This window comes from Streptomyces sp. NPDC031497, assembly GCF_055580905.1.
On record NZ_JBVIKO010000027.1, the window covers coordinates 1 to 115,343 of the forward strand.

Below are 115,343 nucleotides of genomic sequence, written 5' to 3' on the forward strand. Positions count from 1 at the left end.
ACGCCCGGTTACATTCCGAACCCGGAAGCTAAGCCTTACAGCGCCGATGGTACTGCAGGGGGGACCCTGTGGGAGAGTAGGACACCGCCGAACAATTATTCAAAGGGCTGGACCCGGAACTTCCGTTCCGGGTCCAGCCCTTTTTTGGTATGCGTAACGCAAAGTTCACGTTGCGCGCCGAGCATCCCAGCATGGGTACTGCTGCAATGCTCAGGGCCGCCGGCGTCGGAGTCGGTGACGAGGTCATCGTGCCGGCCTTCGGGAACGCGGAGGTCGCTGAGGCCGTGACACTCGCCGGTGCGCTTCCGGTGTTCGCCGACATAGATCCGGTCACCTACTGCCTCGACGTCTCGGCGGTGGAGGCGGCGGTAACTCCCCGGTCCTCGGCTGTGGTTGTCGTACACCGCTTCGGACGGTGGGCCGGCATCCGGGAGTTGCACGCGCTGGGGCAGCGGCACGGGCTGCTGGTCCTGGAACAGGGCGAGTCCGAGGTGCCGTACGCCGAGGTCGCTCAGCGGCGGCAGCGGGCCGCCTACCTCGATGCGAAGCTGCGCGGGGTGCGGACGCCGGACGGCGGCGACGGGCACACCTACCAGCAGTACGTCGTGCGGGTGCCGGGGAACGGCCGGCCCGACCGGGACGCCTTCGCGCGGGCCCTGCGGGGCAAGGGAGTCGACTGCCGGGTGCCGGTGAAGACGCCCGTGCACCGGCTGCCGGAATTCCGGCGCTGCGTGTCGCTGCCGGAAACCGAGCTGGCCGCCGACGTGACGCTGGCGCTGCCCGTCGACGCCTCGCTGACGAAGCGGGAGATGCAGCGGATCGTCTCCGCGTGCAACGCCCTCGGCGGACTGCTGCAGCCCGCCTTCTGAACGAGTTTGGGAACTCGGGTCCGTTCAGGGTATGATCTATTCCGTTGCCGCGGGGGAAACTCCGAAAAGGCAACTGGCCCCTATAGCTCAGTCGGCAGAGCGTCTCCATGGTAAGGAGAAGGTCAACGGTTCGATTCCGTTTGGGGGCTCCGGCAAGAAAAGTCCCGCCCGAATGGGCGGGACTTTTTTGCGTCCTCTTCCGTCCCCGCCCTCAGTCCTTCTGAAGGCCGGGGACCCGCATCGCCAGAATCGCCATGTCGTCCGACGGAGCGTCCGACGCGAAGCGCTCCACCGCGCGCATGATGCGTGCGGCGACCGCACCCGCCGTCAGACCCGTGCAGGTCGTGAGGACATCGGCGAGGCCGTCGTCGCCGAGCATGCGGGTGCCCTCCCGGCGTTCCGTCACGCCGTCGGTGACGCACAGGAGGACATCACCCGGGTCGAGGGTGATCGTCTGCTCGTAGAGTTCCAGGTCCTCGATGACGCCGAGGAGCGGCTGGGGGTCGGCGGCCGCCTCCACTGTGCCGTCCTGGCGCAGGCGCAACGGCAGCGGATGGCCGGCGCACACCACCTTCATCTCCGCGCTGCCGTCGTCCTGCGGGCGCATCTCGCCGTACAGCAGGGTCAGGAAGCGGCTGCGGGCGCCCTCGTCCAGGATGGCCGAGTTGAGGCGCTCCAGGACCGCCGGGCCACTGAGCCCCTCCCGGGCCAGCAGGCGCAGCGCGTGCCGCGCCAGGCCCGTCACCGCGGCCGCGTTGGGGCCCGTACCGCAGACGTCGCCGATGGCGAAGCCGTACGTGCCGTCGGAGATGGGGAAGACGTCGTAGAAGTCGCCGCCGACCTCGTTGCCCTCGCCGGCCGCGCGGTAGATGACCTCGACCTCGACGCCTTCGATGTGCGGGGTGCCCGGGGGCAGGAGGCTGCGCTGGAGGGCCTGGCTGATGGCCGTGCGCTCCGAGTACAGGCGGGCGTTGTCCAGGGCCAGGGCGGCCCGGCGGGACAGGTCCTCGGCCAGTTCCAGGATTTCCTGGCGGAAGTGTTCGTCGGTGGGCTTGCCCAGGGTGAGCATGCCGATGACGCGGTTGCGGGCGACCAGGGGGAGGACCACGGTCTCACCGCCCACGGCGGAGGCCGTGGCGAGCGTCGGGCCGATGGCGGAGGACACCTGACGGGCGGGGCCGCCGCCGGTCATGCCCAGGCTGCGCATGGAGCTGCGCAGGGCGGCCTGGTGGGCGTGTTCGCCGGGGGCCGTCCAGACGCGGGCGCCCGGGGTGGGAACCGGGTCCGGCGGGGGCACCTTGGAAAGCAACGACTTGATGCCGTCGATGAGTTCCTCGTCCTCGTGCAGGACGTACGACAGGTACGGCTCGGAGGCCTGGTCGGCGATCGTGTACACCGCGCACCAGGTGGCGAGCGTCGGGACCGTCATCTGCGCCATCAGGGCGAGGGTCTGGTCGCGGTCCAGGGTGCCGGCGAGCAGGTCCGAGGCCTCGACCAGGAAGCTGAGCGAGCCGCGGCGCAGCCGCTCCAACTCGCCCAGTCGGGCCGACTCGACGGCCAGGGCGATGCGGTCGGCGGCGAACTGGAGGCGCAGCGCCTCCTCGTTGGAGTATCTGCCCGGCGCCTCGGCGGCGACGCCCAGGGAGCCCGTCAGACGGCCCTCGACCTTCAGCGGGACCGTGACGACCGAGCGCATGCCCGTGCCGCCCAGGAGGGGCACCGCGCCCGGAACGGCCGTCAGATCCTCGTGTACGGCCGGCATACGGGCCGAGCCGTAGCGGCCGGGGCCGGCTTCGACGGGCACGCGCGCGAAGCGCTGACGGGCGGACGGCAGCCCCGTGGAGGCGCGGACCTCCAACTCGGTCTCGTCGTCGGTCGCCAGGAGCACGAACGCGGAGTCGGCGTCGAGCATGTCGCGGGCGCGCTCGACTGTGCGCTGGAGGAGGCCGTCGAGGTCGTCCGGGGCCGGCGAGCCGATGAACACCTCGAAGGGGTCGGTGCTCTGGCCGTCGGAGGTGCCGCCGCCGTCGGAGGCGGGGAGGCGCAGCGGGGTCTGGAGGACGGCGCGTTCGTGGTCGCGTACCAGGAGGCAGACGGTGGAGGGCTCGCCGCCGGTGTCGCGGACCCTCAGGTGCGAGGCGTAGACGGAGGTGACCCGGCCGTCGGCGCCGCGGATGCCGTAACTGCCCTCCCAGCGGGAGAGCTGGAGGGCCTCGGCGACGCCGGTGCCGGTGCCCGGGGTGTGCGGCCAGGCGGCGAGGTCGCTGAGCGGCTTGCCGGTGACGTCGGCGGCGGTGTGGCCGAAGAGTTCCTCGGCGTCCTCGTTCCAGGCGGTGACGGAGCCCTTGCGGTCGATCTGGACGACCGCGACCCGGACCCGGCCGTCGGCGAGGGGCAGCAGGTCGGCGGGGAGGGCCGGGCCGGCCGCGCGGGTGCCCACCGGGCGCTCGGGGAGATCGAGCTGGAACCAGACATTCTTGTACGTGGGCGTGTACTCGACACCCCAGCGGGAGGCGAGGGCCGCGCAGAGCTGGAGGCCGCGGCCGCCCTCGCGGTCGGGGCTGCCCATGTTGACGGCGGAGCCCTGGAGGGGGACCTCGCGTTCCGGGTAGCGGTCGGCGACCTCGATGCGCACCCCGTCGTCCGAGCGCAGGCACAGCACATCGGCGTGGGTACCGGCGTGCACGACCGCGTTGGTCACCAGTTCGCTGGTGAGGACCACGGCGTCGTCGACGACGTCCGCGAAGCCCCAGCCCTGGAGGGTGTCGCGGACGAAGGCCCTGGCGGTCGCGACCGATCGCCCGACGGGCTCGAAGCTGGCGGCCGCACGCGCGGTGATCACAGAACTCCTCGACCGGTTCTCGACATACGGGCTTCCCTGGCCGGCCGACTCGTGCCGCTGCTGCGGCATCCGCTCGCCCGTGGGCCGTGGCTCCGGGGTGTGTCCCCCGGGGATCACTCCGGTGGTCATGGTCTGCGGCCGCCCCTCCGAATGCCCGCTCGTTCTCGTGCCACCGCCCAGGCCGAACAAACCGGCGCGGCTGGACAGCCGCGTGCAAGGTTACTTACCTTCGCCGTCCGAGCGGATGCCGGTCGCCAGTGTTTACGTCCCCAGGGTGTGCGGACGATGTGCGAAGCTGCCGAACTGTTATGGCCTGGTTCGGCCAGGGTGAAACACTGGGCAAGCTTCTGATGAAGGTACGGGCAGGCTGAATGCGTTGTGTGTACGGCGGGCAGCAGCCCCTGGTGTGGCCGGATCCGATCTGGCAGAAAGACGCAGCAGTAACGGGTACGCCGAAGTAAGCGGTACGCCGACTACGGCGGTATCCGAGCACAGTGGTACGGGCACAGTGGTAACGGTCGACCCCTGCGGGAGGGACACAGTGGAGTCTGGCGCAGCGGCGCGGGGCACTAAGGCGCGCGCGAAAGGCGGACCGTCCCTGAGCAGGCAGCGGGGCGGTGACGGGACCACGGCGGTGGACACGGCTGCCCTGAACCGGCTGCTGGTGGCTCTCGAGGCGATGCGCGACGGGAACTTCCGCAAGCGGCTCACGGTGTCCGGGGACGGCGTGTTGTCGGAGATCGCGGCGGTCTTCAACGAGGTCGCCGACCGCAATCTCCACCTCACGGGTGAGCTGTCACGGGTACGGCGGGTGGTCGGACGTGAGGGAAAACTCACGGAGCGGCTGGAGACGGGTGCCTGTGAGGGCTCCTGGGCGACCGCCGTCGACAACTCCAACGCCCTCGTCGACGACCTCGTGAGGCCGGTCTCCGAGGTGGGCCGGGTCCTGACGGCGGTGGCCGAGGGCGATCTGTCGCCGCGGATGGATCTGCGGTCGCCGTCTCCCGACGGGGCCGGACATCCGCTGCGCGGTGAGTTCCTGAAGGTCGGCCGGACCGTCAACAACCTGGTGGACCAGTTGTCGACGTTCACCGACGAGGTCACGCGGGTGGCCAGCGAGGTGGGTACCGAGGGCAAGCTGGGCGGACAGGCCCGGGTGCGCGGTATGTCCGGTTCGTGGCGGGATCTCACGGACTCGGTCAACACGATGGCGTACCGGCTGACGGCCCAGGTGCGGGACATCGCGCTGGTGACGACCGCGGTCGCCAAGGGTGATCTGTCCCGGAAGGTCACGGTTCAGGTGGCCGGCGAGATGCTGGAGCTGAAGGAAACCGTCAACACGATGGTGGACCAGCTGTCGGCCTTCTCCTCCGAGGTGACCCGGGTCGCCCGTGAGGTGGGTACGGACGGCATCCTGGGCGGCCAGGCGCATGTGCCCGGGGTCGCCGGCACGTGGAAGGAACTCACCGACTCCGTCAACACCATGGCCGGCAATCTGACGGCCCAGGTGCGCGGGATCTCCGAGGTGACCACCGCGGTCGCCAGCGGTGACCTGTCGCGCAAGGTGACCGTCCCGGCCCGCGGTGAGGTCGCGCAGCTCGCCGAGACGATCAACCAGATGACCGAGACGCTGCGGATCTTCGCGGACGAGGTCACGCGCGTGGCCAACGAGGTCGGTGCCGAGGGGCAGCTCGGCGGGCAGGCGAACGTGCCGGGCGCGGCGGGTACCTGGAAGGACCTGACGGACTCCGTCAACACGGTCTTCCGGAACCTGACCACCCAGGTGCGGGACATCGCCGCGGTGACGACGGCGGTGGCCAACGGTGACCTCTCGCAGAAGGTCACCGTGGATGTGGCCGGCGAGATGCTGGAGCTCAAGAACACCGTCAACGGCATGGTCGACCAGCTGTCGTCGTTCGGTGCCGAGGTCACCCGCGTGGCCCGGGAGATCGGTGTCGAGGGTGAGCTGGGCGGCCAGGCGCAGGTGGCCGGGGCCGCCGGCACCTGGAAGGACCTGACCGACTCCGTCAACACCGCGTTCCGCAACCTCACCGGCCAGGTGCGCAACATCGCCCAGGTGACGACCGCGGTGGCCAACGGCGACCTCTCGCAGAAGGTCACGGTCGACGTCTCCGGCGAGATGCTCCAGCTGAAGAACACCGTGAACACGATGGTGGACCAGCTCTCCAGCTTCGCCGACCAGGTGACGCGGATGGCCAGGGACGTGGGCACGGAGGGCCGGCTCGGCGGTCAGGCCCGCGTGGACGGCGTCTCGGGCACCTGGAAGGAGCTCACGGATTCCGTCAACTTCATGGCCGGCAACCTCACCTCGCAGGTGCGGCAGATCGCCCAGGTGACGACGGCGGTGGCGCGGGGCGACCTGTCCCAGAAGATCGACGTCGACGCGCGCGGCGAGATCCTTGAGCTCAAGAACACCATCAACACGATGGTCGACCAGCTCTCCGCCTTCGCCGACCAGGTCACCAAGGTGGCCCGCGAGGTGGGTACCGAGGGCCGGCTCGGCGGTCAGGCGCAGGTGCCCGGTGTGGCCGGTGTGTGGCGGGACCTGACGGACTCGGTGAACGGCATGGCCGGCAACCTCACCGCCCAGGTGCGCAACATCGCCCAGGTGGCGACCGCGGTGGCCCGGGGTGACCTGTCGCAGAAGATCACCGTGGACGCGCGCGGTGAGATCCAGGAGCTGAAGAACACCCTGAACACGATGGTCGACCAGCTGTCGTCGTTCGCCCAGGAGGTCACGCGCGTGGCGCGCGAGGTGGGCACCGAGGGCATCCTGGGCGGCCAGGCCGAGGTGCAGGGGGTCGCGGGCACCTGGAAGGACCTCACGCAGTCCGTGAACTTCATGGCGAACAACCTGACCATCCAGGTCCGCAACATCGCCGAGGTCACGACCGCGGTCGCCAAGGGCGACCTGTCGAAGAAGATCACCGTTGACGCGAAGGGCGAGATCCTCGAACTCGTCACGACGGTCAACACGATGGTCGACCAGCTGTCCAGCTTCGCCGAGCAGGTGACCCGGGTGGCCCGCGAGGTGGGCACCGAGGGCATCCTGGGCGGCCAGGCGCACGTTCCGGGTATCACGGGTATCTGGAAGGACCTCAGCAACAACGTGAACCTGATGGCCAACAACCTGACCACGCAGGTGCGGAACATCTCCCAGGTCGCGGCGGCGGTCGCCAACGGCGACCTGACCCGGCAGGTCACCATCGAGGCGAGCGGTGAGGTGGCCCAGCTCGCCGACACCATCAACACGATGGTCAAGACGCTGAGTTCGTTCGCCGACCAGGTCACCAAGGTGGCCCGTGAGGTGGGTACGGACGGCATCCTCGGAGGCCAGGCGCACGTACCGGGTGTGGCGGGTACGTGGAAGGACCTCACCGAGTCGGTGAACGGCATGGCGTCCAACCTGACCGGCCAGGTGCGCAACATCGCGATGGTCACCACGGCCATCGCCAAGGGCGACCTGACCAAGAAGATCGACATCGACGCCCGCGGCGAGATCCTCGAACTCAAGACGACGATCAACACGATGGTCGACCAGCTGTCCAGCTTCGCCGAGGAGGTCACCCGGGTGGCCCGCGAGGTGGGCACCGAGGGGCAGCTGGGCGGTCAGGCACGCGTGCGTGACGTCGACGGCACCTGGCGGGACCTCACCGAGTCCGTGAACGAGATGGCCGGGAACCTGACCCGGCAGGTGCGTGCCATCGCGCGCGTGGCGACCGCGGTGACCCGCGGCGACCTGAACCTGAAGATCGACGTGGACGCCTCCGGCGAGATCCAGGAACTCCAGGACTACATCAACAAGATGATCGCCAACCTGCGCGACACCACGGTCGCCAACCAGGAGCAGGACTGGCTCAAGGGCAACCTGGCGCGTATCTCGGCGCTGATGCAGGGCCGCCGCGACCTGGCGGACGTGGCCTCGCTGATCATGAGCGAGCTGACGCCGGTGGTCACCGCGCAGCACGGCGCGTTCTTCCTGGCGATGCCCCTGGTCGACGGCAAGGACCTGAGCGCGGAGACCGAGGAGGCCTACGAGCTGCGCATGCAGGGGTCGTACGGCTACTCGATGGGCTCCATGCCGACGTCGTTCCGGCCCGGTGAGGCGCTGATCGGCACGGCCGCCCAGGAGAAGCGCACGATCCTGGTGGAGAAGGCGCCCACCGGCTACCTGAAGATCTCCTCCGGGCTTGGGGAGGCCCCGCCGGCGCAGGTGATCGTGCTTCCGGTGCTGTTCGAGGGCAATGTCCTCGGGGTGATCGAGCTGGCTTCCTTCACGCCGTTCACCCAGATCCAGAAGGACTTCCTCAACCAGATCGCCGAGATGATCGCGACCAGCGTCAACACCATCTCCGTCAACACCAAGACCGAGGTACTGCTGAAGCAGTCGCAGGAGCTGACCGAGCAGCTGCGGGAGCGGTCGGCGGAGCTGGAGAACCGGCAGAAGGCCCTTCAGGCGTCCAACGCCGAACTGGAGGAGAAGGCCGAGCTGCTGGCCCAGCAGAACCGCGACATCGAGGTGAAGAACACCGAGATCGAGGAGGCCAGGCAGGTCCTGGAGGAGCGTGCCGAGCAACTCGCGGTCTCCATGCGCTACAAGAGCGAGTTCCTCGCCAACATGTCGCACGAACTGCGCACCCCGCTCAACTCGCTGCTGATCCTGGCCAAGCTGCTCGCCGACAACGCTGAGGGCAACCTCTCCCCGAAGCAGGTGGAGTTCGCCGAGACCATCCACGGCGCCGGCTCGGACCTGCTCCAGCTGATCAACGACATCCTCGACCTGTCGAAGGTCGAGGCGGGCAAGATGGACGTCTCCCCGACGCGTATCGCGCTGGTCCAGCTCGTGGACTACGTGGAGGCCACCTTCCGGCCGCTGACCGCGGAGAAGGGCCTGGACCTGTCGGTACGGGTCTCCCCGGAGCTGCCCGCGACCCTGCACACCGACGAACAGCGGCTGCTGCAGGTGCTGCGCAACCTGCTGTCCAACGCGGTGAAGTTCACCGACTCCGGCTCGGTGGAGCTGGTGATCCGTCCGGCGAGCGGCGACGTGCCGGTGGGGATCAGGGAGCAGCTGCTCGAGGCCGGTTCGCTCAGCGATCCGGACGCGCCGCTGATCGCCTTCTCGGTGACCGACACCGGCATCGGTATCGCGGCCAGCAAGATGCGGGTCATCTTCGAGGCGTTCAAGCAGGCCGACGGCACGACCAGCCGCAAGTACGGCGGTACGGGCCTCGGTCTGTCGATCTCGCGGGAGATCGCGCAGCTGCTCGGCGGTGAGATCTACGCACAGAGCGAGCCGGGCCGCGGTTCGACGTTCACGCTGTATCTGCCGCTGCACCCCAGCGAACTGCCGCCGCAGGGCTACCAGCAGTCCGTGCCCGCGCTGGAGGCCGGGGACCTGGTCGCCTCGCAGAACCACGGCTCCGAGCTGACCGGCGTGGAGATCGAGACGCCGGCCGAGGTGAAGTCGTACCAGGAGACCCAGAACGGTGCCGCGGCGCTCTTCCGGCGCCGCCGCCGGGCCATCCCGCAGATCGCCGAGTCGTGGCCGGTGCTGGCCGAGCAGGAGGCGACGACCCCGGCGCCGCGCCGGGGCGTACGGTTCGGCGGGGAGAAGGTGCTGATCGTCGACGACGACATCCGCAACGTCTTCGCGCTCACCAGCGTCCTGGAGCAGCACGGTCTGTCGGTGCTGTACGCGGAGAACGGCCGTGAGGGCATCGAGGTCCTGGAGCAGCACGACGACGTCGCGGTCGTCCTGATGGACATCATGATGCCTGAGATGGACGGTTATGCGACGACCACGGCGATCCGTCGGATGCCGCAGTTCGCCGGGTTGCCGATCATCGCGCTGACCGCCAAGGCGATGAAGGGCGACCGGGAGAAGGCGATCGAGTCCGGCGCCTCCGACTACGTCACCAAGCCGGTCGACCCCGATCACCTGCTGGCGGTGATGGCGAAGTGGATGCGCGAGGAGTGACCGGAGCGGACGGATGTGATGTGAACGTTTCGGGAACCTTCCGTGTGTACGAGGAGTTGCTGACTCAGGGTTGCGGAACCCGTGTAGAAGTACGGGATTGGGGGAACCTTCTGGTCCCCGGCTGCGTTTCTGCTACGTGCACAGTGACATCGCGGTGACAGGGTGTGGCGACAGGCGGGGTGCGGCTACCATGACCGGCACAAGGACGGGCGGCGAAAGGGAGTCGTCCCCTGGGGCGGCGCCCGGTGCACATCCGGGGCGAGGAGGGCGGGCCATGGTGCAGAAGGCCAAGATCCTCCTGGTCGATGACCGGCCGGAGAATCTGCTGGCGCTGGAGGCCATCCTCTCTGCGCTCGATCAGACACTGGTGCGGGCATCGTCCGGGGAGGAAGCGCTCAAGGCACTGCTCACGGACGACTTCGCGGTCATTCTGCTGGACGTCCAGATGCCGGGCATGGACGGTTTCGAGACCGCGGCACACATCAAGCGGCGGGAGCGGACCCGGGACATCCCGATCATCTTCCTCACCGCCATCAACCACGGCCCGCACCACACGTTCCGGGGCTACGCGGCGGGCGCGGTGGACTACATCTCCAAGCCCTTCGACCCGTGGGTGCTGCGCGCCAAGGTCTCGGTCTTCGTCGAGCTGTACATGAAGAACTGCCAGCTGCGTGAGCAGGCGGCGCTGCTTCGGCTCCAGTTGGAGGGCGGCGGCAAGGGCGCGGTCGCCGGCAAGGAGTCCGCGGGGCTGCTCGCCGAGCTGTCGGCGCGGCTCGCGGCCGTCGAGGAGCAGGCCGAAGCGCTGTCCAAGCAGCTGGACGACGAGTCCGCGGACGCGGCGGCGGTGGCCACGGCGGCCCATCTGGAGCGCAAACTCACCGGCCTGCGCCGGGCGCTGGACGCCTTGGAACCGGGCACCGCCGGCGGCGCTCCACCGCTTCCCTCGCAGAACTGACCACGACGGCGGTCACAGTTGCCGATGAGCGCGCGTCAGTTCCGCGCCCCGGCAAGGGCGACACGAACGGGTGAAGCAGTGGGCACACGTGTCCCTTGTCGCATCCCCCGGTAACCTCACACCCATGGCCTCACGTCCCTCGGCAGCCAAGAAGCAGCCCCCGAAGAAGGCCGCTCCCTCGAAGGCGCCGGCGAAAAAGGCCGCCGCGAAGAAAGCCCCGGCCAGGAAGGCGCCAGCCAAGAGGGCCGCGGCGAAGAAGTCCGCGCCGGCGCCCAGGCCGGCGCCCAGCCCGACCGGGGGCGTCTACCGCCTGGTGCGCGCCCTCTGGCTCGGCCTCGCGCACGCCGTCGGCGCCGTCTTCCGCGGCATAGGACAGGGAGCCAAGAACCTGGACCCGGCCCACCGCAAGGACGGCATCGCGCTGCTCCTGCTCGGTATCGCCCTGATCGTCGCCGCCGGCACCTGGGCCGACCTGCGCGGCCCGGTCGGCGACCTGGTGGAGATCCTGGTCACCGGCGCCTTCGGCCGCCTCGACCTGCTCGTGCCGATACTGCTCGCGATGATCGCCCTGCGGTTCATGCGCCACCCCGAGCAGCCGGAGGCCAACGGCCGGATCGTGATCGGCCTGTCCGCGCTCGTCATCGGCGTGCTCGGCCAGGTCCACATCGCCTGCGGGTCGCCCGCCCGCAGCGACGGCATGCAGGGGATAAGGGACGCCGGCGGCCTCATCGGCTGGGCGGCGGCGACCCCGCTGACGTACACCATGACCGAGGTCCTCGCCGTACCGCTGCTGGCGCTGCTCACGGTCTTCGGGCTGCTCGTGGTCACCGCGACCCCGGTGAACGCGATCCCGCAGCGGCTGCGCGCGCTCGGCATCCGCCTCGGGCTGCTGCACGACCCCCAACCCGACGAGTACGGCGAGTACGGCGAGCACACCGACGACGAGCGCTACGACGAGCAGTGGCGCCAGGCGCTGCCCGCACGCTCCCGCAGGCGCTCCGGCGCACCCCAGGACTTCGACCCGGACGTCGCCGAGCAGGAGGCCCTCGCCAAGCGCCGGGGCCGCCCGCGGCGCTCCGCCGTGCCGCAGCCCGAGATGGGCCGTCAGATGGACGCCGTGGACGTCGCCGCGGCCGCCGCTGCCGCCCTCGACGGCGCGGTCATGCACGGCATGCCGCCCTCGCCGCTGGTCGCCGACCTCACCCAGGGCGTCAGCGTCGGCGACCGCGAGGACACCACGCCCACGCCCGTGCCGGCCCCCAGCCCCAGCCCCAGTCCGGTCCCGGCCGCGCGGCCCAAGCAGGAGCAGCTCAACGTCGGACCGGTCGTCGCCGACCTGACCAAGCCGGCCCCCGAAGCGCCCCGCGACCTGCCCCCGCGCGCTGAGCAGCTCCAGCTCTCCGGCGACATCACCTACTCGCTGCCCTCCCTGGACCTGCTCACCCGGGGCGGCCCGGGCAAGTCGCGCAGCGAGGCCAACGACAAGGTCGTGGCCTCGCTCTCCAACGTCTTCTCCGAGTTCAAGGTCGACGCGCGCGTCACCGGCTTCACCCGCGGTCCGACGGTCACCCGCTACGAGGTCGAGCTCGGCCCCGCCGTGAAGGTCGAGCGGATCACCGCCCTCACCAAGAACATCGCGTACGCCGTCGCCAGCCCGGACGTGCGGATCATCAGCCCGATCCCCGGGAAGTCCGCGGTCGGCATCGAGATCCCCAACACCGACCGGGAGATGGTCAACCTCGGTGACGTGCTGCGGCTCGCCGAGTCCGCCGAGGACGACGATCCGATGCTGGTCGCCTTCGGCAAGGACGTCGAGGGCGGCTACGTCATGCACTCGCTGGCCAAGATGCCGCACATCCTTGTCGCGGGTGCCACCGGCTCCGGCAAGTCGTCCTGCATCAACTGCCTGATCACCTCGGTCATGATGCGGGCGACCCCGGAGGACGTCCGGATGGTCCTGGTCGACCCCAAGCGGGTCGAGCTGACCGCCTACGAGGGCATCCCGCACCTGATCACGCCGATCATCACCAACCCGAAGCGGGCCGCCGAGGCGCTGCAGTGGGTGGTACGCGAGATGGACCTGCGCTACGACGACCTGGCGGCGTTCGGGTACCGGCACATCGACGACTTCAACCAGGCCATCCGCGACGGCAAACTGAAGACGCCGGAGGGCAGCGAGCGGGAGCTCAAGACCTATCCGTACCTCCTGGTGATCGTCGACGAGCTCGCCGACCTGATGATGGTCGCGCCCCGGGACGTCGAGGACTCGATCGTGCGCATCACGCAGCTCGCGCGGGCGGCCGGCATCCACCTGGTGCTCGCCACCCAGCGCCCGTCGGTCGACGTGGTCACCGGCCTCATCAAGGCGAACGTGCCCTCGCGGCTCGCCTTCGCGACCTCCTCGCTCGCCGACAGCCGCGTCATCCTCGACCAGCCCGGCGCCGAGAAACTCATCGGCAAGGGTGACGGGCTCTTCCTGCCGATGGGGGCGAACAAGCCGACCCGTATGCAGGGCGCGTTCGTCACCGAGGAAGAGGTCGCGGTGATCGTCCAGCACTGCAAGGACCAGATGGCGCCGGTCTTCCGGGACGACGTCACCGTGGGCTCCAAGCAGAAGAAGGAGATCGACGAGGACATCGGCGACGACCTCGACCTGCTGTGCCAGGCGGCCGAACTGGTCGTTTCCACGCAGTTCGGCTCCACCTCCATGCTCCAGCGCAAGCTGCGCGTGGGCTTCGCCAAGGCGGGCCGGCTCATGGATCTCATGGAGTCACGCGGGGTGGTCGGGCCGAGCGAGGGGTCCAAGGCGCGCGACGTTCTGGTGAAACCCGATGAGCTGGACGGAGTGCTTGCTGTGATCCGTGGGGAGTCTGAGGGGTAGGTCTGTCTCAGGGCGACGGGCGCCTGTGGACCGGGTGGAGGCGGTCGTGATCCACCCGTTAGGGATCGTCGGGCAACCGTTTCCCTTTGACGTACGTCAAGTTGAGCGAGAGGAAAGGTGGGTACCCCACCCTGGGGCGCACGCCTGACCCGTCATCGGGATGCCCGGCCATACCGATGGCGTACAAAGTCCCACCGCCCGGTTGCCCCACCCTTTCGTACCCCCCATAGACTGAACTTCCAGCACAGGTGGCTACACGCTCGAAAGGCGCCCCCGTGTCCATCGGCAGCAACTCCCCTGAAGACGAGCGTCCGTTCCCAGACGTGTCCGAGGAAAACCGCCCCTCCGTAGGCCGAGCCCTCAAGCAGGCCCGCATCGCCGCCGGGCTGACCGTCGACGAGATCAGCGGGAGCACCCGGGTCCGCATCGCCATCGTGCATGCCATCGAGGCCGACGACTTCGCCCCCTGTGGCGGCGACGTCTACGCCCGCGGGCACATCAGGACCCTGGCCAAGGCCGTCGGCCTCGACCCCGAGCCGCTGCTGGCGCAGTTCGCGGCCGAGCACGGTGGTGGGCGGCCCGCGCCGACGCCCGCCGCGCCCCTGTTCGAGGCGGAACGTATCCGCCCCGAGCGCCGAGGACCCAACTGGACGGCGGCCATGGTCGCCGCCATCGTCGTGGTGATCGGTTTCGTCGGCTTCACCGCCTTCAAGGGCGGCGACGGCGACGACGCCAAGCAGTCGGTCGCCGGCGGAGCCGCCCCGACGACCAGCAAGCCGGCCTCGCCGACCCCCAAGGAAAGCAAGCCCGACAAGACCCCCGAGCCCTCCGACAGCGCGATCGCCGCCGCGCCCCAGGACAAGGTCACCGTCCAGGTCAGCGCGGTGAACGGACGCAGCTGGATCTCGGCCAAGGACCACAACGGCCGGATGCTGTTCGACGGGCTGCTGAAGAAGGGCGACTCCAAGACCTTCCAGGACAGCTCCAAGATCAACCTGATCCTCGGTGACGCCGGAGCCATCCAGCTCTTCGTCAACGGCAAGAAGATCGAGGACCAGTTCCGGCCCGGGGCCGTGGAGCGTCTCACGTACACCAAGGGCGACCCGGAAGTCGGATAAACGTTCGGAACGAACACGTACCCAAGGGGTTGGCCATGATCGGCCAGCCCCTTCGACGTGGGCTGTCGGTGAGACGAAGTAGTCTTGAGCCCATGCCTGAACGCCGTACCGTCGCACTAGTCACTCTCGGCTGCGCCCGTAACGAGGTGGACTCGGAGGAGCTCGCAGGCCGTTTGGAGGCGGACGGCTGGCAGCTCGTCGAGGACGCCCAGGACGCGGATGTCGCCGTGGTCAACACCTGTGGATTCGTCGAGGCCGCCAAGAAGGACTCCGTCGACGCCCTCCTCGAGGCCAACGATCTCAAGGGTCACGGCAGAACCCAGGCCGTCGTGGCGGTGGGCTGCATGGCCGAGCGGTACGGCAAGGAACTCGCCCAGGCGCTGCCCGAGGCCGACGGCGTCCTCGGCTTCGACGACTACGCCGACATCTCCGACCGGCTCCAGACCATCCTCAACGGCGGCATCCACGCCTCGCACACCCCGCGCGACCGGCGCAAGCTGCTGCCCATCAGCCCGGCCGAGCGGCAGGACTCGGCCGCGTCGGTGGCACTGCCCGGGCACGGCCCGTCCGACCTCCCGGAAGGCCTGGCGCCCGCCTCCGGCCCCCGCGCGCCCCTGCGCCGCCGGCTGGACGGCGCCCCGGTCGCCTCGGTCAAGCTCGCGTCCGGCTGCGACCGGCGCTGCTCCTTCTGCGCCATCCCCTCCTTCCGCGGCTCCTTCATCTCACGCCGCCCCAGCGACGTGCTGAACGAGACCCGCTGGCTGGCCGAACAGGGCGTGAAGGAGATCATGCTGGTCTCCGAGAACAACACCTCCTACGGCAAGGACCTGGGCGACATCCGCCTCCTGGAGTCGCTGCTGCCGGAGCTGGCCGAGGTCGACGGCATCGAGCGGGTGCGCGTCAGCTACCTCCAGCCGGCCGAGATGCGCCCCGGCCTGATCGACGTCCTGACCTCCACACCGAACGTCGTCCCGTACTTCGACCTGTCCTTCCAGCACTCCGCCCCGGGCGTCCTGCGGGCCATGCGCCGCTTCGGCGACACCGACCGCTTCCTGGAACTGCTCGACACCATCCGGACCAAGGCACCGCAGGCCGGCGTCCGCTCCAACTTCATCGTCGGCTTCCCCGGGGAGTCCGAGTCCGACCTGGCCGAGCTGGAGCGCTTCCTGAACGGCGCGCGGCTCGACGCGATCGGCGTCTTCGGGTACTCCGACGAGGAGGGCACCGAGGCGGCGACGTACGAGAACAAGCTCGACGAGGACGTCGTCGCCGAGCGTCTGGCCCGGGTCTCCCGGCTCGCCGAGGAACTCGTCTCGCAGCGGGCCGAGGAGCGCGTCGGCGAGGCCGTGCACGTCCTCGTGGAGTCGGTGGACGAGGAGGACGGCGTCTACGGCCGGGCGGCCCACCAGGCGCCGGAGACGGACGGGCAGGTGCTGCTCACGAGCGGTGAAGGGCTGCGCGTCGGCCGTATCGTCGAGGCGAAGGTGGTCGGTACGGAGGGCGTCGACCTGGTGGCCGAGCCGCTCCAGGGCGGGCCCGAGTGGAGTGAGGAGGCCGGCAGATGACCGGAGTCCCGGCGTCCGCCGCGGGCGGCTCCTCCGGCGCACAGGGCGCCGTCCCGGGCTCCGCCACCACCTCCGGCGCCGCTCCGGATCTCTCCGGTCCGCAGAACACCGGTCCGCAGAACACCGGTACGGAGGACTCCGGTGCCGGGAACGTCGGTGGCGGAAGTGCTGGTGCCGGGAACGTCGGCGGCGAGAGCGCTGGTGTCGGGAACGTCGGTGCCGAGAGTGCCGGTGCCGGGAGTGCTGGGGCCGGGAACGCCGGCGTCGGGGGCATCGGGGCCGCGGGTTCCGGTTCCGGTGACGGGGAGAGGAACGCGCGCGGTGGGAGGAAGATCGCCGCTGCCGCCGTCAACCAGGCCAGCCTGTGGAACGTCGCCAATCTGCTGACCATGCTCCGACTGGTCCTGGTCCCCGGCTTCGTCGCCCTGATGCTGGCCGGCGGCGGATACGACCCGGCCTGGCGCTCGCTCGCCTGGGCCGCCTTCGCCATCGCCATGATCACCGACCTCTTCGACGGGCATCTGGCGCGCACCTACAACCTGGTCACCGACTTCGGGAAGATCGCCGACCCCATCGCCGACAAGGCGATCATGGGGGCGGCGCTGATCTGTCTCTCCTCGCTCGGCGATCTGCCCTGGTGGGTGACGGTCGTGATCCTCGGCCGGGAACTCGGGATCACCCTGCTGCGTTTCCTGGTCATCCGCTACGGCGTGATCCCGGCCAGCCGCGGCGGCAAGCTCAAGACCCTCACCCAGGGCGTGGCCGTGGGGATGTACGTACTGGCACTGACGGGGTGGCTGGCGACCCTGAGGTTCTGGGTGATGGCCGCGGCCGTCGTGCTGACGGTCGTGACGGGTCTCGACTATGTGAGACAGGCCATTGTGCTGCGGCGGCAGGGAATCGCCGAGCGCGCAGCGGCGTTGGAGGAGACGGAAGCGTGAATTCCACGGCCGCCGAACTGGTGCGACTACTGACGGTGAGGGGTCAGACCCTGGCTGTCGCCGAGTCGCTGACCGGCGGCCTGGTGGCGGCGGAGATCACAGCGGTCCCCGGGGCGTCCAAGGCGTTCCGGGGTTCGGTCACCGCCTACGCCACCCAGCTCAAGCAGGACGTGCTGGGTGTCGACGCCACCCTGCTGGCCCAGCGCGGCGCGGTGGATCCGCAGGTCGCGGCTCAGATGGCGGCCGGAGTACGGAAGGCGCTGGGCGCCGACTGGGGCCTCGCGACCACCGGAGTCGCCGGCCCCGAGCCCCAGGACGGCCGCCCGGTCGGCACGGTCTTCGTGGCCGTCGACGGCCCTTCCGGCGCCGGTTCCGGTTCTGCCGCTGGCGGAAAAGTGGAGGCCCTGCGGTTGAACGGCGACCGTGCGGAAATTCGTAGAGAGAGTGTACGGAGCGTACTCGCACTGCTTCTGAGGGAGCTTGCGAGCGAACAGACCGGGAATGAGCGGACACAGGATACGGAACAGAACGGGGGGTTTTGATGTTTGCAGCCCTGAGTGAACACGACATCGCTCCCCGCACGGCCGCGGCGCAAGGCGGTACGGTGGGGCGTGAAGGATGCGGCTACGCGGTCCGAGGAGGGAGCCACCGATGATTCTGCTCCGTCGCCTGCTGGGTGACGTGCTGCGTCGGCAGCGCCAGCGCCAGGGCCGTACTCTGCGCGAAGTCTCCTCGTCCGCCCGAGTCTCACTCGGCTATCTCTCCGAGGTGGAGCGGGGGCAGAAGGAGGCTTCCTCTGAGCTGCTCTCCGCCATCTGCGACGCGCTGGACGTACGGATGTCCGAGCTCATGCGAGAAGTGAGCGACGAACTCGCCCTCGCCGAGCTGGCTCAGTCCGCTCAGGCCACCGAGTCCGTGCCCACGTCGGTTCGCCCGATGCTGGGAAGCGTCTCGGTGACCGGTGTGCCACCGGAACGGGTGACCATCAAGGCGCCCGCCGAGGCAGTGGACGTGGTCGCCGCGTGACGCCTGTGCGGGCGTAGCCCGACGCGGCGCCGACCCGGCGTCGAAGAAGTGTGCGAGGCCCCGGCCGGGGCTTCTCCAGGCAGACCTGGGGAGGCGCGGCCGGGGCCTTCGCATACCTGCCGGCGGTGTGCGTCCATTTGCCGGTGTCCGGTGGTGCGGTCATGGTGGAGGGACCGACAGGGGGCGAAACGACCGGAGAGACGCATGTACGTCGTGAAGAGCCCGCTGTCCGACGCGGACCTGAAGACCGTGGCCGAGGCACTCCAGGGTGCCCTCGTCGACCTCGTGGACCTGGCACTCATCGCCAAGCAGATCCACTGGAACGTGGTCGGCCCCCGCTTCCGGACCGTCCACCTCCAGCTCGACGAGGTCGTCGGCACGGCCCGGACGCACTCCGACACGGTCGCCGAGCGGGCCTCGGCGTTGGGCGTCTCACCGGACGGACGCGCGGCCACGGTGGCCGCCGACAGCGGCATCGCCACCGCCCCCGGGGGCTGGGTCAAGGACTCGGACGCGGTGGGTGCCCTGGTGGACGCGCTGGGCGCGGTGATCACCCGGATGCGGGGGCGGGTCAGGGCCACCGCGGAGCCGGATCCGGTTTCCCAGGACATCTTCATCGGGATCACGGCGGATCTGGAGAAACATCACTGGATGTTCCAGGCGGAGAACGCGTAGCCGTGGCCGACGCCGGCCGACGGCCGTTGCATCGGTGAGCCCTCGGTGCGCCTCCCCGGTGGACCGGGCGGCGTTCTAGCGTCCGGCTGGAGGTGGCGGCCATGGTGGGACGGATAGCGCGCTGGGGAGTTGCCCTGGGATTCGCGGCGGTGTGGTGGTGGGCGGTGCTGCGGATCACCTTCGCCGACGGTGCCGGGGCCCTGGAGGGGGCCGTGGTCGCCGGAGGATGGGGACTGAGCCTGCTGCCCGTGCACTGCGTGCCGCGGACCCGCGCGGCGGGGGCCATGGGCCCAGGGCGGTGGCGGGCCGCCTGGCGGACACCGGGCGCTACCAGGGCATCGCGACCCCTCCGTTCGGGCGCAGGATCTGGCCCGTCGTGAACGAGGAGGCGTCGGACGCCAGATACAGCACGGCGTGTGCGACGTCCGCCGCCTCGCCGACCCGGCCCAGCGGCGACATCCGGGCCATCCACGCCTCCGTCTGCCGCTGCTCCTCGCCGTCGTCGCGCTCGGTCATGGGGGTGCGGGTCCAGCCCGGGGCGACCGCGTTGACGCGGATGCCGTGCCGGCCGACCTCGTTGGCGAGCGTCTTGGTCAGCTGGACCACGGCGGCCTTGGCCGCGCCGTAGCAGAGCAGGCCGGGGCCGCCGGTGTCGATCGCACCGGAGGCCATGGTGATGATGCTGCCCCCGTTCCGCCGGTCGAGCATCAGGCGTGCCGCCTCCTGGCAGGAGTGCAGGACGCCTTTGAAGTTGACGTCCAGCACCCGGTCGAGGTCCTCGTCGCGGGTCTCCAGCACCGGGCTGCGGTGCATGATCCCGGCGATCGCCGCCATGACGTCCAGCCGCTCGCAGGACCGGACGGCCTGCTCGAGCTGCGCCCGGTCGGTGACATCGACGGTGTGGGTGTGGGCGGTGCCGCCGGCGTCCTTGATCAGGGTGGCCGTCTCGTGCAGGCCTTCCGCGCTCCTGTCGGCACAGTGCACGGTCGCGCCCGCCTCGGCGAGCAGCACGGCGGAGGCCCGGCCGATACCGCCGGCGGCCCCCGTGACGAATGCGGTGCGTCCGGTGAGGTCGTACGCCTTGAGGGACATGAGGGGACGGTACGAGCGTTTCTGACGGGGCGTCAATTGGTCGGGCGGGGGCGGCTTCTCGGGGCGTGTCGAGAGCTGGGGGCGGGGCCGGTCTGGCAGGCGGGGCACCAGTAGGTGGGACGCTCACGGGAGCCGTCGCCCTGGTCGGCCACCCGGATCGGGGTGTGGCAGCGCAGACAGGGGCGGGGCGCGCGGCCGTAGACGAACAGGTCCTGGTCGCGCAGGCCCGTGGTCCGGCGGACCGGGCGGTCGCGGTTGGCCTCCAGGAGGCGCTTGGCGAGATCGGGGAGTTTCGCGGCACGGTCGGCGGGGAGCGCGCCGACCGGGAGCCAGGGAGTCGCGCCGATGAGGAAGCAGAGCTCGCTCTTGTAGATGTTGCCGATGCCGGCGAGGTTGCGCTGGTCGAGCAGGGCCTCGCCGAGCTGGCGGGCCGGGTCGGCGAGCAGGTTGGCGAGGGCGCGCTCGGGGTTCCAGTCGGGGCCCAGCAGGTCGGGGCCGAGGTGGCCCACGGCGCGTTCCTCCTCGCCGGTGCGGAGGAACTCCAGGACCTGGAGACGGTAGCCGACGGCCGTGCGGTCGGCGGCACCGAGAACGGCCCTGATCTGGTGGGCGGGGCCGCCCTTCCAGCGTTCGCCGCTCCCGTAGACCTTCCACGCGCCCTCCATCCGCAGATGCGTGTGCAGGGTCAGGCCGCCCTCGAAGCGGGTGAGCAGGTGCTTGCCGCGCGGAGCGGTGCCGAGGACGGTACGGCCGGTGAGGTCGACGGTGGCGTACTTGGGCACCCGGAAGTCGCTGCGGGTCAGCACCTTGCCCGCGAGCGCCTCGTGCAGGCGCCGTGCGGCCTGCCAGACCGTGTCACCTTCGGGCATGGGTCAAGGGTGACACGGGGGCGTGGAGCGCGCGGTGGGGGCACGGGCGCGGGTGGCGGTGGCGCGTGCGGCGCACGGGGGGTGCGGTGTTCATGTCCTGGCGGATCACGCCCGCAGGCGCAGACCGCGCGGGGTCGCGATGAAGCCCGCTGCTTCCAGCAGGGTGCCCAGGGGCGAGGTCAGGGCCGTGGCGCCGTTGACGCGCTCCACCGTCACCGTGCCGAGAGTGCCGGCGCGGGCGGCGGCCGCGAGGGCCTCGGCTGCCGTCCGCAGGCGGGGGTCGTCGCCGGCGTCCGTGTCCGGGGCGGACGGCCAGGCCAGCAGGGTCTTGCCGCCGCGCTCCATGTAGAGGGTCAGCTCGCCGTCCACCAGGACGACCAGCGAGCCCGCCTTGCGGCCCGGCTTGTGCCCGGCACCGGTCGGCGGCTCGGGCCAGGAGAGGGCCGCGCCATAGGCGTTGGCGGGGTCGGCGGCGGCGAGGACCACGGCTCTGGGGTCGGGGGCGGCGGGGGTGCGGGTGTGGTGGTTGCCGTAGGTGTAGGGGTTCGCGGGACTGCCGCCTCGGGGGCCGCCGTAGCCGGGGGCGGCGAAGGGGTCGGTCGCGGCGACGTCCTTGGGGGAGACGTAGTCGCCGGGGGCGGTGGGGGGTTCGGGGGGCCAGGTGAAGTCGCCGTCCAGAGCGGGGAAGTCGGCCTCGTCGATGGGGCCGAGGGGGATCTCGGTCCCGAAGGCGGCGGAGGTCACTGGGCCGCCGTTTCCGAAGGCCGCGGGAGCCGTTGGGCCGCCGTTTGTGAAGGCGGTGCCCGGCAGTGCCTCGCCGCGGTCGCGGGCGTTGGACACGGCGCGCAGCCGGTCGACCGCGCCGTCCATCGCGAACTGGGCCGCGCCGAGCCCCTCGACGACGTAACCCCGGCGGGCCTGCCCGCTCTCCTCGAACGCCGACAGGATGCGGTACACCGCCGAGAAGCCGCCCTCGACGCCCTCCGCCGCGACCGCTCCCCGGGTGACCACGCCGTGCCGGTCGAGCAGGGTGCGGGCCAGGGCGTGGGCGCGCACGGTGGTGTCCGGCTCGCGCTGCGGGAGCAAGGACCAGCGGCCGGCGACGGTCGGCGGGCCGGTACGGGAGGCGGTGCGGGCGGCGGCCGTCAGGGAGCCGTAGCGGCCGCGCGGGACGGTGCGCTTGGCGCGGTGGGCGGTGGCACCCGCGGTACGGCCCGAGCCCAGCAGGGCGCGCATCGGGGCCAGCGTGTCGTTGGTGAGCCGGCCGGACCAGGCCAGGTCCCAGACGGCGTCGGCCAGTTGGGGGTCGGTGGCGTCCGGGTGGGTGGTGGCGCGGACCTGGTCGGCGATCTGGCGGAAGAACAGGCCGTAGCCACCGGAGAGGGTGTCCAGGACGGACTGATGAAGGGCCGTCAGCTCCAGGGGGTGCGGCGGAGGCAGGAGCAGCGGGGCCGCGTCCGCCAGATACAGCGAGACCCAGCCGTCCTTGCCCGGCAGGGCGCCCGCGCCGGCCCACACGATCTCTCCGGCGGCGGTGAGTTCGTCGAGCATCGAGGGCGTGTAGCCGGCCACCCGGGACGGCAGGACCAGTTTCTCCAGGGCCGACGCCGGCACCGACGCGCCCTGCACCTGCTCGACGGCGCGCACCAGTCCGTCGACGCCGCGCAGCCCGTGCCCCTTGCCGATGTGCTGCCACTGGGGCAGGAACTGGGCGAGCGCGGCCGGTGCCACCGGCTCCAGCTCGTGCCGGAGCGCGGCCAGCGAGCGGCGGCGCAGTCTGCGCAGCACGGCCGCGTCGCACCACTCCTGGCCGATGCCCGCCGGATGGAACTCGCCCTGCACCACCCGGCCGCCCGCGGCGAGCCGCTGCAACGCGCCGTCCGTGACCGCGGCTCCGAGCCCGAACCGGGCCGCCGCCGTGGCCGACGTGAACGGGCCGTGGGTGCGCGCGTACCGGGCGAGGAGGTCGCCGAGCGGGTCCTTCACCGGCTCGGTGAACGCCTCGGGGACACCGACCGGCAGGGCCGTGCCGAGCGCGTCGCGCAGCCGGCCCGCGTCCTCGATCGCCGCCCAGTGGCCGGCGCCGGCGATCCGGACCCTGATCGCCCGGCGGGCACCGGCCAGCTCCTCGGCCCACCGCGGCTCGGCGCCCCGCTCGGCCAACTCGGCGTCCGTGAGCGGCCCGAGCAACCGCAGCACGTCGGCGACGCCTTCCGGGTCCTTGATCCGGCGGTCCTCGGTGAGCCACTGGAGTTCACGCTCCAGCTCGGTCAGCACATCCGCGTCGAGCAGTTCGCGCAGCTCCGCCTGGCCCAGCAGCTCGGCCAGCAGCCGGGAGTCCAGGGAGAGCGCGGCCGCGCGGCGCTCGGCGAGCGGGGAGTCGCCCTCGTACAGGAACTGGGCGACGTAGCCGAACAGGAGGGACCGGGCGAAGGGGGACGGTTCCGGGGTGGTGACCTCGACCAGGCGGACCTTCCGGGACTCCAGGTCACCCATCAGCTCGACCAGGCCCGGCACGTCGAAGACGTCCTGGAGGCACTCGCGGACCGCCTCCAGGACGATCGGGAAGGACCCGAACTCGCTCGCCACCTGGAGCAGTTGGGCGGCACGCTGACGCTGCTGCCACAGCGGGGTGCGCTTGCCGGGGCTGCGGCGGGGCAGCAGCAGCGCACGGGCCGCGCATTCGCGGAACCGGGCGGCGAACAGGGCCGAGCCGCCGACCTGGTCGGTGACGATCTGGTCGACCTCGCCCTTGTCGAAGGCGACGTCCGCCGCGCCGACGGGCGCCTGCTCGGCGTCGTATTCGGTGCCCGCCTTCGTAGGGGCCTGGTCGAGCAGGTCCAGGCCCATCAGGTCGGCGTCCGGCAGCCGCAGCACGATGCCGTCGTCGGCGTGCATGACCTGGGCGTCCATGCCGTACCGCTCGGACAGCCGGGCGCCGAGCGCCAGCGCCCACGGAGCGTGGACCTGCGCGCCGAACGGGGAGTGGACGACGACCCGCCAGTCGCCCAGTTCGTCGCGGAAGCGCTCCACGACGATCGTCCGGTCGTCGGGGACATGGCCGCAGGCCTCGCGCTGTTCGTCGAGGTACGACAGCACGTTGTCCGCCGCCCAGGCGTCCAGGCCCGCCGCGAGCAGGCGCAGCCGGGCGTCGTCCTTGGCGAGCGAGCCGACCTCGCGCAGGAACGCGCCCACCGCGCGGCCCAGTTCGAGCGGGCGGCCCAACTGGTCGCCCTTCCAGAAGGGCAGGCGGCCCGGCACCCCGGGGGCGGGGGAGACCAGGACGCGATCGCGCGTGATGTCCTCGATGCGCCAGGAGCTGGTGCCCAGGGTGAAGACATCGCCCACCCGGGACTCGTACACCATCTCCTCGTCCAGCTCGCCGACCCGGCCGCCGCCCTTCTTGGGGTCGGCGCCGGCGAGGAAGACACCGAACAGGCCGCGGTCGGGGATCGTGCCGCCGGAGGTGACGGCGAGCCGCTGGGCGCCCGGGCGCCCGGTGACCGTGCCCGTGACCCGGTCCCAGACCACGCGCGGGCGCAGCTCGGCGAAGGCGTCGGACGGATAGCGGCCCGCGAGCATGTCGAGGACCGCGGTGAACGCCGACTCCGGGAGCGAGGCGAAGGGAGCCGCGCGGCGGACCATGGCCAGCAGGTCGTCGAACTGCCAGGTGTCCAGCGAGGTCATCGCGACCAGCTGCTGTGCCAGCACGTCGAGGGGGTTGGCCGGGACCCGCAGGGACTCGATGGAGCCGGTGCGCATCCGCTCCGTGACCACGGCCGCCTGCACCAGGTCGCCCCGGTACTTGGGGAAGACCACGCCGGTGGAGATCGCACCGACCTGGTGTCCCGCGCGGCCGACGCGCTGGAGGCCGGAGGCCACCGAGGGCGGGGACTCGACCTGGACGACCAGGTCCACCGCGCCCATGTCGATGCCCAGTTCCAGGCTGGAGGTGGCCACCACGGCGGGCAGCCGGCCGGCCTTCAGGTCCTCCTCGACCAGGGCCCGCTGCTCCTTGGAGACCGAGCCGTGGTGCGCGCGGGCGATGACCGGCGGGGCGCCCTGGGCCGCGCCCGAGCCGCCCATCAGCTCGGCGGGGGAGTGGTGCTCGTCCAGCGGCTCGCCGGTCACGCGCTCGTACGCGATCTCGTTGAGCCGGTTGCACAGCCGCTCCGCCAGCCGGCGTGAGTTGGCGAAGACGATCGTCGAGCGGTGGGCCTGGACGAGGTCGGCGATCCGCTCCTCCACATGCGGCCAGATCGACGGCCGGTCCCCGCCCTCCTTGGCGTCGGTGGCCGGAGAGCCGCCCAGCTCGCCCATGTCCTCCACGGGTACGACGACGGAGAGGTCGAACTCCTTGCCGGACTCGGGCTGGACGATCTCCACCTTGCGGCGCGGCGAGAGGTAGCGGGCCACCTCGTCGACCGGGCGGACGGTCGCCGACAGGCCGATGCGGCGGGCCGGCTTCGGCAGCAGCTCGTCCAGCCGCTCCAGGGAGAGCGCGAGATGCGCGCCGCGCTTGGTGCCGGCGACCGCGTGCACCTCGTCCAGGATCACCGTCTCGATGCCGGTCAGCGCGTCGCGTGTGGCCGACGTCAGCATCAGGAACAGGGACTCCGGGGTGGTGATCAGGATGTCCGGCGGGCGGGTGGACAGGGCGCGGCGCTCGGCGGGCGGAGTGTCGCCGGAGCGGATGCCGACCCTGACCTCCGGCTCGGGCAGACCGAGGCGCACGGACTCCTGGCGGATGCCGGTCAGCGGACTGCGCAGGTTCCGCTCGACGTCGACCGCGAGGGCCTTGAGCGGAGACACGTACAGCACCCGGCAGCGCTTCCTCGGGTCGGCCGGGGGCGGGGCCGAGGCCAGCTGGTCCAGGGCCGCGAGGAACGCGGCCAGCGTCTTGCCGGAGCCGGTCGGGGCGACCACCAGCACGTCCGAGCCCGCCCCGATGGCCTGCCACGCGCCCGCCTGGGCCGCGGTGGGCGCGGAAAACGCCCCCGTGAACCAGCCGCGGGTCGCGGGGGAGAAGCCGTCGAGGGCTCGGTGCGCGGATTTCGCCATGCGTCCATCCTGCACCCGGCCACTGACAACCGGGCCTGACCTGTGGAGATGCGGGAGGTAGGGGTGGGGGAGAGGACGTGGGGAAGGCCGGACCGGGGTGGCTGCCGAGAGGCCGGGCGGGGGCCGTGACCGAGGAGCGCCGGGACGGGGGTGGCCGCGCCGGCGGCCGGGCGGGAAGCGGGGGCCGAGGCGCGAGGTGAGGGCGGTCGGGTGGGGTGGGGCCGGGCGGTCGACAATGGGCGTATGACGGGATCGGACGAGCGGGCGCGGCACTGGCGGTACGAGGCGCTGCCCGATGTCGATCTGTTGCGCGCCCGGTATGTCCGGAAGACGTTTGTCCGGCACACCCACGAGCACTTCGTGATCGCCGGGATCGTGGACGGGGTCGAGGTCTTCCGGCACCGGGGGTCCGACGTGACCGTCGGCGCCGGGGCGCTCGCGCTCGTCAATCCCGACACCGCGCACACCGGCCGGGCCGCGGTCCCCGAGGGCTGGCGGTACGGGGCGGTCTACCCGTCCCCGGAACTGGTGGCGGCGATCGCCGCGGAGACGACCGCGATCCGGGGCACCCCCGGCTTCGTCAGCCCGATGCTCGACGATCCGTACTGCGTCGCCCTGGTGCACCGGGTGCTGCGCGCCGCCGACGAGGGCAACGCGCTCGCCGCCGACACCCTGCTGCGGGTGGTGGTGACCCGGCTGCTGCGGTCGAACGGCGGCCCGCTGCCGCAGCGGCAGGTCCGCACCGCCGGCGCGCGGCTCGCCGCACGCGCGCGTGCCGTGCTGGAGGAGCGGATGGCCGAGCCGCCGACGCTGGAACGGCTCGCCACCGACCTCGGCACCAGTCCCTTCGCGCTGCTGCGGGCGTTCCGTGACGCCTACGGCATGCCCCCGCACACCTGGCTGACCGACGCCCGGGTGCGCCGCGCCCGGCTGCTGCTGGACGCGGGCACGGCACCCGCCGAGGCGGCCGTCGTCGTCGGCTTCACCGACCAGCCGCACCTCAACCGGCACTTCGCCCGGATCGTCGGCGTCCCGCCGGGCGCCTACCAGCGCGAGCGCGGTCCCGGTGCGCGTCCGGGCGGGCGCAGGAACGTACAAGGCGGCCGCAAGAACGTACAAGACGGCCGGGACGGCGGTACGTAGCGTCCTGGGCGTGGCACAGCAGACAGCACTCGCAGACATACGCGGCGAAGGCGAGCCGAAACCGGACTCCGCCGTCGTCCGGGACGCCCTCGGGGTCGGCGTCGCCGTGGGACTCTCCGGGTTCGCCTTCGGGGTGACCTCGGCCGGCAGCGGGCTCGGCCTGCTCCAGACCTGCGTACTCAGCCTCCTGGTGTTCACCGGCGCCTCCCAGTTCGCCCTGGTCGGGGCACTCGCGGCGGGCGGCAACCCGCTCACCGCGGCGGCCGGCGCCTTCTTCCTGGGCGTACGCAACGCGTTCTACGGGCTGCGTCTGTCGCAGCTGCTGGCCCTCCCGCGCGCGCTACGGCCGCTGGCCGCCCAGTGGGTGATCGACGAGACCACGGCGGTGACGCTCGCCCAGCCGACGCGGCGCGCCGCGCGGATCGGCTTCACCGTCACCGGACTCAGCCTGTACGTGCTGTGGAACCTCACCACCCTGTTCGGCGCGCTCGGCGCCAAGGCCGTCGGCGACACCGGCGCCTGGGGCCTGGACGCGGCCGGACCCGCCGTCTTCCTGGCACTGCTCGCCCCCATGCTGAAGACCACGACCGACCGCGCGGTCGCCGCGCTCGCGGTACTGCTGGGGCTCGGCCTGCTGCCCGTGCTGCCCGCCGGGGTGCCGGTCCTGGTGGCCGCGCTGGCGGCACCGGCCGCCCTGTACGTCTCCGGCCGCCGGTCCGGCCGTACCCGCGACGACACTTCCGAGGAGACCCGTTGAACACCTGGATCGCGATCGCCGCGACCGTCCTCGGCTGCTACGCCGTCAAGCTCGCCGGGCTGCTGGTGCCCGCGGGCGTCCTGGAGCGGCCGCTGGTGCGGCGGCTGGCCGCCCTGCTGCCGGTGGCCCTGCTCGCCGCCCTCACCGCCCAGCAGACGTTCGCCGACGGACACACGCTCGTGCTGGACGCCCGGGCCGCGGGGCTCGGGGCGGCCGCCCTGGCGCTGGTGCTGCGCGCGCCCTTCCTGGTCGTCGTCGCCGCGGCCGTGCTGGTGACGGCGGGGGTACGGGCCGTCGCGGGCTGAGCGGGGGCTGCGGCGGCCGAGAGATGGGTCACCCCGCGAAGTGGCCGTACGCCTTGAGGGTGCGCAGCGCCTCGATCGTCACCATCGGGCGGGCCTCCAGGGCGGTGGTCGGCGCCCACTGGAGCCAGCCGATCGGCCAGCCGCCGTCCTCCTGCTGCTCGGCGGCGAGGTGGTCCAGCGAGCGGGCCATCTCCTCGTCGGTGAACCACGCGCGCGCGAGCGAGTGCGGGGCCTTCGCGAAGTCGTGCGGGAAGTGGTGCTCGCCGGGGGCGTAGCCGGGCGCCACCGGGTACGCGTCCAGCTGCTCCGGGTCCAGCGCGGCCAGCCGGTGCTCGCGCACCAGGCGGCCCAGCCGGTCGGCGGCCGCCTCCGCCCGGGCGCGGTCGGGTACCGCGTCCAGGAACGCGACGGCGGCCTCGACCTCGTAGGGATGCGTCTTCTCCAGCGACTCCACGGCCTCCCAGCAGAAGTCGGTGGCCCGGAACAGCCAGGCGTGCCACACCTCGTTGCGGTGCAGCAGCCCCACCACAGGGCCGGTGGCGAGCAGCTCGCTGGGCGGGTCGTCGGTGATCGGGATGAACGGGGCGGCCGGATAGCCGCGCTGGCTCGGGTGGATCGCCGGCAGCGCCCCGTCCGCGGTGGAGACGGACGTCAGATAGCGGCACACCCGCTCCACCCGCTGCCCGCCGCAGCGCCCGACGGCGTCCAGGACGGACAGCGCGTGCCCGGTGTGCAGCGGCTGGCTCACCGGACCGCGCAGATCGGGCTCCAGCGCATGGCCGTACCCGCCGTCCTCGTTGCGGTAGGCGTCCAGCGCCGTCTCCACCGGATCGGGGCTGCCGTTCAGGAAGTGGTACGCGAAGAGTCGCTGCTCCAGCACGCGCGCGGTGAGCCACATGAACTGTTCGGCGCGGAAGAGCGGGGAGTGCGCCGGGGGCGTAGGGGGGAGTGGGGAAGCTCCGGTTTCGGCCATGCGTCAGACCGTAGGACGGAAAGCGGTCTCGGTAGGCGGTCCCGGGCAGGGCCCACTCTCAGGGGCGGGATACTGGTGTCATGCGGTTGACGGTCTTCTGGCAGCGGATGGCGGAACATTTCGGTTCCGGGTACGCCGACACCTTCGCGCGCGATCATGTGATGACGGAGCTCGGCGGACTCACGGTGCACGAGGCGCTGGCAACCGGCTGGGAGGCCAAGGAAGTGTGGCGTGTGGTCTGCACGGTCATGAACGTTCCAGGAGAGAAGCGCTGAGCGTGCACAAAGATCGGATACGGGCCACGCGTTGTCAGTGGCGTCGGCGAGACTTGCACCGTGGCACCCACTGACGACGACGGGCGGACCGCCCAGGACGCATACCCGGTCGACACGACGCCGCCCGCCGGACCCCCGGCGCCCGGCGCCGCGGCACCGGGCGCCCGCATGCCGCGCTGGCTGCCGCGCGCCATGGTGCTGGCGCTCGCCCTCATCGCCGCCTTCCAGCTGGGCAGCTGGGCCTTCCACCAGCTCACCGGCCTGCTGATCAACATCCTCATCGCGTTCTTCCTGGCGCTCGCCATCGAGCCCGCGGTGAGCTGGATGGCCTCGCGCGGAATGCGCCGGGGGGCCGCGACCTTCCTGGTCTTCCTCGGCCTGGCCATCGCCACCGCGGGATTCGTCACACTGCTCGGCTCGATGCTGGCCGGCCAGATCATCAAGATCGTCGAGGACTTCCCGGACTACCTGGACTCGGTCATCAACTGGGTCAACCACACCTTCCACACCGACGTGAAGCGGGTCGACGTCCAGGAGGGCCTGCTGCACTCCGACTGGCTGCGCAAGTACGCGCAGAACAGCGCGGCCGGCGTGCTCGACGTCTCCGGGCAGGTGCTCGGCGGCCTCTTCCAGCTGCTGACGATCACGCTGTTCGCCTTCTACTTCGCCGCCGACGGTCCCCGGCTGCGGCGCACCCTGTGCTCCGTCCTGCCGCCCGCCCGCCAGGCCGAGGTGCTGCGCGCCTGGGAGATCGCCGTGGACAAGACCGGCGGCTATCTGTACTCGCGCGGTGTGATGGCGCTGATCTCCGGCATCGCCCACTACATCCTGCTGGAGGCCCTGGGCGTGCCGTACGCGCCCGTGCTCGGTGTCTGGGTGGGTCTGGTCTCGCAGTTCATCCCCACCATCGGCACCTACCTCGCGGGCGCGCTGCCGATGCTGATCGCGTTCACCGTCAACCCCCTGTACGCGGTGTGGGTGCTGGTGTTCGTCGTGATCTACCAGCAGTTCGAGAACTACATGCTCCAGCCCAAGCTGACCTCCAAGTCCGTCGACATCCACCCGGCGGTCGCCTTCGGCTCGGTCATCGCGGGCACCGCGCTCCTCGGTGCCGTCGGCGCCCTGATCGCGATCCCCGCGGTCGCCACGCTCCAGGCGTTCCTGAGCGCCTACGTGAAGCGGTACGACGTCACGGACGACCCCCGGGTCAACGGGCGCCCCCGACGCGGCACGGGCGGCCCCGGGCTGCTCACGCGCGCGTGGCGGACGATATGGCAGCGGCCGGCCGAGGACTCACGGGAGAGCTCGGCCTGACGGCCACCGCGATCAGTAGGTGAGTACCGCCCACACCCCGGCGGCGGCCACGGCGGCCGCGTAGCAGCCCACCGCCGTGGCCACGACCCGCCACCTGGCCTGTTCGCTCCAGGCGGTGCGGGACAGCAGCCACGCCAGCGCGGGCAGGACCAGCACCGCGTGCAGGCTCACCCCGTGCAGCGGCTTGAGCGGGGCCGTCGAGTCGTACGCCGCCTGCTGGTGCCCGGTCCGGACGAGCACCACCCCGCGCGCGATCATCGCGGCTCCCGAGGCCAGCGCCACGAGCAGGACCGCGAACCCGGAGCGCACCGCGAGCGCCATTCCCACGGGACCGGCCGGCCGCCGCCGGAACGACACCACGGCGAAGACGGTGAGCAGCACCACCAGGACCCCGCCGCCCACCGCGAGCATCATCGACACCGCCGTGTCGAACGGCGTCTCCATGTCGAGGTGCGAGGGCACCCGGCGCCACGCCTGCAGGGTGATCCCGCCGACCTCCACCACACAGTCGGCGGCGAACACGACGAGCAGCACGGTTCGCAGCCGCTCCCCGATCCTCAGATACGAGGTGACCCACGTGACCGCGATCAGCGTCAGCCCGAAGGAGAGCCCGAACGTGACCGGCTTGCGCCAGGAGACCGGGCCGTACCAGGGGCCGCCGTCCACCGCGAACACCACCAGGTGCACCAGGCCGGAGAGGACGAGGAGGGCCCCGGTCGCATGGCAGAGACGCTCGGCGGGACGGGCCCCGCGCAGGGTGCTCGCCGGTGGATTCCGGCGCGGACTTTCCAGGGAGGCGGCAGTCTCCGCGGAGGACGGACTTTCCAGGGGGGAGGGCATGCGCCCACCCTTGCGGGGGCCGTCCGCGCGGTCGTCGTCCGGCCGAAGACACCCGCCGTACGCCGTGGGGAGTAGGCGTGCGGACGGTCAGGAGACCGTGGCGGCCGGCGGGGTCCACCGCCGGGTGCGGGGCACCGTGCCCGGGACGCCGTAGTCCTTCCTGAGGTGTTCGGGGATGGCGTAGTGCATGACGCGGCCACGGGTGAGGGAGGACAGCTCGAAGACGGCGGTGAGGTGGCCGAGACGGTCCAGTGCCCACGCGCCCAGCGGGGAGCGGTCCTCGATGGTCTCCAGGACGCCGAGGAGGTGCGGTACGGCCTTGACGACGGTGTCCCACGGGGTGCGCGGCACCTCCAGCCAGTCCGCGCAGGTGTCGCCGACGAGGTGGCGGACGAGGGCCGAGACGATCGGGTCGAAGAAGGTGCCGGGGACGACCTCCTCGTAGAGATCGATGAGCTGCCGGGTCAGGTGCGTGCCCTCCTCGGAAGGACCCATGGACCGGATCATGTACTGGTCGAGGAAGTGGCGGGCCTCGTCGAGGGTCTTGGGAACGGCCTCCTGGTCGACGCCGAGCATGGCGCCGACCACCCGCCACGCGTAGTAGTACGCCTCCGCGCCCTCCGTGGACAGATGGATGCCCAGCCGGTGCAGGCTGTCGAGGACCAGCAGCGAGAAGAACATCTGCCCGGCGATCATGTCCTCCTGGCAGATCGGCGTCCCCAGCGCCTCGGCGTCCCAGCGGTTCTCGCGCTTGAGGTGGTGCCGGATGGAGGCGTGCAGCAGACGCACCTTCTGTGCGGCGGGGACGAAGCGGCCGCCGGCCTCGAAGGCGTCGGGCCGCATCAGATAGACGGTGAACTGGCCGGTCTCCGCCATGCGCTTGGAGGGGTAGCTGAGCCCGTGCGTGGCCGACAGCAGCTTCGCCATGCGCGGGACGACGTAACAGGCGGGCATGGAGGCGAAGGAGAGCGCGGTCGCGATGTGCACGTTGTTGTCGATGAAGAACAGCCGGGCCTTCTCCATCTCGCCCCAGTCCACCCACGCCGGCGGGACCCGGGTGGCCTCCAGATACTCCCGCGCGACATCGGGCAGCCCGTCCGGCAGGGGAGCGCCCGCGGTGGAGACATAGCGCATCAGGGTGTTGAGCGTGCCCACCTCCCCGCGTTCGAAGAGTGCGGCGACCGTGGCGTCGGCGAGTTCGTCACCGGCGTGCCGGAGGGCGTCCGACGATGCCTCGGTGTGGGTCACGGCAGGGCTCCTTGTCTTCGCGGGTCTCTCGCGGGTCTTTCGTGAGTCTCTTCGCGGGGGTCGTCCGTGCCACCGGGTGGGTGTCAGGACAGGCGGACCGCCGCCGAGTGCGCCAGCGCGGTCAGGGCGCCGGCGGCGGGGGCCGGCACGTCCAGTGCGTGGAGGGCGTCGAGCGCTTCCGTGACCCGCGCACCGATCATGCGCTCGATCCGGTCGGGCGCCCCGAGCCGGCACATCACCTCGCGGACCGCGTCCAGGCCCTCCGCACCCAGATCGCGTCTGCCGAGCAACGCGCCGAGCCGCTCCCGGTCCTCGTCACGGGCGAGCCGCCAGGTCTCCGCGAGCAGCGCGGTGGGCCGGTGGCCACGCACGTCGTCGGTGTTGGCCTTGCCGGTGTGCTCCGGCTCCCCGAACAGGCCGAGCAGGTCGTCGCGCAGCTGGAACGCCTCGCCCAGCGGCAGCCCGTACGCGGAGTAGCCTTCCCGCAGCCCCTCGCCCGCCCCGGCCAGGGCGCCGCCGATCAGCAGCGGCTGCTCGACGGTGTACTTGGCGGTCTTGTAGCGGATCACCTTCAGCGAGGCCGTGGTGTCCGGGCCGGTCCCGGTGCGCAGGATCTCCAGGCACTCGCCCGCGATCAGCTCCCGGGCCAGCAGCGACCACAGGGGCCGGGCCCGGGCGAGATAGGCGGCGGGCAGACCGCAGGTCGCGAACAGCTGCCCGGCCAGCGACATCAGCAGATCGCCCACGAGCATCGCCAGCGACCGCGCGGTGCCGTCGGCACAGGGATGAGCCGGTACGGCGGTACGCAGGGCGATGTGTGCCGTGGGGCGCCCGTGCCGCAGCGGGCTGTCGTCGATGAGGTCGTCGTGCACGACGGCGGCGGCGTGCACCAGTTCCATGGAGGCCGCCGCCCGCACCAGCGCGTCGCTGTCCGGCTGCCCCACCGCACGCCAGCCCCAGTAGCAGAACGCAGCCCGCAGCCGTTTGCCGTCCGCGACCGCCGCCTCCAGTTGTTCGGCCACCGGGCCCAGGAGCGGATCGACCGCCGCGAACAGGTCGGCCTCCTGGGCGACGAACCGGCGCACTACCTGGTCGACGCGGATCTTGAAGCCGGCCGGGTCCCATCGGTCAGTCATCGGCGGCGGTCCGCCGGGCGAGGGCGTGCCGGGCGAGGATCTCCAGATGGGCCGGCGGGACGGACGCGTACCGGTCCACAACCAGGCGTCCGCGCGCGGTGAGGTCGTGCTCGGCCTCCGCCGCAAGCGCTCCGGCGTCCGAGCGGCGCAGCAGCCCCCGGACCGTACCGACGGCGGTGCCCAGGGTGCTCACCGCCAGATCGGCCAACCCCGCCGCCAGCAGCACGGCCTGCTCGTCCAGGCCGCGTCGTCCCGTCTCACGTGTCATGCGTTCTCCCACCCACGGCACACAGGGGCGCCGCCTGCCGGCCGCCTCTTCGAGCATCGCGGCACGAGGGACGCGGGCATGCGGAAACTCACGATCGGGTGAACGCCCCGACGGGTGGTGCGGATCGCCGTGGCGTGGTTCCGCTTCCGGCGGCCGCCCCCGGCGCACCGCGCGTTCCCGCCCGCGCGCCGCGTACGCCCGATTTCCGGCCGCCGCCCGTCCCCGCCACGCGCGCCCCCTACCCGCGTCCCGCGCGCCCCGTCCCTTTCCGCGCACCGCTCGGAGTCCGTGGGTGAGCGGTGGGTGAGCACCCTGCGGGGAAGTACAGGAGTACCGCGTGGTGCGCTTGACACCAAAATCGAACATCCATTCTTATGGAGGCTCCGGCGGGGTTCCCGACGGGGACTCCAGTGGCAGTTCGACATGGTTTCGGCGGAGAAGTCCCCGAGTTATCCACAGGCCGGGCCGGCGTCGGGGCGCATTGTCAGTGGCAGGCGTTAGCGTCTTTGACGTGAAGCGATCGACTCAAGCAAACCGGGTGGAACCCATGGCAGGTACCGACCGCGAGAAGGCTCTCGAAGCCGCTCTCGCACAGATTGAACGGCAGTTCGGCAAGGGCGCGGTCATGCGCATGGGTGACCGGACGAAGGAGCCAATCGAGGTCATCTCGACCGGATCGACCGCGCTCGACGTCGCCCTGGGCGTCGGTGGCCTGCCGCGCGGCCGGGTCGTGGAGATCTACGGACCGGAGTCCTCCGGTAAGACGACCCTGACCCTGCACGCCGTGGCCAACGCGCAGAAGGCGGGCGGTCAGGTCGCGTTCGTGGACGCGGAGCACGCCCTCGACCCCGAGTACGCGCAGAAGCTCGGCGTCGACATCGACAACCTGATCCTCTCCCAGCCCGACAACGGCGAGCAGGCCCTGGAGATCGTGGACATGCTGGTCCGCTCCGGCGCCCTCGACCTCATCGTCATCGACTCCGTCGCCGCGCTCGTCCCGCGCGCGGAGATCGAGGGCGAGATGGGCGACAGCCACGTCGGTCTCCAGGCCCGCCTGATGAGCCAGGCGCTGCGGAAGATCACCAGTGCGCTCAACCAGTCCAAGACCACCGCGATCTTCATCAACCAGCTCCGCGAGAAGATCGGCGTGATGTTCGGCTCCCCGGAGACCACGACCGGTGGCCGCGCGCTGAAGTTCTATGCCTCGGTGCGACTCGACATCCGCCGCATCGAGACCCTCAAGGACGGCACGGACGCGGTCGGCAACCGCACCCGCGTCAAGGTCGTCAAGAACAAGGTGGCCCCGCCCTTCAAGCAGGCCGAGTTCGACATCCTCTACGGCCACGGCATCAGCCGCGAGGGCGGCCTGATCGACATGGGCGTGGAGAACGGCTTCGTCCGCAAGGCCGGTGCCTGGTACACGTACGAGGGCGACCAGCTCGGCCAGGGCAAGGAGAACGCGCGCAACTTCCTCAAGGACAACCCCGACCTGGCCGACGAGATCGAGAAGAAGATCAAGGAGAAGCTGGGCGTCGGTGTCCGCCCGGAGGCTCCCGCCGCCGAGCCGGGCGCGGACGCGGCGGTCGTCACCGCGGCCACGGACGACCCGGCGAAGACGGTGCCCGCCCCGGCCGCCGCCAAGGCCACCAAGCCCAAGGCCGCCACCGCCAAGAGCTGACACCGTGACACGACGAACCGACTGGGCCGACTACGAGTACATGTCCCCCGGTGCCCCACGGGGGAGGGGCACCGGGGACGGTACCGGGCCCTACGGCACGGGCGGCGACAGGTACGGGGGCGACGGCGAGGGACACCCGGTGGCACGCCGGCACCGGGACGGGGGTGCGACACGGGGGAGCGATGGCTCATACGGGCGTGACGGCTCGTACGAGGACGACGGCCCGCCCGACTCGTACAGCGCGTACGAGGACGGCACGCACGACGGCCCGGCCGGGCCCCGCGGACACGGATCACCCGGCCGTGGCTCGCGGCGGCCCGGGACGCGCCGTCGGCGTGGCTCCGGGGAGCCGTCAGGTGAGGACGGGGGTTCCTCCTCCTTGTCGAGGGCCGAGCAGGGGGAGCCTCCGGCGGACCCGGCTGAGCGGGCGCGGGCGATCTGTCTGCGCCTGCTCACCGGGACCCCGCGCACCCGGAAACAGCTCGCGGACGCCCTGCGCAAGCGGGAGATCCCGGACGACGTCGCCGAGGAGGTGCTGTCGCGGTTCGAGGAGGTCGGGCTGATCAACGACAGCGCGTTCGCGGACGCGTGGGTGGAGTCCCGGCACCACGGCCGGGGGCTGGCCCGGCGCGCGCTCGTCCAGGAACTGCGGACCAAGGGCGTCGACTCGGCGCTCATCGACGAGGCCGTCGCCCAGCTCGACTCCGAGCAGGAGGAGGAGACGGCTCGCGAACTCGTCGCCCGCAAGCTCCGCTCCACCCGGGGCCTCGACCGGGACAAGCGCATCCGCCGCCTCGCCGGCATGCTCGCCCGCAAGGGATACCCCGAGGGCATGGCCCTCAGGGTCGTCCGGCGAGCCCTGGAGAAGGAGGGCGAGGACACGGATTTCCTCGAGGGCGGGGACTTCTGACGGAGGGGCAGGTCTGACGGGCCCTAGAGGTCGGTGCCGTTGTCAGGGCTGACCGGCAGTCCCGCTGCTTTCCAGGCCTGGAAGCCGCCGACCAGGTCTGTCGCGCGGTGCAGGCCCAGCTGGTGCAGGGAGGCGGCGGCCAGACTGGAGGCGTAGCCCTCGTTGCAGATCACGACTATCCGGAGGTCGTGGCCGGTGGCCTCGGGGGTCTTGTGGCTGCCCTGGGGGTCGAGGCGCCACTCCAGCTCGTTGCGCTCTATGACGAGGGCACCCGGGATCACCCCGTCCCGCTCGCGCAGCGCCGCGTACCGGATGTCGACCAGCAGGGCGTCTCCGGTCCGCGCCGCCTCGTACGCCTCGTGCGCCGCCACGCGCCGGTAGCCGGTCCGTACCCGCTCCAGCAACTCGTCGATGCCCACGGAAGGGTGTCCGGAGCCGCTCACTGCCAGTCCTCCGGGCGCTCGACCTGCTCCAGGCGCAGCACCGGTCCGCTGCGGCTGTAGCGGCGGATCCGCGGCAGCGGCGGGTAGTAGGCGTGGACGGAGACCGCATGGTGCTCGGTGGACTCGTTGAGCACCTCGTGGACGTGGTCGCGGCCGAAGGAGCGGCCCTTTCCGGCGGGCAGCCGACGCTCGCGGTCGATGTCCTCGGAGAGCTCCAGGGTCTTCCAGCCGTCGGTGGGCAGCCGGGTGGCGAGCGAGTACTCCTTCAGTTCACCGGTGGCGGTGAGGAAGGCGCCGACCGACTCGGCGTGGTCGTGCCAGCCGGTGCCGGAGCCGGGCGGCCAGCCGATCAGCCAGGCCTCGCTGCCGCCGGGACCGTCGAGCCGTACCCAGGTGCGGCCCTCGGGGTCGAGCGGGAGCGAGGAGATCAGCTCGGTGTCGGCGGCCGTACGCCGGACGAAGTCGAGGAGGTCCGCCTGGGTGGGCGCGGCGCCGGGCGCGGAGGCGGACGGAGAAACGGGGGAGGACGGAGTGGAGAGAGAAGCAGACACGTGCACCGTTCCTGATGAAGATTCGCCGAAGGGGGCGCAGACGGCGCCCCGGGAGAAGGAGGAGAAGAAGCGAATTCAGCAGGACGGAAGACACACGCAGCCTGCGTAGCGGACCAGGTCGACATGGACCTTCCGCCACAGGCGCACAGTGGTGTCGTTCACGTTGCGGAGTACACCACGCCGGTGCGGGCGGGTCAACTCACCGTCAGCATGTGGACCGCGCGATCACCGTGCGCCGGAACCGGCCTGTGCCTGCGCCTCCGCTTCCGTCTTCTCGGGGTCCTTGCCGCCCAGTGTCGCCTCGGCGGCCGCGTACAGATCGGCCGGGCGGACCCCGTTGAGGGCGGTGACCAGATGGCCGTCGGGGCGCACGAGCAGCACGGAGTGCGCCGGTGCGCCCGGGTAGGCCTCGGCGACCAGCAGCTCGGCGGGGTGCGGCAGCGCGGTCACGGCCGCGGCGAGCCGGGGCATGATCCCGGCGGAGACCCAGTGCTTGCGGTCCCACACGCCCGTACCGGGCGCGATGAGGACGACGAGCAGCGCACCGCGGCCGAGCCGTGAGCGCAGCTGCACGAAGGTGCCGTCCTCCGCGGTGACCCGGACGTCGGTGACGGGCGCCCCCAACGGGGTGTCGACCGGGATCTCGTGCTCCAGGTGCCGGGGCGCGAGCGGCGACTCGGCGTACGCCCCCGGCGCACCGAGCGGGCCGTGCCCCAGGTGACCGTCGGTGAGGAGCGTGTCGTGCCCCCGGGCCGTGCCGGGCACGATCCCGCGCAGCCCGCCACCGCCGCGCAGCACCGGCAGCACCTGGTCGGCGGCGCGCAGCCGGGCGGCGACCGCCGCCCGCCGCTCGGTCTGGTAGCTGTCGAGCAGCGCCTCGTGCGGGCCGTGGTGCCAGGCCGGGGCCAGCTTCCAGGCGAGGTTGTCCACGTCCCGCAGGCCCTCTTCCAGCCCGTGCGTGCCGAACGCGCCGAGGAGATGCGCCGCGTCCCCGGCGACGAACACCCGGCCCGCCCGCCACCGGCGCGCGAGCCGGTGGTGGACGGTGTGCACTCCGGTGTCGAGCAGGTCGTACGGCGGTGTGGTGCCGTCGGTCCAGCCCGCGAGGGTCTCACGGATCCGGTTCACCAGGAGCTCGGGGGTGACCAGGTCCTTGCCGGGCGGCAGCAGCCAGTCCAGGCGCCAGGCGCCGTCCGGGAGGGGGCGGGCGGTCACCTCCCCGGCCGAGGGCCCGGACATCCGCCACGGCGGGTTCCGATGGAGCAACGCCTGACCGGGCCACGGAAGTTCCGTGCGCAGCGCGGCGACCGCGTGCCGCTCCACCGCCGTACGGCCCGGGAAGCGGATGTCCAGGAGCTTGCGCACGGTCGAGCGGGGGCCGTCGCAGCCCACCAGATAACTGCCGCGCCACCAGGTGCCCTTGGGACCACGGGTGTGCGCGGTGACGCCGGAGCGTTCCTGCTCCACGGTGTCCAGCCGGCTGTCCGTGGCGACCCTGACCAGCGGCTGGTCGGTGATCGCGGCGCGCAGCGCGTTGGTGAGCGTGTGCTGGGCGATGTGCAGCGGGGACGGTTCGCCGGCCTCGTCGAAGACGACCTCGCGCATCACCTGCCTGCGGCGCATCGAGCGCCAGCCGGTCCAGCGGGTGCCCAGCTCGTCCAGCGGGGTGCCGGACAGCCGTGTCAGCAGGGCGGCGGTGTCCTCGCGCAGCACCACCGTGCGCGCCGGGCGCGGCTCGTCCTTGCCCGGGCCCTCGTCCAGGACGACGGACGGCACCTCCTGACGCGCCAGCGCCAGGGCGAGCGTGAGCCCGACGGGCCCCGCTCCGACGATGATCACCGGGTCCACGGCGCGGCGCCCCCTGCCCGTACGCAAGTCCCGACGGACACGGATGAACAGGTTGGTGGAGCAGGGTGCACGATCACAGAACGTATGCAACAGACTGGGCGCCACCCGGTCAAGCGGCGCACCCGGGGACACGTCAGCATGGCGGGCGCGCGGAGCCCGTCAGGCCGTTGCCACGCGGCGGAGGCGACGACCGTGTGGCTGCCGCCTCCGTACCCGGTGCGCGGGTTGACTCCCGGTCAGACGGAGGCTCCTGAGCCGTGGGTACCGGTGATGGAGCCGCCGAGTTCGTCGCCGCGGCCCCGAGTCGGCCCGGGCCCTGTCGGAGAGCGGTGGCAGGGACCGGCGAGGGGAGGCCGGCCAGGGGCACGGCACCCCACTGCGCCTGTTGCCGACCGACGGTCACCGCGGCGGATACGTCCACGACACTTGTCGGCGCCGCCCGCGCATGCCTGATTCCCTTTTCCAGCTCCTATGACGCATGACCCACGCCGGCAAAGCCCACTTCCCGAAAGCACCCCTAAAGGGGGCCGACGAGTAGAACGTGGTCCGTGTGTCCGGGTCTGTGCGGGACGGCGCGGCTGCTGCCCTGCGCATGTCGGGCAACAGCCGCGCCGCAATTCATGACGAGTGAGGAGCTCGCCGTGGCATCTTTTCTACGGGTGCGGAATCAGCACTTGTAGATGCCGACGAAGAAGCCCGACAGCCCCTGCTGGAACTTGATGCTGTCCTTCTTTCCGGCGGGTATCGAGAAGCAGTCCTCCGTGATGGAGCCGTTGTGGTCCTCGATGTGGGCGGCGGCGCGCACCGTGTAGTTGCAGTGGTTGTTGTAGTAGACGGTGGTGGTGACGCTTCCGGGGTGGTAGGAGAAGTTCACTCTCTGCGAGTTGTTGTCGCATCCCCACGAGTTCTTCGCCGCCGGGCCGTCGAACGCCTGAGCGCTCCCACTGAAGACGGGAACCGAAAGGGCGACAGCCAGGGCAACCATGCCGGCCCTGGAGAATACATTCTTCATGTTTCTTCCATTCCTATGGGGGGGTACATGTGGAATGTTTTCATTGGTGGCATGGTGCGGCAATGATCTTGAGCTAGATTTGAGCTTGTTGATCTTGGTGGAATTTAAAATTCCACTTAGGGGTGCTTTTGGTGAGCCGGATTTTGGGGGTGAGAATCGACGAAAGGCAGTGGCGCGCACGCCACTGCCTTTCGTCCAAGGTCACCTCACGTGGGTCCGCGTCAGATGCCGCCGCCGCCCGCGCCGGTGCCGAAACTGCCGCCGACCTCGGCCGCGTTCAGCTCGTCGACCTTCTCGACGCCGAGCACCGCGCCCGTACTGCGCTTGCTGCGCCGCAGTCTGCGCTCCAGCCAGCTCGCGAAGCTGGTCAGGATGAAGTTCAGCACGATGAACATGGCCGCGACCACGATGAAACTCGGGATGACGTTGGCGTAGTTGGCCGCGAGCGTGCCGCGCGAGTTGAGCAGCTCGGTGAAGCCGATCATCACGCCGCCGAGCGCGGTGTCCTTCACGATGACCACCAGCTGGCTGACGATCGCCGGAAGCATCGCCGTGACCGCCTGCGGGAGCAGGATGCTGCTCATCGTCTGCCCCTTGCGCAGACCGACGGCGTACGCGGCCTCCGTCTGTCCCTTGGGCAGCGAGAGGATGCCGGCCCGGACGACCTCGGCGAGCACGGCCGCGTTGTAGAGCACCAGGCCGGTGACGACCGCGTAGAGGGGGCGGTCCTCACTGGTGACGTCCGTGGAGCGGGCGTAGAACTCGTTGGCGAACAGCATCAGGAGCAGGACCGGGATGGCCCGGAAGAACTCCACCACCGTGCCGGCCACGCCCCGCACCCACCGGTGGTCGGACAGCCTCGCTATGCCGAAGGCCGCGCCCAGGGGAAGGGCGATCACCATGGCGAGCGAGGCGGCCTTCAGGGTGTTGGCGAGGCCGGGGAGCAGGTATGTCGTCCAGGCCTCGGACTCGATGAACGGCTTCCAGAGAGCGGAGGTGAGCTGGTCCTTCTCGTCCATCTTCTGCCATGCCCACCACAGGAGCAGGGCGAACAGGACGGCGAAGACCACCGTGAGGAGGACGTTGCGCCGCTTGGCGCGGGGGCCGGGAGTGTCGTAGAGGACCGAGCTCATCGCTTCACCGCCAGTCGCTTGCCCAGCCAGCCCAGCAAGAGGCCGGTCGGCAGGGTCAGTACCACGAACCCGAACGCGAAGACCGCGCCGATGAGCAGCGTCTGCGCCTCGTTCTCGATCATCGTCTTCATCAGGTACGCGGCCTCGGCGACGCCGATCGCGGCCGCGACCGTGGTGTTCTTGGTCAGCGCGATCAGGACGTTGGCCAGCGGTCCGATGACCGAGCGGAACGCCTGCGGCAGCACCACCAGCGTGAGGGTCTGGCTGAAGCTCAGACCGATGGCCCGGGCCGCCTCCGCCTGACCGATCGGCACCGTGTTGATGCCGGAGCGCACCGCCTCGCAGACGAAGGCGGCGGTGTAGGCGATCAGGCCGAGTACGGCCAGCCGGAAGCCCTGGATCTTGAAGTCGTCGGTGCCCATGGTGGCACCGAAGACGTCGGCGAGACCGAGCGAACTGAAGAGGATGATGACCGTCAGGGGGATGTTCCGGACGACGTTGACGTAGACGGTGCCGAAGCCGCGCAGCAGGGGGACCGGGCTGACCCGCATCGCGGCCAGCAGCGTGCCCCAGATCAGAGAGCCCACGGCGGAGAGGGCGGTGAGCTTCACCGTCATCCAGAACGCCCCTAGGACGTCGTAACCTTCAAGAAAGTCGAACACGATCTCCCGCGCTTCCGGGTGGGTGGCGTATGTGGAGGGCGGGGGCGCCGCCGCCGTGATCGCGACGGACGGCGGCGCGCCGCAGAAATCCGCTGGGGCGGGCTGTGACTACGAGGCGTTCGGGACGATGACGCCGATCTTCGGGGCAGGCTCGTACTTGTAGTTCGCCGGGCCGAAGTTGGCCTCGACGGCCTTCTTCCAGGAGCCGTCGCCGACCATCTGCTCCAGCGCCTTGTTGATCTTGTCGAGGGTCGCGGAGTCGCCCTTCTTGACGCCGACGCCGTAGTTCTCGTTGCTCAGCTTCAGGCCCGCGAGCTTGAACTTGCCCTTGTACTGGTCCTGCGCGGCGAAGCCGGCGAGGATCGAGTCGTCGGTGGTCACCGCGTCGACGGCGCCGCTCTGCAGGCCGGCGATGCACTCCGAGTAGGAGCTCAACTGCTTGAGCTTCGCCTGCGGGGCGATCGACTTCTGCACGTTCTGCGCCGAGGTCGAACCGGTCACGGAACACAGCTTCTTGCCGTTGAGGTCCGTGCCCTTGGAGATGTCCGAGCCGGTCTTGACCAGCAGGTCCTGGTGGGCCAGCAGGTACGGGCCGGCGAAGTCCACCTTCGCCTTGCGCTCGTCGGTGATCGAGTAGGTGGCCGCGATGAACTTCACGTCGCCGCGCGACAGCGCGTTCTCACGGTCGGCGCTCTTGGTCTCGACCCACTCGATCTTGTCGGGGGCGTAGCCGAGCTGTTTGGCCACGTAGGTCGCCACGTCCACGTCGAAGCCGGAGTAGGAGCCGTCCGGCTTCTTGAGGCCCAGACCGGGCTGGTCGAACTTGATGCCGATCTTGATCTTGCCGCCGCCCGACGAACCGCTGTTGTCGTCCTTGTCGCCGCTGCCGCACGCCGTGGCGGACAGGGCGAGCGCGAGCACGGCGGCCGAGGCGGCGGTGACCTTGCGGAGCTGCATGATGAACATCCCTCGTTGTGGTGAAGACGTCTGGGAAGGCGTCTGGGAAGGCGTCTGTGAACAGGAAGCGGGTCCTGCTGCGCCTCAGTGGTGCAGGATCTTCGACAGGAAGTCCTTGGCCCGGTCGCTGCGCGGGTTGCTGAAGAACTGGTCGGGCGTGGCCTGTTCGACGATCCGGCCGTCGGCCATGAAGACCACCCGGTTCGCGGCCGACCGCGCGAAGCCCATCTCGTGGGTGACGACGATCATCGTCATGCCGTCCCGGGCCAGCTGCTGCATGACCTCAAGGACCTCGTTGATCATCTCGGGGTCCAGGGCCGAGGTCGGCTCGTCGAAGAGCATGACCTTCGGGTCCATCGCCAGCGCCCGCGCGATCGCCACGCGCTGCTGCTGGCCGCCGGAGAGCTGTGCGGGGTACTTGTCGGCCTGGGTGCCCACGCCGACCCGGTCGAGCAGGGCGCGGGCCTTCTCCTCGGCCTGCTTCTTGCCCGCCCTGCGGACCTTCACCTGACCGAGCATCACGTTTTCGAGCACCGTCTTGTGCGCGAAGAGGTTGAAGGACTGGAAGACCATGCCGACGTCGGCGCGCAGCCGGGCCAGCTCCTTGCCCTCCTGGGGCAGCGCCTTGCCGTCGATCGTGATCGTTCCGGAGTCGATGGTCTCCAGACGGTTGACGGTGCGGCACAGAGTCGACTTACCGGACCCGGAGGGCCCGATCACCACGACGACCTCGCCGCGGGCGATCGTCAAGTCGATGTCCTGGAGCACGTGCAACGCGCCGAAGTGCTTGTTGACGCTCTTCAGGACGACCAGTTCGCCGGTCCCGGCCACATCTTCCTTGGCCACCGATACTTCGGTCATCGCTATCGGGCTCCGTCCTCCTCGGTTGCGGAGGAATGTAGTTACCGCGCATGACCAGCGTCATTACATCTGAGGGAGATCTGAGCATCACGATCCGATAGCATTCGGGCGCGTGTCGTAGCAGCGGTGACCTGTGCGCGTATCGGCCGGGTAACGGAACCAGCGCGCCGACGGAACCCACTTGACGCCGTCGTCGTCCATCAGCGTGACTGCCATCGTGCACACGCGCGCACGCGCGTTTTCTACAAGGCACAGGTTTTCCGCGGGCAAGCGGAGAACGAACCGGGACGATACGACCGCTGAACCGGAGGGGGCCGGGATGAGACTGCTGCTCGTCGAGGACGACAACCACGTCGCCGCCGCGCTCTCCGCGGTCCTGGCCAGGCACGGGTTCTCCGTCACCCACGCCCGCAGCGGCGAGGAGGCCCTCCAGGCGCTCGTCCCCGAGGGCGACGGCTACGACGTCGTCCTGCTTGACCTCGGACTGCCCGACCAGGACGGCTACGAGGTCTGCGGCAAGATCCGCAAACGCACCAGCACCCCCGTCATCATGGTCACCGCCCGCGCCGACGTCCGCTCCCGCATCCACGGCCTCAACCTGGGCGCCGACGACTACGTGGTGAAGCCGTACGACACCGGGGAACTGCTCGCCCGGATCCACGCGGTCAGCCGGCGCACCCACCACGAGGACGGCCCGGGCGGTGGTGACAACGCGCTCCGGCTCGGCCCCGTCCACATCGAACTGCCCACCCGCCAGGTCAGCGTGGACGGCAAGGTCGTCCAGCTCACCCGCAAGGAGTTCGACCTGCTGGCGCTGCTCGCCCAGCGGCCCGGCGTGGTCTTCCGCCGGGAACAGATCATCAGCGAGGTCTGGCGCACCAGCTGGGAGGGCACCGGACGCACCCTGGAGGTGCATGTCGCCTCCCTGCGCGCGAAGCTGCGCATGCCCGCGCTCATCGAGACCGTACGCGGCGTGGGCTACCGGCTCGTCGCCCCGGCCGCGTAGCGGGGACGGGTGCGCACACGTCTCCTCCCGCTGCTCATCGTCCTGCTGGCGGCCGTCCTGCTCGCGCTCGGCATCCCCCTCGCCGCCAGCGTGGCCGCCGCCCAGCAGCAGAAGGTCGTCGTGGACCGGATCGACGACACCGCGCGGTTCGCGGCCCTCGCCCAGTTCGTCACCGACGCGCCCACCACGTCACGCCCCACGGGGACCGACGAGCGCCAGGAGACCCTCCGCCGCGAACTGGCCAGCTACTACGGCGTCTACGGCATCCGCGCGGGCGTCTTCTACCGCAACGCGTCCTCCATGGCCAATGCGCCCGACGACTGGGTCCTGCCGAAGACGGGCGAGGTGCGCGAGGCCTACGACGAGGCGCTCCTCAGCCGGCGCAGCCATGACCCGCGGCAGGTGTGGCCCTGGCAGCGCACCCGGCTCGTGGTGGCCTCGCCGGTGATCCGGGACGGTGACGTGGTCGCCGTGGTCGTCACCGACTCGCCCACCGGGCCGATGCGTTCGCGGACCCTGCGCGGCTGGCTGTTCATCGGCGCCGGCGAGATCGCCGCGATGCTGCTCGCCGTCGGCGCGGCGCTGCGGCTGACCGGGTGGGTGCTGCTGCCGGTACGGGTGCTCGACGCCACCACCCACGAGATCGCCAGCGGCCGGCTCAAGTCCCGGGTCGCGCCGGCCGGCGGTCCGCCGGAACTCAGACGGCTGGCCCGGGCGTTCAACGAGATGGCGGACAACGTCGAGGACGTGCTGGAGCAGCAGCGGGCGTTCGTCGCCGACGCCTCCCACCAGCTGCGCAACCCGCTGGCCGCGCTGCTGCTGCGCATCGAACTGCTCGCCCTCGAACTCCCCGAGGGCAACGAGGAGATCGCCTCGGTCCGCACCGAGGGCAAGCGGCTCGCCCAGGTCCTGGACGACCTGCTCGACCTCGCGCTGGCCGAGCACGCCGAGGCGGACCTGATGCTGACGGACGTCGGGAGGCTGGCGTCGGAGCGGGTCGCGGCGTGGGCGCCGGCCGCGGCGGCGAAGGGGGTCCGGCTGAGCGGGGAGTGCCCGGCGACCACCGGGTGGGCCGACCCGATCACGCTGTCCAGCGCGCTGGACGCGGTGATCGACAACGCGGTGAAGTTCACGCCGGAGGGGGGCGTGGTGGAGGTGGGCGTCGTGGCCGACGGTGCCATGGCGACGGTCGTGGTGACCGACACGGGGCCGGGGCTGACCGACGAGGAACTCGCGCGGGTCGGGGACCGGTTCTGGCGCAGTGGGCGCCATCAGAACGTGAAGGGCTCGGGGCTGGGACTGTCGATCACGCGGGCCCTGCTGGCGGCTGGTGGGGGCGCCATCGCGTATGAGCACCATGCGCCGAGCGGACTGCGGGTCACGGTGGCGGTTCCGAGGGATTCATCTGGGTGAGGGCTGGAGCACGGCCGGATGGCGGTCGGGTGTCTGCTGCCGGTCGGCGGGGGCCTGTCGCGCCCACGCGGCGGAGCCGCACAGCGGAGCCGCAGATCGGACACGGCCCCGCGCCCTTGTCGGGGCGCTTCGATCAGGCGTTCACGGCTTCACCGAGCGGTAGTACCGTCGTGCGCCCTCCTGCAAGGGCAGGGGGTCCGTGTAGATCGCCGTGCGGAGGTCCACCAGTTGGGCCGAGTGGACGTGGGCGCCGATGTCGTCGCGGCTCTTGATGACCGTGCGGGTCACCCACTCGGTGAGGCGTGGGTCCATGTCGTTGCGGGTCATGAGGAGGTTGGAGACCGCGATCGTCGCCACCGTCGTGCCCTTCTGCACCGAGGGGTACGCGGACTCGGGCATGTTGGTCGCCCGGTAGTAGCGCGCGGCCTCGCCCTCGGAGTGCAGCTTGTTGACGAGGCTGTCGTCTATCGGCACGAAGGTGAAGCTGAACTTCTTCGCGAGGTCCAGCAGTCCCTTGGTGGGCAGCCCGCCCGACCAGAAGAACGCGTCGACCTTGCCGCGCCGCAGCTGGTCCGGGCCGGTGTCGATGCCTTCTGCCACGGGGGTGATGTCCTTCGCGGGGTCGATCCCGGCGGCCCTGAGCACCCGGTTGGCGATCAGCCGCACACCCGAGTTGGGCAGTCCTATCGCCACCCGCTTGTGCCGCAGCTGCGCGATGCTGGTGATGCCCGAGTCGCGCCCCACCACGAGCTGGACGTAGTCGTCGTAGAGCCGCGCCACCCCGCGCATCCGGTCGGCACCCCGGCCGTCGTTCAGCTGGTACGTCTCCACCGCGTCGGCCGCCGCGATGGTGAAGTCGACCTGACCGGTCGCCACCCGCCGCACGTTCTCGTACGACCCCGCGCTCTGGACGAGTTTCACCTTCAGGCCCGGCATGTCCCGGCCCAGCTCGGTGCGCAGCCGCTCGCCGTACTCCTGGTAGACCCCGCGCAGCGTCCCGGTGCTGAAGGTGATCGTCCCGGTCGGCGGCTCCTCGCCCAGCGGCAGCAGCCACCACAGCAGCAGGCCGAACACGACGAAGCCGGCGGCCGAGCCCTGGAGCGCGCGGCGCCTGCCGATACGGGGGAACACCTTTGACATGCGCGCGATCCTGCCAGCCGGTCCCGCTCCTGACCAGGGCCGGGGGGTACGGCGGCGGCACCCGGACTGTCAGTGGCGGCCGCTACAGTCGTTCGCATGACCAGCTCCTCGACCAGCTCCTCGGCCGGACCCTCGCCCGCCGCCCTCGTCCGGGAGTTCCACCACGCCTTCGGCCTGGACGCCCGTACCACCCCGGCCGAGGTGTCTCCCGAACTGGCAGCGCACCGGGGGGAGTTGCTCGCCGAGGAGGCCGCGGAGGTCGCCGAGGTGGCGGTCGACGGGCCCCTCGACCGACTCGCGCACGAACTGGCGGACGTGGTCTACGTGGCGTACGGCACCGCGCTGGTGCACGGCATCGACCTGGACGCGGTGATCGCCGAGATCCACCGGTCCAACATGAGCAAGCTGGGGCCCGACGGGCAGGTCGCCCGCCGAGCCGACGGAAAGGTGCTGAAGGGCGAGCACTACCGGGCGCCGGACGTCTCGGCCGAGCTGCGCCGCCAGGGCTGGATACCGGGCGACGCGGACTGACCCGGGCTCAGGGCGTGCCGCCCACCGGCTTCCACTCGCGGTGCAGGGCGCTCAGGTGCCGTTTGCCTTGAAGTCGCCCCGGAGGCTCTGCTCCACGTCGACGGTGATCCTGCCGTCTCCGCCGGCGGGTGGAACCGGGCGGAAACCCGGTGCGGCCCCGAGCATGCCACGCCCGCGGACACCGGGCCTCCACACTCCGGCCACAGCCCAACGTGACCTGAACCACGGCGACTTCAGGACGCCGTGGCCGTTTCCGGGATGGTCAGCCCTGCTGCGCGGCCGCCCGGCGCTGCCGCTTGCCGAGGGGGGCCTGGGAGAGGTCCTCCGCCTTGGACCGGAGGTTCTTGTAGCCGTAGCCGCGCTCGCCGAGCCACGCCCTGGCCGCCTCCTCGGCGCGTTCGGTGGCTTCCAGGATGTCCTCCTCTTCCTCCCCGGTGTCCAGGAAACGGAAGGTGAAGGCGGCTCGTGCGGCGATGTCGTAACTGAGATGGCCCTCGGGGGTGAAGGCCGCGCGCAGCACGTCGTGATCGGCGGCCCGGGACAGCAGTTCGGCGCGCTGCTCGGCGCCGAGGCCGTCGAAGACACCGCGGACGGTGACGCGGAAGGTGCGGGTGGTCATGCCGCGACCCTAGGCAGGGCAGGGCACGCCGTTCCAGCGCATTTACGGCACCCCGCCCCGCGGGGCCCTAGCCGTCGACTTGACCGAGCCGCGGGTGCCGGTGGTCGGTCGGGTCCTTCGGTCGTGGACCTGGTTGAGGCGGAGGTGGCGGTGGTCGGTCGGGTTCCTCAGCCGCTGGCCTGGCCGAGTCGGAGGTTCCAGCGGCCGGGGACGCCGGTGACCTCCGTTGCCGCCAGTGGCGGGACGTCCACACGCCAGAACGCCGTCTCGGGCGCCCCGAGCGCGTGCAGCGCCACGGCCCGTACCACCTCCGGCTCCACCACAGCGATCGTCCGGCCGGTCGTGCGGCCCGTCGCCTCCAGCCACTCGGTGATCCGCGCGCAGAACTCCCGTACCGATTCGCCTCCGTGGGGCGCGGCTCCCGGCTCGGACAGCCACCGGACCAGCGCCTCGGGTTCGGCGGCGCTGACCTCCTCCAGCGTCCGGCCGCGCCAGCGGCCCGCGTCCAGGCCTGCCAGGCCGGGCTCCGCCGAGGCGTCCAGGCCCAGCGCGGCCGCCGTCTCACGGCAGCGCACGCTGGGGGAGCTGACCGCACGACCGGCGGGCAGCGACAGCGCCACCGCCTCCGGGTTCTCGATGGAGTCGCCGTCGTCGAAGCGGGCCCGCCGCAGGGAGGGGGTGATCGCCGGGGCAATGAGGATGACTCGGCAGGTCACGAGGCGGTTCCTCCTGGGGTGTCCACTCGGGTGCGGGTGCCGGACGCGCACGACAGTACGCCGTCCGGCGCCCGGACCGGCATGGCACCCAGCTGGAAGGCCCCCCGATGAAGCTCGCGGCCCTTCGCATCGGCGGTACGCCGGCGACCTGGGCGCCGGGGTCTCCTCCGCCGCCGGGGGCGTCCGGCCCGGTCCTGAGGTGTGGAGGCGGCCGCCCTGGTCCCCGACCAGGAACCGGCGATGTTCGCACCGATACCGCTGACTTCGGCTGACTTCGGCGTCACCGGCCGGAGCGCAGTGCTCGGGACAGGCCCAGGGCCGCTGTCCGTACCGCTGGGGCCAGTTGGGCAGGGCGGAAACGGTCGCAGGGTACGGCCACCGAGAGGGCCGCCACCGCCGTGGGGCCGGCGAAGACGGGGGCCGCGATGCAGCTGACGCCCGGTGCGGCCTCCTCCTCCTCGTAGGCCAGGCCCGCGACCTGGGCCTGTTCGACCGCCGTGCGCAGCCGGCCGGGATCGGTGACGGAGTGCGGGGTGAGGCGGGGGAGCGGCCCGGCGAGCACCTCCTCGACCAGGTCGGCGCCCGAGAACGCCAGCAGTGCCTTGCCGACCCCCGTGCAGGTCAGCGGGAGCCGGCCGCCGATACGGGACGGCAGCCGCAGCACGTCGTGGCCGTGGATGCGCTCGACGTAGACCACCTCGTGGCCCTCGCGCACGCCCAAATGCACGGTCTCGTGCGTGGCCTCGAAGAGGTCCTGGAGGAACGGTAGTGCCGCCTCGCGCAGATCGTGCCGGCGCGGCACCAGCGAGCCCAGTTCGAAGAGGGCGCCGCCGAGCCGGTAGGTCTCCCCGTCCCGTTCCAGCAGACCGAGCCGGACCAGTTCGGCGCAGAGCCGGAACACGGTGGTCTTGGGCAGCTTGGACCGCTCGGTCAGTTCCGTGAGACGGAACGCGCCGCCGTCCGGGCGATAGCAGTCCAGGACCGCGACCGCCTTGTCGAGCATGTTTCCCTGATCGATGTTCCGCGCCACGGAACAAATTTTGCCAGGTCTTCCGGCGCCCGCCTATACCTGTCGGCATGAGCCCCGACCTCGTGACCAAGGTGGCCGACGTCCTCGACGAGGCCACCCGCACCGGCACCCCCTGCGCCCCCGTCCGCGCCCTTCTCCCCGAGGGCGACATCGAGACCGCCTACGCGGTGCAGCGGCGTCACGTCGAGCGGGGCGTCGCCGCCGGCCGCCGCCTGGTGGGCCGCAAGATCGGGCTGACCTCGCCCGCCGTACAACGCCAGCTCGGGGTCGGGCAACCCGACTTCGGGGCGCTGTTCGCGGACATGGCGGTCAGCGAGGGGGAGCCGATCGCGCCCGGTCGGCTGCTCCAGCCCAAGGTGGAGGCCGAGGTCGCCCTGGTCCTGGGCGCGGATCTCCCGTACCGCGAGCCGACCGTCGCCGACCTGCTGCGGGCGACCGACTTCGCCCTGCCCGCGCTGGAGATCGTGGACAGCCGGATCGCCGACTGGGACATCACGATCGTCGACACCGTCGCCGACAACGCCTCCTGCGGACTGTTCGTCCTCGGCGGTACGCCCGTCCCGCTGGACCGGGTCGACCTGCGCGGGGTCCGCATGACCCTGGCCAAGAACGGCGAGACCGTCTCGCAGGGGACCGGCGCCGACTGCCTGGGCAGCCCGCTCACCGCCGCCCGCTGGCTGGCCGCCACCCTGGCCGGCCTCGGTGACCCGCTGCGGGCCGGCGACATCGTCCTGACCGGCGCGCTCGGCCCGATGGCGGTCGCCGCCGAGGGCGACGAGTTCACCGCGCACATCGAGGGCCTCGGCACGGTCGGGGCCGCGTTCGCCACGGAAGGGGCCGGCGCATGACCACGAAGGCCGCCGTCATCGGGTCCGGGAACATCGGCACCGACCTGATGATCAAAATCCTGCGGCTCTCCGAGACCCTGGAGATCGCCGCCATGGCCGGTATCGACCCGGACTCCGACGGCCTGGCCCGGGCCCGCCGTCTGAAGGTGGCCACGACCCATGAGGGGGTGGCGGGGCTGGTCGCCCTCGACGCCTTCGAGGACGTGTCGATCGTCTTCGACGCCACCTCCGCGGGCGCCCACCGCCGCCACGACGAGGTGCTGCGCGCGCTCGGCCGTACGGTCGTCGACCTCACCCCGGCCGCGCTCGGCCCGTACGTCGTCCCGCCCGTGAACGGCGACGCCCATCTGGACGCCCCGAACGTCAACATGGTCACCTGCGGTGGCCAGGCCACCATCCCGATCGTGTCGGCCGTCGCCGCCGTGACGCCCGTGCACTACGGCGAGATCGTCGCCTCGATCTCCTCCCGCTCCGCCGGCCCCGGCACCCGCGCCAACATCGACGAGTTCACGGAGACCACGGCCGCCGCCGTCGAGAAGGTCGGCGGCGCGGCCCGCGGCAAGGCGATCATCGTGCTCAACCCGGCCGAACCGCCCCTGATCATGCGGGACACCGTGCACTGCCTGGTCGGCGAGTGCGATGACGCGGCGGTGACGGCCTCGGTGCAGGAGATGGTCGCCCGCGTGCAGGAGTACGTCCCCGGCTACCGCCTCAAGCAGAAGGTCCAGTTCGAACGGGTGGCCGCCGACGACCCGCTGCGCACCCTGGCACCCGGCGACGCCGTGAAGGTGTCCGTCTTCCTGGAGGTGGAGGGCGCCGCCCACTACCTGCCCGCCTACGCCGGCAACCTCGACATCATGACCTCGGCCGCGCTGCGCACCGCCGAACGGATGGCCGCCCTCCCTCACTCTCGGCTTCGCCCGAGCGGGGGGACCCCCAGCGCCCCGGAGGTGGCGTCCCGATGACCCGTCTGTACGTCCAGGACGTCACCCTGCGGGACGGCATGCACGCCGTCCGCCACCGCTACACCGTCGACCAGGCCCGCATCATCGCCGGCGCCCTCGACGCGGCCGGGGTCCGCGCGATCGAGGTCGCGCACGGCGACGGCCTCTCCGGCTCCAGCGTCACCTACGGCGTGGGCGCGCACACCGACTGGGAGTGGATCGAGGCGGTCGTGGGCGCCGTCCACCAAGCGATCCCGACCACTCTCCTCCTTCCCGGCATCGGCACGCTCCACGACCTCAGGCAGGCGCATTCCCTGGGCATCCGCTCGGTCCGGGTGGCCACCCACTGCACCGAGGCCGACATCTCCGCCCAGCACATCGCCGCCGCCCGGGAGCTGGGCATGGACGTGGCGGGCTTCCTGATGATGTCCCACCTCGCCGAGCCCGCCGAACTCGCCCGCCAGGCGAAGCTGATGGAGACGTACGGCGCGCACTGCGTGTACGTCACCGACTCCGGCGGCCGGCTGACCATGGACGGTGTCCGCGACCGGCTCCGGGCGTACCGCGAGGTCCTGGACCCGGCGACGGAGCTGGGCATCCACGCCCACCACAACCTGGGCCTGGGGGTCGCCAACTCGGTCGTCGCCGTCGAGAACGGCGTCACCCGCGTCGACGCCTCCCTCGCCGGCCAGGGCGCCGGGGCCGGCAACTGCCCGCTGGAGGCCTTCGTCGCGGTCGCCGACCTGATGGGCTGGGAGCACGGCTGCGCGCTGTTCCCGCTGATGGACGCGGCCGACGACGTCGTACGACCGCTGCAGGACCGTCCGGTGCGGGTGGACCGCGAGACGCTCACCCTCGGCTACGCCGGTGTGTACTCCAGCTTCCTGCGGCACGCCGAGGCCGCCGCCCGCCGGCACGGCCTGGACACCCGGGCGATCCTGGTCGAGGTGGGCCGCCGCAAGCTGGTCGGCGGGCAGGAGGACATGATCACCGACATCGCCCTGGACCTCGCCGGGCGCTGACCCAACGGCGACGGGTGGGCTCGATCCCCGTGCCGGCGGACGCGCCGCGACCGGCGGCCCCGTTGTCAGTGCCGGCTGACAGACTGGGCCGCGTGGACACTCAACGCCGGGAACGGGCCGCACGCTTCGTCGAGTTGCACCGGGAGGGCTGCTTCCTGCTCCCCAACGCCTGGGACGCGGGAAGCGCCCGCGTCCTGGAGTCGGCCGGTTTCCCGGCCGTGGCCACCACCAGCGCGGGGGTGGCCTTCTCCCTGGGCCGCCCGGACCACGACTACGTCGACACCTCGTCGGACGGCGACCGGGTCGACCGCACGACCATGATCCGCCGGATCGGCGAGATCGCCGCCGAGGTGCGGATCCCGGTGAGCGCGGACCTGGAGGACGGGTTCGGCGCGGCGCCCGAGACCGTGGCCGAGACGATCTCTATGACCCTCGCGGCGGGGGCGGCCGGCGGCAACATCGAGGACTTCACCGGCGACCGCTCCCGGCCGCTCCACGACCCGGAGCTCTCGGCGGACCGCATCCGTGCCGCCCGGGAGGCGGTCGACACGGCCGACGAGCCGTTCGTCCTGGTCGGCCGCACCGACGTGCTGCTGACCGGCGGACCGCTCGACGAGGCCGTCCGGCGGGCCAACGCGTACCTGGCGGCGGGCGCGGACTGCGCGTTCGTGCCGGGCGCGGCCGACGCCGGGACGATCGGCACCCTGGTGCGCGAGATCGACGGCCCGCTGAACGTGGTGATGGGCCTGACCGGCAACGCCCTGTCCCTGGCCGACCTGCGCGACCTCGGGGTGCGCCGGGTCACGGTGGGCGGCAGCATCGCCCGGGCGATGTACGCGCAACTGCTCGGCGCGGCGAAGGAGCTGGCGGACCGCGGCACCTTCTCCTACGCCGAGCACCAGATCCCGCAGCCGGAACTGAACGAGCTCTTCCGGCGGAAGCCCGAGACGGGCTGAGCCGACGGGCCGGCGCCGGCGGCACGCGTCTATCGGGAACTCACCCGGCGTCGCGTTCCTGCCGTCGGCTTCGGTACGCGCCGACGAGGAACACCCAGATCTCGCTGACCGTGGGGAACGGCGCGATGGCGTGCCTGAGCCGCTTCAGCGGGACCTCGCCGGCGACCGCGATCGTGGCCGAGTGCAGCAGCTCGCTGACCCCGGAGCCGACCATGGTCACCCCGAGCAGCACATCCCGGTCCACGTCCACGACCAGCCGGGCATGACCGGTGTAGCCGTCGGCGTAGAGGTTGGCGCCCTGGGCGGCGTTGAAGTCGAGGTCGACCGTCTCGACGCGGTACCCGGCGGCCGCCGCCTGTTCGGCGGTCAGACCCACCGCGCCCGCCTCCGGGTCGGTGAAGAAGACCTGGGCGACGGCGTGCTGGTCGGCGGTGGTGGCGTGATCGCCCCACTCCCCGTCGTCCAGCGGCCGCCCGGCGGCCCGGGCGCCGATGGCGTCCCCCGCCGTCCGCCCCTGGTACTTGCCCTGATGGGTGAGGAGCGCGCGGTGGTTGACGTCCCCGAGGGCGTACAGCCACTCGCCCTCGACCCCGTCGACCAGGCAGGTCGTGTCCACGTCCAGCCAGGAACCGGGGGTCAGGCCGACGGTCTCCAGGCCGATGTCGTCGGTGCCGGGGGTCCGTCCGGTGGCGAACAGGATCTCGTCGGCCTCCAGCTCGCTCCCGTCGTCGAGCGTGACGGTCACCGGTCCGGCGGGGTCCGGACGGCGCAGGGCGGTCACCTGGACGCCGGTCCGCACGTCCGCGCCCGCCTCGGTCAGCCCCTGGGCGACCAGTTCGCCGGCGAAGGCCTCCAGACGGGGGAGCAGCCGGCGGCGGACGAGCAGGGTGACCTGCGACCCCAGCCCCTGCCACAGCGTGGCCATCTCCACGCCGACCCCGCCGCCGCCGACCACGATCAGCCGGGCGGGCACGGTGCTGGAGTCGGTGCCGTGCCGGTTCGTCCAGGGCCGGGCCTCCTCGATACCCGGGATGCCGGGCAGCACCGGCCGGCTGCCGGTGGCGACGGCCACCGCGTGCCGGGCGACGAGGGTCTGCCGGGCGCCGTCGTCCCGGGTGACGGTGACCCGGCGCGGCCCGTCGAGCCGGCCGTGGCCGCGGAAGAGGTCGGCGCCGATGGACTTGACCCACAGCGCCTGCCCGCTGTCGTCCCAGTCGGTGACGTAACGGTTGCGGCGGGCGAAGACCGCAGCGTTGTCGAGCCGGCCGGTGACGGCCTGCCGGGCGCCGTCCACGCGGCGGGCGTCGGCGACCGCGATGACCGGACGCAGCAGCGCCTTGCTGGGGACGCAGGCCCAGTAAGAGCATTCACCGCCGACGAGCTCCCGCTCCACGACGGCCACGGAGAGGCCGGCGGTCCGGGCCCGGTCGGCGACGTTCTGCCCGACCGGTCCGGCGCCCAGGACGATAAGGTCGTAAGTACCGTTTGTATCGGTTTGGTGTGGTGCACTCATTGTTGCCTCGCATGACGATCGGTGCCGGTCCGAGGCGCTGGGTCACCACCTCGCAGGCGGCGGCTCCCTGTGCCGTACGGGTCATGTAACCGCTGGACGCGCGGAGTTGATCGCCCTACGGCCATACGCCTCACAAAGACCCGCCATAAGCGCAACCTCTGGCCGCCCGGCTCCCCTGACCGGCGCAGACGCGGTACGGCCGGGGTGGTGGCGGCCGGGACGGCACACCGGTCCGCGCGCTTATGGAGGCCATCGGATCCGCCGATGGCGGGACCGGAATCCGCGGCGGGACCGGGCGCTTGTGGACTCCCGTCACCTCACGGACGAGGCGACGGGACGACCGGTTCGTCCCCTGCATTTCATACCTGAGGACATCTCATGGGAACTGTTGATCTGACCGGACGCGTGGCCCTGCTGACCGGCGCCACCAGCGGTATCGGTGCCGCGACCGCGACCCTGTTCGCCGAACGGGGCGCTCATGTGCTGGTCGCGGGACGGGACGCGGAGCGCGGCGAGAAGGTGGTCGCGGCCGTCCGGGAGCGCGGCGGCAAGGCCGACTTCCTGGCGGCCGAGCTGCGGGACGCCGACTCGGTGCGGCAGCTGGCCAGGCGGGCCACAGAGCTGGGCGGCGGCCGCGTGGACATCCTCGTCAACAACGCCGGCATCTTCCCGTTCGGCGCGACGGCCGAGACGCCGTCCAGCGATGTGGACGCCGTCTACGACCTGAACGTGAAGGCGCCGTTCTACCTGGTGGCCGAGCTGGCACCGGGCATGGCCGAGCGTGGGCAGGGTGCGATCGTCAATGTCAGCACGATCGTCGCCGAGTACGGGCTCGCGGGCATGGCGCTCTACGGGTCGAGCAAGGCGGCGGTCAACCTGCTGACCAAGGCCTGGGCCGCCGAGTTCGGCCCGCGGGGCGTGCGGGTGAACGCCGTGGAGCCCGGCCCGACCCGTACCGAGGGCACGGCCGCCATGGGCGACGACCTCGACGCCCTGGCCGCCCAGGCGCCGGCCGGCCGGCCCGCCGAGGCACGGGAGATCGCCGAGGCGATCGCCTACCTGGCGAGCGACACGGCGAGCTTCGTGCAGGGAGCGATCCTGCCGGTCGACGGCGGCCGCACGGCCGTCTGACGCACCGGGGGCGCCGGAACCTACCGCCCGGCGCCCCGCCCGAGTCCGGCGGCATCCCGCCCGGGGCTGGTGGCGTCCCGGCCGGCTCGGGCGGCGTCCCGGCCGTTCTCCGGAGGCGTCTCCGGGTCCGGCCGTCTTCGGAGGCGTTTCCGGGTCCGGCCGTGTCCGGCGGGCCGTGGCGGTGTCCCGGTCGTGTCTGGTGAAGCGTCAGGCGTCTGCGGTGGTCCCGGTCGTGTCCGGTGGTGTCCGATGGTGTTCCGGCCGGCTTCGGCGATGCGGCGGCCGTGTGCGGCGGGGTGGCCCCGATCGCCGTCGGTCGGTGTCGGGTCGGGGCGTGCGGGTTCAGGTCCGTGACTGGCGGTCCAGGGCCGTGATGAAGCGGCCCAGGTCGCGGCGGCGGGAGTCGGACGGCCATACCGCCCAGGTGCGCCGTACCAGCGGGTGGCCGATCAGCGGTGACCAGGTCACACCGTCGGGCAACGGCTGCTGCCAGCCCGGCGGAGCCAGTGCGAAGGCCTGCCCGGAGGCGACCGCGGCCAGCTTCACATCGGCGATCAGCGCCTGCCCCTCGGGTGCCTCGGGACCGAGATCCAGGCCGTGCCCGCGCAGGATCGCGGTCAGCTCGTCGTACCAGGCGGGGCTGCCGGCCCGCGGGAACCCGACCCACTGCAACGTGCCGAGCGCGTCGAGTGGGATGCCGTCGGGCCCGGCCAGCTCGGCGGCCTGTTCGACGGCGACCAGCACACCGAGTCTCTCCCGTACGACGAGCAACGCGTCGAACTCCGGCCCCGACGGCCGCTCCCGCAGGAGGCCGACGTCGAGGTCGGCGGCGCGCAGCGCGGTCAGCTGCTGCGCGGTGGACAGATGCCGGGCCTGCACCCGCGTCTCCGGATGCGCCTCGGCCAGTTCGGCGAGCGCCGGGTCGAGCAGCCCGGACGGCAGCTCCAGGGGGATCCCGATGCGCAGCGCCCCGCCGCCCGGACCGGCGTACCCGGCCATCAGCCGCAGCGCCTGATCATGCCGGGCGAGCACTGCCCGTGCCTCACCGGCCAGCGCGGTCCCCGCGTCGGTCGCCCGCACCCCGCTGCGCCCGCGCACCAGCAGCCGCACACCCAGCTGCCGCTCCAGCCCGCTGATCGTCTGGGACAGAGCGGGCTGGCTCACATGCAGCCGCCGCGCGGCGGCGGACAGCCCGCCCTCCTCCACCACCGCCACGAACGCCCGTAGCTCCCGCAACTCCATGCCGCCCATGCCATCACGCCCGGCGACGGGAGTCACGCGCTTGCACAGTTCTCACGCGGCCTATCTTTTATGGCGATAACACTTATCTCCGACTATCTATCCCAAATGGGAAAAAGTGGAGCTTTCCGCTCGTTGGTATGTACGACGGTGAATAACCGGTAGGTCTGTATTCGCCGCCGATGGAAACCACCATCGAGGATCGGAGTGCTGCGATGTCGCTGACGTCATCCGAACGTCCGTACGCCGCTCGCGCGGGCACGGTGACCGCCGAGACCAGGAACCTCACCAAGCGCGGGGAGCGAGCGCGGCACGGCGACCGCTCGGGCGCCCTGCGCGCCGCGGTGTTCGGCGTCAACGACGGCCTGGTCTCCAACACGGCCCTGGTGATGGGCTTCGCCGGGTCCGGCGTCTCCGGTTCCGCCGTCCTGTTCGCCGGAGTCGCCGGACTGCTGGCCGGAGCCTTCTCCATGGCCGCCGGCGAGTACATCTCCATGCGCAGCCAACGCGAGGCCTATGAGCGGGAGATAGCGGTCGCCGCCGATCAGCTGCGCGTCGACCCGGGCGCCCACGAGGCGGAACTCGTCCGGGTCTACCGGGACAAGGGACTGGACGCGGACGACGCCCGGCATGTCGCGACGACCATCATGCGGGACCACGACACCGCCCTGGACACCATGGTCCGCGAGGAACTCGGGCTGGACCCGGACGAGTTGGGTTCGCCGTGGTCGGCGGCGTTCTCCAGCCTCGCCTCGTTCGCCGTCGGTGCCCTGGCCGCCGTACTCCCCTACCTCTTCCTCTCGGGAACGGCCGCCCTGCTCCTGGCCGTCGCCCTGGCGGGCAGCGCCCTCTTCGCCGTCGGCGGTGCGATCGGCCTGCTCACCGGCCGGGCGCCGCTGCGCTCCGGGGCCCGCCAGCTCTTCGTGGGCGCCCTCGCCGCCGCGGCCGTCTTCGGGATCGGGCATGTGATCGGCACCAGAGTCGGCTGAGCCCGGCCGACGGCACCACCGAACGAACTCATCACGCACGGAGGACAACCATGCGCAGCACCACACTGGGATCGACCGGACTACAGGTCTCCCGTATCGCCTTCGGTACCTGGCAACTCGGCGGGGACTGGGGCACCTTCGCCGAGGACGACGCCAGAAAGGCCATCAACCGGGCCCGCGAGCTCGGGGTGAACTTCTTCGACACCGCCCAGGGGTACGGCTTCGGCGCCTCGGAACGCCTGCTCGGAGCCGCCCTGCGAGACGAACTCCGGGGACACCGGGACGAGTTGGTGATCGCCACCAAGGGCGGGCTGCGCCGCACCGGCAGCGGAGTCGCCCGGGACGCGAGCCCCGACGCCCTGCGCGAGGGCGTCGACGCCAGCCTGACCGCCCTCGGCGTCGACCACATCGACCTCTACCAGGTCCACTGGCCCGACCCGGACGTGCCGCTCGCCGAAACCGCCGGCGCGCTGAAGGAGCTGGTCGCGGCCGGCAAGATCCGGCACGTCGGCGTCTCCAACTACTCCGCCGAGCAGATGGCCGAGTTCTCCCGCACCCTGCCGGTGGAGACGCTGCAGCCGCCGTACCACCTCTTCCGCCGCGGGATCGAGGACACCGTCCTGCCCTACACCCGCCGGCACGGCATCGGTGTCCTGGTCTACGGCCCGCTCGCGCATGGACTGCTGACCGGCACCCTCGGCGAGGACACCGTCTTCCCCGCCGACGACTGGCGGGCGAAGAGCGATGTCTTCCGCGGCGAGACCTACCGGCGCAACCTCGGGGTCGTCCACGCACTGGAGGAGTTCGCGGCCTTCCGCGACATGACGGTCAGCCAGCTGGCCATCGCCTGGACCCTGGCCCGGCCGGGCGTGGACGCGGCGATCGTCGGAGCGCGGCGCGTCCACCACGTCGAGGACAGCCTCGCGGCGGCAGACCTCCCGCTCGACGAGACCGACCTCAAGGACATCGACTCGATCATGGCGGCGGCCACCCCGGTCGCCGGGCCTTCCCCGGAGAGTGTGTGATGGCCACATCGACTGAACGGACCGACCGGACTGACCGGACCGAATGGACTGAACGGACCGACCGGACCGGGCAGACAGGAAGGACCCGGGTGGCCGTCCTCGGCACCGGTGTCATGGGCGCCCCCATAGCGCGCAATCTGCTGCGCGCCGGGTTCGACGTGACCGTGTGGAACCGGACCCGGCAGCGGGCCGAGGCGCTGGCCGGCCTTGGCGCGCGGGTCGCCGGGACCCCGGCCGGGGCGGCCGCGGAGGCCGGGTTCCTGATCACGATGCTCACCGACGGCGCGGCTGTGGAGAGCGCGATGACCGGGGCCGACGGTGCCCTGACCGCGCTCGGCCCGGACGCGGTCTGGATCCAGATGAGCACGGTCGGCGTCCACGCCACCCGGCAGCTGGCGGAACTCGCCGAGGGGACCGCCGCGTTCGTCGACGCCCCCGTCTCCGGGAGTTCCGAGCCCGCGGAACGGGGCGAGCTGCTCGTCCTCGCCTCCGGGGATCCGGCACTGCGTCCACGAGTGCAGCCGCTGTTCGACGCGCTGGGCCACCGGACGCTGTGGCTGGACCGCCTCGGCGACGGCAGCCGCTTCAAGCTGGTGCTGAACAACTGGCTCGCGGTCCTGGTCGAAGGCATGGCCGAGACCGTCAGCCTGACCAGCGCGCTCGGGCTGGAACCCGGCCTGGTGCTCGGCACCCTCACCGAGAGCCCGCTGGGATCCCCGTACGCGACGGCCAAGGGCCGGGCCATGGTCGAGCACGACTTCGCCCCGGGGTTCCCGCTGCACCACGCGGGCAAGGACGCGGCTCTCGCCCTGGCGGCCGCCGACCACCGTGGGCTCGAACTGCCGCTCACCGAGGCGTTGCTGAAGCGCTGGGACGAGGCGATCGCGTCCGGCCACGCCACGGACGACGTGGCCGCGGCCATCACCGCGGCCGGCCCGACCCGCCCCTGAGCCCGGCACGGGAGACGCCCGGCCCCCAGCCCGGCGTGGCCTACTGGTTCGACGCCGACGCGCTGGGCACCGTCCCCGTGGTGGTCGAGGGCGTACGGCCCCGGGCGGTGGAGCCCCACGCCCGCGCGCTCTCCGCGGTGCCCGACGTCCGCCGGGTGACCGCGGCGCCCACAGCCGACGGGCCCGCCGGGTCGGGTGTGACCCGGCGGAGCCCGCCGGCCGGAGGATCAGCGTGGGTTCGGCGTCCACGCCACCGGATCGGCTACCAGCCGACGGCGACCAGGAGCCATTGCGGGTTGGCGTGGGAGATGAAGGAGGACTGGCCCGCCACGTCGTCGTAGGGGAAGCCGTAGGCGAGGCGGTTGATGGCGTTGTCGTGCCAGAACTTGGCGTAGTAGTTCGCCGGTGCCGCCGTGTAGAACTGGGCGGGGTCGGACTGCTGGGAGGCCGGCAGGGTGGCGACGTGGCGGTTGAGGGCGGCGCACATGTTCGGGTTGGCCGCCAGGGAGGCCGCGCAGCCGAAGATGTCGGAGGTGGCCGCGGTCACGCCCACGGACTGGGCGTACGAGGTGAAGTAGTTCGCGTTGGCGCCGCCCGCGCGGAAGCTCGGGTCGCTGCCGGGCGCGATGATCCGGTACGGGGCCTGGGTCTGGGCCAGCACGTCGAACTGGGACGGCACCGCGTCGATGAACCGCTGGAACGTGGTGGCGCGGTCCTCGGCGAACGTCTGCCGGTTCTCGCCGACCTCGGTGTCGTAACCGTCCTTGGTGTGCAGCCGCATGGCCAACTTCAGGCCGAAGGCGTCGACGCGGGTGGTGTTTCCGTTGAAGACGTTGTTGCCGACCGTGAACTCGATGAAGTCGTAGTACGCGCTGGTGGGCGAGCCCAGGTAGAAGTACATGCGGCCCGCGGAGTTGGCCGGCATGTCGAGGTAGGGCTGCTCGGCGATGGAATGCGTCTGGCCGTTGAAACTCCAGTACACCTGGCTGTCGGGGTACTTGCCGTTGGTGCGGTTGAGGATCTTCACCTCCACGGCGTTGTTCGCCGCGGGGATGTCGCTGGTGCTGCCCCAGAAGTCGTCCGGCGGGGTGGTGGATCCGGGACCGTAGACCTGGAACTCCCACAGGGAGTAGCCGTAGGGGGTGCCCCGCGCGGTGCCGTAGAGGCGGACGTAGCGTCCGCTGCCGGTGACGGCGAGGCTCTGGGTCCCGCCGGTGGCCGTGGTCGTCGAGTAGACGGTGGTCCAGGTGGCGGCGTCGGTGGAGGTCTGGATCTGGAAGGCGGTCGCGTAGGCGGCCTCCCAGTTCAGGGTGACGCGCGTGAGCTGCTGGACGGACCCGAGGTCGACCTGCAACCACTGCGGGTCGGCGAAGGCCGAGGACCAGCGGGTGCCGGTGTTGCCGTCGACCGCCGCGCTCGCGGGGAAGGACGCGTTCTCGGTCGAGGAGGCGGTGGCGGGCCTGCCCTGGGAGAGCAACTGGTCGGCGGCGTGCGCGGGCGACGGTGCGAGGACTGCGAAGAAGGCGGCGATCAGGACGACGACCAGGCCGAGAGCCGCGCGTGGGCGAACGGCGCCGGCCGGTTGTCTGCGGGTGGGTGCACTGGCGGAACTCTGCATGCGGAGTCTCCTCAAGCCGGTTCGGCGTGCGTGGGGATGGAGCAACAGCAGACATGAGAGCGCTCCCTCGGGTTGTAGACCCAGCGATGTCCGCCGTCAACAACTGAAGCCGAAATCAATGGGGTTGCGACCCTGTTGACGACACGGCGCTGATCCCGGCCCTGCCATCGCGCACAACGCGTACGCAGCCTTCAGTTCCCGACCGCTCGGGCGGTCCCGGGCAGACCCGCTTTTACAACCCTTGACGCGACCGGTACGGACCTTTCCGTGCCGTCATGCCGCCGCCCCGGGAGATCACGAGCAGGTCGTACGGGTCCCCCGGGCAGGACCGGGACAGAGGCTGGTCCCCTGCGCCGCGAGCACCGCACGGCACCCCCTGCCGGGTAGCGCGAGTGTGCGGGAGCGTCCGGTGCCGTCGACGACGTGCGGGCGAGGCCGTCCTGGTGCCGGGCGCCGTCATGTCGATTTCCCGCCTTCGGTGCGTGCGGCAGGTCCATGGGTCCGCGGGCCGGCTCACGCCGTGCCCGGAGCCCGCCTCGTACGGGGCCGGGCCGTCCGTCCTCCCTGGTCCGTCGGCGAAGCGGCGGCGGCCGAGACAGGCCCCGTTCGCGACCGCCTACTCTTGACTCATGACCAGCAGCAGTGACCGGAGCGCGGCAGTGGACGTTCGTTCATCTCAGACCTATGAAATCCGCACCTACGGGTGCCAGATGAACGTCCACGACTCCGAGCGATTGTCCGGGCTGCTGGAGGAGGCGGGATACGTCCGCGCGCCCGAGGGCTCCGACGGCGACGCGGATGTCGTGGTCTTCAACACCTGCGCCGTCCGGGAGAACGCCGACAACCGCCTCTACGGCAATCTGGGCCGCCTCGCCCCGATGAAGACGAAGCGCCCCGGCATGCAGATCGCGGTCGGCGGCTGCCTCGCGCAGAAGGACCGCGACACCATCGTGAAGAAGGCCCCCTGGGTCGACGTCGTCTTCGGCACGCACAACATCGGCAAGCTGCCGGTCCTGCTGGAGCGCGCCCGGGTGCAGGAAGAGGCGCAGGTCGAGATCGCCGAGTCGCTGGAGGCGTTCCCCTCCACGCTGCCGACCCGGCGCGAGAGCGCGTACGCGGCCTGGGTCTCGATCTCCGTCGGCTGCAACAACACCTGCACCTTCTGCATCGTCCCGGCCCTGCGCGGCAAGGAGAAGGACCGCCGCACCGGCGACATCCTCGCCGAGATCGAGGCCCTGGTCGGCGAGGGTGTCTCCGAGATCACCCTGCTCGGCCAGAACGTCAATGCGTACGGCTCCGACATCGGCGACCGCGAGGCCTTCAGCAAGCTGCTGCGCGCCTGCGGCACCATCGACGGCCTGGAGCGGGTCCGCTTCACCTCCCCGCACCCCCGTGACTTCACGGACGACGTGATCGCGGCCATGGCGGAGACGCCGAACGTCATGCCCCAGCTCCACATGCCGCTCCAGTCCGGCTCGGACACCGTCCTGAAGGCGATGCGTCGCTCGTACCGGCAGGACCGCTACCTCGGGATCATCGAAAAGGTCCGGGCCGCCATCCCGCACGCCGCGATCACGACGGACATCATCGTGGGCTTCCCCGGCGAGACCGAGGAGGACTTCGAGCAGACCATGCACGCGGTCCGGGAGGCCCGCTTCACCCAGGCCTTCACCTTCCAGTACTCCAAGCGACCCGGCACCCCGGCCGCGACCATGGAGAACCAGATCCCCAAGGAGGTCGTCCAGGCGCGTTACGAGCGTCTCGTCGCCCTTCAGGAGGAGATCTCCTGGGACGAGAACAAGAAGCAGGTCGGCCGCACCCTGGAGCTGATGGTCGCCGAGGGCGAGGGACGCAAGGACGGCGCCACCCACCGCCTCTCCGGCCGCGCCCCCGACAACCGCCTGGTCCACTTCACCAAGCCCGACCAGGAGGTCCGCCCCGGCGACGTCGTCACGGTCGAGATCACCTACGCCGCCCCGCACCACCTCCTCGCCGAGGGCGCCGTACTGGACGTGCGCCGGACCCGCGCGGGCGATGCCTGGGAGAAGCGCAACGCCGCCGAGGCGGCCAAGCCGGCGGGCGTGCTGCTCGGACTGCCCAGGATCGGCGTACCGGAGCCGCTGCCGGTGACCTCGGGAAGCGGCTGCGGCTGCGACTGACGGCCTGCCGCGATACGGGTGGAACGGAGCATCGACCTGACCGACGTGCTGATCGAGGACCGACCAGGGGCGGCCGCCGCCGCTGACTGACCTTCGGGGGCCGTCGCCGCTACCCTGCCGATCATGCTTGTCGTCGCCGCCGTCTGCCCCTGCCCGCCGCTCCTCGTCCCCGAGGTCGCCGCGGGTGCCGCCCCCGAGCTGGACGCCGTCCGGGCCGCCTGCGCCGACGCGGTGGGCGTGCTCGCCGCCGCGCGGCCCGACCTGCTGGTGGTGGTCGGGCCCGCGGAGAAGTCCGGGCGGGGCGTGTTCCCGCAGGGCAGCCGGGGCTCCTTCCGCGGCTTCGGCGTGGACGTCGGCGTACAGCTCGGCAGCGGCGCGGCCGGTGAGCGGGAGCTGCCTGCCTCGCTCGCCGTCGGCGCCTGGCTGCTGGAGCGCACCGGCTGGGCCGACGCGCCGATCGAGGGGCTGGGCGTGGGAGAGCCCCTGGAGGCCGAACGGCGCCTCCGAACCGGCCGGGAGATCGCCGGGCGGGCCACGCGGGTGGCGATGCTGGTCATGGGCGACGCCAGCGCCTGCCGCACCCTCAAGGCGCCCGGTTACCTCGACGAGCGGGCGGCCCCCTTCGACGCCGAGGCGGCCCGCGCGCTCGGCACCGCCGACCTCGCGGCGATCAAGGCCCTCGACGCCGACCTGGCGTACCAGCTCAAGGCCTCGGGGCGGGCCCCCTGGCAGGTCCTGGCCGGCGCGGCCGAGGACGCGGGCCTCGCCGGGGCGCTGCTCCACGACGACGCGCCCTACGGCGTCTGCTACCTCGTGGCGACCTGGTCCTGACCGCTCCGCGAAACGGCGGACGGCCGGGAGTCGGGTGACTCTCGGCCGTCCGCCGATCCGCGTGGTCCGCCCGGCTCAGGAAGCCGGCGGCGGGCCCTCCGGCCGGGTCGGCGCGGTGGGGTCGGTCGCGTCCGGGTGCACAAACCGGTCCATGGCGTCCTTGGCCCTGCCCGTACCCGTCTGGATCTTGTCGCTGTACTTGCCCTTGGTCTTCTCGTCGACGACCCGCGCGGCCTTGTCGATGCCGTGCTGGAGCTTGTCGATCTTGTCCTCGTGCTGCTGCGCGAGGTCAGAGACCCGGTCCTTGGCCGGGGCGAGCTTGGCCTTCAAATTGTCCAAAAGACCCATGGCTACCTTCCCTATGGCTTCCCTCGCGGGCCGCTATGTGCGGGCGTCCTCGCCGACCTCGTTGTCGGCGGCCTCCTTGGCGGACTGCTGCTGGGGGATCTCGGTGCTCTCGGCGCCGGGGACCGCGACGGGCTCCGGTTCCGTCCGCGCCTCCGCGCTCCCGCCGCCGTCCTCGCCCGGCTCCTTCGCCGCCGTCGCCCCGGCCGCGTCCTCCGCCGTCTCCTCAACCGCCTTCTCCGCAGCGCTCTCCACGGCGTTCTTCACCGTGTCCTCCGCCACGGACCCGTCCGGCTCGGTACCGGCCGGCGCCTCGGTGTCCGGCTCCTCCACGGCCTTCGGCTTCTTCCCGAGGAATCGTGCGAAAATGCCCATATCCACTCCATACGTTACTCGTGTGAGCGAAATCCCGCGTGACCCGGTGCGTCCGTTTGCGCCACCCCGGTCACCGCCTCTCGCCGGCGGCGGGAACCTCGCAACGGGCAACGAAGCCGGACACGGACTGTCACGTAACTCGTTCGAGACCCGCCCCCGAGGTTTGCGAGACTGGTGCGGTGAGCAGCGCACCCCCCACCCCCCGTGTCATCGCCGTTGTCGGCCCCACCGCGGCCGGAAAGTCCGACCTCGGCGTCTTCCTGGCCCAACGGCTCGGCGGCGAGGTCGTCAACGCCGACTCCATGCAGCTGTACCAGGGGATGGACATCGGCACCGCCAAGCTGACGCCCGAGGAGCGCGCCGATGTGCCGCACCACCTGCTCGACGTCTGGGACGTGACCGTCACGGCCTCCGTCGCCGAGTATCAGCGGCTCGCCCGCGCCCGCATCGACGCCCTGCTCGCCGAGGGCCGCTGGCCGGTCCTGGTCGGCGGCTCCGGGCTCTACATCCGCGGCGCCGTCGACAACCTGGAGTTCCCCGGCACCGACCCCGAGGTCAGGGGCCGCCTGGAGGAGGAACTCGCGCTGCGCGGCTCCGGCGCCCTGCACGCCCGGCTGGTCGCGGCCGACCCCGAGGCCGGCCGCGCCATCCTGCCCAGCAACGGTCGCCGTATCGTCAGGGCCCTGGAGGTGATCGAGATCACCGGCCGGCCCTTCACCGCCAACCTCCCGGGCCATGACTCGGTCTACGACACCGTCCAGATCGGCGTCGACGTGGCCCGCCCCGAGCTCGACGAGCGCATCGCGCTGCGCGTCGACCGGATGTGGGAGGCCGGGCTCGTGGACGAGGTGCGCGCACTGGAGGCGCACGGGCTGCGCGAGGGCCGTACGGCGTCGCGTGCGCTCGGCTACCAGCAGGTCCTCACGGCGCTCGCCGGGGAGTGCACGGAAGCGGAAGCACGCGCCGAGACCGTTCGTGCCACCAAGCGCTTCGCGCGCCGTCAGGATTCATGGTTCAGGCGCGACCCCCGGGTGCACTGGTTGAGTGGGGCCGCGGCGGACCGCGAGGAACTTCCGCGGCTGGCCCTGGCGTTGCTCGAACGACCGGTCACAGCCTGATCACGTCATGGCATCGGGATGCGCCACCGGTCATCGAGGCCTCCGGCGCCGTGCCATCATCGAGCTTCGATCGCAAGTGGAGTCCTAGTTGGGAGGGCGCGTGGCGATGGAGGCCGGCCCTCGCGACACCGCACGAGACACCGAGCACGTCGCCGTGGAACCGGGTGATCCGGACGCGGTCGAGGACCGACTGACGCCGGACGGTCCGGACGACACGGTGGGCGGCGGGGTGACCGCCGACGGCCCCGAGCCGGAGGAGATGTTCACCAGCGGCCCCGAGGTCGAGGTCGAGCTCCGCCCGCAGCGCCGTCTGCGCCTGTGGCAGCTGGCCCCGATCGTGGGTTTGGCCGCGGTGGGCTCCCTGATGTTCGCCTTCCCTCTGGCCTTCGACTTCGGCGACAGCGGCGCGGTCATCGCGATGCTTGGCCTGCTGATCTGCTCCTGCGCGGCGGGCTGGGGCCTGACGGCGGCCCGCCGGGTGGGCTACACCCTGCCGGGCTTCCCCGCGCGGGGCTCGGACCGCAGGCCCGACTGGCGCGTGGTGCTCGGATACGTGGTCCTGGTGGCGCTGGTGATCGTCCTGGCTGTCTGGCGCGTGGCGCGACTGCGCTGACAGGCGGCCTGCCTGGAAGCGCCCTGACTGAAGCGTCCGTAAGGGGCGCGGGGCCGTATCGACGTGCGGCTCTGCCGCGCGGGCGCGGTCAGCCCCCACCGGCCCGCGGCCGAAGCACGACGCACCCCTCCCTTACCCTCGAAGAATGAGCATCCCCTTCCTCAAGGGCCACGGCACCGAGAACGACTTCGTGATCGTCCCGGACCCGGACAACGCCCTGGCCCTCACCCCGGCCGCCGTCACCGCCCTGTGCGACCGCCGGTCAGGCATCGGCGCCGACGGTGTGCTGCACGTCGTCCGGTCCGCCGCGCACCCCGAGGCCAAGGGGATGGCCGCCGACGCGGAGTGGTTCATGGACTACCGCAACGGCGACGGATCGATCGCCGAGATGTGCGGCAACGGCGTCCGCGTCTTCGCCCGCTACCTCCAGCGCGCCGGGCACGTCACGGAGGGCGACTTCGCCGTCGCCACCCGCGGCGGTGTGAAGACCGTCCACATCGCCAAGGACGGCGACATCACCGCCGGCATGGGCCGCGCCCGCCTCCCCGAGAGCGACGTCACGGTGAGCGTCGGCGACCGCAGCTGGCCCGCCCGGAACGTGAACATGGGCAACCCGCACGCCGTCGCCTTCGTCGAGGACCTCGCGCACGCCGGCGACCTCTACACCCCGCCCCCCTTCAGCCCGCCCTCGGCCTACCCCGAAGGGGTCAACGTCGAGTTCGTCGTCGACCGCGGCCCCCGCCACGTCGCCATGCGCGTGCACGAGCGCGGCTCCGGCGAGACCCGCTCCTGCGGCACCGGCGCCTGCGCGGTAGCCGTGGCCACCGCCCGTCGCGACGGCGCCGACCCCGCCGTCACCGGAACCCCGGCGACGTACACCGTGGACGTGCCCGGCGGACGCCTCGTCATCACCGAACGACCCGACGGAGAGATCGAGATGACCGGCCCCGCCGTGATCGTGGCCGAAGGCGAGATCGACGCCGAATGGCTGGAAAACGCCGCCCGTTGAACCGGCCGGACGTCGGGAACCGAGGTCGGGGGCGTCGTACAACATCCGGATCCACGGGCCGTGTTGCCCCCGGTGGCGAGAAACGTCGGCCACCCCCCGAACAGGTGGCGCAAAATCGTAAACCTCCAAGTCGTCGCTCGAATGGGTGATCCGTTTCACGCTGGGCGGGAGGCGGTCAGTCGGGCGTGTTGGGCTCGGTAGCATCAAGCACCGGCACGGACGGGGGAATGTCGCCAATCCCTGAGCCGTTGTATGCCCAGGGATCCCGTCCGCCGGTCCACGAGCCGGAGGTGCCCATGAGTGCGGAGGCCACGAACCCTGCGACGCCCGGACCTGTAGTGCCCACAGCGGCCCGCAGGAAGGCCCGCCCCCGGATCGACCTGCGCCGGCTCGGCCGGGCCGCGCTCCTCGGCAACGCGGCCCGCGGCAAGCTGCCCGACGCCATCGGCCATGTCGCCGAGGCACACCGCGCCCACTACCCCGACGCCGACCTCGAACCCCTGCGCCGCGCCTACGTCCTGGCCGAGTCCTCGCACCGCGGCCAGATGCGCAAGAGCGGCGAGCCGTACATCACCCACCCCCTCGCGGTCACCCTGATCCTCGCCGAACTCGGCGCCGAGACCACGACCCTGACGGCCTCTCTGCTCCACGACACCGTCGAGGACACCGATGTGACCCTCGACCAGGTGCGGGAACAGTTCGGCGAGGAGGTCCGTTACCTGGTCGACGGGGTGACGAAACTCGAGAAGGTCGATTACGGGGCCGCCGCCGAACCCGAGACGTTCCGGAAGATGCTCGTCGCCACCGGCAGCGACGTCCGCGTGATGTCGATCAAGCTCGCCGACCGGCTCCACAACATGCGCACCCTCGGCGTGATGCGCCCCGAGAAGCAGGAGCGCATCGCCAAGGTCACCCGTGACGTCCTCATCCCGCTCGCCGAACGGCTCGGCGTACAGGCCCTGAAGACCGAGCTGGAGGACCTGGTCTTCGCGATCCTGCACCCCGAGGAGTACGCGCACACACGGGAGTTGATCGCCGAGAACGCGGCCCGCGCGGACGACCCCCTCGCAGTGATCTCCGACGAGGTGCGCGGGGTGCTGCGCGAGGCCGACATCCCCGCCGAAGTCCTCATCCGGCCACGGCACTTCGTCTCCGTCCACCGCGTCAGCCGCAAACGCGGCGAACTGCGCGGCGCCGACTTCGGCCGGCTCCTTGTGCTGGTCAACGAGGACGCGGACTGTTACGCCGTACTCGGCGAACTGCACACCTGTCTGACCCCGGTGGTCTCGGAGTTCAAGGACTTCATCGCCGTACCGAAGTTCAACCTGTACCAGTCGCTCCACACGGCGGTGGCCCGCGCCGACGGGCAGGTCGCCGAAGTCCTCATCCGCACCCACCAGATGCACAAGGTCGCCGAGGCCGGTGTCGTCGCCCTCGGCAACCCCTACGCCCCGGCCGCCGACCTGCCCGGCGCCGAGGCTCCCGCCGACGGCGAGCGGGCCGACCCGACCCGCCCCGGCTGGCTCTCCCGCCTCCTCGACTGGCAGAAGGCCGCGCCCGACACCGACACCTTCTGGTCCACCCTCCGCGAGGACCTCGCCCAGGACCGCGAGATCACCGTCTTCCGCCCCGACGGCGGCACCCTCGGCCTCCCCGAGGGCGCCACCTGCGTCGACGCCGCCTACGCCCAGTACGGCGAGGACGCGCACGCCTGCATCGGCGCCCGGGTCAACGGCCGACTCGCCACCCTCAGCACCGTCCTCAAGGACGGTGACACCGTCCAGCTGCTGATGGGCCAGGACCCGGCCTCCGAACCCTCCCGGGAGTGGCTGGAACACGCCCACACGCCCGCCGCGCGCATCGCCATCCAACGCTGGCTCGCCACCCATCCGGACAGCACCGAAGAGCCCCACGCCCCCGTCGCCGTACCCACGCGCCCGATCCCGGAGCCCCAGGCACCCACACCCCGCACCGCCAGCGTCGTGGTCGTCGACCGGCCCGACGCGACCGTACGGCTGGCCGGCTGCTGCACCCCCGTACCGCCCGACGAGGTCACCGGCTTCGCCGTGCGCGGCGGAGTGGTCACCGTGCACCGCGTGGCCTGCGCCGCGGTGGCGCACATGAAGGGCACCGGGCGCCCCGAGACCGCCGTGAGCTGGGGTGACAGCACCGCCTGCCGGGTCACCCTGGTCGCCGAATCGTTCGGCCGCCCGCATCTGCTCGCCGACCTCACCGAGGCCATGGCCCAGGAGGGCGCCGAGATCGTCTCGGCCACCGTGGAACCGCCCAGCCAGCAGCGGGTCCGTCATACCTACACCGTCGAGCTGCCCGACGCGGCCCACCTGCCCGCCCTGATGCGCGCGATGCGCAACGTGGCCGGGGTGTACGACGTGGACCGAGCCCAACACCAGTGAGGCGGCCGTCCTGGCCGACGACAGACGCGTCTGAGTTACCCGTTCGAGTGGATCGGGCGCGCGTCGTCGCCGGGAGGCGGGAGCGCGCTGGTAGCGGTGGTTCATGTCGCTCACCCTTCGCGCCCGTCGGCCCCGGCGCCGGCACATCGCCCTGCTCGCCTCCGCCGTCTCCGTCGCCCTGCTCGGCGCGAGCGCCCCGCCGGCGCCGCTGGGCATCGGCGACCGGCTCTTCCCGTACCTCGGCAACCCGGGGTACGACGTGGCGTCGTACGACCTCTCCCTCACCTATCCCGGCAGCAACGACAAGCCGCTCCAGGCCGTCACCACGATCGACGCCTGGGCCACCACCGACCTGGACCGGATCAACCTGGACTTCGCGCATGGCAAGGTCGAGTCCGTCGAGGTCGACGGCCGGGCCGCCGCCTTCTCCAGCGCCGGCGACGACCTGGTCGTCACCCCGGACCAGCCGTTGCGGCAGGGCGGCTGGACGCGGATCACCGTGAAGCACACCAGCGACCCGACGGCCGCCAAGGGCCAGGACGGCGGCTGGGTGCGCACCACCGACGGGCTCGCCATGGCCAACCAGGCCGACGCCGCCCACCTGGTCTTCCCGTGCAACGACCACCCGTCCGACAAGGCGATGTTCACCTTCCACATCACCGCCCCGAACGGCTACACCGTCGTCGCCAACGGCCTCCCCACCGAGACCGCCCGGATCGGCCGGCAGACCACCTGGACCTACCGCACCCAGCACCCCATGGCCACCGAACTGGCCCAGGTCTCCATCGGCCGCTCCGCCGTACTGCACCGCACCGGCCCGCACGGCCTGCCCGTCCGGGACGTCGTCCCGAGCGCCGACGCCAAGACCCTCGAACCCTGGCTGGCCAAGACCCCGGACCAGATCGCCTGGCTGGAGAGCAAGGTCGGGGCCTACCCCTTCGAGACCTACGGCGTGCTCATGGCACAGGCGACCACCGGCTTCGAGCTGGAGACCCAGACCCTCTCCCTCTTCGAGAAGAAGCTGTTCACCGAGCCCGCGTACCCCAAGTGGTACATCGAGTCGATCATGGTGCACGAGCTGTCCCACCAGTGGTTCGGCGACAGCGTCAGCCCGCACGTCTGGTCGGACGTATGGCTGAACGAGGGGCACGCCACCTGGTACGAGGCGCTGTACGCGGAGGAGAAGGGCAAGCAGCCCATGATCAACCGCATGAAGGCCGCCTACGGCGCCTCCGACCGCTGGCGCGCCGCCGGTGGACCGCCCGCCCTGCCCAAGGCGCCCGACCCCGGCCAGAAGATCAGCATCTTCCGCCCCAACATCTACGACGGCGCCGCCCTCGCCCTCTACGCCCTCCGCCAGGAGATCGGCAAGCCCGCCTTCGAGCGCCTGGAGCGGATCTGGGTGCAGCGCCACAAGGACGCCACCGCCACCACCGCCGACTACGTGAAGCTGGCCTCCGCGGTCGCGAACCGCGACCTCACCGGCTTCTTCGACGCCTGGCTGTACGGCGAGAAGACCCCGCCGATGCCCGGCCACCCGGACTGGAAGCAGACCCCGGCCCCGGCCAAGCAGTCCAAGAGGTGACGACGGCCCGGCCCCCGGAATAACACGGTGCCGTGACAGGACGTACCGTGCGACCATCATGGGGTCGGCACGGTACGGGTCACGGGGAATCTCCCGGGGTACTCGTACGTTGAGCAAGTGAACGCCGACTTCGGCATCCCCATCGACGTAAGGACCCAATGACCTCCTCTTCTTCCCCTTCCCAGGACACCAGGCGCCTCGCGCAGGACTACCCCGAAGGTCTTCGGGCCGATGCCCTGATGGAAGAGGACGTCGCCTGGAGCCACGAGATCGACGGAGAGCGGGACGGCGACCAGTTCGACCGCTCCGAGCGCGCGGCCCTGCGCCGCGTGGTGGGCCTCTCCACCGAGCTCGAGGACGTCACCGAGGTCGAGTACCGACAGCTCCGTCTGGAGCGCGTCGTGCTGGTCGGGGTATGGACCACGGGCACCGTGCAGGACGCGGACAACTCCCTCGCGGAGCTGGCCGCCCTCGCCGAGACGGCGGGCGCGCTGGTGCTCGACGGTGTCATCCAGCGCCGCGACAAGCCCGACGCGGCCACCTACATCGGCTCCGGCAAGGCCCTGGAGCTGCGCGACATCGTCGTCGAAACGGGCGCGGACACCGTCATCTGCGACGGTGAGCTGAGCCCGGGCCAGCTGATCCAGCTGGAGGACGTCGTCAAGGTCAAGGTCATCGACCGGACCGCCCTGATCCTGGACATCTTCGCCCAGCACGCCAAGTCCCGAGAGGGCAAGGCGCAGGTCGCGCTCGCACAGATGCAGTACATGCTGCCGCGCCTGCGCGGCTGGGGTCAGTCGCTGTCCCGGCAGATGGGCGGCGGCTCGGGCGGCGGCCTCGCCACCCGTGGTCCCGGTGAGACCAAGATCGAGACGGACCGGCGGCGGATCCGCGAGAAGATGGCGAAGATGCGCCGGGAGATCGCGGAGATGAAGACCGGCCGCGACATCAAGCGCCAGGAACGCAAGCGCCACAAGGTGCCGTCCGTCGCCATCGCGGGCTACACCAACGCCGGCAAGTCGTCCCTGCTCAACCGCCTCACCGGCGCCGGTGTCCTGGTCGAGAACGCCCTGTTCGCGACCCTGGACCCGACGGTCCGCCGCGCGGAGACCCCGAGCGGCCGCCTCTACACGCTGGCCGACACCGTCGGCTTCGTGCGCCACCTGCCCCACCACCTGGTCGAGGCGTTCCGTTCCACCATGGAGGAGGTCGGCGACGCCGACCTGATCCTGCACGTGGTCGACGGCTCGCACCCGGTCCCGGAGGAGCAACTGGCCGCCGTGCGCGAAGTGATCAGGGAGGTCGGAGCCACCGACGTACCCGAGATCGTGGTGATCAACAAGGCGGACGCGGCCGACCCGCTGGTCCTCCAGCGGCTGCTGCGCAACGAGAAGCGCTCCCTCGCGGTCTCGGCCCGCACCGGCCAGGGCATCCAGGAACTTCTCACCCTGATCGACGACGAGCTGCCCCGCCCGTCGGTCGAGATCGAGGCCCTGGTCCCGTACACCCACGGCAAGCTGGTCGCCCGCGCCCACGACGAGGGCGAGGTCCTCTCGGAGGAGCACACCGCCGAGGGCACCCTGCTCAAGGTCCGGGTCCACGAGGAACTGGCGGCGGAACTGACGCCGTACGTTCCGGCTCCGGCTGCGTGACGACTGCTGCGTGAAGGGCCGGCCCCCTTTCAAGGGGGCCGGCCCTTCACGCTTTCAGGGGCGCGGGGAACTGCGCGAGCAACCACCACGGCGCGTCAGCCGCCAACGCACCTGGCGCACCATGGCGCAAAGGCGACGCTCATCCCTCTTACTGGTCAGCGAACTCCTTGCTGACGCCGTCATACACGCCCTTGGCCACGTCACCGAACCGCGGCCCCGCCAGCCACCCCGAACTCACCGGTCCGATCGACGTGTTGGACACCAGCGCCGGCTTGCCGTCGGCACCCGTCTCCACCCAGCCGCCACCGGACGCCCCGCCGGTCATCGTGCAGCCGATCCGGTACATCGTCGGCGCCGACGCGTCGACGGACAGCCGCCCCGGCTTGTCCGCGCACTGGTACAGCAGCGACCCGTCGTACGGCTTCGCCGCCGGATACCCGGTGGCCGTGATGCTCGACACCTTCGGAACGGCCGGAGCGTCGAAGTTCACCGGAAGCGCCGAACCGACCGTCTCCTCAAGGGACTTGCCGCCACTGCCCTGCTCCGGTGTCACATGGATCACGGCGTAGTCGTACGACGCGCCGTCGCCGCCCGTCTCGCCGCCCTGGTTGATCCACTGCTGCGAGGTCTGCGCCCCGTCACCCCACCAGACGCCGTACGGCGCGACCTGGGAGCGCGTCGCCTGCGTGAGCGCCGTACCCGTCAGCCCCTGGTCGTTGTACGACGGCACGAACGCGATGTTGCGGTACCAGCCGCCGTTCTTGCCGGCGTGCACACAGTGGCCCGCCGTCCACACCAGGTTGGACTTGCCCGGGTGCGCGGGGTCCTCGACGACCGTCGCCGAGCAGACCATCGTGCCCTCGGGGGAGTCGAAGAACACCTTCCCGGCGGTGGCCGCGTTGGCGTGGTACGTCGGCCGCACGGCCTTCGCCTCGACCGGGTCCGGCGTCGGGTCGGTCACCCCCTGGTCACCGGAGAGGTCGTTGTCGTCGACGCCCTTGTCCTTGTCCGGGTCGTTGGCGTCCCGCATCCGGTCCGGGTCCCACAGGCCCTTGATGATGGGGTTGATGAAGTCGTTGGCCTCGCGCAGCCAGTCGTCCCTGTTCCAGTTCTTCCAGGCGCCGTTCTTCCACTTGTCGATGTCGATCCCGTGCTCTTTGAGCTTGTTCTTGATGTCGTCCGGGATCTTGATCTTGCCGTCACCGGTGTCGGCCGTGGCGGACGCGGACGCCGAGGCGCCCGCGTTGTCGTCGCCGGAGCCGCCGCAGGCGGTGGCGGTCAGCGCCAGCGTCGAGGCGAGGGCGACGGCCGCCAGCGCCCGGGGCGCGCCCCTTCGACGGGTGAACGACGGCCGGATGGATCGCATGGTGGTGACTCCCCCTGTCGGTAAGGAACTTCAGCGCCACACACTATGCGGTCGCTGTGCGGGGCCACCCATGGAAGGGCAACGGTTTCGCTACGGGCCCTCCGCCCGGACAACCCCGCCCACCTGCCCCTCCGGCCACCACCGCCCGCAGCCGGCACGGCGCCCTCACCAGTGCGGGAGCCGTGGCTCGGACTCCGGGTGGATAAGGCGCGGGCAGCCGGTGTCGTCACGCGCGCGTACGGCCGGCTCGATGTGTACGTGCATCGGGGATCGTGTCGAGTGGTGGGTCCTTGTCCGGCAGGCCGAACGGTGGCGGCGGACGAGTAAGGAACAAGGAAAGGGCGCGGCAAGGATCTTGAGGCAACCCGTAACCCGCTGGACGGTCCGGGGTTGGTAGCGGTGGGGGTTCCGCTGCCTGTGCCCGGTACCCGCCGATCAACTCGCCTCTGAACAGCGGGGAGGACAGCGAACCGTGGCCGTGACGGAGTCGGTGACCGGGGGGACGTTCGGGGGAGCGCACGCGGCGCACGAGGGGATCCTGAGACGCCAGTCAGCGCGCGAGTCGCGGGCCCGGACCTATGCGCGCGCCCTCCCCATCGTGCCGGTGCGCGCCCGCGGCCTGACCATCGAGGGCGCTGACGGCCGCCGTTACCTGGACTGCCTCTCCGGCGCCGGCACCCTCGCGCTCGGCCACAACCACCCGGTGGTGCTGGAGGCGATCCGCAAGGTCCTCGACTCCGGTGCCCCGCTCTCCGTCCTCGACCTGGCGACCCCGGTCAAGGACGCCTTCATCACCGAACTGTTCCGCACGCTGCCGCCCGGCCTCGCGGACCGCGCCCGCGTCCAGTTCTGCGGGCCCGCCGGTACGGACGCCGTGGAGGCCGCCTTCAAACTCGTCCGGGCCGCGACCGGCCGCACCGGCATCCTCGCCTTCACCGGCGCGTACCACGGCATGACCACCGGGGCGCTGGCCGCTTCCGGCGGGGCCGCCGACGTCCGCGTGGCCCGGCTGCCCTACCCCCAGGACTACCGCTGCCCGTTCGGCGTCGGCGGCCCGGACGGCGCCGAACTCGCCGCCCGCTGGACCGAGTCCGTTCTCGACGACCCCAAGTCCGGCGTCCCACTGCCCGCCGGGATGATCCTCGAACCCGTCCAGGGCGAGGGCGGGGTGATCCCGGCACCGGACGACTGGCTCCGCCAGATGCGCCGGCTCACCGCCGACCGCTCCATCCCCCTCGTCGCGGACGAGATCCAGACCGGGGTGGGCAGGACCGGCGCCTTCTGGGCCGTCGAACACAGCGGGGTCACCCCCGACGTGATGGTTCTCTCCAAGGCCATCGGCGGCAGCCTCCCCCTCGCGGTCGTCGTCTACCGCGACGACCTCGACGTGTGGGAACCCGGCGCCCACGCCGGCACGTTCCGGGGCAACCAACTCGCCATGGCCGCCGGCACGGCCACCCTCGCCCACGTCCGCGAGAACGGCCTCGCCGAACGCGCGGGCCTTCTCGGCTCCCGCATGCTCGCCCAACTGCGCATCCTCCAGCAGGAGTTCGCGTGCGTGGGTGATGTGCGCGGGCGGGGGCTGATGATCGGGGTGGAGCTGGTGGACCCGGAGGGGGAGGAGTGTGTGGGGGCTGCGGGGGGCGCGGGGGAGAGGCGTGCGGGGGTTGCGGGCGGCGTGGGGGAGAGGCGTGCGGGGGTTGCGGGGGAGGGGCGCGTGCGGTCCGTGGGAGACGGCCAGGGCGAGGTCTGGGGTTCTGGTAGGGCGGTGGAGATGCGAGGCGCTGCCGTGAGCGGGGGGGACCGGGGTGGTGGCGCGGTGAGCGGGTGGAGCGGTGCGGGTCGGCCCCGGCCGCATCCCGCCGCTCCCGAACTGGCCTCTGCCGTACAGCGCGCTTGCCTGGAACGGGGCCTGATCGTCGAGCTCGGCGGCCGCCATGCCGGTGTCGTACGACTCCTGCCGCCGCTGAACATCACCGACGAACAGGCGACCGCCGTCCTGGACCGCCTCGCCGACGCCGTGGCGGCGGTGGCCCGCGACCCGGCCGCCCACGGCGTCCGGCAGCCTCGCCGGCCCGACGGCCGCAAGGAGCCGGCCGGCTAGCCCACTCACCCGGAACGGGCCGACCGGCCACCACGCCCATGGCGACCCGGCCGAACGGATCGCCCCGAGGGAACCGATCCGTCGGACCGTCCGGCAGACGGCCACCCGCCGGACCGTGGTCAGCAGGTCGGTCCCCCGGCGCCGCCGAACCGTAGTGAGCAGGCCGACCGCCCGGCGCCGCCGAACCGAACCAGTCGGCCGGCGCGCCCGGAACGGCCCGACCGGCGCGAACGGCCCGGCCGGCGCGACCGGCGCGTGCATGAGATCCCACATCGTCCACACCTCTCCCATAAGGACAGTCAGCACTCAATTCACCCTCTGATCAGCCGAGTTCGCCGCGTACGACGGCCAACGCCAACGCCAACGCCAACGGCCACCCCGCACCGTCCGAGCCCCCGAGGAACCCCCTTGAACGCCACCCCCACCCCCGACGACCACGGAGACCAAGGCCCACAGGGACGCCCCGTTCCGCTCGCCGAGTCGGTTCCCCAGCAACGCGGCCGCGCTTTCGCGCCCGAGCGGCCTCGCGACGACATCGGGGACCTTCTGGAACACCCCGACCCGCACACCGCCGCCCAGGCCGCCGCCGTGGAGAACCTGCTCCGCTGCTGGGCACGCGAGACGGACCTCCCCGCGCCTGGCACCGGCACCCTTCGCATCCCGCTGCCCGCCAGTGGTACGGCCCTGGTCACCCCGGTCCGCCACTGGTCCCCGACCGGCTGGCACCGCTTCGGCCCACCCCGCCTGGCGGGCGCCCCCGACACCGCCCCACCCGTCGACGCCCTCACCCTCGCGGCCCTGCTCACCCGCGAGACGGCCGGAGCCGCGGGAGAAACGGCGGGCCGAGCCCAGAGCGGCCTCGGTCACGTCGACCAGAGCGGCCCCGGTCACGTTGATGGGAACGCCGGCCGAGCCGACGGCAGCGTAGGTCCGGCTGAGAGCCCCAGCACGGTCCCCCAAGCCAACGGTGGTCCCGTCCAGGCCAACGGCGGTCCCGTCCACCCCGACCACGGTCCTGTGCGCGCCGAAGGCCGCCCCCGCCTCGCCGAAGGTACCCCCCGCACTCAGGCCGTTCCCGACGCCGGCGACCTCGTGGCCCGGGTCGCCGACTCCCTGCGCCGCACGGTCACCTTCATCACGGACCGGCGTGCTCACCCCGTCGACGGCCACGACCGCTTTCTCGCCGCCGAGCAGGCTCTCCTCCTCGGGCATCCACTGCACCCGACCCCGAAGAGCCGCGAGGGCCTGACCGACTCCGAAGCCCGGCTCTACTCACCGGAGTTGCGCGGCTCCTTCCCCCTGCACTGGATGGGGGTCGCCTCCTCCCTGCTCGCCACCGACTCGGCTTGGACCGAGCGCGGCCGCCTCATCCCCGCGCCGCACCTCATGGAAAGCCTGGCCGGCACGCCCCTGACGCTGCCCGACGGCTACGGCGCCGCCCTGCCCCTGCACCCCTGGCAGGCCCGCGAGGTCCGCCACCGCGAGGTGACCGCCGCCCTTCTCGACGCCGGACTCCTGCGCGACCTGGGCCCCCTCGGCGCTCCCTGGTACCCCACCTCCTCCGTACGAACCGTTCACCGCACCGGCGCCCCCGCCATGCTCAAGCTGTCGCTGGGCCTGCGCATCACCAACTCCCGCCGGGAGAACCTTCGCAAGGAACTCCACCGAGGCGTCGAGATGCACCGCCTGCTGCGCAGCGGCCTCGCCAAGCAGTGGCAGGCCGCGCACCCCGGCTTCGACATCGTGCGGGACCCCGCCTGGCTGGGCGTGGACGGCCAGGACGGCCGGCCCGTGCCCGGACTCGACGTGGTGATCCGGCACAACCCCTTCACCCCCGCCGACGACGTGTCCTGTCTCGCCGGTCTGGTCGCACCCCGCCCCCTCGATGCCCCGGTGGCCAACGGCAGCCCCCGGCCGTACCGGTCCCGGCTGGCCCGGGTGGTCGCCCGGCTCGCCGAACGCACCGGCCGCCCCGTCGGCGCCGTCAGTGCCGAGTGGTTCCTGCGCTACCTGGAGCAGGTCGTCCGCCCGGTGCTCTGGCTCGACGGCGAGGCCGGTATCGCCCTGGAGGCACACCAGCAGAACACCCTGCTCCTGTTGGACGCCGACGGCTGGCCTGCCGGCGGGCGCTACCGCGACAACCAGGGCTACTACTTCCGCGAGTCCCGGCGGGCAGAACTCGACGCCCGGCTGCCCGGCATCGGTGAGCACAGCGACACCTTCGTCTCCGACGAGGTCACCGACGAACGCTTCGCCTACTACCTCGGCATCAACAACGTGCTCGGTCTGATCGGCGCTTTCGGCTCCCAGCGGCTCGCCGACGAGCGCCTGCTGCTCGCGGCCTTCCGCCGGTTCCTCACCGACACGGCCTCCGGACCCGCCCGGCTGCGCACCTCCCTGCCCAGCCGCCTGCTCGACTCACCCGTCCTGCGCTGCAAGGCCAACCTGCTGACCCGACTGCACGGCCTCGACGAACTCGTCGGCCCGGTCGACACCCAGTCCGTCTACGTCACCATCACCAACCCCCTCCACTCCTGACCGCCTGACCGCCCTGACCCTGCCGCCTTCATCACAGGCCCTCCCACCACCGCTCTTCATTGACCGACCTCCACCGCCCTTCATCCGCCGACCTCCATTCACCTCACCGACCGAGGAACATGACCCACCTCGTCTCCTGAGAGGAGCGCACCATGCCTCCCACCGACGCGAGCGCCGACGCAGGCCCCGTACCGGTCCACCCCGCCCACCCAGGCCGCTCAGGTCCCGCCGAGGACACCCGGGACTGCGAGGACACCCTGGACCTCCGCCTGCCCGCCGAACTCCTCGCCCTCTTCGCCGGGAAGGCGACCGGCCCCGATCCCGCTGGGGCGACCCACCCCGACGTCGGCGGGACGCCCGGCCCCGACAACGGCCGTGGAGGACTGCCCGCACCCCCCGCACCGGACGGCCCCGACACCGCCCCGACCACCGAGGCCCAGGCCCCAGCGCTCGACCTCGGACGACCCGTCGCACCCGCCCATGAACGAGCAGCCGCACTCGACGACGAACGAGCAGCCGCCCTCAGCCACGAACAACCGCCCCCACGCGCTCCCGTCCGACCGACTGCACACACTTCTGACGGACCGCCCCCGCACGCCCCCGGCCGACCCACCCACCTCCACCACGACCCGCTCGGCCCACTCGACCCGCTCGGCCCACTGGACACGCTCGACCTGCTCGATCAGCTCGCCACCTGGGGCCCCACCTCGACCCCTGTCGGCGTCTTCCACCTCGTGCCGGTCCATGTTGAGCGCGACCTGCCGATCATCAGCCGCTGGATGAACGACCCGGCCGTGGCCGCGTTCTGGCAGCTGGCCGGCTCACGGGCGCAGACGGAGGACTACCTGCACGCCCAACTCGCGGGAGACGGGCGCAGCGTGCCCTGTCTGGGCAGGCTCGACGGCACCCCGATGAGCTACTGGGAGATCTACCGGGCGGACCTGGACCCGCTCGCCCGCCACTATCCGGCCCGCCCGCACGACACCGGGGTCCACCTCCTGATCGGCGATGCCGCCGACCGGGGGCGGGGACTGGGGTCCGCCCTGCTCAGGGCCGCCGCCGATCTCGTACTCGATCACCGCCCTGCCTGCGCGCGCGTCGTCGCGGAGCCCGATCTTCATAACACCCCCTCCGTGGCCGCCTTCCTCGGCGCGGGGTTCCGCTACGCCGCCGAGGTCGACCTGCCTGCCAAACGGGCCGCCCTCATGATCCGAGACCGGTCCCTACGTCATCTGATGTAGCGCTGAGTAATGGCGCGTACACATGTAGTACGAAGCGGCCGCCGATCAAGTTCCCGGCCACTCGGAAGAATCCGGAAGATTCAAGTTCCCGCTCGCCCGGGGGAGATCGACGCGGACAAACCCCTGGGCCTGCCCTTTCCTCCGTTCCCCTTCCTCAGCCCCTCCTCAGCCCACCCGTCCAGGAGCCCCCGGCGTGATCCCATCCCCCGTCCCCGCCTTGATCGCCCGATTGTCAGTGCCGGGCCGTAGGGTGGTCGCGCTATGACGAAGCCCTCACTCCCTGAACTCCTGCATGCCGCTGTCACAGCTGTCGGCGGTACGGAGCGCCCCGGCCAGGTGACCATGGCCGAATCGGTTGCCGAAGCGATCGACGACGGATCTCATCTGCTGGTCCAGGCCGGCACCGGCACCGGAAAGTCGCTCGGCTACCTGGTGCCCGCGCTGGCCCACGGGGAGCGGGTCGTCGTGGCGACGGCGACCCTCGCCCTGCAGAGACAGCTGGTGGAGCGGGATCTGCCGCGCACCGTCGACGCCCTGCACCCGCTGCTGCGCCGCCGCCCGGAGTTCGCGATGCTCAAGGGCAGGTCGAACTACCTGTGTCTGCACCGGCTGCACGAGGGCGTGCCGCAGGACGAGGAGGAGGGCCTCTTCGACCAGTTCGAGGCGGCGGCGCCGACCAGCAAGCTCGGCCAGGATCTGCTGCGGCTGCGTGACTGGGCGGACGAGACCGAGACCGGTGACCGTGACGGCCTCACCCCGGGCGTCTCCGACAAGGCCTGGGCCCAGGTCTCGGTCTCCTCCCGGGAGTGCCTCGGCGCCTCCAAGTGCGCCTACGGCGCCGAGTGCTTCGCCGAGACGGCCCGCGAGCGCGCGAAACTCGCCGATGTCGTCGTCACGAACCACGCGCTGCTCGCGATCGACGCCATCGAGGGCGCCCCGGTGCTCCCGCAGCACGAGGTGCTGATCGTGGACGAGGCGCACGAACTGGTCTCGCGGGTCACCGGCGTCGCCACCGGCGAGCTCACCCCGGGCCAGGTCAACCGAGCGGTCCGGCGCGCCGCGAAGCTGGTCGACGAGAAGGCCGCCGACCAGCTCCAGACCGCCGCGGAGGGTTTCGAGCGGCTGATGGAGCTGGCCCTGCCGGGCCGACTGGAGGAGGTCCCGGAAGACCTCGGTTATGCCCTGGCGGCCCTCAGGGACGCCGCCCGCACCGTGATCTCGGCGATCGGCACGACCCGTGACAAGTCGGTCCAGGACGAGGACGCGGTCCGCAAACAGGCGCTGGCCTCGGTGGAGACCGTCCACGACGTGGCGGAGCGGATCGTGAACGGCTCCGAGTGGGACGTCGTCTGGTACGAACGCCACGACCGCTTCGGCGCCTCCGTGCGCGTCGCCCCGATGTCCGTGTCGGGCCTGCTCCGGGAGAAGCTCTTCGCGGACCGCTCGGTCACCCTCACCTCGGCGACCCTCAAACTCGGCGGCGACTTCAACGGAGTGGGCGCCTCCCTGGGCCTCGCCCCGGAGGGCATCGAGGGCGATGACCTCCCGCAGTGGAAGGGTGTCGACGTCGGTTCCCCCTTCGACTACCCGAAGCAGGGCATCCTCTACGTCGCCAAGCACCTGTCGCGCCCCGCGCGGGACGGCGACCGCGCCGACATGCTGGACGAACTGACCGAACTGATCCAGGCGGCCGGCGGCCGCACCCTCGGCCTCTTCTCCTCGATGCGGGCCGCCCAGCAGGCCGCGGAGGAGCTGCGTGTCCGGATCCCCGAGTTCCCGATACTCCTGCAGGGCGAGGAGACCCTCGGTGAGCTGATCAAGAACTTCGCGGCGGACCCCCAGACCTGTCTCTTCGGCACGCTGTCGCTGTGGCAGGGTGTCGACGTCCCGGGCCCCAGCTGCCAGCTGGTCGTCATGGACAAGATCCCGTTCCCGCGCCCGGACGACCCGCTGATGAGCGCCCGGCAGAAGGCCGTCGAGGATGCCGGCGGCAACGGCTTCATGGCGGTCGCCGCCACCCACGCCGCGCTGCTGATGGCCCAGGGTGCGGGCCGGCTGGTCCGGGCGTCGGGGGACCGGGGTGTGGTCGCCGTACTCGATCAGCGGTTGGCCACCGCGCGGTACGGAGGCTATCTGAAGTCGTCACTGCCCGACTTCTGGTACACCACGGACCGTAACCAGGTCCGGAAGTCGCTGGCGGCCATCGACGTGGCGGCGCGGCAGGCGGAGACGGAGACGGAGTGATCGCGGGTTAGCCTGTCCCGGGACGGGACAGGCTAACCCGCGATCCAAAGAGGCGGTCGCCGTGGGTCCGGACAGTGCAGGACCCCGGAACCGGCGCAGGGGTCCCGGGGCCCGATCGGAGGGCGGGCGGATGACCGCCCGCCGCAGGCGTCAGACGCGCCGCAGTACCGCGACGACCTTGCCCAGGATGGTCGCGTCGTCGCCGGGGATCGGCTCGTAGGCCGAGTTGTGGGGGAGGAGCCACACGTGGCCGTCCTCGCGCTTGAACCGCTTGACGGTGGCCTCGCCATCGAGCATCGCGGCGACGATGTCGCCGTTCTCGGCGACCGGCTGGCGGCGGACGGTGACCCAGTCACCGTCACAGATCGCGGCCTCGATCATGGAGTCACCGACGACCTTGAGCACGAACAGCTCGCCGTCACCGACCAGCTGCCGGGGGAGAGGGAAGACGTCCTCGACCGACTCCTCGGCGAGGATCGGGCCACCGGCGGCGATCCGGCCGACCAGCGGGACATACGATGCGGCGGGCTTGCCGGCGGTGTCCGTGGGCTGCACGGTCACGGCCTGGTCGGAGCCGCGCACCTCGTAGGCGCGCGGGCGGTGCGGGTCGCGGCGCAGGAAGCCCTTGCGCTCCAGTGCCATCAGCTGGTGCGCCACCGACGACGTGCTGGACAGGCCGACGGCCTGGCCGATCTCCCGCATCGACGGTGGGTAGCCCCGCCGCTGCACCGAGTCCCTGATCACCTCGATCACCCGGCGCTGCCGGTCGGTGAGCCCCGAGCTGTCCGCCCGGATGCCGGGAGGTCGGCCCGGCAGGGAGCGCTTTTGCCCCTCGGGATTCACGGTTTCGTTCATGGCATGCACCGGGTCGAGTCGGCCCTGGGAGCGGTCCTGGGCGGTGATGGTGGCACTGTCTGCGGTCGTGGTCACGTCGGCCCCTCTCGATGGTCTCCCTGCTGGACAACGGTAGTTGCTTTCGAAAGGTTGCGCCAAACACACGTTCGAGTGAAAAAACGCGGTTCACCGTACGCGATCACATGTCTGGGTGTATGGCTCACGCGGTACCCGGCGGACAAAAGGTCCATGGTTGTACTCTTCACCGCCGGGCGGATGGCCTTGTGGGTGTGCCCAGTCTGCCATCCGGACCGCCGCTGACCGGGACGACCGCCCCCATCTGCGCCGGAGTCGCACGTGACCTCCGTGCGGCGCCCACGGTATCTCCGTATCCGCCGTAGCGGTACGTGTGCGACACGCGCAAACTGTCGATGTGTCGGCGGATCCCTACATCTAGTGGTTGGGTTGCGGCCGTAGCCCACAAGTTGTGGTCCCCCGGGTCTCAGAGCCCTCGGCGATCGCCTATGCTTGGGGCTGCTTCGAGGGGTCCATGAGGTCCCGCGAGGCCATCGAGTCTGCTGTGAGGAGGGTTGGAGATCATGCACTGCCCCTTCTGCAGGCACCCCGACAGCCGCGTGGTCGACAGTCGTACGACCGATGACGGCACGTCGATCCGCAGGCGCCGCCAGTGTCCTGACTGCTCCCGTCGTTTCACGACCGTGGAGACGTGCTCGCTCATGGTGGTGAAGCGGTCCGGAGTCACCGAGCCATTCAGCCGTACCAAGGTCATCAATGGCGTGCGCAAGGCATGCCAGGGGCGGCCTGTCACCGAGGACGCACTCGCCCAGCTCGGCCAGCGGGTCGAGGAGGCGGTGCGGGCCACCGGAAGCGCCGAGCTGACCACCCATGACGTGGGGCTGGCCATACTCGGCCCGTTGCAGGAGCTAGACCTCGTCGCCTACCTGCGATTCGCCTCCGTCTACCGGGCGTTCGACTCGCTCGAGGACTTCGAGGCCGCGATCGCGGAACTCAGGCAGGTGGCGCAGGACCCCGCCGCGGACGAAGAAGACGCGGGAGCGGGGAGCCAGAAGGACCATGACGGGCCGGGCGGGACCGCAGGGGCGCCCGCGCCCGTCCACATCGCCGGCTGACGGGCGGAACCGGAACCGGGCGGAGGGCCCGAATCCGGTTGTCGGACGGCGATCCAGACCTTGTTGCGGGCGGCAGTCGAGGGCGCCGGCAACACGAGAACAGAACAGCGTGTCACGGGAACATCGTGGCATTTCAGGGCGTTTTAGCCCGTAGAGGGAGGCGGCATGACAGAGACGGCGAGCGGTCCGGCACGGAGTTCCCGCGCGAAGGGCACCAAGGCCACCAAGGGACTGCGTATCGAGCGCATCCACACCACCCCCGGCGTGCATCCGTACGACGAGGTGAGCTGGGAGCGCCGTGACGTCGTCATGACCAACTGGCGCGACGGCTCGGTCAATTTCGAGCAGCGTGGCGTCGAGTTCCCCGACTTCTGGTCGGTGAACGCGGTCAACATCGTCACCAGCAAGTACTTCCGGGGTGCCGTCGGCACCCCGCAGCGCGAGACCGGCCTCAGGCAGCTGATCGACCGCATCGTGAAGACGTACCGGAAGGCCGGCGAGGACCACAGGTACTTCGCCTCGCCCGCCGACGCCGAGATCTTCGAGCACGAGCTGGCTTACGCCCTCCTGCACCAGGTCTTCAGCTTCAACAGCCCCGTGTGGTTCAACGTGGGCACCCCGCAGCCCCAGCAGGTCTCCGCCTGCTTCATCCTGTCCGTCGACGACTCCATGGAGTCGATCCTCGACTGGTACAAGGAAGAGGGCATGATCTTCAAGGGAGGCTCCGGCGCCGGCCTGAACCTCTCCCGGATCCGCTCCTCCAAGGAGCTCCTCTCCTCCGGCGGCAACGCCTCCGGCCCGGTCTCCTTCATGCGCGGTGCCGACGCCTCCGCGGGCACCATCAAGTCGGGAGGTGCCACCCGCCGCGCCGCCAAGATGGTCATCCTGGACGTCGACCACCCCGACATCGAGGACTTCATCCAGACCAAGGTCAAGGAAGAGGAGAAGATCCGCGCCCTGCGTGACGCGGGCTTCGACATGGACCTGGGCGGTGACGACATCACCTCCGTCCAGTACCAGAACGCCAACAACTCGGTCCGTGTGAACGACGAGTTCATGAAGGCGGTCGAGCAGGGCGGTCAGTTCGGTCTGCGTGCCCGCATGACCGGCGAGGTCATCGAGGAGGTCCAGGCCAAGGACCTGTTCCGCAAGATGGCCGAGGCGGCCTGGGCATGCGCCGACCCGGGCATCCAGTACGACGACACGATCAACCACTGGCACACCTGCCCGGAGTCCGGCCGGATCAACGGCTCGAACCCGTGCAGCGAGTACATGCACCTGGACAACACGTCCTGCAACCTCGCCTCGCTGAACCTGATGAAGTTCCTGAAGGACGACGGCAAGGGCAGCCAGTCCTTCGAGGTCGAGCGCTTCGCGAAGGTCGTCGAGCTGGTCATCACCGCGATGGACATCTCCATCTGCTTCGCGGACTTCCCGACCCAGAAGATCGGTGAGAACACCCGCGCCTTCCGTCAGCTCGGCATCGGCTACGCCAACCTCGGCGCCCTGCTGATGGCGACCGGCCACGCCTACGACTCCGACGGCGGCCGCGCGCTCGCCGGTGCCATCACCTCCCTGATGACCGGCACGGCGTACAAGCGCTCCGCCGAACTCGCCGCGGTCGTCGGCCCGTACGACGGCTACGCCCGCAACGCCGACGCCCACAACCGCGTCATGAAGCAGCACGCGGACGCCAACACCGTGGCCGCCCGCGGGGACGACCTGGACACGCCGGTCTGGGCCGCCGCCACGGAGACCTGGCAGGACGTGGTGCGCCTCGGTGAGAAGAACGGTTTCCGTAACTCCCAGGCGTCCGTCCTCGCCCCCACCGGCACCATCGGTCTCGCGATGTCCTGCGACACCACCGGTGTCGAGCCCGACCTGGCGCTCGTGAAGTTCAAGAAGCTGGTCGGCGGCGGCTCGATGCAGATCGTCAACGGCACCGTGCCGCAGGCCCTGCGCCGCCTGGGCTACCAGGAGGAGCAGATCGAGGCGATCGTCGCCCACATCGCCGAGAACGGCAACGTGATCGACGCCCCCGGCCTCAAGCAGGAGCACTACGAGGTCTTCGACTGCGCCATGGGCGAGCGCGCCATCTCCCCGATGGGCCACGTCCGCATGATGGCCGCGATCCAGCCCTGGATCTCCGGCGCCATCTCCAAGACGGTCAACATGCCGGAGACGGCGACCGTCGAGGAGGTCGAGGAGATCTACTTCGAGGCCTGGAAGCTCGGCGTCAAGGCGCTCGCGATCTACCGCGACAACTGCAAGGTCGGCCAGCCGCTCTCCGCCAAGACCAAGGAGAAGGAGAAGGCCGAGGTCACCGAGAAGGCCGAGGCGACCATCCGCGAGACGGTCGAGAAGGTCATCGAGTACCGCCCGGTCCGCAAGCGCCTCCCGAAGGGTCGTCCCGGCATCACCACGTCCTTCACCGTCGGTGGCGCCGAGGGCTACATGACGGCCAACTCCTACCCGGACGACGGCCTGGGTGAGGTCTTCCTGAAGATGTCCAAGCAGGGCTCGACCCTGGCGGGCATGATGGACGCCTTCTCCATCGCGGTCTCCGTCGGCCTCCAGTACGGCGTGCCGCTGGAGACGTACGTCTCGAAGTTCACCAACATGCGCTTCGAGCCGGCCGGTATGACGGACGACCCGGACGTGCGGATGGCGCAGTCGATCGTCGACTACATCTTCCGCCGCCTGGCGCTGGACTTCCTGCCCTTCGAGACGCGCTCCGCGCTCGGCATCCACTCCGCCCCGGAGCGCCAGCGTCACCTGGAGACCGGTTCGTACGAGCCGTCCGATGACGAGGTCGACGTCGAGGGCCTGGCCCAGTCCGCGCCGCGCGCCCAGGAGCTGAAGGCCGTCGCCTCCCCGAAGGCCGAGACCGCGGCGGCCAAGCCCGCCCCGCAGCAGGCTCACACCAGCGCCGAACTGGTGGAGATGCAGCTGGGCATCCAGGCCGACGCCCCGCTCTGCTTCTCCTGCGGTACGAAGATGCAGCGGGCCGGTTCCTGCTACATCTGCGAGGGCTGCGGCTCTACCAGCGGCTGCAGCTGACGCGTTGATGTGAAGTGAAGTAAGGGGCGTCGGCCACGGCCGACGCCCCTTACCGCTGCTCCTTGCTGCTCGCCGTCACGGTCGGCCGAGGCCGCCCATGGCACGGGTGAAGACCACGGGGTCGTCCTCGAATCCGTGCAGGCCGGGGCGGTAGCTCCAGTCGCCGGACCCGTCGCGCACGAACTCCGCGACGGCGGCCGCCGTGGCTCCGAGGACCGAGCCGAAGTCATCCTCGGTCAGCACGTTGTAGCCCTCCCGGACGCGCACCTCAGGGTTCAGGACGTTGACGAACGTCCGGTGCGCGGACCGCTGTTGGATGACGACTCCGACCACCACGCGCGTGTACCGGCCATCGAGCCGGTCGAGTTCGAGCGTCATCACTTCGTCCCAGCCGAAACCCTTGCCGTCCTGGCTGTCTCGGTTGAGAAAGATCGTGCCGTCGGGCGAGCGGCTGTCGAAGTGCACCAGATAAGCCGCGGTCCCGTACGGGTCACCCGCCGTGTAGGTACCGGCGATGATGTCGAGATCGGTGGGCGGCTGCCCGGCCTGGCTGGGATCCCACTTCAGTGCGACCTCGACCTTGCGGATCGCCTTGCTGAAACCGCTCATCTCGCGTCCCCTTCCCCCTAGAGGTCCACTGCCCCAACTGATGGCCTGCCAAGGCTCTTTGTCCATCGTGCCACGCGCGCGGGGGCGCATGCGCGGGTGATCTCCGCCGGAGCGTGACCGACGCCACGTCCCATGGCCTTACGATGGCGCGGTGCTGGTCAAGTGGATTCGCTGCACCGTGGTGGACCGCCGCGGGTTCGAGCGGGGGCAGCGAAAATGGGCGGGGCTTCTGGGGGAGCCGGGATTTCGCGGACAGGGCGGGGGCTGGAGTCGGCAGCGAGCCGGAGTGGCGCACATCTTTGCCTTCTGGGAAAGCCGTGCCTTCTACGACTCCTTCATGGCGCGCTCGCACGACCGTCTGGCCGCGTCCCAGTCCGGCACGTACAAGGACCAGCAGGTCAAGCTGTTCGAGTACCGGTTCGATGTGAAGACCGGCTTCGAACCGCGGTTCACGGACTCCGACCTGATCCGGGTGGCCCTCTGCCGCGTGCGCGAGGAGCGTGTCGAGCACTTCACGCTGATGCAGGAGAAGGTCTGGAACCCGGCGATGGCCGGCTCGCCCGGCATGATCCGCGGTATGTTCGCGGAGGCCCCGGCGCACGAATTCATGATCCTTTCGATGTGGCGGGCAGCCGCCGAACACGGCAAGTACCGCACCGAGCGGGTGGAACGCCTGGCACTGCGCGCCCAGACGGAGGCCGACATCGCGGCCCTCACGGGCGACATCGTCGAGCTCGAACCGAGCTGGATCGTTTGAACCTCCAACCCTTGATTTGTGTGACCTACACTGTATGGAGCCCATCCGAGTGCTCGAATTCCCGTCACTCGATCTAGGGTTTTGGCATGGCACGACCACGGCGCATCGTCCTTGTCCGGCACGGCGAGTCAACCGGCAATGTCGACGACTCCGTGTATGAGCGGGAACCCGACCACTCACTGCCCCTGACCGAGCGGGGCTGGCGACAGGCCGAGGAGACCGGAAAACGCATCCGGGAGATCTTCGGCCAGGAGCCCGTCAGCGTGTACGTCTCCCCGTACCGTCGTACGCACGACACCCTCCGCGCCTTCCACCTTGATCCGGACCTCATACGCGTGCGTGAGGAGCCCCGGCTGCGCGAGCAGGACTGGGGGAACTGGCAGGACCGCGACGACGTACGACTGCAGAAGACGTACCGGGACGCCTACGGGCACTTCTTCTTCCGCTTCCCCCAGGGTGAGTCCGGCGCCGACGTGTACGACCGGGTCGGCGGCTTCCTGGAGAGCCTGTTCCGCAGCTTCGAGGCCCCGGACCATCCGCCCAACGTGCTCCTGGTGACCCATGGCCTGGCGATGCGGCTGTTCTGCATGCGCTGGTTCCACTGGACGGTCGCGGACTTCGAGTCTCTGTCCAACCCCGGGAACGCGGAGATGCGGATGCTCGTTCTCGGGAAGGACGGCAAGTACACGCTCGACCGGCCTTTCGACCGCTGGCGGGACCCGGAGCCCAACTGGACGAGCGGCTAGGCTGGCCGAGATGACCTTTTCCTCCGACAATTCGAATGCCGGGCGCCTGGACCGTGCCCTGGCCAGCCTGCGCGGACTCGCGACCGGCGACGCGCTGGGCTCACAGTTCTTCGTTCCGGCGAACTACCCGCTGCTGCAGCGGCGCGAGCTGCCGCCGGCCCCCTGGCAGTGGACCGACGACACCGAGATGGCCTGTTCCGTCGTCGCCGTCCTCGCCGCTCACCACCGTATCGACCAGGACGCGCTGGCCCACTCCTTCGCCGCGCACCACGACTTCGACCGGGGCTACGGCCCCGCCGTCAACCGGCTGCTCCGGCTCGTCAGGGAGGGCGGCGACTGGCGCGAACTGGCGGCCGCGCTCTTCAACGGGCGCGGCTCATGGGGCAACGGTGCGGCGATGCGGATCGCGCCCCTGGGCGCCTGGTACGCGGACGATCCGGAGCAGGCCACCCACCAGGCCGAGATCTCGGCCTACCCCACGCACCAGCACCGCGAGGCGGTGGTCGGGGCCATGGCGGTCGCCGCGGCAGCGGCACTGGTGGCGTCGCCCGGCGGCCCGCCGAGCCCCGAGGCGCTCCTCGACGGGGTCGTCGCGCTGGTACCGAGGAGTGCCGTCGGCCAGGGCCTGCGGCGCGCCCGCGACATGCTCGACTACGGCGACGCGGGGACCGTGGCGGCCGTGCTGGGCTGCGGACGCCGTACGAGCGCCCATGACACCGTCCCCTTCGCCCTCTGGTCGGCGGCACGTGCCCTCGGTGACTACGGGACGGCGTTCTGGACGACCGCGCAGGTGGGCGGCGATGTGGACACCACCTGCGCCATCGTCGGCGGCGTAGTCGCGGCCGGCAGGGCGGGAGCGCCCCCGGCAGCATGGACGGAGCGGACGGAGGCGCTGCCGGACTGGGTGCCTACGGGGACGGGGACCGCTGTCGGCGCGTGACCGTCGGCATGCGGTGGTCGGTGTGGGTGGTTGAGCGTCGGCAAATGCTGACCGGTGTCGGTGGTGGAGGGCCCGGCGCACGAAGACCGCAGGCGGTGGGTGACCGCCGGCGCACGAAGGCCGTTCGAGTCGGGCCTTTCGTGGTGTGTGGGGATGGGGCCGTGGTGGTTCGGTGAGATGCCGTGGGCCGCAGTCGCCCTGGCCGTCTCAGAGAGCAAAGGTCCTGTGCATACCCCGGCGCCGTGACGGACCCGATGCCCTGGGATCACGGTGTCCCGGGCACCGCCGAAACTCTCCGTGCCCGATGGGAACTCTCCGTGACCGTCGGGCGTTTTTCCGGCATCCGCTCCGCGCTCCGTCCGAGTGCGGACGGCGGAGCCCGGAAGCGGAGCCGAGGGGAGAGTGTTGGAGGTGTGGTTCGGAGTGGCTGCTCTGGTGGTGTTCGCGGCGCTGTCGGCCGTGGTGCGGATGGCCGGACCTCTGCCCCTGCCGTCTGTCCCCTGGCGGTGGTCCGGCCATCCGCGGCTTCGCGCGGACCCGGTGGGTTCAGCCCAGCCCGGGGCCGGCCGTGCCGGCGAGGGCTTCGAGGTCGCTCTTGCGGACCTTGATCACCAGCCAGGCGGTGAGCAGGCCGAGCGCGGCCATGACGGCGGCGGGGATGAACGCGGTCGAGATCCCGTGCGCCAGCACCTCGTGTCCCCAGGGCGCGGGCAGCTGGTGGGACTTGGCGAACTCCGCCTTCTGCTCCGGCGAACCGTCGGCGAGGAACTTCGGCAGCTGCTTCTTCGCCTCGTCCTTGCTGGCCGAGCCGAACACCGTCGTCAGGATCGACAGACCCAGGGAACCACCCACCTGCTGCATGGCGTTGAGCAGTCCGGAGGCCGCTCCGGCCTCGTGCTGGGCGACCCCGGAGACCGCGGTGACGGTCGCGGTCACGAAGTTCAGGCCCATGCCGAAGCCGAAGATCAGCATCGGCCCCAGCACCCCGCCGAGATACGAGCTGTCGGGCTTGATGAACGTCTGCCAGGTGAGGCCGACGGCCACGAGTGCGGAGCCGGTCATCATGAACGGCTTCGGGCCCAGGACGGGCAGGAACCGCTGCGACAGCCCGGCGCCGACGGCGATCGCCACCGTCACGGGCAGGAAGGCCAGGCCGGCCCGGATCGGGCTGTAGCCCAGCACGTTCTGCACGAACAGCACGATGTAGAAGAACATGCCGAACATCGCCGCGGCCAGGCTCAGCATGATCACGTAGGTGCCGGAGCGGTTGCGGTCGGCGAACATCCTCAGCGGGGTGATGGGCTCCTTCGCCCGGGTCTCGATGAAGACGAAGGCCAGCAGAAGCACCACCGCTGCACCGAAGGACCCGAGGGTCAGAGCGTCGCGCCAGCCCTCCTCCGAAGCCCGGATGAAGCCGTACACCAGGGAGACCATGCCCAGCGTGGAGGTCAGCGCGCCCGCGATGTCGAACCGGCCGGGATGCCGTTCGGACTCGTTGATGTACTGCGGGGTGAGGGCGACGATCAGCAGTCCGATCGGCACATTGACGAAGAACACCCAACGCCAGTCGAGCCAGTCGGTGAGCATGCCGCCGGCCAGCAGGCCGATGGCACCGCCGCCCGCGGAGACGGCGGCGAACACGCCGAACGCCCGGTTGCGCTCCGGGCCTTCCGGGAAGGTGGTGGTGATCAGCGCCAGCGAGGTCGGCGACGCGATCGCGCCACCCATGCCCTGGAGGGCGCGGGCGGCCAGCAGCTGCCAGGGTTCCTGGGCGAGACCGCCGAGGAGCGAGGCGAAGGTGAACAGCAGGATGCCGGTCATGAACACCCGGCGCCGGCCGAGGATGTCACCGGCTCGCGCACCGAGCAGCAGCAGACCGCCGAAGGTGAGCGTGTAGGCGCTGACCACCCAGGTGAGGTCCGTGGTGCTGAACTTGAGCGCGTCTTGAATGTGCGGGAGAGCGATGTTCACAATCGTCGCGTCAAGTACGACCATGAGCTGGCAGGCGGCAATCACGGTGAGAGCGATGCCGGGGCGCCCCTGCCGACGGGCCGCACCAGGTTTCTGATCAGGTATCAGTTGAGAGGTTGTCACTATGGGTCCCCCACGAAGGTGTTAGTGAACGCCCGCGTTCACTGTCGCGTCAACGGTAGTGAGTCCTCGGTAGAGAACGCAAGCGTTCACTTAACTGCGCGTCGCGTGCCGCGTCCCCCCTTGCCGTCGCGCGCCGCACCTCCCCTCCGCTCCGGAATCCCCGCTTCCCCTCGCTCGCTGGAGAAACTCAGATGGTTACCTCGCGCTGGACTGCCGCTCCTCCTCAGGCGGCCTCCCCTCGTCGGCGCGGTGCGGTCCTCGAACGCGCGATCCTGGACGCCGCCCTGGAACAGCTCAGCACCGTCGGCTGGAACGGCCTCACCATGGAGGGTGTCGCCGCCGGTGCGCAGACCGGAAAGGCGGCGGTGTACCGGCGCTGGCCCTCGAAGGAGGACCTGGTCGCCGACGCGCTGCAGGCCGGTCTGCCACGTTTGGAGGAGGCCCCCGACCTCGGAAGTGTGCGCGACGACCTGCTGGCGCTGTGCCGGCAGGCCCGGGACGCGATGTTCTCGCGTCCTGGCTTCGCGCTGCGATCAGTGATTCACGAATGCGATCCCACACAGGTCGAGCGCTTCCACGGTGTGATCTTCGACGGGGTCGTGGGGCCGACCACCAAGCTGATCGGTGAGATCGTCACCCGTGGCATAGAGCGGGGGGAGGTGCGCGCCGATGCGGCCAACGACTATGTTCTCGACGCCATTCCGGCGATGATGATGTACCGCAACAAGATTTCTGGAAGCGAATGGAACGACCAGGAGGTCGAGCGGATGATCGACCACTACATGCTTCCGCTGCTGCTGTCGCACGGAGCCTGATCCACCGTTCCGGCGGCCCGCGCTCCTGTCGGGGAAGCCGGGGTGTCGCTCGGGGATCAGTGCGGCGTACCCTAAGGGCGCCATGCCGTACGAACCGCCTACTCACACCGTCGAGCGCTCCCTTCGCGCCACGACCGGAGCGAAGGTCATTGCCGGTGTCGACGAGGTGGGGCGCGGTGCCTGGGCCGGGCCCGTCACTGTCTGCGCCGCGGTCACCGGTCTTCGCCGGCCGCCCGACGGCCTCACCGACTCCAAGCTGCTGACCGTCAAGCGCCGTAGGGAACTTGCCGAGACGCTGCGGACATGGGTCACGGCCTACGCTCTGGGCCATGCCTCGCCGGAGGAGATCGACAGCCTCGGCATGACGGCCGCACTGCGGCTGGCCGCGGTCCGTGCCCTGGAGACCCTCCCGGTCCGCCCCGACGCGGTCATCCTCGACGGAAAGCACAACTACCTCGGTGCCCCGTGGCAGGTGCGCACGGTCATCAAGGGTGACCGATCGTGTGTGGCCGTCGCGGCGGCGTCGGTGATCGCCAAGGTTCAGCGCGACAAAATGATGGCCGAACTGGGTATCGACCATGCAGACTTCGGATTTGCGGACAACGCCGGGTATCCGTCACCCGTGCACAAGGCCGCACTGGAGGAGCGGGGCCCCACCCCGTACCACCGGTTGTCGTGGGCGTATCTTGATGCGCTGCCCCAGTGGCAGCACCTCAAGAAGGTCCGCAGCTGGGCGGAGGGAAGCGTTCCGGAGATCGAGGGTCAGCTCGGCTTCGACTTCTGACGTTCCAGTCGCACTGTTGTGCCACCCAGTTCACGTGACCTGCACCAATGTTTGATAGATATCAGCTCATGCCTCTCATTCCCGAGGAGCCTCAGATTCACGAGAGTGCCCAGGGTCCCCGCGCCACTCCGGCCAGTGGCCGTACCGCGCCGACCCCCCGTCCCGTACCCGGCCCCCGCCCCGCGGCTCCGTCGCGTCCCGGTCGTCCCGGCCCTCTGCGGCCGACGCCGCCGGTGCAGCGCACGCCGCGTGACGTGGCCAAGCCAGGCCCGTCCGGCCCGGCCGTGCCCGCCGCGGCAGCGGCGGCCCCGCAGATCCAGCTGATCCCGGCATCGGTCGAGAGCGCTCTCGACTCGGCCGAGGAGGCAGTGGACCTGCTTCTCGAATCGGGCCGTGCCCCCGGTGACGTGCTGGTGATCACCACCGGCGCGCAGCATCCGTGGGCCGACCACGAGCTGTCCTTCGGTGAAGCCTCCTACTGGGCGCAGCACGACGCGGGCGACGACGTCTTCTACACGGACGCCGCCGTCGCTTCCCGTGCCGCGACCCGCCCTGTGGTCGTGGTCGCCGTCAACGGCGGCTCCGACGCCGACGCCGCCACCGCCCTGCCGCTGGCCCTCTCCCGGGCCGGTGCCCTGCTGATCGTCTGCGGCGACCCGCAGCGGATCAACGCGGTGCTGGGCGCCGGAGTCTGAGCCACCTCCGGCGCCTCCGGGACTCCGGAGGTACCGAAGGGGCCGCGGCGACGGACTCGCACGGTGGTGCCTTCGGCATGCCCGGACACCGGGCGAAGGGTACGGACCGTCGGGGCGCGGCCGTTCGGCGGACGGAGCGTCCGAGCGCGGGCACCCGGCCGGGTCTGTGCCGTGCGCGGAGGACGGGACGCCCTGCGCGGCCCGGGGTGCGGTGAGTGACCCCGCTGAGCACACCGTGCGGCACGCTTCAGCGTGCCGTGCCCGGTGGTGCGTGCTCGGCCGGTACCCCCGCGCGGGGGTACGGCTTCAGCGGGCGGCCGCGCGGCGCAGTACCTCGGAGGCGGCGCCTCCGGTGCGCGGTGGCAGGGGCGCGGCCTCGGACAGGGCGAGGGGTTCGGGGGGCGAGTCGGTGTTCGGGCGTCGCCCGCCGCGGCCCTCGCCGAGCACCTGCCAACCGTCGCGGGTCAGCGTGATGTACGCCCCGCAACGCAACCCGTGCAGTGTGCAGGCGTCCCGCAGCCCCCACATCCAGGCACCGTCCTCCTCCGTCCAACGCGCGTCCCCCTCCCGGCAGTAGAGCAGTACGGCCGTCCGCACCGGGGTGCGGCGGCGCAGGTCGTGCGGGATGACCCGGCGCAACTGGGCCAGCAGGGCGTTGCGGAACATCCAGCCGTCGGCGTGGGCAGAGCGCCGGGTGAACGAGGCGCTCGCGCACAGCCGTTCCTCCGGGTCGAGGACGGCCACGATCGCCGTCGTCGGCTTGGGACGGTGCCGGGCGTGCAGCCCGCTGACGACCTCACGGGGGTTCCGGAGCAGCGGTATTCCTGCATCGGCCCACTCCGCGGGCTCGAGCAGACGGCTGGCGGAAGCGGCGGACGCGGAAGTCGACAGCGATGCCGCCGAGGACGGAGCGAATCCGAAGGTCACGTTCCTCCCTTCGGCTACGCGCCCACACAGCGGGCGAGATCGGATTCGGGGGAGCGCGCACCGCAGTAAGGCCCAACCGGATCACGGACGAGCCGTGCGGGGAGCGGACTTCAATTCTTCCTGTCGAACTTGAATGCGGCAACGAGCAAATGGGGCCACCGACTGTTATCTGGTGGTGCGTGGCTTATATCCCTACCCGGTGAGGCACCGGAGGACTCTGGGAGGTTCGAGTTCGGCACGTGCGTACGCCGCACCCGGTGCCGTATTCGAACAGCACCGGGTCGATCAGCCCTGAACGGCCAGGACCAGCGGCAACACCCCGCGTGCCCCGGACCTCCGCAGCATGCGCGCTGCGACCGCCAGCGTCCAGCCGGTCTCGGTGAAGTCGTCCACCAGCAGAACCGGACCCTGCGCCGCGGCGAGCGCGGTGGCGAGGGCGGGTGGCACGGTCAGCGCACCGTCGAGGGCCTTCAGACGCTGGGCGCTGTTGCTGCGCGAGACGTGCGGCGCCTCGCCCGCGTACTCCACGGAACCCAGCAGGGGCAGTCTGCCGATCTCCGCGATGCGGGCGCCGAGGGAGTCGATCAGCCGGGGCCTGGAGCGCGAGGCGACGGTGACGACACCCACCGGGCGCGGCTGCGCGTCGGCCGCGCCCGGGGCCCAACCGCCGGGACCCTTCGCCCAGTCGGCCAGCACTTCCACCACCGCGTGGGCGACATCGTCCGGCACGGCCGTGTCCGGGGCCTGGGGCGCGAGCAGCGGCCGTAGCCGGTTGCCCCAGCCGATGTCCGACAACCGCCCCAGGGCCCGCCCCGGCGATGCCTGTTCACCGGCCGGAATGCGCCCCTTGAGATCGATGCCGATGGCCGGCAGGCCGGTCGGCCACATCCGGCGGGGCTCCACCTCGACGCCCGCGCGGCCGAGGTCGACCCGTGCCGCGTCCAGTGCGGCCGTGGAGGTATCCGCCGTGAAGCGCGGCCGCGCGCAGTTGTCGCAGCGGCCGCAGGGCTTCGCTCCCTCGTCGTCGAGCTGGCGCTGCAGGAACTCCATCCGGCAGTCCGTCGTGGCCGCGTACTCGCGCATCGCCTGCTGCTCGGCCGCGCGCTGCCGCGCCACCCAGTCGTACCGCTCCGCGTCGTACGTCCATGCCTGTCCGGTCGCGATCCACCCGCCCTTGACCCGCTTGACGGCGCCGTCCACATCGAGAACCTTCAGCATGGTCTCCAGTCGGGAGCGGCGCAGTTCCACCAGCGGCTCCAGCGCGGGCAGCGACATGGGGCCGCCGGCCCGGGAGAGGACGTCCAGGGTGCGGCGCACCAGATCCTCCGACGGGAAGGCGAGCGAGGCGAAGTAGTCCCAGATCGCCTCGTCCTCCCTGCCGGGCAGCAGCAGTACCTCGGCGTGCTCGACACCACGCCCCGCGCGGCCCACCTGCTGGTAGTAGGCGATGGGGGAGGAGGGCGAGCCCAGGTGCACCACGAACCCCAGGTCGGGCTTGTCGAAGCCCATGCCGAGGGCCGAGGTGGCGATCAACGCCTTGACCCGGTTTCCGATCAGGTCGTCCTCGGCCTGCTGCCGGTCGACGTTCTCCGTCTTCCCCGTGTACGACGCCACGGCGTACCCACGCTGCCGCAGGAAGGCGGTGACCTCCTCGGCGGCGGCCACGGTGAGCGTGTAGACGATGCCGGAACCCGGCAGTTCGTCCAGGTGATCCGCGAGCCACGCCATCCGGTGCGCGGCGTCCGGCAGCCGCAGCACACCGAGACTCAGGCTCTCCCGGTCCAGCGGACCGCGCAGCACCAGGGCGTCCGAGCCGCCACCGGTGCCGAGCTGCTCGGCCACGTCAGCGGTCACGCGCGCGTTGGCCGTGGCGGTGGTCGCCAGCACCGGCACACCCGGAGGCAGGTCGGCGAGCATGGTGCGCAGCCGCCGGTAGTCCGGACGGAAGTCATGGCCCCAGTCGGAGATGCAGTGGGCCTCGTCCACGACGAGCAGTCCGGTCGCCGCGGCCAGCTTCGGCAGGACCTCGTCGCGGAAGTCGGGGTTGTTGAGACGCTCGGGGGACACCAGGAGGACGTCGACCTCACCGGCCGCGATCTCCGCCTGGATCGCCTCCCAGTCCTCGGTGTTGGAGGAGTTGATGGTGCGGGCGTGGATGCCGGCCCTGGCCGCGGCGCCCACCTGGTTGCGCATGAGCGCGAGCAGCGGGGAGACGATGACCGTCGGGCCGCTGCCCGCGGCCCGCAGCAGCGAGGTCGCCACGAAATACACCGCGGACTTCCCCCAGCCCGTGCGCTGGACGACCAGGGCCCGTCGCCGGTCGGCGACCAGCGCCTCGATCGCCCGCCACTGGTCCTCGCGCAACCGGGCCGTGCCCGTGTCGTCGCCGACGAGACGGGCGAGTACGGCGTCCGCTCGCGCCCGGAGTTCCGCGTTGCTCGTGTGCTCCATGCGTCCCATACAACAGGACCGGACCGACAGCCGGGCGGTCTGTGGATGAGCGAGACGGCTTTGTCGTGTCCCTGATTCGACTTATCCACAGGCGAACCGGAATCCTGAAATCCGCGAGAACGTCGGCGCATGACGAATCACAGCGAAACCACCGGACCCTCCGAAAACGACGACATCACGGAAGGTGCGGAGCCCCTCGGCCGATCCGCCCACGACACCCAGATCACTCTGCGCACCCCGGCCGAACTGGCCGACGCGCTGCCCTATCTGCTCGGGTACCGCCCCGAGGACAGCATGGTGCTGGTGGCCCTGCACGACCGGGGCGGCCGCGGCCGCTTCGGCGGACGGGCCCGGCTCGGCATCCCCGCCAACAAGGACGACTGGGAATCGGCGGCACGCCAGCTGGCCCAGGGCCTGATGACGGGCAGCGAGCGCCGCGGAACCCGCCCCGAGCAGATGGTCGCCTACGTCTGCCAGGAACCCGCGCCCGGCGAGACGGGCCGGGACGTCATGCACCGGCTCGCCCCGCTGGCCCACCTGCTGCGCACCGAGTGCGGCCGCCTCGACGTGCCGGTGATCGAGGCGCTGTGCGTCTCGGAGGGCCGCTTCTGGTCGTACTGCTGTCCGGCCGATGAGTGCTGTCCTCCCGACGGCGCCCCCATGGGCCTGCCCGGCACCTCCGTACTCGCGGCCGCCGCCACCTACGCCGGGATCCAGGTGCGCGGCACCCTGCGCGAGTTGCGGGCCAGGCTGCAGCCCCGGGAGGCCGGCGCCGCGCTGGAACAGGAGACCGCCCTGGACCGCGCCGGAATGGCACTGGTGCCCCGCATCCTCCACGACGCCTCCCGCGCGGAGGTGGCCGAGGAGACACTCGCCCTCGCCGAGCGGATCATGAGCCGGTACGCCGCCGCCACCCCGGTATCCGGCATCCACCAGGCGGACCTCCGCGACGACGCCCTGCTCGCCCACGACGAGGCCGCGATGCTGATCCTCGGACTGCAGGACCGTACGACCCGCGACCGAGCCGCCGCCTGGATGGAGGGCGACGAGGCCGGACCCGCTCTGCGCCTGTGGCGAGCCCTCGCCCGCCGCTGCGTCGGCCCGTACGGCGAACACGCCGCCGCTCCCTTGACGCTGGCCGGCTGGGTTGCCTGGTCGACCGGCGACGACCTGGAGGCGCGGGAGGCCCTGGCGATGGCCCTGGGCGCGGACCCCGAATACCTCTTCGCCCGCCTGCTGCACCAGGCCTGCAACGAGGGCCTGGACCCGGAGTCGGTCCGCCGCTGCCTGCGTACGGAACGCGCGGGGCGCGAGCCGGCGGACAGCACGGAAGCCGTCGGCGACACCGCTCAGGTCGAGCCGGTCGAGCCGGTCGAGCCGGTCGGCGGCCACGAACCGACCGCCGATGCCGGAACCCGAGATCGCCACCGTCCGCGCACCGAAGACGGGCCCGACCTGCCGCGGCCACGGCCGACGAGCACCCGTCCGCGACCGGCGGGCGCGGGTCACACCCGGACCCGCCCCGGTTCGTCCAGGCCGGGCGACGGCACGCACACCCGCGCGGCGGAGAAGAGCGACACCCGAGGCGGTCGGGCCGCGCGAGAGGACACCCGCACCGGGAAAGGCCGTGGCGAGGGGGACGAATGAACGCGGACCGGCCAAGGGCGGCATACGGACGGGAGTGGGCCGGTGCGGTCCGTCGCTGGACACGCAACCTCGTCGGACCCGCGTGGCGCCGTGACCGCTCGCCCGTCGGCCGGCGTCGTACCGGCCCGTCGGTCTTCGGCGTCCGGAACCACAGGCTGACCGCACCGAACGACGTCTCCCCGCACCGTCGCCCGACCGGCTTCGACGGGCGGGGGCGTGACCCTGAGGAGCCCTCCTCCGTTCACCTGAGTGGCGGAACGCCTGGACGGGCCGTGCCGTCGCCCGTCCCCGGTCCCTCCGGAGCCCTCCGTCCGGCGCCCAGCACGTCCCGGGCGCACAGAGCGCAGAAGGAGCCCCCTCATGCATCAACCGACTCCGTCCCCCACAGCCGACGACAACCACCGACTCCGGGACGGCCCACTCTGGCTCTCGCCGGCCGAGGGCGTCTCGGGACAGCCGCGCAACCGCGCAACCCGGCCCACGCCCACACGACCGGCTCCGGGCGCCCAGGGCCCGGGGCACGTCGGCGGGCTGCCGCCCACGCACACCGCCCTGATCTGCGTCGCGCTGCCCGGCCTTGCCATCTCCACGGAGCAGGGCCAGTTGACCGGTCGCGGCCTGGAGGGGTTCTACCGGGCGGGCCGGCGGCTGCTCGCGCGCTGCCAGGTCCGTGTCGCCGGCCGCGAACCGCTCCCCGTGCAGGCCCGGATGGCGGGGTCGGACTCCGTCCGCTTCGTGGGCACCCTGCGGGCCTCTCCGGCGGCCGGCCCGGATCCGGACGTCGTCGTGGAACGGACCCGTCACGCCGAGGGCACCGAGCGCATCACCTTGTACAGCTCCGCGCGCCACCCCCTGCGCCTGCCGTTGGAGGTGGCCCTCGGTACCGACCTGGCGGAGCTGAGTGCCATTGCGTCCGGCAACCCGGGCCCCGAACTCCCACCCAGCGTCCACGACTCCGGCCTGCGCTGGACCACCCCGACCGGCAACTCGTCGGTCACGGCGGACCCGCCACCCGCCGACGCGCTGGCCTCCGCGGGACTGCTGCGCTGGGAGTTCGAACTGCCCCCGGGCGGGACGGCGAGCGTGGAACTGCGGGTGCGTCCGGACGGCGCGGGTCCCCCGCGCGCAGTGGGACGCGCGGCCACCAGCCCACTGGCGCCGGCCAGGGCCACGGGCGACGACCCGAGAGCCGGGGCGCTGCTCAGGACGAGCGTCGAGGATCTTCAGGCGCTGCTGCTCCGCGACCCGGCGCACCCCTCCGACACCTACCTCGCGGCCGGGGCGCCCTGGCGCTGTGGTCTGGCCCCGGCCGAGGCCCTCGCCGCCGCTCGGATGACCCTGCCCCTCGGAACCCGCCTCGCTGCCGGCACGCTGCGCACCCTGGCCCGCAGCCAACTCCGTGGCCCGGGACCGCAGGCCGGCATGATCCCCGGTCCGCGCCGCGACGCCGGAGCACATCTGCCACCGGGCTGCACGGGTACGGAGGCCACCCTGCTCTTCCCCGTCCTGCTGGCGGAGGCCCGTCGCTGGGGGCTCCCGGACCAGGAGACGCGGGAACTGCTGCCCGTGGCCGAGCGCTGCCTGGCCTGGCTGCGCACCACGGCGGGCGACCACACCTACCTCTGCGACCCGCAGCCCGGCGGCCCCGCGCGCAGCGAGACCCAGGCCCACGCCCACCGGGCCGCGGTGGTCGGTGCCGACCTGCTCGACGCGTACGACCGGCCCGGCGGCGCCGGACTGCTGCAGTGGGCGGGCGAGCTGAGGAAGGAGTTCCAGGCGGACTTCTGGATCGAGGACAGAGGCGGCGGCCGACCGGCGGCGGCACTGACCCCGGACGGCCGCCCCCTGACCCACCTCGGCTCCACCGCCGTCCATCTGCTCGACACCGGGCTGCTCGGCGTCGGCCGACCGGCCGTCGGCCTGCTCGACAAGGTGCAGACCGAGCAGCTCGCCCGGTTGCTCGGGGGGCCGGCCCTCGACTCGGGGTGGGGGCTGCGGGGACTGGGGGTCAAGGAGACGGGACACAATCCGTTCGGGCATCGGGCCGGGGCCGTCCGGGTCCACGAGACGGCCCTCGCCGTCGCCGGGCTCGCCGCCGCGGGCTACGAGAAGGAGGCGGGCGGGCTGCTGCGCGGCCTGCTGGCGGCGTCCGAGCACTTCGGCCACCGGCTGCCCGAGATGTTCGGCGGTGAGCAGCGCACCGACGGGAGCGCCCCCCTTCCGCATCCCGCGGCCTGCCGTCCGGCGGCCACAGCGGCCGCTTCCGGGGTGCTGCTCCTCACCACGCTCGCCGGCATCCGCCCCGACGCCCCGGCCGGGACGGTCACCCTCCGGCCCGTCCACAGCGCGCCCCTGGGCGAACTGGGCCTGACCGGCCTGCGGGTGGCCGGCGCACCCTTCTCGGTACGGGTCAGCCGACTCGGCCTGGCCATGGTCGAGGAGGCCGCGGACGGCCTTCAGCTGGGGGCGTGACCCCGTGGGCGATCTTGCGGGACGAGAACCCCACGACGAACGGGTGGCCGGGTGTCGGACGCCTGCCGACACGAACCGTCAGGCGCATACTGGAGTGAAGTGGATCAGCCGTCGAAGCGAGCGGCGAAGGGAGTGTTTATCGTCAGGCAGACGACTATGATCACCGCATGCCCTACGACCCGTCAGCCTTTCCGCCCTTCGCCGTCACCGTGGACCTGGTCGTGCTGACGGTGCGCCGCCACGCCCTGTGCGCGCTGGCGGTACGCAGAGGGGAGCAGCCGTTCCAGGGGCGCTGGGCGCTGCCGGGCGGCTTCGTACGGGCCGACGAGGATCTCTCGCAGGCGGCGGCGCGGGAACTCGCGGAGGAGACCGGCCTGCGCGCTCACGACCCCGACGCACCCGCCCAGGACGGCGGAGCCCACCTGGAGCAGCTGGCGACCTACGGTGACCCCAAGCGCGACCCCCGGATGCGCGTGGTCAGCGTCGCCCACCTCGCCCTCGCCCCCGACCTCCCCGCACCCCGTGCGGGCGGCGACGCCAGCAACGCGCGCTGGGCGCCGGTCGAGGAGCTGCTCGCACAGGGCGGCTACGGCCGGGACGGCGAGCCCGTCGCGCCGCTCGCCTTCGACCATGCCCAGATTCTCTCCGACGGGGTGGAACGAGCCCGCTCCAAGATCGAATATTCGTCCCTGGCCACCGCGTTCTGCACGCCCGAATTCACGGTCGGTGAGCTGCGCCGCGTCTACGAGGCGGTGTGGGGCGTGGCGCTCGACCCGCGCAACTTCCATCGCAAGGTGACCGGCACCCCGGGGTTCCTTGTCCCCACCGGCGGCACGACCACCCGTCAGGGCGGCCGTCCGGCCCAGCTTTTCCGCGCCGGCGGCGCGACTCTGCTCAACCCGCCGATGCTGCGACCCGAGGTCTGACCGTCCGACAGCGCGAATCCCACCGAGGTTAAACCCTTCTATACCTGGAAAAACGGTCATTCCGCGCTATCTTCCCTAAGGTGATCGAGGCCTTCGGACTGACCAGCAATCCCCGCAAGGCGCACCCGCCCGCCGTCGACGACGTGACCTTCGAAGCGTGCGCGGGCCGCGTCACCGCACTCCTGGGCGCGGAAGGCGCGGGCAAGACCACGGCGCTCAGACTGATGCTCGAACTCCAACAGGGCCGTGGGCTGACCTACTTCAGGGGCCGCCCCCTGCATCGCATCGCCCACCCCTCGCGTGAGGTCGGCGTCCTCCTCGGTGACGTCCCAGGCCACCCGGCCCGCTCCGTCCGCGGTCATCTGCGCATGCTGTGCGCGGCGACCGGAGTCCCGGTCCGGCGTGCCGACGAAGTGCTCGAAGCGGTCGGGCTCGTCAGCCTCCGCGAAGAGCGCCTGGGCACGCTGTCGCGCGGCGTGGACCGCCGGCTGGGCCTCGCCTGCGCCCTGCTCCCCGATCCGCACACCCTTGTCCTGGACGAACCCACGCACGGTCTCTCCACTCGCGAGGGCCACTGGCTGCACCGCATGCTCAGGGCCCACGCGGTAAAGGGCGGCACGGTCCTGTTCACCACCTCCGACCCCAAGGAGGCGGCCCGCGTCGCCGACCGGGTGGTCACCCTGGAGGCCGGCAGGCTCGTCGCGGACCAGGAGGCCACCGACTTCGCCCGCACCCGGCTGCGCCCACGTGTGGCCGTCCGCAGCCCCCACGCCGCCCGGCTCGCCGCCCTCCTCACCAAGGAGGCCCGCACGACCCATCGCTCGGTGGAGGTCGTCAGTGAAGGCGGCAACCGCCTGTCGGTGTACGGCAGCACGACGGCCGAGGTCGGCGAGACCGCGTTCCGTCACGGCATCCTCGTCCACCAACTCGCGGACGAGGTCGGCGACATGGGCGCGGGCGCCGGAGCGGAGCCGCCGACGGACGCCGTACCGGAGGCCGGACGACGGCAGCGGGGTGCGAGCGAGCCGGCTGCCGTGGACGGGGCCCGCACGGTCGACGAGGCACCGACCACGGAGCGGCGGGACGCGCCCGGTACCGATCGGCGCCAGGACACGGGCGGCTCTCCGGTCACCCCACAGCCGCGGACATCGGCCGGACCGAGGCCGGTGAGTCAGTCACGCACCGCCGACGAGGAGCCGGGCCCGGATCAGTCGTCGAACCCGGCGGAGTCCTCCGCCGAGGCTGAACAGCAGTCGTCCATGTCCCCCCGGGTACTCGCCGACGACACGGCGGCCACGCCCGGACCTCCGCACGCGGAACCTTCCGGCAGCGCCCTTGCCACCGAGACCCCGACCGCCGTGCTCTCGGCCCGGTCGGCAGGCGCCTCCGCAGCTGGCCGGCCGTCGTCGGCCGCCACCGCGTCCTCGCAGTCTCCGGCCCCGGCTCCGGCCACAACATCCGAGCCGCCGACGCACGCCACCTCCCCGGACCCGATGTCCGCCACCGTCCCCGCCCAGCCACCGTCCACCGCCGACTCCGCCCAGCCGTCGGCCGCCGCGTACGCTCACCCACCGGTCGGCGCCGCCTCCGCTCAGTCCTCGTCCGCTCCCGCCCCTGCTCGGCCCTCGGCCGCTGCCTCCGTCGCTCACCCACCGACGGTCACTGCATCCGCCCGGCCACCTGCAGGCGCTGCCTCCGCTCACCCGTCGGCAACCGCCCCCTCCGCCCAGACGCCGGCCACGGCCGCATCCGTCGAGACCCCGACGGTCACCCGGTCCGCCCTGCCGCCGGCCGCTGCCGCATCCGACCAACCGCAGGCCTCCGCCGTATCCCCCCAGCCACCGTCCCGCCCCGTGCCGGGCGGCTCCTCCGCCTCCGCTGCCTTCTCCCAGCCGTTGGCCCCCGCCGCACCCGGCGAAGCCCCAGCCACTCAGCTCTCCGTCAAGCAGTCACCGCCACAGCCCGGCCAGGCCCCCACCGCCAAGCTCGCCGCCAGGCAGCCGAAGCCTCAGTCCGGCGAACGCTCGTCGGCCGGCGCTGACCCCGCCCCGCCCCAGGCCGGGCCTGCGAGGCCGGCGGGAACCGCCGTCCTGGCCGACCCCTCCCCGCTCCCACCCGCCATCTCCGTCCGCTCTGCCCCCAGCCCCCTCCGCCCCCTGCGCTACGAGCTCCGCCGGGCCGCCGGGATCGGTGCCGGCTTTGTCACCTGCGGTGCTGTCCTGGCGGTGTCCGCTCTCATCGCCGTCCTGCTCGCCCGGCTGGGGCACACCCCGCAGGCCCGGCTGTTCGCCGCCTGGCCGCGGGAGCTGCCGCTGCCCCCCGCGGCGCTCGGCGCGGGGCTGCTCGGGGCGCTGGCCTTCGGAGACGAGTTCCGCCACCCCGCGCTGGCGGCGGACCGCGGCACCGTACCCCGCCGGCTGGGACTGCTCACCGCGAAACTGGTGGTCTCCGGAGCCACCGCCGTGCTGCTCTCGTTCCTCACCCTGGGCTGCGACGCCGAAATGCTCTATCTCGTCTACGGCCGGGAACTCGCGAAGGTTCCCCCGGACTGGCTTCCGATGACCGCGAGCTGGTTCGGACTGATCGTCGGCTGCGCCTGGGCCGGTGTACTGGCGGCGGGCGTCTTCCGGTCCACCACGGCGGGTCTCGCCGCGGTGCTCGCCGTACCCGTACTCGTCGTGCCCGTCGTACACAAGGCGCTGCAGGGGTCGGGTGTGCGGATGGCCGCCGGACTCCCCATGCGGATGCGGGAGACGTTGCTGCTGCAGTGGCCCTTCGGAGGTGATCGCTATCTGGTCGCAGCGGCCCGGCTGCTGGCCCAACCCGTGGGCGGAGCAATGGCGTTGTCGCTGACCGCGCTGCTCTGCGCGTACCTGTTCACCACCCTGCGCGCCAGGCTCCGCTGACCACGGACCGGGCGCTTCCGATCCCCCCGTGCGCACAACTCCCCGAAGAAAGGCCATTTCTTTCCGATAAGGCGTCAATTGCGATGGGGTGAGCGATCACCCTTTCGTGTGCTTTTCACCAAAGACCTCAAGGGAGTTGGAGGCAGCGCCGACAAAGGATCCGTGAGTACCCTTGCGCACACCATGATGACCGCCGCCCGCTCCGCAGACTCTGGTCTGGTCGGCCCGGGCGAACTCGACCGCTACCCGTACGTGGATGCCCCCGTCAACGATCGTGTCGGGGCACCCTCCTGGGAGGGCCCGGACCCGGAGCTGGGCCGTGTGGGACGACGTGCCGCGGGCAGCCGCGGCCGCGGACTGCACGGTCAACTCGTCCAGCAGCTGGGTCAGATGATCGTCTCCGGCGACCTGGGCGCGGACCGCCCGTTGGTGCCCGAGGAGATCGGCCAGCGCTTCGAGGTCTCCCGCACTGTCGTCCGTGAGTCCCTTCGGGTCCTGGAGGCCAAGGGCCTGGTCAGTGCCCGCCCGAATGTCGGCACGCGCGTGCGTCCCGTCAGCGACTGGAACCTCCTCGACCCCGACATCATCGAGTGGCGGGCCTTCGGGCCGCAGCGCGACGACCAGCGCCGTGAGCTCAGCGAGCTGCGCTGGACGATCGAGCCACTCGCCGCCCGACTCGCCGCCGGGCACGGGCGCGAGGACGTCCAGCAGCGTCTGTCCGACATGGTCGAGATCATGAGCCACGCGATGGCGCAGGGCGACGCGCTGACGTTCTCGCGCGCGGACGCCGAGTTCCACTCGATGCTCATCCAGATCGCGGGCAACCGCATGCTGGAGCACCTCTCCGGCATCGTGTCGTCGGCCCTCCACGTCTCCGGCGGCCCGGTCACCGGCTGTGAGCGGCCGAACGAGACGTCCCTGGCCCAGCACGCGCGGATCGTCGACGCGCTCGGCACGGGCGACGGCGCGGCGGCCGAGTCGGCCATGCGTCAACTGCTCACCGTCCACCCCGAGGTCGAGCGCGTGGTACCCGCCCCGCGTGAGCACTGACCCGCATCGAGAGCGGTGCGCTCGGTCGGTTCCGCGTTCTCGGGGCGCCGCCGACCCCGGACCCCGCTTCCGCCGGACCCCGCCGGATCCCTCAGGGCTCCGGCGGGGTCCGGCGCGGCGGGACGGGCGTGCAGCGGTCGTATGACAACACCGCGACGGTCGAGCGGTGCGTGGCAGGCTCTGTGGCGGTCGTACGGCGCACCCGCTGCCGTCCGAACGCCCCGGAGAGATCATCTGCGACAACCTATGCCCATGTCTGACCGTTTTTGAGCGCTTACGGGGTGTGACTCGGGCCACGTAGATTGGGCGTAACGCTCTTGCGAACAACGCGATGACCTAAGAGGTGACAGCCGCGGAGGGAATACGGACGCCATTCATGGCGCTGTGTCTCTTCCCGGCCCCCGCCCGTTCCGCCGGTCAATCCCCAAGCCGGCGGTCGGCTCCAGTCCGTCCAGGACGGGGCCGGAAGCCGTTTTCCAACGTTCCGAGAGGTTGTTCGTGTCGGCCAGCACATCCCGTACGCTCCCGCCGGAGATCGCCGAGTCCGTCTCTGTCATGGCTCTCATTGAGCGGGGAAAGGCTGAGGGGCAGATCGCCGGCGACGATGTGCGTCGGGCCTTCGAAGCTGACCAGATTCCGGCCACTCAGTGGAAGAACGTACTGCGCAGCCTCAACCAGATCCTTGAGGAAGAGGGTGTGACGCTGATGGTCAGTGCCGCGGAGCCCAAGCGCACCCGAAAGAGCGTCGCAGCGAAGAGTCCGGCCAAGCGCACCGCCACCAAGACGGTCGCGGCGAAGACGGTGACCACCAGGAAGGCCACCGCCACGGCCGCCCCGGCCGTGTCCCCCGTCGTAGCCGACGATCCGACCGACGAGACGGCGGCCGCCAAGAAGGCCGCCGCCAAGAAGGCCGCCCCCACCGCGAAGAAGGCGGCCGCGAAGAAGACCGCGACCGCCGCGAAGAAGGCGGTGCCGGCGAAGAAGACCGCCGCCAAGAAGGACGACGCCGAGCTTCTCGAGGAAGAGGTTCTCGAGGAGGCCAAGGCGGGCGCCGAGGAGCCCGAGGGCACCGAGAGCGCGGGCTTCGTCCTGTCCGACGAGGACGAGGACGACGCGCCGGCGCAGCAGGTCGCCGCCGCCGGTGCCACCGCCGACCCGGTCAAGGACTACCTCAAGCAGATCGGCAAGGTCCCGCTGCTCAACGCCGAGCAGGAGGTCGAGCTCGCCAAGCGCATCGAGGCCGGTCTGTTCGCCGAGGACAAGCTGGCCAACGCCGACAAGCTCGCCCCGAAGCTCAAGCGCGAGCTGGAGATCATCGCCGAGGACGGGCGCCGAGCCAAGAACCACCTCCTGGAGGCCAACCTCCGTCTGGTGGTCTCCCTGGCCAAGCGCTACACCGGCCGTGGCATGCTCTTCCTGGATCTCATCCAGGAGGGCAACCTCGGTCTGATCCGCGCGGTCGAGAAGTTCGACTACACCAAGGGCTACAAGTTCTCCACGTACGCCACCTGGTGGATCCGTCAGGCGATCACCCGCGCCATGGCCGACCAGGCCCGCACCATCCGTATCCCGGTGCACATGGTCGAGGTCATCAACAAGCTCGCGCGCGTGCAGCGCCAGATGCTCCAGGACCTGGGCCGCGAGCCCACCCCGGAGGAGCTGGCCAAGGAACTCGACATGACCCCCGAGAAGGTCATCGAGGTCCAGAAGTACGGCCGTGAGCCCATCTCCCTGCACACCCCGCTGGGTGAGGACGGTGACAGCGAGTTCGGTGACCTCATCGAGGACTCCGAGGCCGTCGTCCCCGCCGACGCCGTCAGCTTCACGCTTCTCCAGGAGCAGCTGCACTCGGTGCTGGACACCCTGTCCGAGCGCGAGGCCGGTGTCGTCTCTATGCGGTTCGGTCTCACCGACGGTCAGCCGAAGACCCTCGACGAGATCGGCAAGGTCTACGGCGTCACGCGTGAGCGCATCCGCCAGATCGAGTCCAAGACCATGTCGAAGCTGCGTCACCCCTCGCGTTCCCAGGTGCTGCGCGACTACCTCGACTAGGTCGCCCTCCTACGATGTCGAAGGCCCGGCTCCCTGTGGGGAGCCGGGCCTTCGGGCTGCGGGTCGCGATGCACTGGATGACTCTGGGTGTCCTGGTACCACCCAGAGTGAGGAGTGTGCATGCGCCGCCCTTCCATCCCGGTCCTGATCCGACCGCTGCTCCTGGCGGCCGTCGCCGCCGTGATACCGCTGGCCGGCCCGCCTCCGGCAGCCGCCGACAGCGTTGTCGTCGGCGGGTTCCCCGTCGACGTCTCCCAGACTCCCTGGACAGTCGCGCTGTCCAGCCGTGACCGATTCGGGGGTACGCGGGCCGGCCAGTTCTGTGGCGGCGTGGCGATCGGCCGGACCACCGTGCTGACCGCGGCCCACTGCCTGGCCGACGAGGTGATCGGGGGACCCTCCGACCGGGTGCACGACCTCAAGGTCATCGCCGGCCGCACGGATCTGCTCTCGGCGCAGGGCCAGGAGATCCCGGTGACCGTCGCCCGGGTCAATCCGCGTTACGACGCCGATGCGAACACCGGCGACTTCGCCGTTCTCACCCTCGCCAAGCCCCTGCCCGCCGACGCCGTCGTCAAGATGGCCGCCGAGGGGGACACCGCCTACCGGACCGGCACCGGTGCCCTGGTCTCCGGATGGGGCGACGTCACGGGCGGCGGCGACTACGCGCGCCGGCTGTACGCCGCACAGGTGCATGTGCTGCCCGACGAGGCGTGCGAGCGCGCCTATCCCGGCGGCGCCGACGGCACCTACCGGGCGGATGCCATGGTGTGCGCCGGTGAGGCCCTGGGCGGCCCCGACGCCTGCCAGGGCGACAGCGGGGGACCGCTGGTCGCCGGCGGGCGGCTGATCGGACTCGTGTCGTGGGGCAGCGGCTGCGGGCGCCCGGGAAGTCCCGGCGTCTACACGCGCGTCTCCGAGGTCGTCCGGGCTCTGGGGCCGGGCGGTGCCTTCAGTGGCTCACGGCGGCCTCAGGGGGCCTCCTGAGGGCTGTCGCGGCTACATGACGACGGGCGGTCGCTCCCGGGGGAGCGGCCGCCCGTTCACCGGCCTGGGCCGGCGCTGGCTCGTCGTGGGTGCGAGAGGTCAGCGCTCATCTTCGGAGGCGTTGTTCGGAACGGACGTCAGCCGCTCCGTCTCGTCCTGTATCTCAGCGGCGATCTTCTTGAGTTCCGGCTCGAACTTGCGACCGTGGTGGGCGCAGAAGAGCAGTTCTCCGCCGCTGAGCAGCACGACGCGCAGGTATGCCTGGGCGCCGCAGCGGTCGCAGCGATCGGCGGCCGTCAGGTGGCTCGCGGGGGTCAGAACAGTAGTCACGTCGCCTCTTCTCTAGCTCGACGAGCTGTCGTACCAGGGTCAACATCCAACCAGCCCGAAAACGTTCCCGCTCGGGGCTTCTCCTCGAAAAAAATCTTTCGAGGTGGCCGTCTGCTGCCGGTTGGCGGCGAATGTGCCGTATTGCGTCGTCTTAGGTGCTTACGGGTTCGCGCGGTTCATCGGTCTCATCCTCCCGGCCGGGTTGCCGGTTGTTTGTGAGGACGTGCCCGGAGCCTAAATGGTTCATGCCTCGAAGGGAACGTGATATGTACTTCACTCCATCGAGGGATCGAACACGCATACGACCGTGGACTAGTGTGAGTTCATGACGAGGGTGGCGTTACAACGGCTCTACCAGGCCTCGGTACCCTCTCAACGGCGACCGAAGCCGGCCCCTTACCCAAAAGGGGCTTCACTGAAATTCAGCGAGGAGCGAACCGCGTGACCGCCGATACGTCCGTGCCGTCCACAGCGCTGCTGGCAGGAGCAGACCGGGACGGCTCCAACTACACCGCGCGGCACCTTCTCGTCCTCGAGGGCCTCGAAGCAGTGCGCAAGCGCCCCGGTATGTACATCGGCTCGACCGACAGTCGCGGTCTGATGCACTGTCTGTGGGAGATCATCGACAACGCCGTGGACGAGGCCCTGGGCGGCTACGGCGACCACATCGAGGTCATCCTCCACGACGACGGCTCCGTCGAGGTCCGGGACAACGGCCGCGGCATCCCCGTGGACGTCGAGCCCAAGACCGGCCTGTCCGGCGTCGAGGTCGTGATGACCAAGCTGCACGCCGGCGGCAAGTTCGGCGGCGGCTCGTACGCGGCCTCCGGCGGTCTGCACGGCGTCGGAGCCTCGGTGGTCAACGCGCTCTCCGCGCGGCTCGACGTCGAGGTGGACCGCGGCGGCCATGTGCACGCGATCAGCTTCCGCCGCGGTGTCCCGGGTGTCTTCGCAGGTGAGGGCCCGGACGCGAAGTTCGAGGCCAAGAGCGGGCTGCGCAAGACCAAGAAGATCCCCAGGACCCGCAACGGCACGCGCGTGCGGTACTGGGCCGACCGCCAGATCTTCCTCAAGGACGCCAAGCTCACTCTGGAGACCCTCCATCAGCGGGCCCGCCAGACCGCGTTCCTGGTGCCCGGCCTGACGATCGTCGTCCGTGACGAGTACGGCCTCGGCCCGGACGGCAGCAAGGGCGAGGAGTCCTTCCGTTTCGACGGTGGTATCAGCGAGTTCTGCGAGTACCTGGCCACCGACAAGCCGGTCTGCGACGTCCTCCGTTTCTCCGGACAGGGCACCTTCAAGGAGACCGTCCCGGTCCTGGACGAGCACGGCCAGATGACCCCCACCGAGGTCACCCGTGAACTCGGCGTCGACGTGGCGCTGCGCTGGGGCACCGGTTACGACACGACCATGAGGTCGTTCGTCAACATCATCGCCACGCCCAAGGGCGGCACCCACATGGCCGGCTTCGAGCAGGCCGTCCGCGAGACCCTCAACGAGGTGCTGCGCGCCAAGAAGCTGCTGCGCGTCGCCGAGGACGACATCGTCAAGGACGACGCCCTGGAGGGCCTCACCGCCGTCGTCACCGTCCGCCTCGCCGAGCCGCAGTTCGAGGGCCAGACCAAGGAGGTCCTCGGCACCTCGGCGGCCCGCCGGATCGTGAACAACGTGGTCACCAGGGAACTGAAGGCGTTCCTCACCTCCACCAAGCGTGACGCGGCCGCCCAGGCCCGCGTGGTCCTGGAGAAGGTGGTCGCCGCCGCGCGGACCCGTATCGCCGCCCGCCAGCACAAGGACGCGCAGCGCCGGAAGACGGCCCTGGAGTCCTCGTCCCTGCCGGCCAAGCTCGCCGACTGCCGCAGCGACGACGTCGAGCGCAGCGAGCTCTTCATCGTCGAGGGCGACTCCGCGCTCGGTACGGCGAAGCTGGCCCGGAACTCGGAGTTCCAGGCGTTGCTGCCGATCCGGGGCAAGATCCTCAACGTGCAGCGGTCCTCGGTGACGGACATGCTCAAGAACGCCGAGTGCGGTGCGATCATCCAGGTCATAGGGGCGGGTTCCGGCCGCACCTTCGACATCGACGCGGCCCGCTACGGCAAGATCATCATGATGACCGACGCCGATGTCGACGGCTCGCACATCCGCTGTCTGCTGCTGACGCTGTTCCAGCGCTACATGCGGCCCATGGTCGAGGCCGGCCGCGTCTTCGCGGCGGTGCCGCCGCTGCACCGCATCGAGATCGTCCAGCCCAAGAAGGGCCAGGACAAGTACGTGTACACGTACTCGGACCGTGAGCTGCGCGACAAGCTCATGGAGTTCCAGAGCAAGGGCATCCGGTACAAGGACTCCATCCAGCGCTACAAGGGTCTCGGCGAGATGGACGCCGACCAGCTGGCCGAGACGACCATGGACCCGCGCCACCGCACCCTGCGCCGGATCAACCTCTCCGACCTCGAAGCGGCGGAGCAGGTCTTCGACCTGCTGATGGGCAACGACGTGGCCCCTCGAAAGGAGTTCATCTCCGGCTCGGCGGCGACGCTGGACCGGTCGCGCATCGACGCGTAGCCGCTGCGCCGGGCTTTGGCCGGTGGGGTGGTGAGCTGGGCGCCAGCCAAGG

At 71.3% G+C, this 115,343-nt stretch carries 90 protein-coding genes, 1 tRNA gene and 1 rRNA gene; 58 read left to right on the forward strand and 34 right to left on the reverse strand.

The features are described from left to right. The 3 genes from rrf to ACZ5K7_RS38760 all read left to right on the forward strand — a co-directional run. Window positions 1–93: ribosomal RNA gene (gene rrf / locus ACZ5K7_RS38750) — 5S ribosomal RNA — on the forward strand; the annotation flags it as partial. 113 nt (window positions 94–206) lie between these two features. Next, window positions 207–869 (forward strand): DegT/DnrJ/EryC1/StrS family aminotransferase, encoded by a 663-nt coding sequence (locus tag ACZ5K7_RS38755; RefSeq protein ID WP_468921659.1) that lies wholly within the window; start codon window positions 207–209, stop codon window positions 867–869. Between the two features lie 76 nt (window positions 870–945). Beyond that, window positions 946–1,018 (forward strand) — tRNA-Thr (locus tag ACZ5K7_RS38760). Window positions 1,019–1,080: 62 nt separating this feature from the next. Here the strand turns inward: ACZ5K7_RS38760 and ACZ5K7_RS38765 are convergent. Next, window positions 1,081–3,840, reverse strand: a complete 2,760-nt coding sequence (locus tag ACZ5K7_RS38765; RefSeq protein ID WP_468921462.1) for a SpoIIE family protein phosphatase — start codon at window positions 3,838–3,840, stop codon at window positions 1,081–1,083. 412 nt (window positions 3,841–4,252) lie between these two features. Here ACZ5K7_RS38765 and ACZ5K7_RS38770 point away from each other — a divergent pair, with 412 nt between their 5' ends. The 9 genes from ACZ5K7_RS38770 (at window position 4,253) to ACZ5K7_RS38810 (ending at window position 18,873) form a co-directional block, all read left to right on the forward strand. Then, a complete protein-coding gene (locus ACZ5K7_RS38770) occupies window positions 4,253–9,712 on the forward strand; it encodes a HAMP domain-containing protein (RefSeq protein WP_351709907.1) in 5,460 nt (1,819 codons plus the stop codon). Window positions 9,713–9,986: 274 nt separating this feature from the next. Next, the gene (locus ACZ5K7_RS38775; RefSeq protein WP_351709904.1) at window positions 9,987–10,667 is read left to right on the forward strand and encodes a response regulator; all 681 of its coding nucleotides are present in this window, start codon (window positions 9,987–9,989) and stop codon (window positions 10,665–10,667) included. A gap of 124 nt (window positions 10,668–10,791) precedes the next feature. Next, on the forward strand, window positions 10,792–13,548 hold the full coding sequence (locus ACZ5K7_RS38780; protein ID WP_468921466.1) for a DNA translocase FtsK: 2,757 nt from the start codon (window positions 10,792–10,794) through the stop codon (window positions 13,546–13,548). Between the two features lie 275 nt (window positions 13,549–13,823). Continuing rightward, window positions 13,824–14,666: a helix-turn-helix domain-containing protein gene (locus ACZ5K7_RS38785; protein ID WP_351709898.1), complete on the forward strand. Its 843-nt coding sequence runs from the start codon at window positions 13,824–13,826 to the stop codon at window positions 14,664–14,666. A gap of 92 nt (window positions 14,667–14,758) precedes the next feature. Continuing rightward, window positions 14,759–16,231 (forward strand): 30S ribosomal protein S12 methylthiotransferase RimO, encoded by a 1,473-nt coding sequence (rimO, locus tag ACZ5K7_RS38790; protein WP_468921469.1) that lies wholly within the window; start codon window positions 14,759–14,761, stop codon window positions 16,229–16,231. Then, window positions 16,228–17,172, forward strand: a complete 945-nt coding sequence (gene pgsA, locus ACZ5K7_RS38795) for a CDP-diacylglycerol--glycerol-3-phosphate 3-phosphatidyltransferase (protein ID WP_468921472.1) — start codon at window positions 16,228–16,230, stop codon at window positions 17,170–17,172. Before rimO ends, pgsA begins: the two co-directional genes overlap by 4 nt. Next, a complete protein-coding gene (locus ACZ5K7_RS38800; protein ID WP_468921475.1) occupies window positions 17,169–17,714 on the forward strand; it encodes a CinA family protein in 546 nt (181 codons plus the stop codon). Before pgsA ends, ACZ5K7_RS38800 begins: the two co-directional genes overlap by 4 nt. 109 nt (window positions 17,715–17,823) lie before the next feature. Next, window positions 17,824–18,198: a helix-turn-helix domain-containing protein gene (locus ACZ5K7_RS38805; protein ID WP_351709886.1), complete on the forward strand. Its 375-nt coding sequence runs from the start codon at window positions 17,824–17,826 to the stop codon at window positions 18,196–18,198. Window positions 18,199–18,402: 204 nt separating this feature from the next. Then, window positions 18,403–18,873, forward strand: coding sequence for a Dps family protein (locus ACZ5K7_RS38810; protein ID WP_351709883.1), 471 nt, complete (start codon window positions 18,403–18,405; stop codon window positions 18,871–18,873). A 327-nt stretch (window positions 18,874–19,200) separates the two neighbouring features. On the opposite strand, the gene ACZ5K7_RS38815 is transcribed toward ACZ5K7_RS38810, so the two are convergent. The 3 genes from ACZ5K7_RS38815 to ACZ5K7_RS38825 form a co-directional block, all read right to left on the reverse strand. Further along, window positions 19,201–19,965: an SDR family NAD(P)-dependent oxidoreductase gene (locus ACZ5K7_RS38815; RefSeq protein WP_468921479.1), complete on the reverse strand. Its 765-nt coding sequence runs from the start codon at window positions 19,963–19,965 to the stop codon at window positions 19,201–19,203. 32 nt (window positions 19,966–19,997) lie between these two features. Further along, window positions 19,998–20,834, reverse strand: coding sequence for an Fpg/Nei family DNA glycosylase (locus ACZ5K7_RS38820; protein WP_468921482.1), 837 nt, complete (start codon window positions 20,832–20,834; stop codon window positions 19,998–20,000). Between the two features lie 105 nt (window positions 20,835–20,939). Continuing rightward, a complete protein-coding gene (locus tag ACZ5K7_RS38825; protein ID WP_468921484.1) occupies window positions 20,940–25,895 on the reverse strand; it encodes an ATP-dependent helicase in 4,956 nt (1,651 codons plus the stop codon). 243 nt (window positions 25,896–26,138) lie between these two features. On the opposite strand from ACZ5K7_RS38825, the gene ACZ5K7_RS38830 reads away from it, so the two are divergent. Genes ACZ5K7_RS38830 through ACZ5K7_RS38840 form a run of 3 tightly spaced genes read left to right on the forward strand, consistent with a single transcriptional unit; the run spans window position 26,139 to window position 28,100 of the window. Further along, the gene (locus tag ACZ5K7_RS38830) at window positions 26,139–27,038 is read left to right on the forward strand and encodes a helix-turn-helix transcriptional regulator (protein ID WP_468921487.1); all 900 of its coding nucleotides are present in this window, start codon (window positions 26,139–26,141) and stop codon (window positions 27,036–27,038) included. A gap of 10 nt (window positions 27,039–27,048) precedes the next feature. Further along, a complete protein-coding gene (locus ACZ5K7_RS38835; RefSeq protein ID WP_468921489.1) occupies window positions 27,049–27,795 on the forward strand; it encodes an AzlC family ABC transporter permease in 747 nt (248 codons plus the stop codon). After that, the gene (locus ACZ5K7_RS38840) at window positions 27,792–28,100 is read left to right on the forward strand and encodes an AzlD domain-containing protein (RefSeq protein ID WP_351709862.1); all 309 of its coding nucleotides are present in this window, start codon (window positions 27,792–27,794) and stop codon (window positions 28,098–28,100) included. The genes ACZ5K7_RS38835 and ACZ5K7_RS38840 overlap by 4 nt, the downstream gene beginning before the upstream one ends. Before the next feature lie 28 nt (window positions 28,101–28,128). On the opposite strand, the gene ACZ5K7_RS38845 is transcribed toward ACZ5K7_RS38840, so the two are convergent. After that, the gene (locus ACZ5K7_RS38845) at window positions 28,129–29,073 is read right to left on the reverse strand and encodes a hypothetical protein (RefSeq protein WP_468921492.1); all 945 of its coding nucleotides are present in this window, start codon (window positions 29,071–29,073) and stop codon (window positions 28,129–28,131) included. An 80-nt stretch (window positions 29,074–29,153) separates the two neighbouring features. Between ACZ5K7_RS38845 and ACZ5K7_RS38850 the strand changes: the two genes are divergently transcribed. Together ACZ5K7_RS38850 and ACZ5K7_RS38855 are read left to right on the forward strand one after the other, a co-directional pair. Then, window positions 29,154–29,348 carry a DUF3046 domain-containing protein gene (locus ACZ5K7_RS38850; RefSeq protein ID WP_351709856.1) on the forward strand — a complete coding sequence of 65 codons (195 nt, stop codon included), beginning with the start codon at window positions 29,154–29,156 and terminating at the stop codon, window positions 29,346–29,348. 60 nt (window positions 29,349–29,408) lie between these two features. After that, entirely contained in the window at window positions 29,409–30,662 is a 1,254-nt protein-coding gene (locus ACZ5K7_RS38855; RefSeq protein WP_351709853.1) for an AI-2E family transporter, read from the forward strand. A 12-nt stretch (window positions 30,663–30,674) separates the two neighbouring features. On the opposite strand, the gene ACZ5K7_RS38860 is transcribed toward ACZ5K7_RS38855, so the two are convergent. The 4 genes from ACZ5K7_RS38860 to ACZ5K7_RS38875 form a co-directional block, all read right to left on the reverse strand. Then, window positions 30,675–31,502: a hypothetical protein gene (locus ACZ5K7_RS38860; protein ID WP_450972372.1), complete on the reverse strand. Its 828-nt coding sequence runs from the start codon at window positions 31,500–31,502 to the stop codon at window positions 30,675–30,677. Window positions 31,503–31,589: 87 nt separating this feature from the next. Beyond that, window positions 31,590–32,750, reverse strand: coding sequence for an oxygenase MpaB family protein (locus ACZ5K7_RS38865; protein ID WP_468921496.1), 1,161 nt, complete (start codon window positions 32,748–32,750; stop codon window positions 31,590–31,592). 83 nt (window positions 32,751–32,833) lie between these two features. After that, the gene (locus ACZ5K7_RS38870; RefSeq protein ID WP_468921499.1) at window positions 32,834–33,886 is read right to left on the reverse strand and encodes a polyprenyl synthetase family protein; all 1,053 of its coding nucleotides are present in this window, start codon (window positions 33,884–33,886) and stop codon (window positions 32,834–32,836) included. Then, entirely contained in the window at window positions 33,879–34,154 is a 276-nt protein-coding gene (locus ACZ5K7_RS38875; RefSeq protein WP_468921501.1) for a polyprenyl synthetase, read from the reverse strand. The genes ACZ5K7_RS38870 and ACZ5K7_RS38875 overlap by 8 nt, the downstream gene beginning before the upstream one ends. Before the next feature lie 547 nt (window positions 34,155–34,701). Between ACZ5K7_RS38875 and recA the strand changes: the two genes are divergently transcribed. Both recA and recX read left to right on the forward strand, forming a co-directional pair. Then, entirely contained in the window at window positions 34,702–35,832 is a 1,131-nt protein-coding gene (gene recA / locus ACZ5K7_RS38880; protein WP_351709841.1) for a recombinase RecA, read from the forward strand. 4 nt (window positions 35,833–35,836) lie between these two features. After that, complete coding sequence (recX, locus tag ACZ5K7_RS38885) at window positions 35,837–36,742, forward strand: recombination regulator RecX (RefSeq protein ID WP_468921505.1); 906 nt, start codon at window positions 35,837–35,839, stop codon at window positions 36,740–36,742. 23 nt (window positions 36,743–36,765) lie between these two features. Here recX and ACZ5K7_RS38890 read toward each other — a convergent pair whose 3' ends face one another. From ACZ5K7_RS38890 to ACZ5K7_RS38930, 9 genes are all read right to left on the reverse strand, one after another. Continuing rightward, complete coding sequence (locus ACZ5K7_RS38890) at window positions 36,766–37,185, reverse strand: rhodanese-like domain-containing protein (protein ID WP_468921508.1); 420 nt, start codon at window positions 37,183–37,185, stop codon at window positions 36,766–36,768. After that, on the reverse strand, window positions 37,182–37,736 hold the full coding sequence (locus tag ACZ5K7_RS38895) for a cupin domain-containing protein (protein WP_351709832.1): 555 nt from the start codon (window positions 37,734–37,736) through the stop codon (window positions 37,182–37,184). The genes ACZ5K7_RS38890 and ACZ5K7_RS38895 overlap by 4 nt, the downstream gene beginning before the upstream one ends. A gap of 75 nt (window positions 37,737–37,811) precedes the next feature. Beyond that, window positions 37,812–37,898, reverse strand: a complete 87-nt coding sequence (locus ACZ5K7_RS38900) for a putative leader peptide (protein WP_350779852.1) — start codon at window positions 37,896–37,898, stop codon at window positions 37,812–37,814. A 63-nt stretch (window positions 37,899–37,961) separates the two neighbouring features. After that, window positions 37,962–39,584, reverse strand: coding sequence for an FAD-dependent monooxygenase (locus ACZ5K7_RS38905; RefSeq protein ID WP_450972375.1), 1,623 nt, complete (start codon window positions 39,582–39,584; stop codon window positions 37,962–37,964). A gap of 667 nt (window positions 39,585–40,251) precedes the next feature. Then, a complete protein-coding gene (locus tag ACZ5K7_RS38910) occupies window positions 40,252–40,596 on the reverse strand; it encodes a hypothetical protein (RefSeq protein WP_351709826.1) in 345 nt (114 codons plus the stop codon). A 221-nt stretch (window positions 40,597–40,817) separates the two neighbouring features. Next, complete coding sequence (locus ACZ5K7_RS38915) at window positions 40,818–41,729, reverse strand: amino acid ABC transporter permease (protein WP_450972376.1); 912 nt, start codon at window positions 41,727–41,729, stop codon at window positions 40,818–40,820. Continuing rightward, window positions 41,726–42,391 carry an amino acid ABC transporter permease gene (locus tag ACZ5K7_RS38920; protein ID WP_351709820.1) on the reverse strand — a complete coding sequence of 222 codons (666 nt, stop codon included), beginning with the start codon at window positions 42,389–42,391 and terminating at the stop codon, window positions 41,726–41,728. Before ACZ5K7_RS38920 ends, ACZ5K7_RS38915 begins: the two co-directional genes overlap by 4 nt. Window positions 42,392–42,499: 108 nt before the next feature. Continuing rightward, window positions 42,500–43,348 (reverse strand): glutamate ABC transporter substrate-binding protein, encoded by an 849-nt coding sequence (locus ACZ5K7_RS38925; RefSeq protein WP_351709817.1) that lies wholly within the window; start codon window positions 43,346–43,348, stop codon window positions 42,500–42,502. Between the two features lie 84 nt (window positions 43,349–43,432). After that, a complete protein-coding gene (locus ACZ5K7_RS38930) occupies window positions 43,433–44,209 on the reverse strand; it encodes an amino acid ABC transporter ATP-binding protein (protein ID WP_351709814.1) in 777 nt (258 codons plus the stop codon). Between the two features lie 319 nt (window positions 44,210–44,528). On the opposite strand from ACZ5K7_RS38930, the gene ACZ5K7_RS38935 reads away from it, so the two are divergent. Both ACZ5K7_RS38935 and ACZ5K7_RS38940 read left to right on the forward strand, forming a co-directional pair. Then, entirely contained in the window at window positions 44,529–45,215 is a 687-nt protein-coding gene (locus tag ACZ5K7_RS38935) for a response regulator transcription factor (protein ID WP_351709811.1), read from the forward strand. A gap of 9 nt (window positions 45,216–45,224) precedes the next feature. Beyond that, on the forward strand, window positions 45,225–46,628 hold the full coding sequence (locus ACZ5K7_RS38940) for a HAMP domain-containing sensor histidine kinase (protein ID WP_468921516.1): 1,404 nt from the start codon (window positions 45,225–45,227) through the stop codon (window positions 46,626–46,628). Between the two features lie 141 nt (window positions 46,629–46,769). On the opposite strand, the gene ACZ5K7_RS38945 is transcribed toward ACZ5K7_RS38940, so the two are convergent. Continuing rightward, entirely contained in the window at window positions 46,770–47,768 is a 999-nt protein-coding gene (locus ACZ5K7_RS38945; protein WP_468921519.1) for a TAXI family TRAP transporter solute-binding subunit, read from the reverse strand. A 96-nt stretch (window positions 47,769–47,864) separates the two neighbouring features. On the opposite strand from ACZ5K7_RS38945, the gene ACZ5K7_RS38950 reads away from it, so the two are divergent. After that, a complete protein-coding gene (locus ACZ5K7_RS38950; RefSeq protein ID WP_468921522.1) occupies window positions 47,865–48,299 on the forward strand; it encodes a pyrophosphohydrolase domain-containing protein in 435 nt (144 codons plus the stop codon). A 262-nt stretch (window positions 48,300–48,561) separates the two neighbouring features. On the opposite strand, the gene ACZ5K7_RS38955 is transcribed toward ACZ5K7_RS38950, so the two are convergent. The 3 genes from ACZ5K7_RS38955 to ACZ5K7_RS38965 form a co-directional block, all read right to left on the reverse strand. Beyond that, complete coding sequence (locus tag ACZ5K7_RS38955) at window positions 48,562–48,918, reverse strand: DUF6204 family protein (protein ID WP_351709800.1); 357 nt, start codon at window positions 48,916–48,918, stop codon at window positions 48,562–48,564. Between the two features lie 167 nt (window positions 48,919–49,085). Beyond that, on the reverse strand, window positions 49,086–49,634 hold the full coding sequence (locus tag ACZ5K7_RS38960; protein ID WP_468921526.1) for a histidine phosphatase family protein: 549 nt from the start codon (window positions 49,632–49,634) through the stop codon (window positions 49,086–49,088). Window positions 49,635–49,914: 280 nt separating this feature from the next. Beyond that, window positions 49,915–50,637 (reverse strand): IclR family transcriptional regulator, encoded by a 723-nt coding sequence (locus ACZ5K7_RS38965; protein WP_468921662.1) that lies wholly within the window; start codon window positions 50,635–50,637, stop codon window positions 49,915–49,917. Window positions 50,638–50,711: 74 nt separating this feature from the next. On the opposite strand from ACZ5K7_RS38965, the gene ACZ5K7_RS38970 reads away from it, so the two are divergent. The 4 genes from ACZ5K7_RS38970 to ACZ5K7_RS38985 all read left to right on the forward strand — a co-directional run bounded on the left by ACZ5K7_RS38970 (window position 50,712) and on the right by ACZ5K7_RS38985 (window position 54,434). Next, window positions 50,712–51,512 (forward strand): 2-keto-4-pentenoate hydratase, encoded by an 801-nt coding sequence (locus ACZ5K7_RS38970; RefSeq protein WP_468921529.1) that lies wholly within the window; start codon window positions 50,712–50,714, stop codon window positions 51,510–51,512. Then, complete coding sequence (locus ACZ5K7_RS38975) at window positions 51,509–52,477, forward strand: acetaldehyde dehydrogenase (acetylating) (protein WP_351709791.1); 969 nt, start codon at window positions 51,509–51,511, stop codon at window positions 52,475–52,477. The genes ACZ5K7_RS38970 and ACZ5K7_RS38975 overlap by 4 nt, the downstream gene beginning before the upstream one ends. Then, complete coding sequence (gene dmpG, locus ACZ5K7_RS38980) at window positions 52,474–53,478, forward strand: 4-hydroxy-2-oxovalerate aldolase (protein WP_468921533.1); 1,005 nt, start codon at window positions 52,474–52,476, stop codon at window positions 53,476–53,478. Before ACZ5K7_RS38975 ends, dmpG begins: the two co-directional genes overlap by 4 nt. Before the next feature lie 92 nt (window positions 53,479–53,570). After that, on the forward strand, window positions 53,571–54,434 hold the full coding sequence (locus ACZ5K7_RS38985; protein ID WP_468921535.1) for an isocitrate lyase/PEP mutase family protein: 864 nt from the start codon (window positions 53,571–53,573) through the stop codon (window positions 54,432–54,434). Window positions 54,435–54,474: 40 nt separating this feature from the next. Here the strand turns inward: ACZ5K7_RS38985 and ACZ5K7_RS38990 are convergent, their stop codons facing one another. After that, complete coding sequence (locus ACZ5K7_RS38990) at window positions 54,475–55,947, reverse strand: dihydrolipoyl dehydrogenase family protein (RefSeq protein WP_468921538.1); 1,473 nt, start codon at window positions 55,945–55,947, stop codon at window positions 54,475–54,477. A 378-nt stretch (window positions 55,948–56,325) separates the two neighbouring features. Here ACZ5K7_RS38990 and ACZ5K7_RS38995 point away from each other — a divergent pair, with 378 nt between their 5' ends. Beyond that, window positions 56,326–57,078 carry an SDR family NAD(P)-dependent oxidoreductase gene (locus tag ACZ5K7_RS38995; protein ID WP_468921540.1) on the forward strand — a complete coding sequence of 251 codons (753 nt, stop codon included), beginning with the start codon at window positions 56,326–56,328 and terminating at the stop codon, window positions 57,076–57,078. A 342-nt stretch (window positions 57,079–57,420) separates the two neighbouring features. Here the strand turns inward: ACZ5K7_RS38995 and ACZ5K7_RS39000 are convergent, their stop codons facing one another. Then, window positions 57,421–58,356: a LysR family transcriptional regulator gene (locus tag ACZ5K7_RS39000; RefSeq protein ID WP_468921543.1), complete on the reverse strand. Its 936-nt coding sequence runs from the start codon at window positions 58,354–58,356 to the stop codon at window positions 57,421–57,423. Between the two features lie 176 nt (window positions 58,357–58,532). Here ACZ5K7_RS39000 and ACZ5K7_RS39005 point away from each other — a divergent pair, with 176 nt between their 5' ends. The 3 genes from ACZ5K7_RS39005 to ACZ5K7_RS39015 are packed head-to-tail and all read left to right on the forward strand — an operon-like array spanning window position 58,533 to window position 61,281. Next, window positions 58,533–59,306: a VIT1/CCC1 transporter family protein gene (locus ACZ5K7_RS39005; protein WP_468921546.1), complete on the forward strand. Its 774-nt coding sequence runs from the start codon at window positions 58,533–58,535 to the stop codon at window positions 59,304–59,306. A 50-nt stretch (window positions 59,307–59,356) separates the two neighbouring features. Further along, on the forward strand, window positions 59,357–60,331 hold the full coding sequence (locus ACZ5K7_RS39010; RefSeq protein WP_351709770.1) for an aldo/keto reductase: 975 nt from the start codon (window positions 59,357–59,359) through the stop codon (window positions 60,329–60,331). After that, window positions 60,331–61,281 carry an NAD(P)-dependent oxidoreductase gene (locus tag ACZ5K7_RS39015; protein ID WP_468921549.1) on the forward strand — a complete coding sequence of 317 codons (951 nt, stop codon included), beginning with the start codon at window positions 60,331–60,333 and terminating at the stop codon, window positions 61,279–61,281. Before ACZ5K7_RS39010 ends, ACZ5K7_RS39015 begins: the two co-directional genes overlap by 1 nt. Before the next feature lie 262 nt (window positions 61,282–61,543). On the opposite strand, the gene ACZ5K7_RS39020 is transcribed toward ACZ5K7_RS39015, so the two are convergent. Then, a complete protein-coding gene (locus ACZ5K7_RS39020; protein WP_351709764.1) occupies window positions 61,544–62,899 on the reverse strand; it encodes a beta-1,3-glucanase family protein in 1,356 nt (451 codons plus the stop codon). A gap of 629 nt (window positions 62,900–63,528) precedes the next feature. Here ACZ5K7_RS39020 and miaB point away from each other — a divergent pair. Then, the gene (gene miaB, locus ACZ5K7_RS39025) at window positions 63,529–65,058 is read left to right on the forward strand and encodes a tRNA (N6-isopentenyl adenosine(37)-C2)-methylthiotransferase MiaB (RefSeq protein ID WP_351709761.1); all 1,530 of its coding nucleotides are present in this window, start codon (window positions 63,529–63,531) and stop codon (window positions 65,056–65,058) included. Window positions 65,059–65,181: 123 nt separating this feature from the next. Next, on the forward strand, window positions 65,182–65,889 hold the full coding sequence (locus tag ACZ5K7_RS39030) for a class III extradiol dioxygenase subunit B-like domain-containing protein (protein ID WP_468921554.1): 708 nt from the start codon (window positions 65,182–65,184) through the stop codon (window positions 65,887–65,889). 75 nt (window positions 65,890–65,964) lie between these two features. On the opposite strand, the gene ACZ5K7_RS39035 is transcribed toward ACZ5K7_RS39030, so the two are convergent. Then, the gene (locus ACZ5K7_RS39035) at window positions 65,965–66,237 is read right to left on the reverse strand and encodes an antitoxin (RefSeq protein ID WP_351709755.1); all 273 of its coding nucleotides are present in this window, start codon (window positions 66,235–66,237) and stop codon (window positions 65,965–65,967) included. 33 nt (window positions 66,238–66,270) lie between these two features. Continuing rightward, complete coding sequence (locus tag ACZ5K7_RS39040) at window positions 66,271–66,609, reverse strand: hypothetical protein (RefSeq protein WP_468921557.1); 339 nt, start codon at window positions 66,607–66,609, stop codon at window positions 66,271–66,273. 179 nt (window positions 66,610–66,788) lie between these two features. Between ACZ5K7_RS39040 and miaA the strand changes: the two genes are divergently transcribed. The 6 genes from miaA to hflX all read left to right on the forward strand — a co-directional run bounded on the left by miaA (window position 66,789) and on the right by hflX (window position 75,000). Beyond that, a complete protein-coding gene (gene miaA / locus ACZ5K7_RS39045) occupies window positions 66,789–67,727 on the forward strand; it encodes a tRNA (adenosine(37)-N6)-dimethylallyltransferase MiaA (protein WP_468921559.1) in 939 nt (312 codons plus the stop codon). Window positions 67,728–67,833: 106 nt separating this feature from the next. Continuing rightward, window positions 67,834–68,340, forward strand: coding sequence for a hypothetical protein (locus ACZ5K7_RS39050; protein WP_468921665.1), 507 nt, complete (start codon window positions 67,834–67,836; stop codon window positions 68,338–68,340). 145 nt (window positions 68,341–68,485) lie between these two features. Continuing rightward, window positions 68,486–69,349, forward strand: coding sequence for a diaminopimelate epimerase (dapF, locus tag ACZ5K7_RS39055; RefSeq protein WP_468921561.1), 864 nt, complete (start codon window positions 68,486–68,488; stop codon window positions 69,347–69,349). A 296-nt stretch (window positions 69,350–69,645) separates the two neighbouring features. Then, window positions 69,646–71,763 carry a RelA/SpoT family protein gene (locus ACZ5K7_RS39060; RefSeq protein ID WP_351709744.1) on the forward strand — a complete coding sequence of 706 codons (2,118 nt, stop codon included), beginning with the start codon at window positions 69,646–69,648 and terminating at the stop codon, window positions 71,761–71,763. A gap of 103 nt (window positions 71,764–71,866) precedes the next feature. Further along, window positions 71,867–73,348, forward strand: coding sequence for a M1 family metallopeptidase (locus ACZ5K7_RS39065; protein WP_468921565.1), 1,482 nt, complete (start codon window positions 71,867–71,869; stop codon window positions 73,346–73,348). A gap of 158 nt (window positions 73,349–73,506) precedes the next feature. Continuing rightward, the gene (hflX, locus tag ACZ5K7_RS39070) at window positions 73,507–75,000 is read left to right on the forward strand and encodes a GTPase HflX (RefSeq protein WP_468921568.1); all 1,494 of its coding nucleotides are present in this window, start codon (window positions 73,507–73,509) and stop codon (window positions 74,998–75,000) included. Between the two features lie 148 nt (window positions 75,001–75,148). Here the strand turns inward: hflX and ACZ5K7_RS39075 are convergent, their stop codons facing one another. Further along, window positions 75,149–76,366 carry a trypsin-like serine peptidase gene (locus ACZ5K7_RS39075; RefSeq protein WP_468921571.1) on the reverse strand — a complete coding sequence of 406 codons (1,218 nt, stop codon included), beginning with the start codon at window positions 76,364–76,366 and terminating at the stop codon, window positions 75,149–75,151. Window positions 76,367–76,838: 472 nt separating this feature from the next. On the opposite strand from ACZ5K7_RS39075, the gene ACZ5K7_RS39080 reads away from it, so the two are divergent. The 4 genes from ACZ5K7_RS39080 (at window position 76,839) to ACZ5K7_RS39095 (ending at window position 84,493) form a co-directional block, all read left to right on the forward strand. Next, window positions 76,839–78,470: a diaminobutyrate--2-oxoglutarate transaminase family protein gene (locus ACZ5K7_RS39080; protein ID WP_468921573.1), complete on the forward strand. Its 1,632-nt coding sequence runs from the start codon at window positions 76,839–76,841 to the stop codon at window positions 78,468–78,470. Between the two features lie 408 nt (window positions 78,471–78,878). Then, the gene (locus ACZ5K7_RS39085) at window positions 78,879–81,008 is read left to right on the forward strand and encodes an IucA/IucC family protein (RefSeq protein ID WP_468921575.1); all 2,130 of its coding nucleotides are present in this window, start codon (window positions 78,879–78,881) and stop codon (window positions 81,006–81,008) included. A gap of 383 nt (window positions 81,009–81,391) precedes the next feature. Further along, a complete protein-coding gene (locus ACZ5K7_RS39090) occupies window positions 81,392–82,249 on the forward strand; it encodes a GNAT family N-acetyltransferase (protein ID WP_468921668.1) in 858 nt (285 codons plus the stop codon). 261 nt (window positions 82,250–82,510) lie between these two features. Beyond that, entirely contained in the window at window positions 82,511–84,493 is a 1,983-nt protein-coding gene (locus ACZ5K7_RS39095; RefSeq protein WP_351709723.1) for an ATP-dependent DNA helicase, read from the forward strand. Between the two features lie 150 nt (window positions 84,494–84,643). Here ACZ5K7_RS39095 and lexA read toward each other — a convergent pair whose 3' ends face one another. After that, entirely contained in the window at window positions 84,644–85,423 is a 780-nt protein-coding gene (lexA, locus tag ACZ5K7_RS39100; RefSeq protein WP_351709720.1) for a transcriptional repressor LexA, read from the reverse strand. A 503-nt stretch (window positions 85,424–85,926) separates the two neighbouring features. Between lexA and nrdR the strand changes: the two genes are divergently transcribed. Both nrdR and ACZ5K7_RS39110 read left to right on the forward strand, forming a co-directional pair. Beyond that, window positions 85,927–86,478 carry a transcriptional regulator NrdR gene (gene nrdR / locus ACZ5K7_RS39105; protein ID WP_351709717.1) on the forward strand — a complete coding sequence of 184 codons (552 nt, stop codon included), beginning with the start codon at window positions 85,927–85,929 and terminating at the stop codon, window positions 86,476–86,478. A gap of 165 nt (window positions 86,479–86,643) precedes the next feature. Continuing rightward, entirely contained in the window at window positions 86,644–89,538 is a 2,895-nt protein-coding gene (locus ACZ5K7_RS39110; protein WP_468921580.1) for a vitamin B12-dependent ribonucleotide reductase, read from the forward strand. Window positions 89,539–89,613: 75 nt separating this feature from the next. On the opposite strand, the gene ACZ5K7_RS39115 is transcribed toward ACZ5K7_RS39110, so the two are convergent. Beyond that, window positions 89,614–90,147: a TerD family protein gene (locus ACZ5K7_RS39115; RefSeq protein WP_468921583.1), complete on the reverse strand. Its 534-nt coding sequence runs from the start codon at window positions 90,145–90,147 to the stop codon at window positions 89,614–89,616. 151 nt (window positions 90,148–90,298) lie between these two features. On the opposite strand from ACZ5K7_RS39115, the gene ACZ5K7_RS39120 reads away from it, so the two are divergent. The 3 genes from ACZ5K7_RS39120 to ACZ5K7_RS39130 all read left to right on the forward strand — a co-directional run bounded on the left by ACZ5K7_RS39120 (window position 90,299) and on the right by ACZ5K7_RS39130 (window position 92,590). Continuing rightward, window positions 90,299–90,904 (forward strand): YdbC family protein, encoded by a 606-nt coding sequence (locus tag ACZ5K7_RS39120; protein WP_351709708.1) that lies wholly within the window; start codon window positions 90,299–90,301, stop codon window positions 90,902–90,904. A gap of 86 nt (window positions 90,905–90,990) precedes the next feature. Next, entirely contained in the window at window positions 90,991–91,650 is a 660-nt protein-coding gene (locus ACZ5K7_RS39125; protein WP_468921587.1) for a histidine phosphatase family protein, read from the forward strand. Window positions 91,651–91,660: 10 nt separating this feature from the next. Further along, window positions 91,661–92,590, forward strand: a complete 930-nt coding sequence (locus ACZ5K7_RS39130) for an ADP-ribosylglycohydrolase family protein (protein ID WP_468921589.1) — start codon at window positions 91,661–91,663, stop codon at window positions 92,588–92,590. A 546-nt stretch (window positions 92,591–93,136) separates the two neighbouring features. Here ACZ5K7_RS39130 and ACZ5K7_RS39135 read toward each other — a convergent pair. Next, a complete protein-coding gene (locus tag ACZ5K7_RS39135; protein WP_468921592.1) occupies window positions 93,137–94,684 on the reverse strand; it encodes an MFS transporter in 1,548 nt (515 codons plus the stop codon). Between the two features lie 191 nt (window positions 94,685–94,875). Between ACZ5K7_RS39135 and ACZ5K7_RS39140 the strand changes: the two genes are divergently transcribed. The 3 genes from ACZ5K7_RS39140 to ACZ5K7_RS39150 all read left to right on the forward strand — a co-directional run bounded on the left by ACZ5K7_RS39140 (window position 94,876) and on the right by ACZ5K7_RS39150 (window position 96,978). After that, window positions 94,876–95,499 carry a TetR/AcrR family transcriptional regulator gene (locus ACZ5K7_RS39140; protein WP_351709696.1) on the forward strand — a complete coding sequence of 208 codons (624 nt, stop codon included), beginning with the start codon at window positions 94,876–94,878 and terminating at the stop codon, window positions 95,497–95,499. Between the two features lie 82 nt (window positions 95,500–95,581). Beyond that, a complete protein-coding gene (locus tag ACZ5K7_RS39145) occupies window positions 95,582–96,283 on the forward strand; it encodes a ribonuclease HII (protein ID WP_468921596.1) in 702 nt (233 codons plus the stop codon). A gap of 68 nt (window positions 96,284–96,351) precedes the next feature. Further along, entirely contained in the window at window positions 96,352–96,978 is a 627-nt protein-coding gene (locus ACZ5K7_RS39150; RefSeq protein ID WP_468921599.1) for a hypothetical protein, read from the forward strand. Window positions 96,979–97,284: 306 nt separating this feature from the next. Here the strand turns inward: ACZ5K7_RS39150 and ACZ5K7_RS39155 are convergent, their stop codons facing one another. Next, window positions 97,285–97,905 (reverse strand): hypothetical protein, encoded by a 621-nt coding sequence (locus ACZ5K7_RS39155; protein WP_468921602.1) that lies wholly within the window; start codon window positions 97,903–97,905, stop codon window positions 97,285–97,287. Window positions 97,906–98,190: 285 nt separating this feature from the next. Beyond that, entirely contained in the window at window positions 98,191–100,356 is a 2,166-nt protein-coding gene (locus ACZ5K7_RS39160; RefSeq protein WP_468921605.1) for a RecQ family ATP-dependent DNA helicase, read from the reverse strand. Between the two features lie 129 nt (window positions 100,357–100,485). Between ACZ5K7_RS39160 and ACZ5K7_RS39165 the strand changes: the two genes are divergently transcribed. The 7 genes from ACZ5K7_RS39165 to ACZ5K7_RS39195 all read left to right on the forward strand — a co-directional run bounded on the left by ACZ5K7_RS39165 (window position 100,486) and on the right by ACZ5K7_RS39195 (window position 112,396). After that, window positions 100,486–102,003, forward strand: a complete 1,518-nt coding sequence (locus ACZ5K7_RS39165; RefSeq protein WP_468921608.1) for a DUF4192 domain-containing protein — start codon at window positions 100,486–100,488, stop codon at window positions 102,001–102,003. A 360-nt stretch (window positions 102,004–102,363) separates the two neighbouring features. Then, window positions 102,364–104,475: a glycogen debranching N-terminal domain-containing protein gene (locus ACZ5K7_RS39170; protein ID WP_468921611.1), complete on the forward strand. Its 2,112-nt coding sequence runs from the start codon at window positions 102,364–102,366 to the stop codon at window positions 104,473–104,475. 167 nt (window positions 104,476–104,642) lie between these two features. After that, window positions 104,643–105,401, forward strand: a complete 759-nt coding sequence (locus ACZ5K7_RS39175; protein WP_351709675.1) for an NUDIX hydrolase — start codon at window positions 104,643–104,645, stop codon at window positions 105,399–105,401. A gap of 80 nt (window positions 105,402–105,481) precedes the next feature. After that, complete coding sequence (locus ACZ5K7_RS39180) at window positions 105,482–108,307, forward strand: ABC transporter ATP-binding protein (protein ID WP_468921615.1); 2,826 nt, start codon at window positions 105,482–105,484, stop codon at window positions 108,305–108,307. Window positions 108,308–108,469: 162 nt separating this feature from the next. Next, on the forward strand, window positions 108,470–109,357 hold the full coding sequence (locus ACZ5K7_RS39185; RefSeq protein ID WP_351709670.1) for a FadR/GntR family transcriptional regulator: 888 nt from the start codon (window positions 108,470–108,472) through the stop codon (window positions 109,355–109,357). A gap of 498 nt (window positions 109,358–109,855) precedes the next feature. Next, window positions 109,856–111,409 (forward strand): RNA polymerase sigma factor, encoded by a 1,554-nt coding sequence (locus ACZ5K7_RS39190; RefSeq protein ID WP_351709667.1) that lies wholly within the window; start codon window positions 109,856–109,858, stop codon window positions 111,407–111,409. A 120-nt stretch (window positions 111,410–111,529) separates the two neighbouring features. Further along, window positions 111,530–112,396 carry a serine protease gene (locus ACZ5K7_RS39195; protein ID WP_468921620.1) on the forward strand — a complete coding sequence of 289 codons (867 nt, stop codon included), beginning with the start codon at window positions 111,530–111,532 and terminating at the stop codon, window positions 112,394–112,396. A gap of 99 nt (window positions 112,397–112,495) precedes the next feature. Here the strand turns inward: ACZ5K7_RS39195 and ACZ5K7_RS39200 are convergent, their stop codons facing one another. Next, window positions 112,496–112,726: a DUF7455 domain-containing protein gene (locus tag ACZ5K7_RS39200; protein WP_351709661.1), complete on the reverse strand. Its 231-nt coding sequence runs from the start codon at window positions 112,724–112,726 to the stop codon at window positions 112,496–112,498. A gap of 441 nt (window positions 112,727–113,167) precedes the next feature. Here ACZ5K7_RS39200 and ACZ5K7_RS39205 point away from each other — a divergent pair, with 441 nt between their 5' ends. Then, entirely contained in the window at window positions 113,168–115,291 is a 2,124-nt protein-coding gene (locus ACZ5K7_RS39205) for a DNA gyrase/topoisomerase IV subunit B (RefSeq protein ID WP_468921624.1), read from the forward strand. The last annotated feature ends 52 nt before the right edge of the window (window positions 115,292–115,343 follow it).

Bases quoted from the DNA above. Each gene is read 5' to 3' on its own strand.
- ACZ5K7_RS38755 (WP_468921659.1), top strand. From the start codon at position 207: ATGCTCAGGGCCGCCGGCGTCGGAGTCGGTGACGAGGTCATCGTGCCG.
- ACZ5K7_RS38765 (WP_468921462.1), bottom strand. From the start codon at position 3,840: ATGACCACCGGAGTGATCCCCGGGGGACACACCCCGGAGCCACGGCCC.
- ACZ5K7_RS38775 (WP_351709904.1), top strand. From the start codon at position 9,987: ATGGTGCAGAAGGCCAAGATCCTCCTGGTCGATGACCGGCCGGAGAAT.
- ACZ5K7_RS38780 (WP_468921466.1), top strand. From the start codon at position 10,792: ATGGCCTCACGTCCCTCGGCAGCCAAGAAGCAGCCCCCGAAGAAGGCC.
- rimO (WP_468921469.1), top strand. From the start codon at position 14,759: ATGCCTGAACGCCGTACCGTCGCACTAGTCACTCTCGGCTGCGCCCGT.
- pgsA (WP_468921472.1), top strand. From the start codon at position 16,228: ATGACCGGAGTCCCGGCGTCCGCCGCGGGCGGCTCCTCCGGCGCACAG.
- ACZ5K7_RS38805 (WP_351709886.1), top strand. From the start codon at position 17,824: ATGATTCTGCTCCGTCGCCTGCTGGGTGACGTGCTGCGTCGGCAGCGC.
- ACZ5K7_RS38810 (WP_351709883.1), top strand. From the start codon at position 18,403: ATGTACGTCGTGAAGAGCCCGCTGTCCGACGCGGACCTGAAGACCGTG.
- ACZ5K7_RS38815 (WP_468921479.1), bottom strand. From the start codon at position 19,965: ATGTCCCTCAAGGCGTACGACCTCACCGGACGCACCGCATTCGTCACG.
- ACZ5K7_RS38820 (WP_468921482.1), bottom strand. From the start codon at position 20,834: ATGCCCGAAGGTGACACGGTCTGGCAGGCCGCACGGCGCCTGCACGAG.
- ACZ5K7_RS38825 (WP_468921484.1), bottom strand. From the start codon at position 25,895: ATGGCGAAATCCGCGCACCGAGCCCTCGACGGCTTCTCCCCCGCGACC.
- ACZ5K7_RS38830 (WP_468921487.1), top strand. From the start codon at position 26,139: ATGACGGGATCGGACGAGCGGGCGCGGCACTGGCGGTACGAGGCGCTG.
- ACZ5K7_RS38845 (WP_468921492.1), bottom strand. From the start codon at position 29,073: ATGGCCGAAACCGGAGCTTCCCCACTCCCCCCTACGCCCCCGGCGCAC.
- ACZ5K7_RS38850 (WP_351709856.1), top strand. From the start codon at position 29,154: ATGCGGTTGACGGTCTTCTGGCAGCGGATGGCGGAACATTTCGGTTCC.
- ACZ5K7_RS38860 (WP_450972372.1), bottom strand. From the start codon at position 31,502: ATGCCCTCCCCCCTGGAAAGTCCGTCCTCCGCGGAGACTGCCGCCTCC.
- ACZ5K7_RS38870 (WP_468921499.1), bottom strand. From the start codon at position 33,886: ATGACTGACCGATGGGACCCGGCCGGCTTCAAGATCCGCGTCGACCAG.
- ACZ5K7_RS38875 (WP_468921501.1), bottom strand. From the start codon at position 34,154: ATGACACGTGAGACGGGACGACGCGGCCTGGACGAGCAGGCCGTGCTG.
- recA (WP_351709841.1), top strand. From the start codon at position 34,702: ATGGCAGGTACCGACCGCGAGAAGGCTCTCGAAGCCGCTCTCGCACAG.
- ACZ5K7_RS38910 (WP_351709826.1), bottom strand. From the start codon at position 40,596: ATGAAGAATGTATTCTCCAGGGCCGGCATGGTTGCCCTGGCTGTCGCC.
- ACZ5K7_RS38915 (WP_450972376.1), bottom strand. From the start codon at position 41,729: ATGAGCTCGGTCCTCTACGACACTCCCGGCCCCCGCGCCAAGCGGCGC.
- ACZ5K7_RS38925 (WP_351709817.1), bottom strand. From the start codon at position 43,348: ATGCAGCTCCGCAAGGTCACCGCCGCCTCGGCCGCCGTGCTCGCGCTC.
- ACZ5K7_RS38930 (WP_351709814.1), bottom strand. From the start codon at position 44,209: ATGACCGAAGTATCGGTGGCCAAGGAAGATGTGGCCGGGACCGGCGAA.
- ACZ5K7_RS38935 (WP_351709811.1), top strand. From the start codon at position 44,529: ATGAGACTGCTGCTCGTCGAGGACGACAACCACGTCGCCGCCGCGCTC.
- ACZ5K7_RS38945 (WP_468921519.1), bottom strand. From the start codon at position 47,768: ATGTCAAAGGTGTTCCCCCGTATCGGCAGGCGCCGCGCGCTCCAGGGC.
- ACZ5K7_RS38950 (WP_468921522.1), top strand. From the start codon at position 47,865: ATGACCAGCTCCTCGACCAGCTCCTCGGCCGGACCCTCGCCCGCCGCC.
- ACZ5K7_RS38955 (WP_351709800.1), bottom strand. From the start codon at position 48,918: ATGACCACCCGCACCTTCCGCGTCACCGTCCGCGGTGTCTTCGACGGC.
- ACZ5K7_RS38965 (WP_468921662.1), bottom strand. From the start codon at position 50,637: ATGCTCGACAAGGCGGTCGCGGTCCTGGACTGCTATCGCCCGGACGGC.
- ACZ5K7_RS38970 (WP_468921529.1), top strand. From the start codon at position 50,712: ATGAGCCCCGACCTCGTGACCAAGGTGGCCGACGTCCTCGACGAGGCC.
- ACZ5K7_RS38975 (WP_351709791.1), top strand. From the start codon at position 51,509: ATGACCACGAAGGCCGCCGTCATCGGGTCCGGGAACATCGGCACCGAC.
- dmpG (WP_468921533.1), top strand. From the start codon at position 52,474: ATGACCCGTCTGTACGTCCAGGACGTCACCCTGCGGGACGGCATGCAC.
- ACZ5K7_RS38990 (WP_468921538.1), bottom strand. From the start codon at position 55,947: ATGAGTGCACCACACCAAACCGATACAAACGGTACTTACGACCTTATC.
- ACZ5K7_RS38995 (WP_468921540.1), top strand. From the start codon at position 56,326: ATGGGAACTGTTGATCTGACCGGACGCGTGGCCCTGCTGACCGGCGCC.
- ACZ5K7_RS39005 (WP_468921546.1), top strand. From the start codon at position 58,533: ATGTCGCTGACGTCATCCGAACGTCCGTACGCCGCTCGCGCGGGCACG.
- ACZ5K7_RS39010 (WP_351709770.1), top strand. From the start codon at position 59,357: ATGCGCAGCACCACACTGGGATCGACCGGACTACAGGTCTCCCGTATC.
- ACZ5K7_RS39015 (WP_468921549.1), top strand. From the start codon at position 60,331: ATGGCCACATCGACTGAACGGACCGACCGGACTGACCGGACCGAATGG.
- ACZ5K7_RS39020 (WP_351709764.1), bottom strand. From the start codon at position 62,899: ATGCAGAGTTCCGCCAGTGCACCCACCCGCAGACAACCGGCCGGCGCC.
- miaB (WP_351709761.1), top strand. From the start codon at position 63,529: ATGACCAGCAGCAGTGACCGGAGCGCGGCAGTGGACGTTCGTTCATCT.
- ACZ5K7_RS39030 (WP_468921554.1), top strand. From the start codon at position 65,182: ATGCTTGTCGTCGCCGCCGTCTGCCCCTGCCCGCCGCTCCTCGTCCCC.
- ACZ5K7_RS39035 (WP_351709755.1), bottom strand. From the start codon at position 66,237: ATGGGTCTTTTGGACAATTTGAAGGCCAAGCTCGCCCCGGCCAAGGAC.
- ACZ5K7_RS39040 (WP_468921557.1), bottom strand. From the start codon at position 66,609: ATGGGCATTTTCGCACGATTCCTCGGGAAGAAGCCGAAGGCCGTGGAG.
- ACZ5K7_RS39050 (WP_468921665.1), top strand. From the start codon at position 67,834: ATGGAGGCCGGCCCTCGCGACACCGCACGAGACACCGAGCACGTCGCC.
- dapF (WP_468921561.1), top strand. From the start codon at position 68,486: ATGAGCATCCCCTTCCTCAAGGGCCACGGCACCGAGAACGACTTCGTG.
- ACZ5K7_RS39060 (WP_351709744.1), top strand. From the start codon at position 69,646: ATGAGTGCGGAGGCCACGAACCCTGCGACGCCCGGACCTGTAGTGCCC.
- ACZ5K7_RS39065 (WP_468921565.1), top strand. From the start codon at position 71,867: ATGTCGCTCACCCTTCGCGCCCGTCGGCCCCGGCGCCGGCACATCGCC.
- hflX (WP_468921568.1), top strand. From the start codon at position 73,507: ATGACCTCCTCTTCTTCCCCTTCCCAGGACACCAGGCGCCTCGCGCAG.
- ACZ5K7_RS39075 (WP_468921571.1), bottom strand. From the start codon at position 76,366: ATGCGATCCATCCGGCCGTCGTTCACCCGTCGAAGGGGCGCGCCCCGG.
- ACZ5K7_RS39095 (WP_351709723.1), top strand. From the start codon at position 82,511: ATGACGAAGCCCTCACTCCCTGAACTCCTGCATGCCGCTGTCACAGCT.
- nrdR (WP_351709717.1), top strand. From the start codon at position 85,927: ATGCACTGCCCCTTCTGCAGGCACCCCGACAGCCGCGTGGTCGACAGT.
- ACZ5K7_RS39110 (WP_468921580.1), top strand. From the start codon at position 86,644: ATGACAGAGACGGCGAGCGGTCCGGCACGGAGTTCCCGCGCGAAGGGC.
- ACZ5K7_RS39115 (WP_468921583.1), bottom strand. From the start codon at position 90,147: ATGAGCGGTTTCAGCAAGGCGATCCGCAAGGTCGAGGTCGCACTGAAG.
- ACZ5K7_RS39125 (WP_468921587.1), top strand. From the start codon at position 90,991: ATGGCACGACCACGGCGCATCGTCCTTGTCCGGCACGGCGAGTCAACC.
- ACZ5K7_RS39130 (WP_468921589.1), top strand. From the start codon at position 91,661: ATGACCTTTTCCTCCGACAATTCGAATGCCGGGCGCCTGGACCGTGCC.
- ACZ5K7_RS39140 (WP_351709696.1), top strand. From the start codon at position 94,876: ATGGTTACCTCGCGCTGGACTGCCGCTCCTCCTCAGGCGGCCTCCCCT.
- ACZ5K7_RS39145 (WP_468921596.1), top strand. From the start codon at position 95,582: ATGCCGTACGAACCGCCTACTCACACCGTCGAGCGCTCCCTTCGCGCC.
- ACZ5K7_RS39150 (WP_468921599.1), top strand. From the start codon at position 96,352: ATGCCTCTCATTCCCGAGGAGCCTCAGATTCACGAGAGTGCCCAGGGT.
- ACZ5K7_RS39160 (WP_468921605.1), bottom strand. From the start codon at position 100,356: ATGGAGCACACGAGCAACGCGGAACTCCGGGCGCGAGCGGACGCCGTA.
- ACZ5K7_RS39165 (WP_468921608.1), top strand. From the start codon at position 100,486: ATGACGAATCACAGCGAAACCACCGGACCCTCCGAAAACGACGACATC.
- ACZ5K7_RS39170 (WP_468921611.1), top strand. From the start codon at position 102,364: ATGCATCAACCGACTCCGTCCCCCACAGCCGACGACAACCACCGACTC.
- ACZ5K7_RS39175 (WP_351709675.1), top strand. From the start codon at position 104,643: ATGCCCTACGACCCGTCAGCCTTTCCGCCCTTCGCCGTCACCGTGGAC.
- ACZ5K7_RS39195 (WP_468921620.1), top strand. From the start codon at position 111,530: ATGCGCCGCCCTTCCATCCCGGTCCTGATCCGACCGCTGCTCCTGGCG.